Source organism: Aliihoeflea aestuarii, assembly GCF_024105665.1.
In the GTDB taxonomy this organism is placed as follows: Bacteria; Pseudomonadota; Alphaproteobacteria; order Rhizobiales; family Rhizobiaceae; genus Aliihoeflea; species Aliihoeflea aestuarii.
Map to the genome: position 1 here is coordinate 277,441 of NZ_JAAAMK010000002.1, position 111,144 is coordinate 388,584.

The window sequence follows — 111,144 nt, forward strand, 5'->3', positions numbered from 1 at the left end:
CGGCACGCTGGAAGAAACCGACGCCTCGTTTGGCAGCGACGCACTTCCCACACGCTGCTCGCCGGACGGGCCGGAATTGTCCGAACAGAACGCACATATGATCGAAGCGGAAAGAGTGTTCGAGGCGACATTTGCCAACCGATGCGCCGGACGCAACCGCGAAGGCATGGGCGCGGACGCGGAGGCGCAAAGTTACGAAATCAATTTCCGCTATATGAACGAAACCTCCGACGATCCGATGAGCACGGCCCGTCTTTTCCGGTTCGCGTGCAATTTCGGCGCCTACAACGTCACGCATATGTATCTTGCGAGCATCGGCGGCGAACAGCCGGAGCCGGTCTACTTCGCCGTTCCCGAACTCGACATCCGTTACGAGAACGACGACATGGAGGCAGGGTTGCGGGACATGACGCAAATCGGCCTCATCACCCGCGCCGAACTCATCAACTCCGAATACGATCCCGATACGCAATCCATAACCACCTGGGAGAAATGGCGCGGCATCGGCGATGCATCGTCGTCGGGGCGCTGGATTTTCCGATATGGCGCATTCACGCTGGTCGAGTATTCGGTCGACCCGACCTATGACGGCGAGATCGACGCGCAGGAAATCCTCAATTTCAACGAAGCGCCTTGACGCATTCTCAATTGCTTATCGAGCGTTGCTCATCCAGTTTATGACGCCGCGCCAGTCGGTCATCCGGATCGGCGTGCCATGCGTGCCGTCCTCGAACCGGACCAGTCTGACAGGATAATTCGGCGACGCGGCAAGGATGGAGCGGAAGAAGGCTTCCTGACGCTCGACGGGAAAGACGCGATCCCGGCTCCCATGGCCGAGATACACCGGAACCCGCGCCCGAAAAGCCGCGCTCCTGATGAATTTTTCGTCCCAGTGCGAGCCGAGAAGCAGCAGTCCGCCCAGCCTGTTCGCAAGGCCTTCGTTCTGCGAAAGCTGCCAGCAGATCGCACCGCCGGCCGACCCGCAGGCAACGAAAATCGACGCCTGCGGTGACGCTGCAGCATAGGTCGTCAGCAGGGCCTCTACCTGTCCCGCTCCTGCCGGCCCAAAATCGGTGAAATCCGGCGAGAGGTACAGCCCGCCATTTTTCGCGCTCAAATTCTTGATGCGGTTGAAATTACCGCCGAACGTGAAATCGTCAGCGCCTTGCCCGCGATTGCCGCCTTGTCCGTGCAGATAGACCACGATGAAACGTGCGTCTTCGGCACGGCCGACGGCGACATGCCGGATCGGACCGGCGGGCGTTTCGACGGCAACGTCGCGCTGCATGCGCCTGACGGAAAGATCGACATAGGTCGCATGGGCGCGGCGCTCGGGGATTTCATCGCGTCCGTTGATATCGCGCATTTCACGGTAATCGACCGCGATCCGCGCGCCGCCATCGCTGGTCTCGAGCGTGACGGGAAGGGCGAACAACCGGTCCTTGAAAGGCGCGAGAAGATCGGCTGCGGCCGGACCGATGGTGAGAGCAAGGGCCGCCGCCGCAACTGCAATTCGCATCAAGCCTGCTCCACGATCCGGCCGCCGGCCTGGCGAACCGCGTCCTGCGTGTCGAGGTCGAGGCTGGCCGCCTCGCCCAGTTCGATATCGACCACCGGCAAAACGGCGCTCTCGACAAGGTGCCGCGCGCCCGTATCGCCTTCGATCTTCTCGATTTCAGCGAACAGGGCACGCGGCAGGATGACAGGATTGCCCCGCTTGCCGGCATGCGTCGCCCGCACGATCGACGATCCGCCGGAATGTTCGAAAGCCGCGATCATGCGGTCGAGCGTCTGCGCCGTAACACCCGGCATATCGCCCAATACCACCAGAAGGCCATCGACGTGTCGAGGCACGGCGCGTGCTGCCGCCTTCAAGGAGGTCGAGAGGCCGTCCGCGAAGTCGGGATTGTCCACGATGTCGATGTCCAGTTCATCGACCGCCTGCACGATCCGGTCCCGCTGATGGCCGACGATCAGGTGCGCGCGTTCGGCCCGCGATCCTTGCGTCGCTGCGGCCACACGCCGAATCAGCGGCACGCCGTCGAATTCGGCCAGAAGCTTGTTCGGCCCCTTCATCCTGCTGGAGCGTCCGGCAGCGAGAATGGCGGCATGCACCACGACTTTTCGTGTTGCCGTACTCAACTCGCGCGGTTGCGGACGCTGCGGAATTTCCATCAGCAATCCCCCGACCCCCATGCGCGCGATGTCATCGGCGGTAACCTTCAGACCGGCGAGAATACGATCGAGAATCCAATCGAAACCGTTCGTTTTCGAACTGCGCGCGCATCCCGGCGCTCCAATGACGGTCGTGCCATCCAGTTCGCCCAGAACGAGAAGATTGCCCGGATCGACCGGCATTCCCGTCCGCTCCACCCGTCCGCCTGCACGCCGTATCGCCGCCGGAATAACGTCGTCCCAGTCGCAAACCGCCGATGCCCCGAAAATCAGGAGAAGGTCACAATCGACCCTTATCGCACTGACGGCCTCGGCAAGTTCGGCCTCTTGATGCGGAACGCGCGTTTCCCGGACGATCACGCTACCCGAGCGCGCAAGCCGCTCGGTCGTCACCTTTGTCGTCTTGTCGAGAACGCTTGGCTTCACACCGCTCAGCGTCGTCTGGATGAGGCCGACACGCGCGGAGCGAAAACTCTCGACGGCAAAAATTTCGCCGGATCGCGCGACGGCGAAAGCAGCCGATAGAACATCCCTTGCCACGCCGAACGGAATCACCTTGATGGTCGCCACCATCTGTCCCGCCTGGACACGTTCGAACGGGGGCAGTGTCGCTATCGTGATCGCGGGATCGACGCTGTTGAGCGCATCGACGACGCCCTTGTCGACCGTGAAAAGACCGGCCTCCGCAGCATGGATGTTGACCCGGCCGGTTGCCGCATCGCGAATGTCTACCCCACGCACAGACAGGTTCGCCGCCATTTCGGCGGCAGCACGGTTTTCGTCGAAATCGTCCGCATCGAGGCGCGCCGCGACGACGGACCTGATGCCGGCCGCCGCCAGGACTTTGATATCCTGTGCCGAGAGACGATGCGCTTTCCTGAACCGCACTCCCCCGGCGATAAGCGAATGCGCCAGGATCGAACCTTCCGCCGCCTCGATGTCCACGGCTCCGAACTTCACGCCGCCCGCTCCGCCTGTTCCCGGCCGCGTGAGCGCAGCGACTGGATCACTTCCGCCAGAACGGCGACGGCAATCTCCGCCGGGCTGGCAGCGCCTATGGACAGGCCGATGGGGGCACGGATGCGCGCGATCTCCCCATCCGAAAGCCCGCTTGCGCGCAATCGATCAACGCGCTTCGAATGCGTCTTGCGGCTGCCGAGCGCGCCGACATAGAACGCCCCGGCCCGCAGCGCCGCCTCGATCGGCCCGTCGTCTATCTTCGGATCGTGCGTGACGGCGACCAGTGCCGTGAAGGCGTCGAGCGGGCGCTCAGTCAGAACCTTGTCCGGCCATTCCGCCGTCACGACCGTGTCGGGAAACCGTTCCGGCGTCGCAAAAGCGGAGCGCGGATCGACGATTTCGACATCGAATCCGGCGATCCGCGCCATCGGGGCCAGTGCCTGGCTGATGTGGACGGCTCCGATGATGACGAGGCGCGCCGACGGCAGGTGCACGTTGAAGAACAGTTTTTGCCCGTCGATTTCGACCATGCCCGATTTGCCGGAATCGAAGGCGCTCGACAGTGCCGCGCCCAGCGCGCCTTCGCGTGTGTCGGCTTCCCGATAAAGCGTGGAAATGCCATTCTCGAAATCGCTCACGAGGATCGCGGCCCGGCGAGCGGCACGTTCGCGGTTGAGCGTCGTCAGAACATCGCGTTCCATCATTCAGGCGACCGGTTCGACATGGACCGCGATGCGACCGCCGCAGGACAGCCCCACCTGCCAGGCGGTCTCATCCGCAACGCCGAATTCGAGCATCTTCGCCGCCCCACCCTCGATCACATCCAGCGCTTCGGTGACCACCGCACCTTCGACGCAGCCGCCGGAGACCGAGCCTTCGAAATTACCTTCGCCGTCGATGACGAGATGGCTGCCGACAGGGCGCGGTGCCGAACCCCATGTCTCCACTACCGTCGCGAGCGCGACCTTGCGCCCCTCGCCTATCCAGCGTTGCGCTATCGCAAGCGGATCGCTGCCCCGTCCCAGATCGTCGGTCATCGTCATCGCACCATACTCCTTGGTCGAGATATGGTCATGCGGCATGCCTCTTGCCAAGGTTGCTTCGGCGTTTCGCATCGACCGACAGTGCCTTGACGAGATCGCCGAGGGCGTCGAGCGAATGAACCGCGCGAAACTCGTCGACATGGTCGAGCATGACCCGCACGCCGCGTGCGCGTGGCTCGAAACCGTCGAAGCGAAGCAGCGGGTTGAGCCAGATCAGCCGGCGGCAGGACTTGTGCAGGCGCTCCATTTCCCGATCGAGCAAAGCCGTATCCTCGCGCTCCAGCCCGTCCGTGATGAGCAGAACGGTCGCGCCCTGCCCCAGAACACGGCGCGACCACAGCCGGTTGAAGCTATGCAGCGTTTCGCCGATCCGCGTGCCGCCCGACCAATCCTTCACGATCGCGGCGGCCTGTGCGAGCGCCTCGTCCGGATCGCGCTGGCGCATCTGCCGGGTCAGATTTGTCAGCCGCGTCCCGAAGACGAAGGTGTGAACGCGATTGCGCGTCTCGCTTAGCGCATGAAGAAAATGCAGGAAGACTCGGGAATATTGGCTCATCGAGCCGGAAATATCGGCGAGAATCACGAGCGGCGGATGCACTTTGCGTACCGATTTGAAACGCGGCAGAACGAGGTCGCCGCCGGTGCGCAGCGCGTGGCGCATCATCGCGCGGGGATCGGTGCGGACGCCGCGCGGATCGGCCTTGAACCGGCGGGTGTCGATATGATCGGCCGGCAGGGACAGGCGCGAGATCGCCTTGCGCGCGTCGGTGAGTTCCGCCGCGCTCATCTGGGCGAAGTCCTTGGCGCGCAACACCTCGTTGCCGGACACCGAAAACCGCGAATCGAATTCGATCTCGGGAATTTCCTGCTTCGTCTGCCGCTCGTTGCTGCCGAACAACGCTTCCGCGACGCGGTTTTCAGCCGGCTTCGGCTTTGACCGCTCACGCATGTCCGGCGCGACGGGCGAGAACATCGCGATCATCTTCTCGACCAGTTCGCGCGAGCGCCAGAACAGGCGAAACGCTTCGTCGAAGGTCGCATGGTCCTCGCGCCGGTTCACCAGAACCGCGTGCAAAGTCCAATAAAATTCCTCGCGCGTGCCGATGCCTGCGGCGAGTACCGCCTCGATCGCATCCTTGACCGCCGCCGGGCCGACGCGCATGCCGGCGGCGCGCAGGGACCGGGCGAAATAGACGATGTTGTCGCCGATGCGCCCGTCAGGCTGGACTGCGACGGCGTCACTCATCTATTCCGCCGCGGCGGCCAACTCCGCCTTGACCTCGGAAAGGATGCGCCGGCCCTCGCCGTCCGCGATGCGGGCGATGTCGTCCTGATATTTGAGGATGACGCCGATCGTGTCGGAAATCGTCTCCGGGTCGAGCGCAAGCTTGTCGAGTTCGGTCAGCGCGCTCGCCCAGTCGATCGTCTCGGCAACGCCCGGCACCTTGAACAAATCCATCTGGCGCAGACGCTGGATGAATGCCACCACTTCGGCCGACAGGCGCTCGTTGGCCTGCGGCACCTTGTTCGCGACGATTTCGAGTTCGCGCGCGGCGCTCGGATAATCCACCCAGTGATAAAGGCAGCGCCGCTTCAGCGCGTCGTGGATTTCGCGCGTCCGGTTCGTCGTGATGACGACGAGCGGCGGCTCTTTCGCCCTGATCGTGCCGAGTTCGGGCACCGTCACCTGAAAATCCGACAATATTTCAAGCAAAAACGCCTCGAACGCTTCATCCGTCCGGTCGAGTTCGTCGATCAGGAAGACGGGGGCCGCGCCTGCCTCTCCGCTCAGGGCGTCGAGCACCGGACGGCGGATCAGATATTTTTCCGAAAAGACGTTGCGCTCCATGGCGTCGCGCCGCACTTCGCCGGAAGCTTCCTCCATTCGGATTTCGATCATCTGCGCCGCGTAGTTCCATTCATAGACGGCGGAGGAGACGTCGAGACCCTCGTAGCATTGCAGCCGGATCAGCCGTCGGCCGAGCGCGGAGGCCAGCACCTTGGCGATTTCCGTCTTGCCGACACCCGCCTCGCCTTCGAGAAAGAGCGGCCGCCCCATCTTCAAGCTGAGAAACAGCACCGTAGCCAGCGCCCGGTCGCCGACATAGCCCGCACTCGCCAGCATTTCGAGCGTGGCGTCGATGGAGGAAGGCAAGGGTTGAGCGCTGGTTGTCGACATGATGCTTCCGGCAAGACCGTCAGGCTTCGAGGATATGGTAACGCCGATCCTGATAGATCAGGGGCTGGAGCCTATCGCCGATCCTGATACCTGTCACTTCACCGAAAAGTATGCGGTGCGTGGCGACATCCTTTGTTTCCACGATGCGGCAATCCAGCGAGGTCAGCGCGCCGGTCAAAACGGGGGCTCCTGTCGAAACCGTCTCCCATGTGCCGAGCGCGAAGCGTTCCTCCTGGCTGAGCTTCGTCAAACCGGAGAAGGCATCGGCCAACGGCTTGTGCTCGGCGGCAAGCGTGTTGAGCGCGAAGACACCGTTCTCGGCAAAGACGTCATTGTCCGGCTTCACGCGGCTGAGGCATACGAGAATCGTCGGCGGATGGTCCGACACCGAACAGCCGGCGATAATCGTTACGCCGCGTCGACCCGACGGCCCGTCAGTCGTGACGACGTGCACCGCGCCGCCGAAGCGGCTCATCGCATCGCGATAAAGCTGTGAATCCACCTGTTGCTTGTCGAGCACGATCGTCCCTTCGCCATTTTGCCGCATATAAGACACCACCCCTTGCCAACAAGGCATCGTACGCCTCCCGATTAGCCGGTTGCACGCCTGCCCGCCACCCTTTACCTGTGAGCGCAGCCTTCACTCTTATCGATACGGTTCATGCGGCACGGTCCGGCAAATATCGTTCTTCTTGCATTTCTCGTCGCAGCCGTGCCCGCCGCTGCGGAAGGACGGATCGGCCTGTCCGCACCGCTCGGCGACACTGCCCCCTTACTGACGGCGCAGATGGAGGCCGGAGCGCGCGCCGCATCCGATTTGCGCAGCGCCGAACTCGTCATCGAGGACGATGCCTGCACCGCCGAAGGTGGCGAGCGCGCAGCCCGCGCCTTCGTGGAGGCTGGGGTCGGTGCGGTCGTAGGCTATCTGTGCACTGTATCCATCGAAGCGGCCCTGCCGATCCTGACCGAAGCCGATATTCCCGTGATTGCGACCGGCATTCGGACCGACAGCCTCACCGACCGGCGCGAGCGCACCGGTTGGCAGGTCTTCCGGCTTGGTCCGCGTGCGGATGGCGAACGCGAGGTTGCTGCCCGCTACGTCGTCGAAAACTGGCGTGAGACGCCTTTTGCGATCGTGGACGACGGCACGATCTATGGCCGCGACCTTGCCGAAGCGGTGCGCAACGCAGCGGAGCAATCCGCTCTGGCGCCGGTCTTCGTCGATACGTTCCGCCCGCAGCTCGACAACCAGATCGGTCTTGTCGCCCGCTTGCGCCGCTCGGGAGCAACCCACGTTTTCGTCGGCGGCGACCGCGAGGACATCGCCATCATGGCCCGCGATGCGGCGGGCCTGGACTACGAACTTGAAATCGCCGGCGGCGAAGCCCTGCGCGCGGCACCGGGTGAAACGCCGTTGACCGAAGGAATACGCATGATCGCGGCCACGCGATGGATCGACGATGTCGAGGGGCAGGCGAACGCGGCGGTGGAGAGGCGCGGCTACTTCCAGCCGACCCATGCCGCCGTCGAAATTGCCCTGGACGCAATCGCTCGTCAGGCCGACGAACCCCTTGCGCAAACGATAGCTGCCGGCCGTTTCGAAACGGTCATCGGCCCGGTTACCTTCGACGACAAGGGCGACATGCAAGGCGAACCCTACCGCGTCTATCGCTATGACGGCACCGATTTCGTCGCGACGGAGGACTGATGTTCAAAACCGGCCCGCGCAATCTCATCACGGATGTCGCCGGGCTCAAAGTCGGCAATTTCCACGATGCCGCGCTCAAATCGGGCGTGACCGTCGTTCTGTCGGACGAACCGGCTGTCGCCAGTTTCAAGGTTCTGGGCGGCGCACCCGGCACGCGCGAGACCGATCTTCTGGAGCCGCACAACTCCGTCCAGGCGGTGAACGGCCTCGTTCTGTCGGGTGGTTCCGCCTTCGGGCTCGATGCCGCTTCGGGCGTGCAGGCGGCATTGCGCGAACGCGGCATCGGCTTTGTCGTGCGAGACGCGATCGTGCCGATCGTGCCCTCTGCGATCCTGTTCGATCTGATCAATGGCGGCAACAAGGACTGGGGACGCTATCCGCCCTATCGCGAGATGGGCTACGAGGCGGTCCAAGATGCCGCGCGCGACTTCCAGATCGGCAGCGCCGGCGCGGGCTTCGGTGCGCTGACGGCGGGGCTCAAGGGCGGTCTCGGCTCCGCCTCCACCCTGCTGCCCGGCGGGGTGACGCTCGGGGCGCTGGTCGCGGTCAATCCGCTGGGCGCGACGACGATCGGCACGTCACGCCACTTCTGGGCAGCGCCCTTCGAGATCGGCGACGAGTTCGGCGGGCTGGGCATGCCCGCGCTGATGCCGGCCGATGCGCAATCCGTCCGCCTCAAATTCCGCGACGGCCCGGCAGAGGCCAACACCACGATCGCGGTCATCGCGACCGACGCCGTCCTGAGCAAGGCGGCCGCCAAGCGTCTGGCCGTCTCTGCCCATGACGGGTTTACCCGTGCGATCTGGCCTGCCCACACGCCGCATGACGGCGATCTCGTGTTCGCCATGGCGACGGGGACGGCCGGCCGCACGCTCGATCCGTCGGAAGAACTCGACTTCCATGCCGCCGCTGCGGCGACCATGGCGCGCGCAATCGCGCGGGGTGTTTATGCGACGACCGCGTTCGAAGGTGACCTCATGCCCGCCTGGTCGACGCGCTTTGAGCATTGAGCCTTTTCGGCTCGTCTGTTAGGGACCGCGCATTATTCCCGAACGTTAGGACGTCACGCATGATCCCGCGCTATTCGCGGCCTGAAATGGTCGCCATCTGGTCTCCCGAAACCAAGTTCCGCATCTGGTTCGAGATCGAGGCGCATGCGTGCGACGCGCTGGCGCAAATCGGTGTTATCCCTCAGGACGCGGCCCGCACCATCTGGGAAAAGGGTGGCGCGGCGAAATTCGACGTCGAGCGCATCGATGAGATCGAGCGCGAGACCAAGCACGATGTCATCGCCTTCCTGACCCATCTGGCCGAGTTCGTCGGGCCGGATTCGCGCTTCATCCATCAGGGCATGACTTCGTCGGACGTGCTCGACACGACCTTGAACATCCAGCTCGTACGCGCCGCTGACCTGCTCCTGGCAGATATGGACCGCGTGCTCGTCGCCTTGAAGAAGCGCGCCCTCGAGCACAAGGACGATGTCCGCATCGGTCGCAGCCACGGCATCCATGCCGAGCCGACGACGATGGGGCTCACCTTCGCGCGCTTCTATGCCGAGATGGCGCGCGGCCGCGATCGCCTTGTCGCCGCGCGGGCGGAGATTGCGACCGGCGCGATTTCCGGTGCGGTCGGCACTTTCGCCAATATCGATCCCTTCGTCGAAGAGCATGTCTGCGCAAAGCTGGGCCTGACGCCCGAGCCCATCTCGACGCAAATTATCCCGCGCGACCGCCATGCGATGTTCTTCGCCACGCTCGGCGTCATCGCCTCGTCGATCGAGAATGTCGCGACGGAAATCCGGCACATGCAGCGCACCGAGGTTCTGGAAGCGGAGGAATTCTTCGCGCCCGGCCAGAAGGGGTCGTCCGCGATGCCGCACAAGCGCAATCCCGTTTTGACGGAAAATCTCACCGGCCTTGCCCGCCTCGTGCGCATGTCGGTCGTCCCGGCCCTTGAGAATGTCGCCCTGTGGCACGAGCGCGATATCAGTCATTCGAGCGTCGAACGCGGCATCGCGCCAGACACCACGATCACGCTCGACTTCGCGCTGAATCGTCTAACCGGCGTTGTCGAGAAGCTGGTCGTCTATCCCGACAACATGCTGAAGAACATGAACAAGTTCCGTGGTCTCGTGATGAGCCAGCGGGTGCTTTTGGCTTTGACGCAGGCAGGGGTTTCCCGCGAGGACGCCTATCGCCTCGTCCAGCGCAACGCCATGAAGGTGTGGGAACAGGGGGCGGATTTTCTCGAGGAACTGCTCAAGGATTCCGAGGTGCGTGCCGCCCTGCCCGAGGATGAAATCCGCGAGAAATTCGACCTCGGCTACCACACCAAGCATGTCGACACGATTTTCAAGCGCGTTTTCGGGTGACGCTCACATCCTTGTGAATTCGCCAAACTGCCGATCTGTGGGAACCTTTGCGGTGACGGTGCATTTTTTGATGCACAGCCGCACGGCTCCCCTCACCGGCGCGGCAGATTGAGAAGACCTCCAGTAAGAAGTCCGCGTTTCCCCTGACGCGGACTTCTTCTTTTTTGGATATCAGACAGCCGACACGCGAATTTCCGTGCCCCACGGATCGTGCTTTGTCGAAGAGGCGTGATCGCTGGAAGCGAGTTCGACGAAGGACAGACCGGCCCGGTCCGCATCTCGAGACCCGGCACCTGCACTTTGCCAGGTGTTAGCGCCGATGTGATGGTGGTATCCGCCCGATGCGAGGAACACCGCCTGCGTGCCGTATTTCGCCATCGTGGCGAAACCGAACTCCGAATGCCACCAATCCTCCGCCACGCTCGGATCGCCGACCCGCAAATGTACGTGGCCGATCACGGTTCCGTCCGGTGCACTCGTCCAAGAAGGCGTATCGCCATCGAGTTCGCCCAGAAGGTTGTCGACGTCGAGGCGGTTCGTCGCCATGGCGATATCGCCGCCATCGCGCACCCAATCCTCCTTCGGACGGTCTGCATAGATTTCGATGCCGTTGCCTTCGGGGTCGCTCAGATAGAGCGCTTCGCTGACCAGATGGTCGGATGCGCCACTCACCGGAATGCGATTTTCGCTGGCGCGCCGCACCCAGCGCGCCAGATCCCGCCGTGAGGGCAGGAGGAACGCCGTATGGAACAGGCCCGCGCTGCGCGGATCATCCGGCTTGGATGAGGGAACACTCTCGATCTCGATCAATTCGCGCCCCGTAGCGCCCAGCACGATCGCACCGTCACGGCGGCTCTGTTCGTCGAGCCCCAGCAGATTTCGATAGAAGGCCGCCAATGCCTCTCCATCGCGGGCTTTCAGTCCGACTTTTGCGATGTGGGTCGGCGTTGTCACCGAAAATGGCAGTACGGTCATGACGATCTCCTTTACGGGCATGCAGCGTTCTCCATCAAAATCGTCAGCCGCATTGTTCAGCGCAATCACAATTACAAAGACAGCGCGTTCAGCATTGAGAAACGATCTGCATGTGGTTGCGAAACCGCTGTATGCTGGCTACATGCCGCGCCATGAAAGCAAAAGACGCCGATATCCTGATCATACCCGGTTACATGAATTCGGGCGCTCACCATTGGCAGACGCGATGGGAAGCAAAGCTTTCCACGGCGCGCCGTGTCGAGCAGGCCGAATGGTCGAAACCGGTCTTCGAGGACTGGACCAAACGCTTGGTCGCGGAAGTGGCACGCGCCGAAAAGCCGGTCGTTCTGGTTGCGCACTCTCTCGGCGTCGCGACCGCGGTCCAGGCCGTCCCGGAGTTTGGCGGCAAAATAGCGGGCGCATTCTTCGTCGCTCCGCCCGACATCGCCAATCCGGATGTTCGTCCGCGCCATTTGATGACGTTCGGGCCCTATCGTCGCGATCCCTTGCCCTTCCCCTCGATCACCGTGGCAAGCCGTAACGACCCGTTCTGCAGCTTCGACGTCGCCGAAGACATTGCCGCCGCATGGGGGTCGCTCTTCATCGACGCGGGGGAAGCCGGTCATATCAATGCCGAATCCGGCCATGGCCCATGGCCGGAGGGCACCCTCACCTTCGCGAAATTCGTCTCTACGCTCGAGCCTTAGACCATGATGCCGAAAAGTGGGACCCGGTTTTCGGGCGACATCATGGTCCAACTCTTTGCCGCATGTCTGCGACGCCAAGCGATTCCACTTGGCTGCATCATGCTTGAGCGGCGTCGAGCAGCGACTGCGCGCCGAGCGTCATGTAGCGCGCCTCCGTTCCCAGAGCGATAAACCGATAGCCAAGGCCGCGAAACCGTGTGGTAAGCGCCGGATCGACAACATAGATCGCGGCCAGCTTTCCGGCGGCCGCTGCACGCGACGCGATGTGGCCTATCGCGTCCATCATGTCCGGCAAAGACGGATTGACCGTCGCCCCGTCCGTCCAGGCAATCGAGAAATCGGCTGGGCCTACGAAGACGCCGTCGATGCCCGGCACAGCCAGGATGCCGTCGAGCGCATCGAGCGCCTCACGCGTCTCGATCATCGCGAAGGCGAGCGTGGCGTCGTTCTCGCCCTTGAGCCAGGCGGATGTATCCGATACGTGCCGGCGTGACATCGCGAAAGTCGGCCCCCAGGATCGCGACCCGACCGGCGGGTATTTCATGGCAGCGGCGAAGGCCTGCGCATCCGCCACCGAATTCACCATCGGCGCGATGACGGCCTCCGCTCCGAAATCGAGCGCGCGGCTCGCCATGTCGACCCGGCCAACCGGTATGCGCACGACGGCATGCTTGCCGGCAGCCACGACAGGCGCGAGGCCGCGCAGGATGCTGTCTTCGTGATGACCACCATGCTGCATATCGAGCGTGATCGCCTCGAACGCCGTCATGCAAAGCATTTCCACCGTGATGGAATCGGGAATGGCCGACCAGGCGGTGAAGATGGTTTCGTCGGCCCTGAGCCGCGCCGCGAGCGTCATGACGCCTCGATCTGTGCGACGGCCGTGGCGAGCAGTTCTTCCATGGTCCGGCGAATCTGGTGGTCGGACTGGGCGACACCGCCCGCGTCGAAGTCCTTGCGGATCTTGCGGAAGACATCATGGTCGCCCGCTTCCTCGAAATCGGAAGCGACCACCTCGCGCGCATAGGCATCGGCGTCATCGCCATTCTTGCCCAGTTTTTCGGCTGCCCATAGCCCAAGCAGCTTGTTACGGCGCGCCATGGCGCGGAACCTCAATTCCTCGTCATGGGCGAACTTGCGCTCGAAACCTTCTTCGCGATCCTTGAAGCTCATCAATAAAACCTCGTTTTCCTGTCGTCATGCGACCAGACCAGACGGCCGCGATCCGGTCAATATGGGTGCAAGCATCCGGAGGCGGAAGTGAAAATAGCGGTTCGGCCCTTGTGGGCAGGCCTTTTTCGTGATTGAGCGCGGATAGCTATTGCGCTAGAGAGCGGGCAAAGTTCAGTGACCGTCCGCATTCCAGCGGATGAAAGGCTGCCGGGCCCTTTCGCTCCGGCCACCGAGACCAGAGACCGCCATGAACCGTCGCCGCCGCATTTACGAGGGCAAGGCCAAGATTCTTTATGAAGGCCCCGAGCCCGGCACGTTGATCCAGTTCTTCAAGGACGACGCCACCGCCTTCAACAAGAAGAAGCACGAAGTCGTTGACGGCAAGGGCGTGCTTAACAACCGCATTTCCGAGCACATCTTCAACCATCTGAACCGGATGGGCATCCCGACGCATTTCATACGCCGGCTGAACATGCGCGAGCAGTTGATCAAGGAAGTCGAAATCATCCCGCTTGAGGTCGTCGTGCGCAACGTGGCGGCCGGTTCGCTGGCCAAGCGCCTCGGCATCGAGGAAGGCACCGTGCTGCCACGCTCGATCATCGAATTCTACTACAAGGCCGACGCGCTCGACGATCCGATGGTGTCCGAAGAGCACATCACGGCGTTCGGCTGGGCAGCACCGCAGGAACTTGACGACATCATGGCGCTGGCCATCCGCGTCAACGATTTTCTGTCCGGACTTTTCCTCGGCGTCGGCATCCAGCTCATCGATTTTAAGATCGAGTGCGGCCGCCTCTATGAAGGCGACATGATGCGAATCGTAGTGGCAGATGAGATTTCGCCTGATTCGTGCCGTCTGTGGGACGTTGCGACACAGGACAAGCTCGACAAGGATCGTTTCCGTCGGGACATGGGCGGCCTCGTCGAAGCCTATCAGGAAGTTGCCCGCCGGTTGGGCATCATGAACGAAAACGAACCTCCCCGCCCGTCCGGACCGGTGCTCGTCACCTCGGGCAACGGCAAGGGCAAGCCGCACTAACTCTCGGAGCTTGAAGTGATCAAAGCGCGCGTCACCGTCACGCTGAAGAACGGCGTTCTGGACCCCCAGGGCAAGGCGATCGAAGGCGCGCTCGGCGCGCTGGGCTTCGATGGCGTCGGCCATGTCCGTCAGGGCAAGGTGTTCGACATCGAGCTCGACGGCGCCGATCGCGCGAAAGCCGAATCGGAGCTGAAGGCGATGTGCGACAAGCTTCTGGCGAACACAGTAATTGAGAACTACACTGTCAGCATAACCTGAGGTTGTGCGGAGACGACGATGTCTGAAGTGACGAACGAGTTGATCTACGAACTGCTGAAGCGCACTCATCTCGACATGGGCGAGATGCGCCAAGACATGCTCGAAGTGAAACGCGAGGTAAACGTCATTCGTGGTCATCTGGCGGCAACGCAGGCGGACATCAACAATATTTACGGCATTCTTGCCCGTCACGACGATCGCTTGGAGCGCATCGAACGCCGCCTCGAACTTCGTGAACTCGCCGAACCGCACACGCCCTACGAGCCAAAATGAAATCAGCCGTCATCCTCCTCCCCGGCCTGAACCGCGACCGCGACATGATCGCGGCGCTGACCAAAATCGGGGGCAAGCCGCCGGTGACCGTGTGGCAGACCGATACGGAAATTCCCGATGTCGATCTGATCGTCATACCGGGAGGCTTTTCCTACGGCGATTATCTGCGCTGCGGCGCGATTGCAGCGCGCATGCCCGTCATGCGGGCGGTTGCGGAAAAAGCTGCGAAGGGCGTCGCGGTCATGGGGGTGTGCAACGGGTTTCAGATCGTGGTCGAGGCCGGTCTTTTGCCCGGCGCGCTGATGCGCAATGCGTCGCTCAAATTCGTCTGCCGCGAAGTGAAGCTGGAAGTCGCCAACGCCGATACACGCTTCACAAGCCGCTACGAGAAGGGTCAGGTCATCCGCTCACCCGTGGCCCATCATGACGGCAACTATTTCGCCGATGCCGAGACGCTTGCGCGCCTCGAAGGCGAAGGCCGCATCGTTTTCCGCTATGCCGAAGGCACCAATCCGAACGGCTCGCTCAACGACATCGCCGGCATCGTCAATGACAAGGGGAACGTTCTCGGCATGATGCCGCATCCCGAGAACCTCATCGAAGATGCACATGGCGGCCTGGACGGTCGTGCGATTTTCGAGGCCGCACTCGGGCGGGCGGCGTGAAAGCTGCATTCGCTGCCGTCGCACTGGCATTGGCGCTGTCCGGCTGCCGCGCCTCGGCGCCGGGCATCGAAACGGCGTCGCAGCCCGGCGACTCATCAGCGCTTTCAACCATGGAGCGCGTCGCGGTCGCGGCGCAGCGTTGCTGGTTTCGGGCAAGCGACCCGCGCTTTTCCGGCCTGATCATGTCGCCTGAGTTGACATCGCATTCCGGCAAGCCGCGCATTCTCGCCGTGCCGCAGGGTAACATCGGCGGCCTGCCCAAGCTGGTCGTCGAAGCCTCGGGCAGCCCGGCGCGCATCAATACGTTCGGCCCGCTTGTTGATGGCAGCGCCGAATCCGCCCGCATATCGTCCGACATCACAAGATGGGCTTCGGGCGAAACCACCTGTTCCCGCCCGGCCTGACGGAGACTAGTCCGCGTGACCATTTCGAATTCGATCCCGATCACCGACGCGTTGATCGCTTCCCACGGTTTGAAGCCTGATGAATATCAGCGCATTCTCGACCTGATCGGCCGTGAACCGACTTTCACCGAGCTTGGCATCTTCTCGGCCATGTGGAACGAGCATTGTTCGTACAAATCCTCGAAGAAATGGCTGAAGACTCTGCCGACCACGGGGCCGCGCGTGCTTCAGGGCCCGGGCGAAAACGCCGGCGTGGTCGATATCGGCGACGGACAGGCCGTGGTCTTCAAGATGGAGAGCCACAACCACCCCTCCTATATCGAGCCTTATCAGGGCGCTGCGACGGGCGTCGGCGGCATCCTTCGCGACGTCTTCACGATGGGCGCGCGCCCGATCGCGGCGATGAACGCGCTGCGCTTCGGCGCGCCGGACCATCCCAAGACCAAACATCTGGTGGCAGGCGTCGTCGCCGGCGTCGGCGGCTATGGCAATTCCTTCGGCGTCCCGACTGTCGGCGGTGAGGTCGAGTTCGATCCGAGCTACAACGGCAACTGCCTCGTCAACGCCTTCGCAGCGGGCCTTGCCGATACCGACAAGATCTTCCTGTCACAGGCCAAGGGCGTCGGGCTTCCGGTCGTCTATCTCGGGGCCAAGACGGGCCGTGACGGCGTCGGCGGCGCCACGATGGCGTCGGCCGAGTTCGACGACGACATCGAGGAAAAGCGGCCGACCGTTCAGGTCGGCGATCCCTTCACCGAAAAATGCCTTCTCGAAGCCTGCCTCGAACTGATGAAGACCGGCGCGGTCATCGCCATTCAGGATATGGGCGCTGCGGGCCTCACTTGCTCGGCCGTCGAAATGGGCGCCAAGGGCGATCTCGGCATCGAGCTCGACCTTGACACTGTCCCGGTGCGCGAGGAGCGCATGTCGGCCTATGAGATGATGCTGTCGGAAAGCCAGGAGCGCATGCTCATGGTGCTGAGCCCCGATAAGGAAGCCGAAGCCGAGGCGATCTTCCGCAAATGGGGTCTCGACTTCGCCATCGTCGGCAAGACGACGAATGATCTGCGCTTCCGTGTCCTCCATCAAGGCGAGGAAGTTGCGAATCTGCCGATCAAGGAACTCGGCGACGAAGCGCCTGAGTATGACCGCCCATGGGTCGAGACCGCCAAATCCGCCCTCCCCGATTTCTCCGACCGGCGGGCAATCGATCCGGCGGACGCGCTTTTGAAGCTGATAGGCTCGCCGAACCTGTCCTCGCGCCGCTGGGTGTGGGAGCAATACGACACGCTGATCCAGGGCAATTCGCTGCAGCGTCCCGGCGGCGATGCAGGGGTCGTGCGAGTCGAGGGCCACGACAAGAAGGCACTCGCCTTCTCATCGGACGTGACGCCGCGCTATGTCGAGGCCGACCCGTTTGAAGGCGGCAAGCAGGCAGTCGCCGAATGCTGGCGCAATCTGTGCGCCACCGGCGCGCTGCCGCTTGCCGCGACCGACAATCTGAATTTCGGCAATCCCGAGCGTCCCGAGATCATGGGCCAGCTCGTCGGTGCGATCAAAGGCATCGGCGAAGCGTGCCGCGCGCTCGACTTCCCAATCGTGTCGGGTAATGTCTCGCTCTACAACGAAACCAACGGCAAGGCGATCATGCCAACGCCAACCATCGGCGGCGTCGGCCTCATCGATGATTGGTCGAAGATGGCGCGCATCGCGTTTGCTAACGAGGGCGACGCGATCCTGTTGGTCTGCGCATCGCCGCAATGGGGCACCCATCTGGCGCAGTCGACATATATGCGCGACCTCCACGAGCGCCGCGACGGTCCGCCGCCGACTGTCGACCTCGATCACGAGCGCCGTGCCGGCGGTTTCGTGCGCGATGCGATCCACGACGGAAGGGTGACGGCCTGTCACGACGTTTCCGACGGCGGCATCGCCGTAGCGATTGCGGAAATGGCGATCGCATCCGGTATCGGCGCCGCAATCAGCCTGCCGACCCCGGGCGATTCCACGCCGGTGCTCTTCGGCGAGGATCAGGGCCGCTACCTCCTGACGGTTCCCCGCGCCGACAAGCAGCTTTTGCGCGAGATCGTCGACGAGGGCGCGGCCCGCGGCCTCGTCGTCGCATGGATCGGCGAGACGGGCGGACGCGAATTGCAACTGCCCGGCACGCGTGCCATATCCGTCGAAGAACTCAAGGCACGCCACGAATCGTGGTTCCCCGAATTCATGGACTGAAGGCATTTTCAATGGCTATGGACGCGCGCGACATCGAACGCATGATCAAGGACGCCATTCCCGACGCGAAGGTGACGATCCGCGACCTGGCCGGCGATGGCGATCATTATGCGGCGGAAGTTGTCGCCGAAAGCTTTCGCGGCAAGAGCCGCGTCCAGCAGCACCAGATGGTTTACGATGCGCTGAAGGGCAATATGGGCGGTGTTCTTCATGCGCTCGCACTCCAGACGAGCGTTCCCGAATAGCGTAAACTCGACATTCGGCGGCTCATCGCTTATCTAGAGACCATCCCGAATTCATTCCGCTACCGGCCTTGACCCGGCAGACGAAAGGCAGATCCATGACAGCGATCAACCAGTTCATCGACAACGAAGTGAAGTCGAACGATGTCGTTCTTTTCATGAAGGGAACGCCCGGTTTTCCGCAATGCGGCTTTTCCGGCCAGGTCGTGCAGATCCTCGATTACCTCGGCGTCGACTACAAGGGCGTCAACATTTTGACCTCGGACGAGCTTCGCCAGGGCATCAAGGAATACTCCAACTGGCCGACCATTCCCCAGCTCTATGTCAAGGGTGAGTTCGTCGGCGGTTGCGACATCATCCGCGAAATGTTCCAGGCCGGCGAATTGCAGTCCTTCCTGGGTGAAAAAGGCGTGAGCGTCAAAGCCGCCTGACCAACGGGCGCGCAAGGCGCGCCGAACCGAAATCAAAGTCCAAGCGATGCGCCGGTTTCCGACCGGCGCATTTTCGTCTCTGGAATATTGCTGGATCAAGATCGATGGACCAGACCCACTCGCGCGCGACGATTGCCGACAGGTTGCCGCTCGGACGAAATGAACTTATCGCGCTCGCCGCCGCCCTGATGGCGCTTAACGCGCTCGCGATCGACATCATGCTGCCGGGATTGCAGGAGATCGGCGCGAGCCTCGGCGAGCCGGACGAGAACCGGCGTCAGCTCGTCATTACGGCCTACATTACCGGCTTCGGTCTCGCCCAGCTTGTCTTCGGCCCGCTGTCCGACCGGTTCGGCCGTCGCAATCCGCTGCTTGTCGGTGTCGTGGTCTATGTGATCGCGGCCTTCGCCTGTGCGGTTTCGCCGACCTTCGGCGCACTGCTCGCCCTGCGCTTCGTTCAGGGCATGGGTGCAGCGGCGACGCGCGTCATCGCCATATCGGTCATTCGCGACATTTTCGGCGGCCGCGCCATGGCCGAAGTCATGTCGCTCGTCTTCATGGTCTTCATGGTCGTGCCGGTCATCGCGCCCGGCGTCGGCCAGGTCATCATGCTGTTTGCCAACTGGCACTGGATTTTCGTCTTCATCGGAATCATGTCGACGCTGGTGCTGATTTGGATCGCGATGCGCCTGCCCGAAACGCTGAGGCCGGAAAACACGCGCGCCTTCACGGTCTCGTCCATCGCCGAGGGCTTCCGCATCGTCCTGACGAACCGTGTGGCCGTCTGCTACACGGTCGCCCTTACCTTCATGTTCGGCGCGCTGTTCGGCTTCATCAATTCGGCCCAGCAGATTTATGTCGGGCTCTACGGTGTCGGTGCCTGGTTCCCGGTCTTTTTCGGGGTCGTCGCCGGCTTCATGGCCATTTCGTCCTACCTGAACGCAAGGCTGGTCGGCCGGTTCGGCATGCGCAAGCTTGCCCATGGCGCATTGCTCGGCTTTCTCGCCATGACGACGCTCGGCTTCGTGCTGGCGCTGCTCGGCCCTGTGCCGCTGTGGCTTTTCACCATCATCTACGCCCTGGCGATGGTGCAGTTCGCCTGGATCGGCGCGAATTTCAACTCGCTCGCGATGGAGCCGCTCGGCCACGTCGCGGGAACGGCATCGTCCGTTCAGGGCTTCCTGCAAACCGCAGGCGGCGGGATTATCGGTGCGCTCATCGGACAGGCATTCGACGGTACGATCCGAGCGTTCTCGGCCGGCTATTTCTTCGCGGGTCTCTTCGCGCTCGTCATGGTTCTGATCGCGGAACGAGGACGCCTGTTCCAGCCCCAGCATGCACCGCTGCACGATAAGTGAGCCTTGAGGCTCAATGCATCATTTCTTCGACCGTAAGGCGTCTGCCCTTGCGGTCGAAGAAATGTCCTTCGTTGAGAATACGGCGGTCCTCGCGCAGGCGTGCCTCGAGTTCCCTCAGTTCCGAACGGGCCACATCGTTCGGCACGGGCCCGTTGAAATAGCTGTTCACCGGGAAGAAGGCGGCGCCGCTCCACGAGACACCTGCACCCGTGAAAAGTTCACGCACCTCGATCCAGCGCGTCTCGTCACCGATGACGTTCATAAAGGTCGAGCGCAAAAGCTCGATCGCGCTGCCCTCGATGGAAACGAGCACGACGAGCACGGTGAAATCGCCGCGTCGCCGATATTCGCCTGAAAGCCATGGGTCGAACCGGTTGGGACGCTCAGAAGTCGACAAGCTGCGTCTCCGGCATATAGTGCTCGAAAAGCACCCAGAACGGCTTGCCGCGCGCCTCGACGTACCAGTCCTCGAACGCCTCGAGCTCTGTTTTGATATCGGCAACCGGCTCGTCACCAATCGACGCCGTCACAATCTCATCGTCATCGATCTCGCGCGTGGCGGCAAAGGCTGCGGCGGCGACCTTCGCATACTGGACGAGCACTTCGTCCCGCGCATCGCTGTTCTCGCGCCAGCCGAGCCGGTTGGACAGCGCCGCGATCGCGCCGGCGACCGCGATTTCCTCGGTTTGTGCCTGCGCCACCGTGGCGAACAGGGACTTCATAAGGTTCATCCGCCTGTTGGCGAATGCGCGTGCTTCGGCCAACGCCGCCACGCGCGTCGCCATCGTCCGGCGGAATTCGGATTCTTCATGCTCGCGGGCACCTGCCTGTGAGGCCAGTTCTGCGATGAAGGGATGTATGTCGGTCATGTACCATTCCGGGAAACTGGCGGAGGAGAGTGGGAGTCGAACCCACCTGGGACCGTCTCACGGCCCCACCCGGATTTGAAGTCCGGACGCCCCACCGGGGACGCTTCTCTTCCTTTGTCTTGCTCGCCGGACACACCGCCGCCGAAAAGGTCGAGCCGATGCGGGTTCAGCCGGCGAAGGTCGCCCTTGCGTATGGTCACGCCATGTCGATCAAGGAACTCCAGTATCTCAATAGATACCTTTCGCCCGTTTTCCAACCGGTCGCGCAAATCGGCCGCGATAAACTCACCCTTCGGCTTGGCCGCGGCCACCTCCTTCAGAATATTCACGATTTCCGTCATGACATCACGCGCAAAGAAACTGTCCTGCGCCACCTCGTGAACCCGGCCCATGCGGCTCGCCCGCTTCAACAAGGCTCGCATCTTCAGTTCCGATACGCCGAACATGGACGCGAAGTCACGCGTGCGCGGCGGACGAAACCGGTCGGCTCCCGTCAGATGCGGCTCGATACCGGCCCAAAGTTCTTCATCCTCATCCGACAGTCGAACGACATGGCTCGCGCGTCGCACCCATGCGCCATCGAGCGAGATTTCGCCCTGCCGCTGCAAGCCCTGCAATGCGAGACGAAAGACCGGGGCGGGCAATCGAACCTCGCCGAGAAGCCGCAACCGTTCGAGGCCGATGCCCGGCTGATCGGGATTTTCCGCGTGATAGGCATCGAGATCGGCGAGCACGCGCTGACGAAACCGCAGCCAGCGCGCGGGCGCCATGACCACAGCTCCCGTTTCGGGCGGAATCCGGATCGTCTCTGCCGCAAGATGCGCAGATTGTTCCGCACCGAGCGCACGATCGCGCGCGAACGCGTCGATGTCGAGAAAGAAGGGCGGAATGTCGAGAAGTCTGCCAAGCGCAAGCCGCGCATCGGGCGTTGCCATCGCCTCGATTTGTCTGAGCCGTTCGGGCGAGCGACGCCGCCTGGCCGGTGCGCGCAGATCGATGAAGACGCCGCCACCGATGGTGCGTTGTGCAGAAGTGTCCCGGATCACGAAGCGGTCGCCGACCGCCGCCGCGATCGGCCGCTCGAGCACGAGTTGAACGGAAGCATGAGCGCCCGGCAAGATCGGTTCGTCCTGAAGAAGCACGATCCTCGCGGGCACCTCGCACGAGGCGTGATGCAGATGAACCGGAAACCACTGTCCGATCGGCCGCTTCTCGCCGGCAAGTACGTCGAGTCGGGCGTCGATCCGCGCTGTCGGCGCATGAAGGAATGGGTCGACGATCATTTCGCCCCGCGCGATCTTATGAGCGCCGATCCCTTCGCCGGCCAGATTGAGCGCACAGCGATCCCCTGCCCGGCCTCGCTCCGCTTTCTCGTTCTGCGCGTGGATGGCACGAACGCGTGCCGGCAGGCCCGAAGGACTGACCATGACCATGTCACCGATGCCGATTTCGCCGGAAAGCACGGTGCCGGTGACGACCGTGCCCGCCCCTTGAATGGTGAATGAGCGATCGACGGCGAGGCGAAAGCGACCGGCTGCGCTGCGCCGGCCGACATCGAGCGCAGCCGTCGCCAGTCGTGCCTCGAGCTGCGCGATGCCGACGCCGGTCGTGCTCGACACCGTCAGCACCTCCGCGCCTTCGAGCACCGTCCCGGCAAGCGCCGCCTCGATTTCGATCTCGACGGCGAGCAGCCTGTCTTCCGAGACAAGATCGGCCTTCGTGATCACGACGATGCCGTGCCGGACTTTCAGGAGATCGAGAATGCCGAGATGCTCGCGTGTTTGCGGCATGACCCCGTCGTCGGCCGCGACGACCAGCAAGGCGAAATCGATCCCGCTTGCACCTGCCAGCATCGTGTGGATGAAACGTTCATGGCCCGGCACGTCGATGAAGCCGATCCGGGCGCCATTCACCAGCGTGCGGTAGGCGAAGCCGAGATCGATCGAGATGCCCCGCGATTTTTCTTCCACGAGACGGTCGGTCTCGACACCCGTCAGCGCCCGGACCAGCGAGGTCTTGCCGTGATCGATATGGCCGGCCGTGCCAATGATCATGGCATATTTTCCAGCGCCAGAGGCTCGCTCGCGCGGCGCGCTGCCGCCGCACGCTGTTCGGGCGAAAGAATCTCGTTCGCCGCAGGAATGAAGTTCGCCGCCAGCTTTGAGCCGCCGTCGCGCGCGCGCAGCAGCAAGGCCAGCGCGGCGACCGGATCGGCGACCACGCCCGCTCCCGTCAGATGCGCCGCACCTAACCGGGCCTGTCCGTCGGCGTCGCCCATCATCGCAGCCTTCCGCCACCACCCGGCAGCGCGGTGCGGGTCGCGCTCGACACCGAGCGCGTCGTGATAGAGATTGCCGAGCCGGGTCATCGACGCCGCGATACCCTGAGCCGCCGCCTGCTCGGCCAGAAGGCGCGCGCCCTCGTAGTCGCCGCGTTCCGCAAGCATCCACGACAGCATGTCCTGCGCGGTCGCGTCGCCCTGATCGGCAGCAAGGCGATAAAGCCGCATCGCTTCATCGTCGTCCTGCGCGACGCCCTCGCCCCGGAAATAGAGCGTTGCGAGATTTCGCTGTCCGACCGGATCGCCGGACGCTGCCGACAGACCCAGCCATTTGGCGGCGAGTTCGGGATTCTCGTCGACGCCGTACCCGGCGGAAAAGCAAGCGGCAATGTTGTTCTGCGCGCGCGCATTGCCTTCACGCGCCATCGGCTCCCAGATGGCAAGAGCGGTGCCGTAGTCGCCGGCCTTGGCAGCGGCAAGTGCCGAGGCCATCGCATCCCTGCCGGCAGGCGGGCGGAAACGATCAAGCCAGCCCAATGTGGGCTCCCTGAAGATTTCGGACGAAGGATTCGCCATCCTCGAGACAGCGCAGATCGAGAACGATCGCGCCCTCCGCAATACGGCCGATAACTGGCTTCGCCAACCCACGCAACGCGGCCGCAAGCCGCTCCAATGCCTGCCCCGAGCCGCTCGCAGCCCGGATCGCAAACCCGGCGGACGGCAACGTGTCGAGTGGCAGCGCACCTGAGCCGATCTGGCTTTCGCAATCGACGATTGCCACATGCCACGCTTCACCCAAAGCCGCTTCAACATGCGGCAGAAGGGCTATGGCCATGTCCGAGATCTCATCACGTTGACGGGCCAGAAGTCGCAATGTCGGCAAGCGCTCGGCTAGACGATCCGGATCGCGATAGAGCTTCAACGTTGCTTCCAGCGCGGCCAGCCGCATCTTGTCCACGCGCAGCGCCCGCTTCATCGGATTGCGGTTGATACGTTCGATCAGGTCTTTGCGCCCGACGATGAAGCCCGCCTGCGGCCCACCCAGGAGCTTATCGCCGGAAAACGTCACGAGATCGGCGCCCTCGGCGACCGCCTCGCGCACGGTCGGCTCACGTCGCAGGCCCCATCGAGCAAGATCGACCAGCGTGCCGGAGCCAAGGTCGTTGACGAGCGGCACGTCGCTGTTCCGAGCCAGAACGGACAACACCTGTCCTCCGACCTCTTTCGTAAATCCTTCGATCCGGTAATTGGACGTGTGAACCTTGAGGATCAGCGCGACGGCTTCGTCATCGAGGGCGGCCTTATAGTCTTTTTCATGCGTCCGATTGGTCGTGCCGACCTCGATCAGCCGCGCTCCCGCCTGCCGCATGATATCCGGCATGCGGAAAGCGCCGCCGATTTCGATCAATTCGCCGCGCGAGACGACGGCTCCGCCACCGTCGCCTGCAAGCGTGTTGAGAACGAGCAGAACGGCTGCCGCATTGTTGTTGACGATGGTGGCGTCTTCGGCACCCGTCAATTCGCAGATCAGCGCACGCAGATGATCGTCACGCTCGCCGCGCTTGCCGGTGTCGAGGTCGAATTCCAGCGCCACCGCATCGCGCATCGCATCCATTGCCGCATCGATCGCTGTATCGGCCAGAACGGCGCGGCCAAGATTCGTGTGCAGAACCGTTCCGGTCAGATTAAAGACAGGCCGCAAGGCGTGGCCCGATTGCGCTTCGAGTGCGGCGAGCGCCAGTGCACCCAGCCCTTCCGCGTCGCGCAACATACCGGCTGATCGCGCCGTCTCGCGCTCCACATTGATCAGCGCCCGAATGCGGCCGGTCGTTTGGGCATGCCCGAAGCGCGCAGTGGCGGTCTGGCCGGAACAAGACCGAAGAACGGCGTCGACGGAAGGTATTGCACGAAAGCCGGCATTCATCCTCTGCGCCTCTAGTAACCGAGCAGGAATGGATTGAATGCGCCCCGCCTGAACCTTGTCTCACGCATCAGAAGGTCGACACCGAGACTGCCGACATCATCCGCGAACGGCTCCATCGAAGCATCCTTTTGCTGGTTGAACATTTTGACGTAGCAGCCGCATTCGTCGCATGTTTCAGCTTTGATGGTTCCGGGACCGTCCTCAATTTCCTGATAGCGGATGCCTTTCGTCGACGAGCAGATCGCGCATTTGATCCGGACGTGGTGCCAGAGTGTCCCGCAAAGCGCACAGCCGCAATAGCGCGCGCCGCCCGCATGCGGCCATCCCACGATGATCGACGCCACCGGCGGCCCACCGCAGGCAGGGCACGCTCCGCTTCCCACGGACGCAAGTTGCCGCTCCGGCAGGACGGACGCAGCCCGAACGAAACGGATTTGCAGCGCGGCCGCCAGATAGGCATGAGCCGCCATGGTTTCGACCGGCACGGCGTCCGCCATTAAATTCGCCACCATAACCCGCAACTGGCCGTCGTCCGCATTGCGGACATCGTTCAATGCCGTTTGCGCGGCGGCCGGCTTATCGACTGCGTCCAGAGCGCCGAAAAGACGCTCGCTCAACGATTTGAAGTCGGCATCGGGTCGAAACGCGCCGCGATCGAGCGGCGGCATGCCGTGGTCGAGCGCGCGCTTGAGAGCGCTCTCGTCGGTTGCTTGCGGAGCAGGCAGTTCGCTGGCAACCGCATGCTGGGCAACGCAAATGTCTCCGAGAAACCGCAGATACGGCCCGATCCCTTCACCCTCACCCAGTTGCCGAAACCGCTGGGCGCGACGCTCAAAGAGACGCAAGGGGTCGGGCACGCGCGCGACGGGCGGGGTTCGAACCTCGCCGATTGCGGTCATGTCTCCCGAAACGGGAATCTTACGGGGCATGCAAACCTCCACGAGCCGCACGGGCCACGCGGCAATCTAACCATGTTTGGGAACCGCCGAAAACCACCCGCTTCATCACGGCGCATCCGGCAAGAAAACGGCGGCCGGCGAACCTCGCCCGCCGGCCGCCCGATTTCAGGACATCAATTCTTGCGATCCGTCTGGTCGTCGCGCTTGCCGTAGGTAGCGAGCGCGCGCAGCCACTTGCGATGGTGACGCCACGCCCAACCGCCCGAGACGTTGCCGCGCGTCATCGCCCGCAGCGTGCCCTCAACCCAGAAGGCCGCATAGACGTGGATGATCCACACGCAGATAATCACAACCGCAGCGATCGAGTGGATAAGCATCGCGACGCGCAACTGCTCGACGGTCAGATACTGCGAGAAATATTCCTCCCAGATACCCAGACCCGACGCGATCAAGACCATGATCAGCACCGACATCGACCAGAAGACGGCCTTCTGTCCGGCATTGTATTTGCCGACCTCGGGCAATTTTTCCTCCTGGTTCGACAAAACGTCGCCGATCTGCGATGCCCACTGGACATCCTCGCGTTTCGGCAGGTTCAGGCGCCAGAAGCGGATGAAAAGCCCGAAGAAAGAGAAAAACAGAACGACGCCGAACCAAGGATGGAGCATGCGCGTCATCTGCCCGCCGCCGAACAGCGCCGTCAGCCAGAAAAGCGACGGATGAAACAGTGCCAGCCCCGAAAGGGCAAGCAGGATCAGGCTGACAGCCGTGATCCAATGATTGATCCGCGCCCATTTGGTGTAACGGTCGACCACAACCTCGCGGCCGACATGAAGCCGGTCGCCGCGATCGATATCCGCCTTGCTCACCTCCGGAATCGGCCGGTTGTGACCGTGCAAGGTGCTGTCACTCATGACAGGGGCTCCTTATCCGGGTCGAGCGGCGCGGCGCCCGGCGCGGTTCCGGTCAGGCGACGCGCTTCCTCGTCATCCTCGACGGTGACGCGGTTGCGCCCGGCGATCGCGATGTGGAAGACGCTGGCCGCCGCCGCCATGCCCATGACGGCGAGACCGGCATATTTCGTCACACCCTTCCACGCTTCCACCAAAGGCGAGATGCGCGGATTGTCCGGCAGGCCTGCATAGATCGACGGTTTGTCGGCATGGTGCAGCACATACATGACATGCGTGCCGCCGACGCCGGGCGGATCGTACAGCCCTGCATTGTCGTAGCCGCGCGACTTCAGGTCCTCGATCCGCTCGGCCGCGTGCGCCTTCATTTCTTCCTTGGTGCCGAAGACGATAGCCTTGGTCGGGCATGCCTTGGCGCAGGCCGGTCCCTGGCCGACGGCGATACGGTCGGAGCACAGCGTGCACTTGTAGGAGCGGTTGTCGACCTTGGAAATGCGCGGAATGTCGAACGGACAGCCTTTCACGCAGTAGCCACAGCCGATGCAGTTTTCCTTCACGAAGTCGACGACGCCGTTGGAATATTGCACGATCGCGCCAGGTGCCGGACACGCCTTGAGGCAGCCCGGGTCGGCACAATGCATGCAGCCGTCCTTGCGGATCAGCCATTCCAGGTTGTCCGTCTCGGGGTTCACCCACTCGGTGAAGCGCATGAGTGTGAAGGTGTTAGGCGTCAGATCATGCGGGTTGTCGTAAACGCCCACATTGATACCGACCTCCTCGCGCAGATCATTCCATTCGAGACAGGCTGACTGGCAGGCCTTGCAGCCGATGCATTTCGACACGTCGATAAGCTTGGCGACCGGCTCGAGCTGACGAGCCGGCTGCGGCACCGAGGATGCGGACCGCCTTATGTAATCCTGCGGTCCCATCTGCATGGTGGTATCCGGCGCGACGGGCGGATTGACGTTGATGGTCATGTCTTGTCCTCCCTTATGCCGTTGCCGGGCCGCTGGACGGCTCGATATTGACCAGAAACGCCTTGAACTCTGGCGTTTCGATATTCGCATCGCCCACGAACGGGGTCAGAGAATTCGGTCCGTTGCCATTCTTGGCCGCGCCGGTAAAGCCCCAGTGCAGCGGGATGCCGACAATGTGGACGGGTTTGCCGTCGCAGATCAGCGGCTGGATGCGCTTGGTGACGACGGCCTTGGCGTGAACCGACCCGCGCTTCGACCAGACGCGACACCATCCGCCTTTTTCGATGCCTCTTTCGGCCGCGAGTTCTTCCGAAATCTCGACGAAGAATTCCGGCTGGAGAACGGCGTTCACCCAGACATGCTTCGTCCAGTAGTGGAAGTGCTCGGTCAGGCGGTATGAGGTCGCCGCATAGGGGAACTCCGCCGCGTCACCGAACGACTCGCGATCGCTCTCGAAGATTCGCGCCACCGGATTGCCGCGGATCGCCGGAGCGATGACGTTGGCGATTGGCGCTTCGAAAGGCTCGTAATGAACCGGGAACGGCCCGTCGCGCATCATACCCCGCGTGAAGAGTCGCGACTGGCCCTCCGGGTTCATGATGAACGGGCCGACATCGCGCGGATTGGAGGTTGGCGGGATATCCGGCACATCGTAGCCGGCCCACTTCTCCCCGTCCCACTCGATCAGCTTGCGCTCCGGGTCCCACGCCTTGCCGTCGAGATCGGCGGAGGCACGGTTGTAGAGGATGCGCCGGTTCGCCGGCCAGGCGAACGCCCAGTTCAGATAGGCACCTGTGGCGTCCGGGTCGGAATTGTCCCGGCGCGCCATGTTGTTGCCGGCCTGCGTGTAGCAGCCGGAATAGATCCAGCAGCCGGCGGCCGTCGATCCGTCGTCGCGCAGGGCCGCGAAGCCCGGCACCTGTTGTCCAGCCTCGACGGTGACCTTCGTCGGATCGTTGGGATCGCGCAGCGTTTCCACGGCATAGCCGTTGAGCTCGCGAGCAATCTCGTCCGCCGTCGGCTCGCCCGGATCGGCATAGGGCCAATGCAAATTGACCATGGCATCGGGGAATACGCCGCCTTCTTCCTGATAGAGCTGCTTCAGCTTCAGGAATATCTGCGCCATGATCCAGGTGTCGTGCTTGGCCTGTCCGGGCATGTTCTGCGCCGGCCAGTGCCATTGCAGCCAACGCCCGGAATTGACCAGCGCGCCCTCGTCCTCGGCGAAACAGCTCGTGGGAAGCTGGTAGACCTCAGTCTGGATCGAAGCCGAATCCACGTCGTTGAACTCGCCGTGATTCTCCCAGAAACGCGAGGTTTCCGTTTCCAACGGGTCCATGACCACCAGATAGTTCAGCTTCGAGAGCGCCCGCGTGATCTTGGCCCGATCCGGGAACGAGAGCAGCGGGTTGAAGCCCTGGCAGAAATACCCAAACATCTGCCCCTGATCCATCATCTCGAACGCGCGCAGCACGTCGTAGGCCGGCAGATCGAGCTTGGGCAGATAGTCATAGGCGAAGTCGTTTTCCGGCGTCGCGGCCGAGCCCCACATCGCCTTCATGAAGGAAACGAAGAACTTCGGATAATTCTGCCAGTAGCTGACCTGGTTCGGGCGCAGCGGCTTGAAGCCGCGTGAGCTGATATAGGTCGGGTAGTCGACTTCCCGTTCGGTCGGGATGTTCAGGTAGCCCGGGATCAGGTTTGACATCAGCCCGATATCGGTCAGCCCCTGAATGTTGGAATGCCCGCGAAGCGCGTTCATTCCGCCTCCGCGCACGCCGATATTGCCCAGGATAAGCTGAAGCATCGCCATGGAGCGGATGTTCTGCGAACCCTTGGAATGTTGCGTCCAGCCGAGCGCATACATCGACGTCATCGTCTTCGTCGGCGTCGAGCATTCCGAGATCATCTCGGCGATATGCAGGAACTTGTCCTTCGGCGTGCCGCAGATGCGCTCCACCATCTCGGGCGTATAGATCGCGATGTGGTCCTTGAGCATGTTCCAGACGCAGCGTGGATTCTGCAGCGTCTCGTCCATCACGGCATAGCCGTCCTCACCGATCTCGTAGTCCCATGTCGAGCGGTCATATTCGCGCTTTTCCGCGTCGTAACCCGTGAAAAGGCCGTCGGAATAGGCAAACCCCTCCTTGAGAACATAGGCCGCGTTGGTGAATCCGCGCACATAGTCCCACTGCACCTTGTCGTTATCGATGCAGTATTTGATGAGGCCGAGCAGGAAGGCGATGTCCGTGCCCTGCCGGATCGGCGCGTAATAATCCGCAACCGAGGCCGAGCGCGTATAGCGCGGGTCGATAACGATAAGTTTCGCGCCACGGTTGGCTTTCGCCTCCGTGACCCATTTGAAGCCGCACGGATGCGCTTCGGCGGCATTGCCGCCCATGATCACAACCAGATCCGTGTTACGGATATCCGTCCACGAATTCGTCATTGCACCACGACCGAAAGTTGGGCCCAGACTGGACACCGTGGGGCCGTGTCAGACTCTCGCTTGGTTGTCGAAAGCCACCATGCCGGTCGAACGAACGGTCTTATAGGTCAAAAACGCGGTTTCGTTGGTCGTGGCGGAAGCGGCGAGGAAGCCCGTCGTCGTCCAGCGGTTCACCGAAACGCCATCCATATTGCGCTCGATGAAATTGGCGTCGCGATCCGTCTTCATGTGCCGCGCGATGCCTTCGATCGCCTCGTCCCATGAGATTTCCTCGAACTGATCCGAACCGGGGCGACGGACCTTGGGGTTCAAAAGACGCGTATCCGCCTTGATGAAGTCGAGCAGCGCCGCGCCCTTCGGGCACAGCGTGCCGCGATTGGTCGGATGATCGACGTCTCCTTCGAGATGCATGGCCTGCGCCGTGCCCTGCTCCAGGTCACCCTTTGAATAGATGATGACGCCGCACGCCACAGAGCAATATGGACAGGTGTTTCGCGTTTCCGTCGTGCCGGCGAGCTTGTATGCCCGCAAGCCTTCGACGAACGCAGCCTCCGCTTCCGAGAAGCCGAAAGCGCCCAGCGTCGTCGCCGCGACGCCTGCGCCCGCCCCTTTCAGGAAGTTGCGCCGTGAGATTTCCATGTTCATTCGGAGAACCTCCCTCCATATGTTCATTTGCCGCCGATGCGGGATTCATGTGTATTTGGATGCTACAGTCCACCTCAGTCTATGTCAAAGTGTTAAAACATGACAAAGACACTCAACAATAGTACTGCTAAAGTAATGTTTCGCTTGTTTGCTTCCGCAGATACAAATGCGGCATCACAATCAAGTTGCAGAGGGCTCGATACGCTATGTCCAATCAAATATATCGACTGACGAGCCTTGCCCATGGCGGTGGCTGCGGCTGCAAGATCGCGCCCTCCGTCCTTCAGGATATTCTGAGCGGCATGCCTGCCGCCACACCCTATGCGAACCTGCTCGTAGGAGCCGAAACGTCGGACGACGCGGCGGTCTGGGACCTGGACGGACAAACGTCGATTATCGCGACCACGGATTTCTTCATGCCGATGGTGGACGATCCGTACATTTTCGGACGCATTGCGGCCACGAACGCGATCTCGGACATCTACGCGATGGGCGGCACGCCGATCTTCGCGCTTGCGATTGTCGGAATGCCGATCGACAAGATGGACCCGGCGGATATCCGCGCCATCCTCGCGGGCGGGGTCTCGCTTTGCACGGAAGCTGGAATTCCCGTCGCGGGCGGCCATTCGATCGATTGCCCGGAGCCCGTCTATGGCCTCGCCGTCATCGGCACCTGCCCGACCGCGCAGATCAAGCGTAATTCGGTCGCCCGGCCCGGTGACCGCCTCATCCTCACAAAGAGCCTCGGCGTCGGCATCTATTCGGCGGCGATCAAGAAAGACGAGCTCGATGCGGACGCCTATGAGGAAATGATCGCCTCGACGACGCTGCTCAATCGAATCGGGTCGACGCTTGGGGCGAACCCCGCGGTTCACGCCATGACCGACGTTACCGGCTTCGGCATTCTCGGCCATGCGCTGGAAATGGCGCGCGGCGCGGGCGTGACGGTCCGGCTCGATCTTGGCGCCCTGCCCTTTCTGCGCGAAGCTGAGCGGCTTTTGCAGGCCGGCTTCGTTACCGGCGCATCGCACAGGAACTGGAAGAGTTATGGACACGACGTCCGGCTTCCAGGTGGGACCGAGGACTGGCGTCGCCATCTCCTGACCGATCCCCAAACATCGGGCGGATTGCTGATCGCGGTCGATCCATCAAGCGCGGATGGCATCCTGGAAACGATCCGCGACGCCGGCTATCCGGGCGCAGCGATCATTGGAACTGTCGAAGCCGGTGCGCCGTTGGTAGAGGTGACATAAAAGTCATCTCGATTGTGAAACGCAACGAAATCGGCGCCCGCGTGTTTTAGCGTCCACTGACAGGTGGAGGATCGATATGAAATCTTTGCTTATCGGATTGCCGCTGGCTGGAGCCATGATGACGGCATCGCTCGCACTGGCGCAGACGACGCCTCCGGCCGCAGGTCAACCGCCTGCCGAACAGACCGCGCCCGCAACCGGAAATGATGACGGTCCGGCGGCCCAGGATGACGCAGTCCAACCCGAGCGCGGCGATTGCATCGAGCCGGCAGCCGGCGCGGAAGCGTCGGGCTCTACCGACGATATGCAGGCCCGCCTTGGTGCGGACGCCAATTCGGTTAGCGCGCCTGACGCCGAAGAGGCCGCAACCGGAACCGACGCCACGGAAGGCGAGCAGGACTCGGCAAGCCAGTCGTCGGCCGAAACGCAGCCGGTCGCCGGTGAAGACGCAGGTACGGCACCGGGCGGTTCCGGTTCGAGCGGCTGGACGGGCGGACTGGGCGGCTCCGACATCGGCACGAGCCAGGCGGAGGAGCTGGATTCATCGCCTCAGCAAGACCCTCCGGCGGTCGCATCCGGGCTTGATCCGATCAGTGGCGAAACCGCCATCGAAGGCCCTCAGGCACCTCCGCCTGCCGACGATGGCGCGGCGGCTACGCCCACGGCACCGGACGAGGATGAGCAATTGGCCGCAAACTGCTGACGCACCTGATCAATCGCATGTCGTCTCGACAATCGCAGCGCGACCTGTCGCGCAGTGTCCTTGCTTTCATTTTCCGCATAGGCCAGGCAGTCGATTGGATGGCCTGACGTCAGGCTGACTGACGACGAAACGGTTCCATAAAACGCGCCACGATTGCGTTTCGCAGAGTTGCTGAAATGACGACCGACGTCCGGTCAGGAAATCCAGTCCCGGCTGACGGCAGGGCTGGTCATGCTCGCCTGCGCCGCCAGCACGACCTCCGTACGGCTTCTCGCATTCATCTTCTGCATCAGAATGGTCATATAATGCTTGACGGTCTGTTCGCTGATCGCAAGACGCATGCCGATCTCGCTGTTCGTCTTCCCATGCAGAAGGAGCTTGAGAATCTGCTCCTCGCGCAGGCTGAGACGTATATTGGCCGGCTTGCGGCTGGCGATCGAAGCCAGTCGCATCGCATTGATGACCGACATCGCCAGGCTGTGCGTAATGAAGATTTCACCTCTTGCGACGCAGCGAATGGCGTCGATGAGTTGCGCGCCCGTGCTCGTCGACAGGATATAGCCCGCCGCGCCGGCTTCCAGAACCTTGACGGCGCTCGCGACCTGGGTCGAGCCGGTCATGAGTACCAATTTTGATTGACCCGCCGTCTGAATACTTTGACGTATGACGGAATTGTCCTCGCCGGCCAGTCGCCCGCAGATAATCACGACGCAATCATGACTTGCAACCGACGACAGAAAAGACTGGAGATCAGCCAGCGAATTACCTGAACCGACGACTGCCAGATCGGAGCAATCGCCCAACTCAGCTTCCAAACCTCTCAACCGGATAGGTTGATCGTCGAAGAACGCAACACGCGTTGTCATCTGAAGATGCCCCGATCTTTGTCAGATATCCACAATACCCCCACCCGGCGAAGTCGTAAACGGATTATTTACTGCATCAGTTAATCTCAAACTGGTCGGATCGAGATTTTAGGGCATAGTCCGAAGCAGCTAGTTCTCGCAGCCCCTATAAAAACAGTGATATGATTGATACGCCCTGCGATCTTGACGTAGCCTTTTCGAGAATATTTTGTGTTCGACGAATTGTCGGTGTTCGCCGGAACCATACTGCGAAGCTCTGGGCGTGGGCGCGCCTGCTTCAATCTTGATAGAATACCGGCCTCTTGATGGTGCACAAACGAAGATATCGAAAATTTCTATAAACAAAATGATGTACTAAGTGCTGTAATAGGTTATGCTTATTTGCAAGCTTTCGAAATTGTGATCAATCGACCTTGCAAGGGACCGTCATGGCAGGGGATTTCGGGGTGCTTCGTTCCAAAAGCGGTCATCGGAGCCGCACCGAAACGTTGGTCAAAGCCGGCGATCGGCCACATGAAACGAGGTCTCAACTCCAGCAACGGGTGCTGACTGAGATATCGGTCACGTCCGCCTGTCACCCGGATGGTACGATCTACCCCTGCCCGGCCGGGATCGAGGATGACGTTCTCGATGTGCTTTTTAAGGAAAGCCTGCTCGTCGGCACGCCGATCGACGAACTCGTCGTCCGGTCCTTCGATCTGTTGATGAATGAAGACGAGACCGCTTCGAAAGCGCAATTGATACGCATGCGTCAACGACTCCTGATCGCGATGGCCGCGGTCGACGACCGGCTTCGCACAGGCCCGGAGCGACCAAATGGCGGAATGCACTCCTGAGTCTCGTCGAGCCTGGCTGTGCAAATTGCCTTGAAAACGGTGCCGGTCTTTCGTTGCTTAACGAGCAATGCGCGGATTCATTGATTCTGCCATAATTTTTTCATCGCTGGGAACAGTGTCTTAACGGCACCGCATGGCGCGCTCGAGCGGTGATGTGCAGATCGCGTCATGGAGAGAAATCGGCGGTGTTTGGCGGAGGGAGTGGGATTCGAACCCACGGAGACATTGCTGCCTCGCCGGTTTTCAAGACCGGTGCCTTAAACCGCTCGGCCATCCCTCCGAGATTGATTTCGTTAGCTAATCTGGCTTTGTCCTGCCCTGCTACCAGGCCGTTGCTACCATTTTGCTACCGAATGCGGTTCACGCTGTCGGCTTTACCGCTGCTCGGATCATCACGTCAACCTGTTCCGCAGCATCTGCTTGCATTCCGGGCATGACGTGACTGTAGAGGTCCAGCGTAATCCCGATGGTCGAGTGCCCCAAACGCTCGCTAGCGACCTTCGGATGCACGCCGGCCGATAGCATCTGCGAAGCGTGTGTATGCCGCAGATCATGGAAACGGATACGCGGCAGTTCGGTCTTGGTGATTAGGCGCACCCACTCATGCGTCAGCGAACGCGGCTGGATCGGGCTACCGTCGTATTGTGCCACGACGAAGCTGTCGTCATCCGGGCGCAAGCCGAGGCGTAGTTGCTCTTCCGCCTGCCTCGCACGATGCGCCTTCAACTCAGCAAGAACCGTTGTGGATACGGCCACAACGCGCGCCCTGCCCGATTTCGGCTCCTTATACCGGACGCCCTCTTTCGTTTGCTCTGCGCTCTCTACAACGGCGATGCTGCGGCGATTGTCGCCAAGCTCCACATTGCGCCAGCGTAGTGCCAATATCTCCCCTCGCCTCAGCCCGCACATGACAGCCAGCAGTGTCGGCACAAACATGCGCGTCGGTCGCAAGGCCTCAAGGAGCGCGTGCGTCTGCGCTGCGTCATAGGCCAGCATCTTTTTGCGCTCGACTTTGGGCGGCGTCGTGGCCTGTGCCGGGTTCTTCGAAATCCTATCCCACGTCACGGCCTGGCTGAGCGCCTTAATTAGCACCCTGCGCATGTGGTGGACGGTGCGAGGCGATAGACCGCCCTTCCCGTCCCTGCGGCCTTCGGTCAGTGCCTTGGTGAATGCCGCGTCGATCCGATCTGTCTTGAGCTTCGATAGGGTGATGGAACCAATCAGCGGGGCCATGCCCTTCTGCATCAACTCACTGTATCGCTCGTGCGTCTTTGCCGAAACCGATGGCTTGATGAAGGTCAGCCACTCGTCCAAGAACTCGGCAACCGTCTGCTTGCTAGCCTCGACATAATTGCCGGACTTCATCTGCGTGACGAGGCGAGCGCATTCCTCTTCAGCTTTGCGCTTCGAAGTCGTCTTGAATGTGTGCCACTTTCGCCGACGCTTGCCCGTCTCATCGTAGATATCGATGATAATGGCCCATGTGCCTGGGCTGCGCTCGCGAACGTGGCCTTTCATTATCCAAGCTCCCTATATCGGCTTTGGTAATCGCCAATTAATTCGGCGAACTCATCTTCGGACAAGCTCGGTTCCGTCAGTTCAGACGACTTGTGAACTATCATCATCGCCGCCTTGTAAATGTCCCAAGCTACATCGCGAACGCTATCGTAGTGGGTCATCATCGAGACCATGTAATCGGCCAGCATATGCCGCGCTTTTTCCTTGTCCTCGACCGTCGTTAGACGCTCGAAAAAAGCGTTCAGTTCGCTGTCGATGCTATTCACATCTAGAATTTTCTCATTCGCTTCCTGAGCAAAGGCATGCGCTTGGCTGTGCACTCTCAGCCCAATCTCTGCCAATTGCCTGACGGCATCCGAACGGGTCGCAATCCTATTGGCAAACCGCCAATCGTCGATGGCTGTCACCTCATCATCCGACATCATGATCGGTACGCGGTTCTCACGAGGCTTTTTGGCCATCTGGCTAACCTTTCCACAGTTCTGCACACCCACCGATACAAAATCGGCACAAAAAGCACAAGCGGCATTGACCGCGACTCACAAATCAGTTTTGATTAAAAAACGGCACAAGTCGTGCCGCAAACGCTTTTAGGAACACGGAGAGAACATGACCCTTGATGAAGCGCTATCGCGCCCAACTATACCGGTGCCCGTAGCAGGAAGATTATTTTTCGGACTGGCACGTGGTGCTGCATACGACGCAGCAAGATCTGGTGACATTCCGACGATCCGCATAGGCCGTCGCCTCGTCGTTCCGGTGGTTCCACTGGCTGAAAAGCTGGGGCTGCGCGCCACTATCGGAAAGGCAGCGGCATGATGGCTGCTGCTCAAAAGAAAGGCCCGGCAGAGGTTGCACCCTCAATGCCGAGCCGGATGTCCAATCCAGAACCTCCACAGGATCAGAAAATGAACAAGCACAGCAATAACACGGCTGCGGCAGGCGCGGCAATACCACCGTCCGCCAAGGATTATTCGGAAGCCTTTTACGGCTTGGAAGAAGACATCATGCGGATCGCTCGGCATGTCAAACTGGCGAACTATCTGCTTGGCAGCCTTAGCGACCGTCTCGAAAATGAGGATATCAAGCCGGGGCATTTGCAACTGTTGGAGCACGCGTCCTACGCTCTCGATGATGTACACCGCGAGTGCCGCGATCTCGACGCCGCCTATCTCGCCACTTTCAACGACCTCGTAAGTCGCGAGAACGCTGCGCTGGGGATGCGGTCATGAGCAAGCCCAGCACAAGCACGGCTGCGGCCGATGAGGCAAGCGACCGGATGTCATCGATAGCCGCACTTGACTTCGAGGCTTGGCCTGACAGCGGTAAGCTGGAAACGCTTAAATCGTTGCTGGGGGAATGGGACTCGATGCGGTCCATCCTCTACCTCGCTAACTCTTGCATGTACCTTTCAAAGGCCAAGCTGGTTGACGCTTTCGTTAACGAACCAGAAGCGCTGATGAATTTGGTCGATTGCTTGGATGGTCGCACCGAGCAATTGAGAGAGATTGCCAACATGGCTGACGCGGCTCGCTCGCGCCTCCTTATCGCTGCTGCTGCTGCGAGCTTCGTTGATGCCGAGGTGCAGGCATGACCGAGCTTTCCGATGAAGAACTCGAACGCCGCATGCGAGCGAAGTGGGATGTCGGCACGAAGCCGAAGCCCGCGCTCATGTCCGAGAGAGACAGGCAAACCGCCGCCGCGCTCGTCGGTCGCGACAATGTCGATCGCTTTCAGAACATCAGGGAGGGACGCCGGTTTCGACCGGCTCCCGTCCAAGTCCATTACGAGTATTTCGAGGTGCCGGGCAACATCTATGCGCTGGCGCAATACCGCATCGTCCGCGTCGAAAACGGCCGGCAGCAGGATCATCGCTGGGACGCGTTCGAAACGACGATGGAGGACGAGGTAAAGCGGCTCCGCGCGAAAGGCTTCACCGTTCGCCGTGTCTACCTTGGCGACGAGGCACCGCGTCGTGACAGACAGCCGGAAAGCCGCAAGAAGCGCATCCTCGACGGCCTCGCCAACTTCAAGCTGCGGAGGCGCTGATGGCTCGCAGCAAATTCAAACGCAAGGGCAAGGCGAAGTTCATCATGATCGACGCCTACATCATTCGGTCGGCAGCGTGGCAGGCGCTCACGGCGAATGACCGTGCGACGTACCTCGAACTTAAATGGCGATACGACGGATTGAACAACGGTCGTATTGGGCTGGGGGAGCGGGAGCTTGCCGCCTCGCTTCACTTCGGTCGCGATACCGGACGCCGATCCCTGAAGAACCTCGTCGAGAAGGGCTTCGCGGTTAAATCGAAGGCGAGCGGGTTCAATGTCAAAAGCCGCATGGCAACCGAATGGAGGCTGACCGAATACGCCTGCGATGTGACTGGCGAACTGCCGACGAAGGACTTCATGCGGTGGCCCGAAGAAAATCCACAGGCGCATCTCAGGTCCGCACAGGCGCATCTCAGGTCCAGTCAACGCGCCGGAAATGACCGAAAAGGTGCTGACAGGCGCATCTCAAGGCCTGTGAAGGCCAATTCTGATGATCCACAGGCGCATCTCAGGTCCACATATAATACTACCATGGGAGGGACGACCGATGCAGCGTGACGATACTCCGCTCCTGTCGTGGCAGCTACCTTTCGCAGTGATCCCGTTCCCCGCTCTTAAACGGTCAGGGCATGCTCGGAAGATCGCTCAACAGCTATCCAAGGCCAGAACCAATAGGGAAGCCGATTGGATTTTGCATCGTGCCCTATCATCGGCGCACGACCAGATGGTGAAAGCCGGCATATTGTCGTCAGACGCCGATGATGAACTCGGTGACTTCCGATTTCTCATCCATTCCCACTGCATCAGGATCAATGCCCGGTGGGTGCCCGCGCTCGAAGATGATCGAACTAGCGGGGGTGTCGCATGACGATAGAAAGCGAAGGCCGTCAGGCTGACTGGCGTCGAAAACATCCGAAGCGGTATCTGGCGCATGTCGAGGTCGGCAAGGCCCTGAACCGTGGCGATCTGGTCAAAGGCGCTTGCGAGGTCTGCGGTCGCACCGACGCCGAAACGCGGATCGACGGGCATCACGACGATTATTCAAAGCCGCTCGATGTCCGGTGGCTGTGCCGGCGTCACCACATTCTCCTGCACTCGCGCGGCGATGACATGTTCGCAGAAAGGCGGTCGGCATGATGATGAACATTATCCACGTCTTCCGCATGTTTTATCATAGCCGGATGTCTCGGAGGCATCTCGACAGTGCCAATCGGCATATGGCTGCGTTTGACCGACTGATCGCTGCCTATGATGCGAGGCAGCGATGATGACGCTCGTCTACATCGTCATCGCGCTCGTCATCGGCTTCCTGCTCGGAGAGAACCGGGCTGTGAAGTCTGGCAACGCCATACTCGACGAACATCAGCGGCTTGTTCTCGAAGCGTTCAAAGAAGTGGCCACAGACGTGGACATTCGCGACGAGCCGATCCGCCCGCATTTCCATTGAGGTGAGCATGACAAAACAACTGACAGCCAGCGCCTTCGACGCCATGACATCCGCCTTAGGCGGACGTTCGCCTCGAATTATTTGGACGGCATCTGCGATAGCGTCTCGAATTGGCACATCTCCAGACTTCGTTCGAGACAAACTTGCGTATCTTCCTGATACACCTGTGAGGCAAGTAGGTGGTAGGTATTGCGCAATAGAGACAGACCTTATCGATTTCTTTCGAGCAGCAAAGAATTCTGTGGCAGGCAAGTAAAAGTCGTGATACGGGCGATTATTCCCACCGGAGATAATCGAATGCGCATTTTGCTTGCAGCGGCCGCCCTTATGGCGGTCACGACCTCGTCCTATGCCGCATGCTATGGCACCGGCAACTACCAGCGTTGCTCTGACAATTCAGGCAACAGCTATTCTGTTCAGCGCTACGGCAACACCACCAATTTGCGGGGCTACAACAGCAACACCGGCTCGTCGTGGTCACAGAACAGCCAGCATCTTGGCAACAGCACATTCACCAGAGGCTATGACGCCGATGGCAATTCTTGGAATTCCACGACCCAGCGGATTGGCGACAGCTCGTTCACAAGGGGAATGGACTCGGATGGCAATTCCTTCAGCCGTACGTGCAACAGCTTCGGCTGCTTCTGAACGAAACCCACTTTAACCCATTCTTCCAAATAGGGTTTTCTCGCGCGCGCGGGCAAATTGGGCCACATGAAGATGTGGCCCTTTTCCCGTTCTGAGCCTATCGAGACGAAAGCCCCGTCAGGCACGTCCATTCCCGAAGATTGGATGTTCGAGCTATTCGGCGGTGGCGTCGTTGCTGAGTATGCCGTCACCGGCCGGCAGGCGTTCGAAGTCCCTGCCGTCGCCAGCGCCGTCGCGCTTCTTTCCGGCTCCGTCGCCTCCCTCGACATTCTCGTCGAGCGCCGCGATGGCGACAATTGGGTTCAGGACAAGGATCACCATGTCGCTGAGCTTCTGGCTGATCAGCCGAACGACTGGTCTTCGACCTATCAGCTTATCCGCGATCTGGTTGCCACTGCCCTGACGAGCAATGAGGGCGCGGTCGCTCTAGTGAACAAGATCGACGGCAAGCCGATCGAGGTCATTCACTACGCTCCCGGCTCCTACACCATCGATTATTCAACGGACGGACGCCTTGAACCGTCATACCGGATCGGCAACCGTCCGGTCGGCAATTCCGACATCATCCATCTTCGCAGCCCCTTTGAGCGGTGCCCGCTGTCCCTCGCCGCCGGTGCAATCGGCGTAGCGCACAAGCTGGAACGCCACGCCGGCAACCTCTTTGCTCGCGGCGCTCGTCCTTCCGGCATCATCTCCACGCCGAAGGCCATGGGCGACGAGGGCGTCAAGAAGATGCTCAAGGGCTGGCGCGCTGCCCATGAAGGACCGGAGAACAGCGGTCGCACCGCCATCCTGTTCGACAGTGCGACATGGATGCAGACGGTTCTCACCAGCGTCGATGCGCAGTTTCTCGAAACGTGGAAACACGCCATCCTCGAAATCTGCCGTGCGTTCCGCATCCCGCCGCAGCTTCTCTACGACCATGAGCGTGTGACCTGGGCCAATGGCGAACAGGCCGCGAAGGAATGGCTGGCTGGCCTTGAGTTCTGGATGCGTCCGCTTGAAGCAGCTATGCGCCGCGCCTTGTTCTCGGAGGACGAGCGCTATGACTGGCGCATTCGCTTCGACCGCGACGATTTCACCAACGTGGATCTGACGGCCCGCGCGACTGCCGTGTCGTCGCTGATCTCGTCCGAGGTCATCAACCGGAACGAAGCCCGCGACTGGCTGGGCATGGGGCCGCGCACTGGCGGCGACGAGTTCGGCAACCCACACATCAATCCGACGAAACCAGTTCCCGCCGATGGCGGAAGGCAACTTCCTCAAAATGAGGATGTTGAAAGGAAGCCGACCAATGACGCTTGAGGACATCCTTCACAACGTCCGCGATCAGGATCGTGGCAAGGTCTTCGAACTGGTCGATCCCGTCGAGGGCAAGCCAACCGGCATCAAGCTTTGGATCGTCGGTCCCGATAGTGAAACTGCGCACCGCGCCCGCCTGGCGCTCGCTGACGAGCTTGCCGAGGTCGCGGACCCGGAAGGCCGGATCACTGCCGAGCAGCGCGAGCGCGCCCGCCTGAACTGCCTCGCTGCCCACGTCCAGCGCTGGGAAGTTGTCGAGGAAGGCGAGCCGGTTCCTTTCACCACGAAGAACGTCCTTCGCCTGCTTCGCGTCCATTGGGTGCAGGAGCAGGTTGACGGCTTCGCTGCCGACCGCCGCGCACATCGGGGAGACGCCTGATGGAGCAGATAGAGGTCAAGGCCACCGTCACCATCCCGGGCGAAGGCACCATCGCCGGTTATGCATCCCTGTTCGGCGTCCCTGCCGATCTGGTGAACGACATCGTATCGCCCGGAGCGTTCAAATCGTCCCTGAGCGCCAAGCTGCCGAAAATGCTGTCCGAGCACGGTGGCGAGCCTATCGGGCAATGGACGGAAGTTGTCGAGGACGAACTTGGCCTGCGTGTCAAAGGCCGGTTCGATCTCAACAGCAAAGGCGGTCGCGATGCCTATCAGGCCGTGAAATCCGGTCGCAGCAAAGGCCTGTCTATCGGTTTTGTCGCCACGAGGGCACCGCGCGGCCCTGATGGCGTCCGCACCCTCGAAGAGATCGATCTTCGGGAAATCAGCGTCGTGCGCGAACCGGCATCCAGCCGGGCAATCATCCTCAACACGAAGTCGGCACCAGCCGGAAAGGAAACTGACATGGCAGAGATTGCCGAACTCGAAACCAAAATGAAAACTCTCAGCGAGTCGGTCGCTGATGGGCTCCACCACCTGACGGAGCACAAATCTGAAACGTCGAAGCTAACCGATCGCCTCGACAAGCTCGAAGCAAAGGCCAACCGCCCCGCCGCCGATCCAAAGGCGGATAATGGCGAGATCGAAAAGAAGGCGCTTGCATCTTGGGTCCGTGGTGGCGTCCAGTCTCTCGACGAGGACGAAATCAAGTCGCTCCGCGATATCGAGATGAAGACCTTGCGTCTCGGATCCAACCCGGCCGGCGGCTATGTCGTGGCACCGGAATTTTCGACCCGCATCTTGCAGTCGATCTCCGAACTGTCCCCGATGCGTACCATCGCGAACATCATGTCGATCTCGACGACGGAAGTCATCATCCCGAAGCTGGCCACGCATATCCAGCCTGGCTGGGTGACGGAAATCGGCCCCCGACCGACTTCGGAACCGACCTTCGATCAGCAGAAGATTAGCGTTCACGAACAGGCCGTCATTGTCCCTATCTCCCAGCAGCTTCTCGAAGACAGCTTCGTCGATCTCGAAAGCTTCCTGCGCAATCACATCGCCCGCGAGTTCGCCAAGATGGAAGCGGCAAGCTTCGTCGTCGGTGACGGCAACGGCAAGCCGGAGGGATTTCTGAACGATCCCGATATCTACGAGGCGGTTGAGACCGCAGCGGACGGCACCGGCATCGTGGATAGCCTCATCGCTCTCTACTACGCATTGCCGACCGAATATGCGCGCAACGCGGTATGGACGATGAACCGGAAGACCATGGCGATGATCCGTGGCCAGATGGACAACACCCAGCGCATGATCTGGGGCGACAGCCTCGCTACAGGCCAGCCGAACACGCTTCTGGGCCGGCCGATCTACGAAATGGTCGATATGCCCGATCTCGCAGCCGGCAACGTCGCAGCCGCCTTCGGTGACTTCAATGTCGGCTATCAGATCGTGGACCGCATCGGCATCCAGACCATGCGCGACGATTACACCGGCGCTGACAACGGCATCGTGAAGATCCGTGCCCGTCGCCGCGTCGGTGGTGCTCCGGTCATGGAAGAGGCCATCGCGGTCCTCAAGGGGACTGGCGAGTAATGCCCGCCCGCGCTCCGTCCATCTGCTCACACTGCGGCAAGGCGCATGCTTCAGGTGCTCTTTGCAGCAAGGCCATGCAGGCGAGGACGGAGCGCAAGGCAAAGCATGACGCCAAGAGGCCGAATGCTCGCTGCCGTGGCTATGACAGGGAATGGGAAAAGGCACGAGCCGACTATCTCGCTGCCTATCCCTCCTGCCGCCGCTGCGGCTCCAAGGCCAATCTCGTCGATCACATCGAACCGATCCGTAAGGCACCTCATCGCCGTCTGGACCGGACCAATTTCATGTCGCTCTGCACGCCATGTCATTCCGGCTGGAAGCAGGCAAAGGACAAAAGGAACTGAGCCATGCCCTTCTTCGCCACCAATGGCACAAAGGTCTACATCGGCGGCGTGCTGCCCATGAAGGACGATGATTTCGTTGCCGCTGACTTCCCTTCCGAATGGACAGAGGTCAAGGGCGTTGTGTCCCTCGGCACGGTAGGTGACACAGCCGAAGGCATCACGACCGCCCACTTCGGATCGAACCGTAGTCAGACGCTCAAGGGCACCCGCAACGGTGGCACCGCTGAGCTACAGGTTGACGTGGATTATACCGACCCCGGTCAGCTTGCCCTTATCGCCGCAGAGAAGACCATTCACGACTATGCATTCCGTGTCGTCTTCAACGATGCACCAGTTGGTGGCACGCCATCGGAACGCATGTTCGTCGGCAAGGTCATGTCATCGGCCGAAGAGATTGGCGAGGTGAACAACGTCGTCCGCATGAACGCCTCGGTCGCCATCAACTCGAACATCGTCCGCGTCGCACCGACGACAGGCGGTTGATGCCCCAAGGGGGACCGACCAACGGAAGGCCGGGGTGGTCATGAACTTTCGGCCTCTAGCGGGGACCGGCGCGGGGGCAAACGCACAAGCCTTGACTAAAATGGAGTTTGGCCAATGCCGCTCATTCTCGATGACCTGAAAGCTCAGTGCAATGTGACGGACGACGCCGATGATGCGGTTATCGCCCGCTGCCTGCTTGCGGATCATATGCACATCGAGGCCATGCTCGGCAGGCATCTTCATGATGAAGACGAGTTCCCTGGTGGGCTTCCGGCCGACGTCGAGCAAGCCATCCTTATGGTCGGTGCGCACTTCTACGAGAACCGCGAGGCCACGCTGGTGGGTGTGACGGCGCTGCCGCTGCCCATGGGCGTCGAGCAGATCATCGCCAACCACAGGAGCTATACCTTTGGCTGACGATGGCGGTCTTCGCAGGCTTCAAAAGCGGCTACAAGATATTCCTGATGAGGTGGTCCGCGCCGTTCAACCGGCGCTTATTCGGCAGGCAGAGACGATTGCCGGGACGATGAAATCTGCTGCGCCACGTGACACAGGCGATCTGATCGACAGCATTGCCATCACGCCACCGGATAGTTCGACGCCCCCCTATTCGCAGCCGGGCGGTCGCACCGTCGTTCCAGAGACTTCCGTTGCCATCACTGTCGGCAATGCCGATGTCAGATACGCGCATCTCGTCGAGTACGGGACGCAGAAGGCGAACGCTCAACCGTTCTTCTGGCCATCGGTAAGGCTTCATCAGAAGCGCGCCAATGCTTCCATCAAGAACGCTATCCGCCGCGCGGTGAAAAAGGAGTGGGGCAAATGAGCGCCGCCCTTGCCGTTCAGAAAGCTATTCGTGCGCGGTTGTCTTCCACCGTTGGTGTGACATCCCTCGTGCCGGTCGCAAACATCCTCGACAGGAACGCGCTTCCCGCGCCCGATCCCTCCATCATCATCGGTGAAGATCAGGCCGTTGAACATGGCGACATAGCCCGTCGTGGCGAACTGATCTTCTCGACGTTGCATATCTGGAAGCGCGAGCTTGGCCTGACAGGCGCCAAGGCCATCGCCAGCGCGATCCGAACCGCCATCCATGCCGAGCGCCTGCATGATGCAGGTGGCTACCATATTGCCGATTGTCGCGTGTCCTCCATGCGTTTCCTTCGCGACCCTGATGGCGAAACCGCTCACGGCATCGTCACCATCGAAACGCTCGTGATGGAGGTCGCATGAGAGCCGGCGAACTCGACAGAACCATCGTCATCGAAAGCTATGTGCGCGGTGAGCCGGATGAATGGGGCATCCCGCATGAGGGCTGGGAACCGTTCGCCACGGTGCGCGTGAAAATCATGCAATCCAGCACCGAGGAATTCCTGCGATCCTATGGCGAGACGGCAGAAGCCGCGATCATCTTTCGCATCCGCTGGATCGACGATCTGACGACCATGCGCCGCGTCACCTATGAGGGCGTCCAGTTCAATATCCGCGAGATCAAGGAAATCGGCCGTCGCAAGGGGCTGGATATTCGCTGCGTCGGGAGGGCGTCATGAAGGGCACCAAGCCGAAGCTGGTCATCTCGAACGAGGCCGTGACGAAGACGCCCGCGCCGCCGTCCTGGCTGTCTGTGGACGCTAAGAAGGAATGGCGTCGGATCATGCCGACTGTCGTCAGGCGGCGCATCCTGACGACCGCCGATCTCGGCAGCGTTGAGAACTATTGCATCTGCATCGGCACCGCACGCGAGGCCGAACGGCATCTGCAAAAGCATGGCCATGTCTACGAGGCGTTCAAGGATACCGAGGACGGCCCCGTCTGCATCGGCATGAAGCGCAACCCGTCATCGCTGGTGCTGAAAGACGCCATTGCCGCCAGCCGCCAGCTTGCCGCCGAACTTGGCCTGACGCCGGTTTCGCGGTCCCGCCCATCCATTCGAGAGGACGATGACGACGATGGTCTTAATCCGCTCGACATCTCCTGAAGGCATTGCCATGACGGCAACACCTCAAAGGTATGTGTATGACACACGCACCTTGAAGGTATGGCCATCATGACCACACCTTCGACATTCCCCGCGTGGGTCTACGATGACTCGGACATTCCCGATCCGTTCGGCTATGGCGAGCGCGCGGTGAAGTTCCTGCGTGCGCTCCGGCATCCGAAGTCCATCCTTCCCGGCAAGGGCTTCCAGCTTGATCCGTGGCAGGAGCGCATCGTCCGCCGCATCTACGGGCCGCGCCACGACGACGGCACCCGCATCGTAAAGACGGTGGTGTTGCTACTGCCTCGCGGCAACCGGAAGACCTCTCTGTCGTCTGCCCTATCCATGCTGCACGTCATCGGGCCGGAGCGCGAACCTGCTGGCGAGTGCATATTCGCGGCGGCAGACAGGAAGCAGGCAGGCATCGCCTTCAAGGAAGCGGTCGGCATCGTGCGGGAGGACAAGCGCCTTGTCGCTGCCACCCGCGTCTACGACGCCCACAACAGCGCGAAGAAGATCACCTATCCGAAAGAGGCGTCCTATCTGGAAGTCATCTCCGGCGATGCTGGCCCGCAGCATGGTCGCACGCCGTCATTCGTCCTCGCTGACGAAATCCACATCTGGCCAAACCGCTGGCTATGGGAAGCGCTGACGACCGGCCTCGACAAGACCGATAATCCGCTTCTGATCATTGCGACAACAGCGGGGCGCGGTGACGACAATCTTGCGCACGAGGTTATCGACGATGCCCGCAAGGTTGCGCGTGGCGAGGTAGATGATCCTTCCATCTTGCCTATCCTGTTCGAAGCGCCGCGCGATGCCGACTGGAAGGACGAAGAGGTCTGGCACCTCGTCAATCCCGGCCTCAAGCACGGCTATCCATCGCTCGATGGCTTCCGCCGCCATGCCAAACGCGCCGAACGCAGCGTCGGTGAGCGCCAGTCCCTCAAGCAACTAAAGCTGAATATCTGGCTGGATGCGGCGACTGATCCATTCGTTGACATGGATATCTATGATGTGGGCCGCAGGGACTTCGATCCGGAAGACCTCAAAAGCGAACCGTGCTGGATCGGCGTTGACTTGTCCTCAACCGTGGACCTGTCCGTCATCGTGGCGTGCTGGCGCACCGCAGACGGCTATTTCGTCAAGCCGTGGTTCTTCTGCCCCGAAGATACGATTTCGACGCGTGAGGACGCATCCGGTGGCTCCTACCTCGAATGGGCGGAGAATGGTCTGATCACAGCCACCGAGGGTACCGTGATCGATTACCAGGCCATTGAAAACAAGATCATCGAGCTTTGCGAGGACTTCGATGTCCGCGAGGTCGCCTTTGATCCGTTCATGGCGCGCCAGGTGCAGCCGAAGCTTCTGGAAATGGGCCTGCCCGCCGTGGACATGCGGCAGGTGCCGTCGCTCATGATGCCTGCCTTCCACGAACTTGAGCGCGCAATTCTCGGCAGCGAGTTCATGCACGGCGCATGGAAATGGGCCTGCCCGCCGTGGACATGCGGCAGGTGCCGTCGCTCATGATGCCTGCCTTCCACGAACTTGAGCGCGCAATTCTCGGCAGCGAGTTCATGCACGGCGCAAATCCGGTCCTGCGTCACTGCTTCGCGAACGTCGTCGTGAAGCGCAACGATCAGGGCCACGTCGCCAAGTTCACCAAGTCCCGGCAATGGCTGTCGATCGATGGCGCGGTAGCTGCCGCGATGGCTGTCTCGCGCTGCCAGTCGGGAGATAGCGGCAAATCCAGCTACGACAGTTTCAACGGCGATATAGAGGAATGGGCTTATGTCTGAGAGCGCGGAACGCCTCGTTGTGCTGCTGGAAGCGCGCGTTCGCGACTTCGAGCGCAACATGCAGCGCGCCAGTGGACAGGCGGGAACATCCTTCAACCGTATGCGCCGCGACAGCAGGTCTGCCACGCAGCAGATGGAACGCGACATGCTGCGCTCCACAACGAGGATCAATCAGGCGCTTGCCTCCACCTCTACGCAGATAGGCGTTTTGGCCCGGTCCTTCGCAGCAGGCTTTGCGGGCGGTGTCTTTGCTGGTGGCCTTGCCGGTGCACAGCGCGCCGTTCGCAGCATCGTTTCGGAATTGTCCGAGATGGGCAAGGAGATCGATCGCGTCGGCCTTTCGGCCAAGGTGTTTCAGGAACTCAAATTCGGCTTCGGAGAGGCGGGTGTCGAAGCATCCGAGTTCACGACCGGCATGGAGCAGTTCAATCGCCGGATCGGTGAGGCTGCAACGCGCGGTGGCAGGCTTGCCGAGATATTCAAAGCCAACGGCATCGCCTTGCGCGACCAGGCCGGAAATATCCGTTCGAATGAGGCGCTGCTTCGCGACTACGCCAACCTCGTCAAGAATGCCGGTTCCGAGCAGGAGCGGATGACGCTCGCCACAGAAGCGTTCGGGCGCGGTGGTGCAGCCTTCGTTCTGGCGCTTCGTAACGGTGCTGACGGCTTCGACGACATGGCAGAGGCAGCGGCAAACGCGGGCGGTGTGATCGACGAGGAACTGATCCGCAAGGCCGAAGAACTGGACGACCGATGGGCGGCGTCGTGGCGCAACTTCGAGGTAAACGCCAAGTCCGCGATCATGAATGTGATCTCCACGCTCGACAACATGAGCGATCACCTTGAGACCATCTATCGATGGATGAACGACATCGGCAACTCATCGTTCTTCCGGTGGCTGCTCACAAAAATGGACGACGCCGGCCTGATCACCATCGATCTGAACTATGGCAATATCGGTGCGATGGATGCTGCCGACGACCTGGCAGCGATGCAAAAGCGGGTCTCCGATCTATCGCAGCACGTCGAACACCTACTGCATATCGGTGAAGATGCTGCCGCTGCCGAGCAGCAGCTTGCCGAAGCCCGCGCCCGTCTCAATGCTGCGGTGCGTGCCATCACTTCGGGCGGATCGGGTGATACCGTCCTGCCTTCCATCACCGTTTCGGGCGATGATCCTCCAAAGACGAAGATCCCCGGATCGGGTGGCCGCTCTGGTGGTGGTGCCCGCAACAGCGCCGCATCTGCTGCGCTTCGTGAGGCTGAAGCGGTCCAGAACCTTATCGATAGCCTGACACATGAACTCAGCCTGATCGGCATGTCCGACGCGGAAAAGGCCGAGGCGAACGCGCTCAGGCAGGCTGGTGCGGCGGCAACGGACGAACAGCGCCAGCAGATCGAAATGCTGGTGCAGGCCATCCACGACGAGACCGAAGCGCTCAAGGCATCTGAAGCGGCCCAGCGCAATCGTACGCAGGCCATGAGCAACATGTTCCAGATGGGCGAAGAAGCGCTTCTCGCCATGCTGGACAACAGCCAGAAGGCAGAGGACGCGATCAAACGCCTCGTCATCCAGTTAGCGCTTGCGGCGGCTCAGGCCGCGCTTCTCGGCACAGGCCCGCTTGCGGGATTGTTCGGCGGCGCTGCCGGCGGTGGCAGCATCTTGGGCGGGATAGGGAAAATCTTTGGCTTTTCGGAGGGCACCGCAAACACAGGGGGCGCACGTGGGGAGCCTCGTGGCATCGTCCACGGTCAGGAGGCCGTCATACCCCTACCGAACAACAGAAAGGTGCCCGTCCATATAGAGGGCGGTGCAAGTGCAGGTGGTGGCGAAACCCGCGTGAAGGTGGATGTTGGTGTCAGCGTCGACAAGAACGGCAATCTCCAAGCCTTCGTCCGCGACGTGTCGGAGGAGACTGCCGGCACATTGGTCCGTCAGGGCATCGGTGAGTACCGGCGCGGCATGGTGCAGGACGACATGGACGCCTTCCTGCGCGATCCGAGGGGGCGGTAATGAAGCTTCTTGCAAACGCGCTGCGGCGTCATCTTCAGGGCGCGGTAGTCCGAATATTCCCGAAGCCGGTCGCGATCTGTGGGAGATATTCGCTGACCTCTGCGGAACCCGCACCTATCACGCCGCAGGCCCCAACCCGATCAGCTACGCGGAAATCCAGAGCTACGCACAAGTTAACCGCTGGCCTTTGAAGCCGCATCATGTCGCGACGATCCGGGCGCTCGATGCGGTCTGGATCGAACATGTCATGATCCGTTCGCAGGCGAAAGACGCTAGGTCGCAGTCGCCATCTTCAATGCAGGGCATCAACCCGGCTGCGTTCGATGCGGTGTTCGGATGAGCAAGCGACGGAAGCACAAGACGGATTTCGGCAAGGGCTGGCGCGCTGGTTACAGCGAGTATCGATACGGAACGTCGAAGCCTATCACGCTGGCGAATGTCATGAGGCCCGCGCCCATCTTCCGAGGGGAGAAGAAGAAGCACGTCATCCAGCAAACTATGGATGCGATGCGCGATTGGCGGATGTCGCCGTTCGAAGAGGAAGGGACGATGATTGCTGGCTTGCGCAGCGGCCTTTGTCTCGATGGCTACGGCTGGAGCCGTTCAGATCAGCAGGCGCGGGAAATCGTTTCGGAAGCGCTTCGATTGCTGGGAGCCAAACGGCCGACCTGGGAACAGGGGCAGCCAGACTATGTGGAGCCACATGAAAACTGCAAGGTATGTGGCGGGCCACTGGATGAAGAGGCGCTTTCATACCGTGATCGATTTTGCTCGGCAGAATGCGCACGTATTGCGATGGAGAAGCGGACCTTCTGGCAAACGTCGCGAGACAGCGCCCTATATCGTCGCGCGGTACAGCTAGTCCGTATTTCTCGAAAGCCGGTTCGCGAATGTCAGCAATGTGGCAAGAGCTTCCGGCAGCGTGGCGAGAACGGGCAAGCCAAGTTCTGTTCGTCGGACTGCTACGCGGATCACAAGCGAGAGAGAGCACCGTCTTTCAAAAGCAATTGCGCTTTCTGCTGGACGCCATTCACGTCGAAACAGCCGGCAATGTTCTGTTCCCCAACGTGCAAGACCCAGGCCCACCGCGTTCAAAGCGGACGGATCAAGCGCCTCTCACCGCCCGTCTTCGACTACGTGTTTGCAATGGCGGCTTAGGAGTTCATTGTTGCCAAGATCCCTATGGCAGTGACGATGACGGTCACGGAAACGGCAATGGCAGAGACTTTTGTCCAATATGCTGCCTTTTCCGCCGCGACTGCCGCGCGCTCTGAGGCTTGCGCCGCAGTAATATCTGCTAGCGCAGCTCTGCGCTGCAACTCCGCAGTATACCAGACTGCCACGGGCTTGCCGGCTTGAACGCCGCCGAAACGTTCAAGAAGCTCATCCAACGACATCCCTGCCATTGTCCGAATTCTAAATTCATCACTCATTCTGCACCAAGCCGCAAATGTCGCCTACCGCGTCAATATGACATCAACGCTTTGACCGTTTGAAACAGTGACTACCTGGGTTAGGTCGCCGCCCTGCTGCCAGTCACCAGCCATCCAAGTCACTCTCGTGATAAGGTAGTATTGGCCATCTGGAATGCCGGAGAAAGTGAAGCGTCCTTCGCCGTTCGCCTGTGTCATCTTGGAATAGTCGCGAAGTCGTTGATCGCCGTTTTCGAACTGAACGTTGCCGTACGTGTTGCCCGCTGCCGCAAAAATCTCGCGCGTGTAAGACGTGTACGGCAGGAGCAGAACCGGACTGCCGGCGGCATACACAACGATGCCATCATTCCGACGCATGAAGGCTTGGCCAGCAACCGTCGCCCTGCCTGCTTGAACGGCATACGCATGCTCAGCAGGATTGAACGGCGTAGTGATATTGACGGATTGCACACAGCCCGAAAGGGCAACCGCAAGAGCGGCTACAATTGCAAACTTCATGATATTCCCCCGGTGTCCCTTTCTCACGATGGCGCAACCGGAAGGCGAGTTCAAGATGCCGACGATCTCAAATCACAGATCGCGGGACGGCTTTGCGTTGATTGAAGCATTCTCATAGCGAACAACGTCTTCCGTACGAATACGGACGAGCTTCCCACCCAAGCGGAAGAAATCTAGATCGCCTCGCTCAAGCATGTTCCGAATGTGCCTTTCGGAGCAGTGCCATCGCTCAGCCAGTGTCTTCGGCGTGAAAACGTTTGGCAGGTCTTCGTCGCTCATATGCGCCTCGTCGGAAGCTAGGGGCCGATAAGTCTGGTTATCGGCCGTCAGGATTTCAGAACGGAGACGGAACAGGCTGCTACCAATTTGCTACCGAACTCGGTAGCACAGGCCGAAATAGAACAGGATGGGAACGGACTCGCCCTCTCTCAAACCGCGCAATTCCGGGGCTTTGAAGCACGGTTAAGGACGAGGCGGCACTAATCTAAGCGAATTTCAAGACCGGTGCCTTAAACCGCTCGGCCATCCCTCCGTTATCGATCGGCTTCGTCGATCCGTTGCCCGATACGCGAACTTTTGTACAATTGCAGCAAGCCGGTTTCACTTTCGGCTTTACCGCTCCCTTGATCGTCGCGTCAACCTGTCGGCAGCGGATTCTTGCCAGCGCAGCACGAGCAGACAGCACGTTGACATGACCACCGCGAATCTTGCCTGCCTACCCCTGAAGTTCCTTGTCCCACAGGCGTACAACCGCTTGCTGCGGCAAGCGAGGACCCTATGTTGGGTCCGAAAGAGACAGGGAATTTCATGGCGGCAAACGGCAAGACGGACATCGACCACGAACGCTTGAAGAAGGTCGTGGAAGGCATCGCGGTAGAGATACGCAAAGCAACGGAATGGGGCAAGGCGGCGGATTACATTCCCGAACTCGCCAAAATCGACACGAAGCAGTTCGGCATCGCGGTTCTAACCCGTGATGGGCAAACGATCGCGGGCGGCGATGCCGATACGCAATTTTCGATCCAGAGCATTTCCAAGGTGTTCGCGCTTGCGATCGCGCTCAAGGCCAAAGGGGAAAAAGTCTGGAAGCGCGTCGGCAAGGAGCCGTCGGGCGATCCCTATAATTCGATCATCGATCTGGAGCGCCACAAGGGCTTTCCGCGCAATCCTTTCATCAATCCGGGGGCGCTCGTCGTCGTCGATATGCTGCTCGAGGATCGAGAGCGGGATGACCTGCCGGATACTGTGCGCGACTTCATCGGCGACATGATCGGCGATCATGCCATCGGCATCGATGAGGATGTCGTGAAATCCGAACACATTTCGGGCTTCACCAATAAGGCGCTCGCCAATCTGGCCAAATCCTTCGGCAATCTGAACCATGAGGTCGACGACGTGATGCACGTCTATGTGCGCCAATGCGCGGTCGCGCTCTCATGCAGGCAGTTGGCTGCGGCCGGGCGTTTCCTGATGCTCGACCGCGAGGACATCGATGATAAGGTCTCGAAGGCAGACGCCGAGCGCGCCCGGCGCATCAATGCGGTGATGCTGACTTGCGGGCAATATGACGGATCGGGAGATTTCGCCTATCGCGTCGGATTGCCGGCCAAGAGCGGCGTGGGCGGCGGCATTCTGGCCGTCGTGCCGAACACGGCGACCGTGGCGGTCTGGTCCCCCGGCCTCGACGACAACGGCAACTCTCTGCTCGGCACGCTGGCGCTCGAACGCCTGTCGCAACGCATGGACTGGTCCATCTTCGGCGCGGTGCGGCGCGTCTGATGTCGGCCATTTTCGATCACATCGCCGCGCTGCATGGCAAGAGAAACTGGGGAAGCGTGCTTGATGCCGGCACCGGCATCAATTCCCTGCGCTGGCTGCGCGGCCGGAAGGCGGACAGCTTGACGGCCGTTACGGGCGCGGAACTGATGGTGCGGCGCATCGAAGAGGCGCTCGGCCCATCGCCCGCGAATGAGCGGATCGTGACCGGCAACTGGGCCGACCCGGATTTTCTGCGAAACGAGACATTCGACGTCGTCCTCGCCGACTATCTGATCGGGGCGATGGACGGCTTCGCGCCCTATTTCCAGGACGAGATGATCGAGCGGCTGCGTCTGGCATGCGCGGGGCGGCTCTATCTGGTCGGCTTGGAACCCTACGTGCTCGACAAGCCCGCAAGCGCGGAAGGCGAGATCGTCTTTCGCATCGGGCGTCTTCGCGATACGTTCCTGCTTCTGTCCGGTCAAAAGACCTACCGCGAATTTCCGCTGACCTGGGTCACGCGGCATCTGGAACGCGCTGGTTTCAAGACGATCGATATCCGCAAGTTTCCGATCCGCTACCGCGCGCGCTTCGTCAACGCGCAACTCGACATGTGCATCAACCGCCTGCATCTGGTGCCGGACGATTTGCGGACCGCCCTTGCCGACCATGTCGAGGAGTTGCGCAGGCAGGCTTTGCGTCTGGAAGCCAAGAATGAGGGTCTTCGTCTCGGGTTCGACTACGTCGTCGCGGCGGAACCGGCCTGAACGTGCGAAACCTGCATATCTGACCGATCCGATCTTCTCGCGCCGACGTACATTTCTCCAAAACCGCGCCAAGACCGCAAACCGAAGTTCCCATGGCCTCTTCCAACGATCGCAACCCCGACCTGCCCGCAATCGTGCTCTTTCGCCACGATCTGCGGCTCGCCGACAATCGCGCGCTTCGCGAGGCTGCCGATACAGGCAAGCCGCTCGTGCTTGTCTTCGTTTTCGACGAGATGAGCGAGGGCATTCGCAAGCTCGGCGGTGCCCGGCGCTGGTGGCTGCATCATTCGCTCGATGCACTGACGAAATCGATCGGAAACGCCGGTGGGAAGCTTATTCTGCGCGCCGGTCCGATGGTCGATGTCGTGCTCGATCTGGTTGAGGAAACAGGCGCGGACATGGTGTTCTGGAACCGGCGCTACGACCCGCCTGCGATAGCCGCCGACAAGGACATGAAAAAGCGCCTTGATGAGCAGGACATAGCGACGGCAAGCTTCGAGGGCCATCTCCTGCATGAACCCTGGCAGATCAGGACCGGATCGGGTGGTTTCTACAAGGTCTATTCGCCCTTCTGGCGTGCGCTTGTTGCAGCAAGCGAGCCGCGCGCGCCCGTATCCCGCCCGCAAAAGCTGCGCGCATTCGCGAAGCGCATACAGTCTGACGAACTCGCCGATTGGAAGCTATTGCCGACGCGGCCCGACTGGGCAGGCGGACTGCGCGAAACCTGGACACCGGGCGAGGACGCCGCCCATGCTGCGCTGAACGCGTTTCTCTCAAGCCCGATCGACGGCTACGGCGAAAATCGCGACCGGCCCGACCTGCCCTCCACATCGCGCCTGTCGCCGCATCTGGCGCATGGCGAGATCACACCGTTCCAGATCTGGCACGCGCTCGAAACCCGCAAGGTAGGGGCGCCGGCAAGCGACGTCGAAAAATTTCGCAAGGAGGTCGCGTGGCGGGAATTCTCCTACCATCTCCTCTTCCACAATCCCGACCTTGGCCGCACGAACTTCAATCGCGACTTCGACGACTTTCCGTGGAAGGGCGGAACGAAGACGCGTCATGCATGGCAACAGGGCCAGACGGGCTATCCGTTGATCGATGCCGGCATGCGCGAGCTCTGGCAGACCGGCTGGGTGCATAACCGGGTGCGCATGGTCGCGGCCTCCTTCCTCGTCAAGCATCTGCTTCAGGACTGGCGGCTCGGCGAGGAATGGTTCTGGGACACGCTGGTCGACGCCGATCCGGCCAGCAACACCGCCAACTGGCAGTGGGTCGCCGGCTCCGGTGCCGATGCCGCACCCTATTTCCGGGTGTTCAATCCAATTTTGCAGGGCGTGAAGTTCGATCCAGACGCGACTTATGTCCATAAATTCGTACCCGAACTTGACCGGCTAGCCGCGAAGGAGACTCATGAGCCCTGGAAGGGGTCCCCGGAAGCACTTTCGAAAGCCGGCGTGAAACTCGGCGAGACATATCCCGTACCTGTCGTCGAGCATTCGAGCGCGCGCGACCAGGCGCTGCAAGCCTATAAGGACATGAAGGGGCATTCATGAACATCGTTCCGATCAGCCGCACCGCGGACGGCCGCAAGAAGATTGCCGTCATCGGCTCCGGGATATCGGGCGCGTCCGCCGCCTGGGCACTGCGAGAGACGTCCGACGTAACGCTGTTCGAGGCCGGCGAACGTGCCGGCGGACATACCGCGACGGTCGACATCGACTATGACGGAACGCCGATCTCGGTCGACACGGGCTTCATCGTCTATAACGAGCACAATTACCACGATCTGACCGCGCTCTTTTCCCATCTCGGCGTCGCGACCCACGAAAGCGATATGGGCTTTTCGCTGTCGCTGGACGGCGGTCGGCTGGAATGGAGTGGCCAGAGCTATTCCTCGATCTTCGCCCAGCGGCGAAACCTCTTCTCGCCGCGCTTCCTGAAGATGCTCGGCGAAATCCTTCGCTTCAACAAGCAATGCGTCAGCGATCGCGACACCGGCCGGCTGGCCGGCATGACGATCGGCGACTATCTCGTTGCGCGCCGCTTCTCGCCGGGTTTCCGGGACAATTATTTGATCCCGATGGCGGCTGCGATCTGGTCCACGCCGCGCATCAGGATGCTGGATTATCCGGCGTCGTCCTTCGTCAATTTCTTCCAGAACCACCGCCTGATTCATCACGAGCGGCCGAAATGGCGGACCGTGACGGGTGGCGCGAAAACCTATCTGGAAAAGCTGATCGCGCCGCTCGGCGACCGGATGCGGCTTGGCAGTCCGGTCGAAACCATCGTCCGCGATGCGCTCGGGGTCATCATATGGGCGAAGGATGCAGCGCCCGAACGCTTCGACGCCGTCGTGATCGCTGCCCATTCCGATCAGGCGCTCGCGATGCTCGACGATGCCTCGCCCGTCGAACGCACCGTGCTCGGCGACATTTCATATCGGCCGAACCGCGTCGTGCTTCACCGCGACGTACGCCTGATGCCGAAGCGCCGGATTGCATGGTCAGCCTGGAACTATTTGCGCGCTAGCGGCGACGAGGAGGAACGGGACGTGTCCGTCACCTACTGGATGAACCGGCTGCAAGGCATCGATGCGGGCAAGCCCCTCTTCGTCTCGCTCAATCCAGCGACGGACCCCGCGCCCCAAACCGTCTTTGGCGAATGGTCCTACGCACACCCGCAATTCGACGCCCGCGCGCTCACCGCGCAGGCGCGTCTCGATGAGATCCAGGGCGTGCGTCATACATGGTTCGCCGGCGCCTGGACCGGCAACGGCTTCCACGAGGACGGCCTGCGGTCCGGTCTCGACGCGGCTACGGCTCTCGGCGCGACGATTCCATGGACTCGCTTCAGGGTTGCCGCGGACGAACTGCCGATGGCGGCCGAATAGGCAAGAACGATGATCCGCAAGGAGCGCATCACGACCATAGCCGAAAACGGAAGCGCACCGGATGCAGCGGTTTCGCTCTATGTCGGCGAGGTGATGCATGCGCGTCTGAAACCCTTCACGCACCGTTTCGTCTACCGGGTCTTTTCGCTGCTGGTCGACCTCGACCGGCTGGAGGAGGCGGATCGTCGCTCGGTGCTTTTCGGGATCGACCGGGCCGCCCTTGTTTCCTTCCATCAGAAAGACCACACAGATCGCAAAGGCGAAAGCCTGCGCGCCAGGGCGGACCGGCTTTTTCTCGACGCCGGCCTGCCCGAGCGGCCAAGCCGCGTCCTTTTGCTCGCCTATCCGCGCATCCTCGGCTACGTCTTCAACCCGATTTCCGTCTATTTCGCGTATGACGATACGGATGCGTTGAACGCCGTCATTTATGCGGTGCGCAACACATTCGGCGAGCAACACACCTATGTCGCGCGCGTGGAGCCCGGCGAACTGACATCGGCCGGCCTGCGCCAGACGCGAACCAAGATATTCCATGTCTCGCCCTTCATCGACATGGGCGCGCGCTATCGGTTTCGGCTTTTGCCGCCGGGCGAGATCGTACGGCTTCGCATTCACGAGACAGAGGGCGACCAGCCGCTCCTGTCGGCGACCTTTGCAGGAGAGCGCAATGACCTGACGACCCGCTCGCTGGCGCGCATCCTCTTGCGCATTCCGCTGATGACATGGAAAGTGATCGCCGGGATACATTACGAAGCGCTGAAGCTCTGGTGGAAGGGCGCGCGCTTCCATAAAAGCCCGCCGCCCGGCAAGCCGGTCAGTTTCAGGGACGAGGCTACAGTTCTGACGGCTGCAAATGAGGGCGAACGGACTTGGGGGGTGAGGACATGACCACGACAACGCCCGTGCGCCGAACTGCCGTCATTCTAGACGCGGCGAACTTTGCGGCTGCCACGCGCGCCTTGCCCGCCAGGGCACGTCTGGCGCTCAAGGTGGGCATGGCGTTGCCGCATGGTTCGCTGACGGTCGAGGTTCCGGACGGTTCGGTCTTCAAGGTAGGTGGCAACGGCCCCGGACCTGATGCGCATCTTCGCCTGAAGAACTGGAATCTCGTTTCCCGCGCATTTTCAGGTGCCACGATCGGCGTCGCCGAATCCTATATGGATGGAGATTGGGACAGTCCCGACGTCACGGCCTTTCTCGAACTTTTCGTCATCAACGAGGAAGCCGGCGAGGTCGTCGCCGGCGGCGCCAACTGGATGCTGACGCTTTTCCAACGCCTTCGCCACTGGTTCCACCAGAATTCGCGCACCGGCTCCAAACGGAACATCGCGGCTCATTACGACCTCGGCAATGCGTTCTATCGCGAATGGCTCGACCCTTCGATGACCTATTCGGCAGCGCTCTACGAAACCGGCGCGAACGACCTTGCCGGTGCGCAGGCTGAAAAGTACCGGGCGCTGGCCCGTGACACCGGCATCGGCCCGAACGACCATGTTCTGGAGATCGGCTGCGGCTGGGGCGGTTTCGCCGAGTTCGCCGCGCGTGAGATAGGCTGCAAGGTGACGGGCCTGACGATCAGCCAGGAACAGCACGACTTTGCCCGCGCGCGCATGCAAAAGGCCGGACTTGCCGATAAGGTCGACATCCGCTTTCAGGATTATCGCGACGAGACGGGCACCTATGACCGCATAGCATCGATCGAGATGTTCGAAGCCGTGGGCGAAAAATACTGGCCGGTCTTCTTCTCCAAGATGCGCGACTGCCTGAAGCCCCACGGTGCGGCGGGAATGCAGATCATCACCATCAAGGACGATATCTTCCCAAGTTATCGGGCGCGACCGGATTTCATCCAGCGCTACGTCTTTCCCGGCGGCATGCTCCCCTCGCCGTCGATCCTGCGCACGCTCGGCAAGGATCACGGGCTGAGGCTCGCCGCCGAGCGCATTTTCCCGCAGGATTACGCGCGCACGCTTGCCGAATGGCGCGACCGCTTCCATGCCTCCTGGCATCGCATCGTACCGCTCGGATTCGACGACCGGTTCAAGCGCCTGTGGGAGTTCTATCTCCACTATTGCGAAGCCGGGTTCCGCGCCGAATACATCGATGTCCGACAGGTCATCTACCGCAAGTGATCATCCGGCCAGATTGGGCATCAGGTAAAGCCCCATCACCAGCAATGCCGAAAACAGCGCGGTCTTGAAACGCGCCTCCGACATTCGCCCCCTCACCTTTTGCCCGATCACCATGCCCGCGATCGCCGGCACCAGCGCGGCCATCGAAAGCAGTCCGAGATCGGCGTCGAGCAATCCGTTGCTGCCCAGCGCCAGCGCCAGCGCGAGCGTCGACAGCGTGAACAAAATGCCCATCGCCTGAACGAGTTCGTTGCGCGAAAGCCCGATAGCCTGGAGATACATGACGCCAGGCACCACGAAGGAACCCGTCATGCCGGTCAGAACGCCATTGGCCGCGCCGAAGGCCGGTCCGAGCCATGAGCGGTGCGCGGCCGGAATGGCGAGCTTCAGGCCGCCGAGATTGACCGCTGCGTAGGTCACCAGCAGGACCCCGAGAAGTCCGCTCAGAAAATTGGTATCGAGCCGCGTCAGCGCCATCGCACCGAGCCAGACCGTCACCGTTGCAAGCATGAAGAACGGGCCATGCCGGCGCAGGATGTCCCAAGCGCTGCTGCCTGCAAGCGCCTGCCACAGATTGGTGGCGAAGGAGGGCACCAAAAGCAGCGCCATGGCCTGCGGGAGCCCGAGCACCGCAGTCAAAAGCGCGAGACTGACGGTCGGCAGGCCAAGCCCGACGACGCCTTTGACGAAGCCGGCCAGAAGGAATGTGGCGGCCACCGCCAGTGACACCTCCATGTCCGGCATTCCCAATTCCTCCGATCCCGTCTCCAACGACGATGAACGCGCGGATGACCAAAGGCAAGGCAACACGCCAGTCGCCCGGTTTCTTCGCAACGTCTGGATTAAGCTTCATTCCAAAACGCCTGCATGATTTTCAACAGTCTGTTCACGGATTTGTGCAGAAAAATCTTGAAAAACTAAACGAACGATAGACGGAATTATTTGGATTCAAGACATCGCAAGATTGATATTATCGATCAGAAATCAGTTAACTATAAATTATGATATTTCTAGATTTGCGATTAACTTATATTTAACCGCCGAACAATCCAAAATTCAAAATTGCAACTATTTTGGGAAAGCTGCCGTTGCGTAATGTGCAACCTTGAGGAGAAAGCTATGAAAGTTTCGCACTTGAAACATCTCGGCGCTGCTTCAGCCATTGTGCTTGGTACGAGCTTGACGGTGCCTTCACCGGCCCACGCTAATCTGTGTGATCTGCCTGCCCGTTCATTGTCGGCAGCCCAGATACAGGCCATCGCGGAAAACGGATGCCTTCCTGAAAACGCTCCCGGCGCTCCGGGCCGGGCGTCTGCCAACCCCGGAACTCCCGGTGTTCCTGGCGTGCCCGGAGTTCCCGGCACGCCCGGCACCCCCGGAACTCCTGGAACGCCAGGTACACCCGGTGCCGGAACTCCCGGCGGCATCAATGTCGGCGTCGGCGGCGGTGCCGTGGGCAATACCGGCGGCGTTAACGTGGGTGCCGGTCCAGGTGCCGGTTCCAACAATTCCGGTGGCATCAATGCCGGCGTCGGTTCCGGTGCCGGATCGGGCAACACCAGCGGCATCAGCGCCGGTGTCGGCTCCGGCGCGGCATCGGGCAATACCGGCGGTGTCAGCGCCGGTGTCGGCTCTGACGCGGCAGCCGGCAATACCGGCGGCATCAGCGCCGGCGTTGGATCGGGCGCCGCGTCCGGTAACTCGGGCGGCGTTAGTGTCGGCCTGGGCAGCGGCGCTGCCAGCGGCAACACGGGCGGCATCAGCGCCGACATCGGCGGTGGCGGAACCGGTGCCGGGAGCAACAACAGTGGCGGTATCGGCGTTGGCCTTGGCGGCGCGGACGGACTTGGCGTCAGCCTGGGATCCGATGGACTTGGCGTCAGCATTGGCGGCCAGGGCATAGGCCTCGGCGGGGGTGGCGGTGGTAGCTCCGGCGGCGATGCTGGCCCCGGCGGTGCCGGCGATCCGTGATCTGCGGATCTCCTTGCAACTCAAAAGCCCGCCGTCGCAAGACGGCGGGCTTCCTTTATCTGATCACGGATAAGGATCCGACTACGATTAAAGCGTGATCCGGTAGCGAGCGAACCCATTGTCACCCTCGCCTGCCTCTTCGATCGACACGCCTTCGACTTCTGCGATGAAATCGCGCGCCTTCGGTCCTGTATCGAAAAGGACCGTCGTTCCCTCCATCGGTGCGAATGCCCAATTGCCGTCGGCGGCCGGGTTGATCGTGCCTTCCTCCACAATGTAGCGCACGATGACATCGCGGTTGGTGTCCGGCGCTTCGTAGACCACCTTGTCGGGGCCGATTTCGGGAAAGTTTCCACCGCCGCTGGCGCGGTAATTGTTGGTCGCGACGACGAAACGCGCTTCCGGATCGATCGGCTGACCGTCGAATTCGAGATCGACGATGCGGCTCGAATCGGCATTCACCGCAGCGCCGTCACTGTCGTATTTCGCCGGTTGCGACAGATCGATGCGATAGGTCACTCCATCGATCACATCGAAATTATAGGAGGGGAAATCCGGGTTGATGAGCACCGCGTCGCTGGCGCCGGGCTCGACCTGATTGAACATGCCGGCGGACATTTCCAGCCATTCCTTTACCTGCGCGCCGGTGACGACCACGGCCTGTACGGTGTTGGGATAGAGATAAAGGTCGGCAACGTTGCGGATGGCGACATCGCCGGCCGGAACGTCCGTGTAGTAGTCCGGCCCCCCGCGCCCGCCGGCCTTGAACGGCGCCGCCGCCGAAAGCACCGGCAGATCGGCATATTCAGAGTTCGCGAGCATGTCGGTGATGTACCAAACCTGAGCCTGGCTTACGATCTGCACAGATGGATCGTCGGCCACGAGCGCGAAATAGGAATGAAGCGGCGCTTCGCTCTGACCGACCGGCGTATTGACGTATTCGATCGTCGCGTCGTGATCCTCGCGAACGGCGTCCTCGACCTCCGCCTTGCTTTCCACCAGCGGATTGACCTGACGCTCGACGCGCTCATAGATCGGCCGTGCCTCGCTCGTGTGCGAAACCACGCTCCAGCTATCGCCGTCGCGCTCCAGCAAAAGGTCGATCAGCCCGAGATGCGATCCCCAGAACCCAGCCATGACGGCGGGCTTGCCGTTGATGGTGCCGGCCTCATTGTCGACGCCGTCGACATCGTCGAAATCCGAGCCGGGGAATACGAGGTGACTGTGCCCCGTAACGATCGCGTCGACGCCCTCGATGCCCGCGACGAGATAGGCCGCATTTTCGAGGTTATCACGGTACTCGGTCGGGCCGACGCCTGAATGGGACAGGACGATGACGATATCAGCCCCCTCCTCGCGCACCTTCGGCACCCAGGCTTCAGCCGCCCTGACAATGTCGCGTGCCTCGACCTTGCCTTCAAGATGGCGCACGTCCCAGTTCATGATCTGCGGCGGCACGAAGCCGATCAGGCCGATGCGGATCGGATGCTCCTCGCCGGCGCCGTCCGTGATGGTCCGGTCGAGGATGACGAAGGGCTCCATCAGGAGATCGTCGTCGAGCGGATTTTCCGCAAGCGTCCCGTTGGCGACGTTGGCGCACACGAACGGGAAGTTCGCGCCCGCCAGCACCTTGTCCATGAATTCGAGGCCGTAATTGAATTCGTGGTTGCCCAGCGTCGAACAGTCGAATTCGAGCGTGTTCATCGCCTTGATGATCGGATGGACGTCACCCTCGTTCATCCCCCGCTCATAGGCGTAGTAGTCGCCCATCGGGTTTCCCTGCAGGAAATCGCCATTGTCGACCAGGATCGCGTTCGTCGCCTCCGCGCGGATTTCGTCGACGATCGTGGCCGTGCGCGCCACGCCCATCGTGTCGTTCTCGCGGTCGGCGTAATAGTCATAAGGAAAGACGTGGACGTGGAGATCGGTCGTTTCCATGATGCGCAGATGCGCCTGGTTCGCCTGTGCGCGCGCCGAATAGGGGTGCAGCATGATGGCAGCGCCCGTGGCGGCGGTGCCGGCGAGAAATGCGCGGCGGGAAACGGCGAGGGATTTCGCGGTCATCGAGTTCTCCATCTGAAGGGATTCTTCGGTCGTCTTGATGCGACGGGCACAGTTTCGACTCCGATCGACCGGCAGTCCAGCAACTTTTCATGACGCGTGAACGACGAAGGACGCGACGCTGCGTCAGGCGAGATCCGGATCGATGCCCATATGCGTGCGATCGATCACTTCCCGAAGCGCGAAGGACGAATTGATCTTCGTCACATGCGGCATAGCCGTCAGCCAATCGCGATGGATGCGCTCGTAATCGGCGAGATCCTTGGCTGCGATCCGCAACACATAGTCGTACTCGCCCGACATCAGATGACAGGACAGGATATTCGGGCAGCGCTTCACGGCCGCCTCGAAATCGGTCAGCGTCTTCTCGAACTGGCCCGACAACGAGATATGGACGATCGCCGTCATCTTGTGCCCGAGCGCGGAATTCGAAAGTCGCGCATGATAGCCGCGTATGACGCCCTCCCTCTCCAGAATGTCGAGCCGCCGCGAGCACGCAGATTGGGATAGCCCGATCCGCTCGGCAAGCGCCGCATTCGGGAGTCGCCCTTCCGCCTGAAGAGCCTCAAGAATGGCGACATCCGTCCTGTCCAGCTTCATTTTCCGTGAATTCCATCATAAATTGTCTATTTTGCGCAATTTTACACTGAAACACCTTAATGTCATGCCTGGTTTCGCAAACCCCTTCGACATGCCTTCGGATATGATCGGGAAAACGGAACATTTGGGAGAATGTAGATGCGCGTCGGCTGTCCGAAGGAAATCAAGAATCACGAGTACCGCGTCGGGCTCACCCCCGGTTCGGTCCGCGAATATGTCGCGCACGGCCACGACGTTCTCGTCGAAACCGGCGCGGGCGCGGGGATCGGTGCGGACGACAACGCCTATCGCGCGGCAGGCGCGACGATCGCAAAGACCGCGGGCGAAGTATTCGCCAAGTCGGACATGGTCGTGAAGGTCAAGGAGCCGCAACCGTCCGAATGGATGCAGCTTCGCGAGGACCAGATCCTCTACACCTACCTTCACCTTGCGCCCGATCCGGAGCAGACGAAGGGGCTGATCGAATCCGGCGTCACCGCCATTGCCTATGAAACCGTCACCGATGATCGCGGCGGCTTGCCGCTTCTCGCCCCCATGTCGGAAGTCGCCGGTCGTCTGTCGATTCAGGCCGGTGCGACCGCTCTGCAAAAGGCAAATGGCGGACGTGGCGTGCTGCTCGGCGGCGTGCCCGGCGTGCTTCCGGGCAAGGTCACGGTCATTGGAGGCGGCGTCGTCGGCCTTCATGCGGCGAAAATGGCCGTCGGCCTCGGCGCGGACGTCACCATTCTCGACCGCTCGATCCCGCGCCTTCGCCAGCTCGACGACATCTTCAACGGCCGCGTCCACACCCGCTATTCCACCGTCGAGGCGCTGGAAGAGGAATGCTTCTCAGGCGATATCGTCGTCGGAGCCGTCCTCATTCCGGGCGCCGCCGCGCCCAAACTGGTCACGCGTGAGATGCTCTCGGGCATGAAGAAGGGCGCGGTTCTGGTCGATGTCGCGATCGATCAGGGCGGCTGTTTCGAAACGTCCCACGCCACCACACATGCGGAGCCGACCTACGAGGTCGACGGCATCATCCATTATTGCGTGGCCAACATGCCCGGCGCAGTTCCCGTCACCTCCGCCCACGCGCTTAACAACGCGACGCTGCACTATGGCTTGCAGCTTGCCGATCGCGGTCTGAACGCCATTCTCGACGACAGGCACCTGCGCAACGGCCTCAACATCCATAAGGGCCGCATCACCAACGCACCCGTCGCCGAAGCGCTCGGCTACGAGATGGTCGAGGTGCAAAAGGCCCTCGCCGCCTGAAGCCATTCGGAAAACAAAGAGCCGCCGGTTGCTGAATTGGCGGCTCTTTCTTGGTTCAACGCACGAATTCGTCGATGCGCCGGATAGTGACGCGGCGGTTTCGCCAGTCCTCGTAAGGCGTATTGATCAACAGGTAATCCTCACCGTAACCTACCGTCTCCAGCATCCGGCCGGACACGCCGAATTCGTTGACAAGGACACGCCGAAGGGAATCGGCCCGGCGTTCCGACAATATCTGGTTGGATTCGCGCGAGCCGACAGCGTCCGTATGGCCCTCTATCAAAAAGCGCGCGCCGCGACGACGACGGCCGAGTTGCTCGAACGCACTGGCGATCTCACGCACTTTGCGAAATTCCGAACGCGGAATCGTTGCCGATCCGAACTCGAAGTTGATTGCCTGAATGTCGATGGACGGCGCTTGCCGCCGAAGCTCCGGCCGGCGGCGGAATTCCTGGATCGTGACACGATCCTCAGGACGAACCCGACGCCGCGGCGCCGCATCGAGTTGGCGCATGATCTGCCCGGACGACGGTCCGCTGCGGTCCTGTGCGGCGGCAAATGAGGGCACGGCTATCGCTGCGGCAAAGCTGGCCAGGAAAAAACGGCGGTTCATATGGTCGTCTCCTTCTCGAAATCATCGGGAAGGAGATTGTCAAACCGTCCCTGAAGCATGGCTGAATGCGGTGTTGGCAAATGTTCAGCTTTCTTAACGCCTTCTATCCGCCCGCTCGATCCGCACCTGATAGCAATTGTTTCTGGCCGAGCGGACGTGGATATAGGCAACGTCCCGACGCTTGAGCATCAATTGCGCATAATGCGCAATTTCGCTGGACGGCGTGACCTGACCGGTCCCGTAGACGATCCTGTTGTCTCCTCCATAACCGCGAAGAATGTAGTCGGGCGACGTTTTCAGGATGGGTGGTGTGTCGTCGCCTTCGATGGCTCGTTCACATGGACGGCAATGCAAAAAGATCGGACCGGTCTCGGCATAAGGCTGCAGGTCGAGAAATGGGCGGTAGGCGAGGACTATATAGTCTTCGCCGTCGGCCACGTCCTGCAGGCAGGTGCCGACATGGAACACCGTCGCCTGACGATGTTTTCACTTCCGGCAATCGCCCATAGACGTCAGTTCCCCCGCTTTGCAGGAACCTGACTTCATCGGTGCGCAATGCAACGTATCGAATGCTGGGCATCAAGGTCTCCTCGAGCGTTGAACGACGCCATTGTCAGGACAACGACTTCGTGCAGCCACCCGAAAACAAGAGTCCTCGCCCACTGTCACGGGACCGTTACGCCACTCGGCTAACAAGTGCGGAAACAGCCGATAAGGAGAAGACCGAATGCACGCCCGGACCACGTTAACGACCCTTGCTCTTGCCACGATATTCATGCTCGCCGGCGCGCAGGCGCAGGAATACGTCGCACCCTTCGCCTACCCGCAGCCGGAGGAGGATGGCGAGTTCAACACGTTGATCGAGATTCCGGCCGGCGAAATCACGAAATACGAGGTGGACGCCGATACGGGACACCTCATAGTCGACCGATACATGTCGATGCCGGTCGCCTATCCCACGAATTACGGCTCGATCCCCAGTTCGCTCGGCGGCGATGGCGATCCGCTCGACGCGCTGGTCATCACCCGCGTGCCGGTCGTGCCGGGCGCGATGATCCGCGTGCGCGCCATCGGCATCATGAAGATGATCGACGGCGGCGAGCAAGACGACAAGATCGTCGCCGTGCCGGTGTCGGATGTCGACCCGACCTATGACGCGATCCGCGAGATGGAAGATCTGCCGGAAATGGAACGCAACAGGCTCGAAGCGTTCTTCCGGGTTTACAAAGACCTGCCGGAAGGCTCGAAAGTGATCGAACTCGGCGGATACGACAGTGCCGAAGCAGCCGGTGCAGCGATCAGCGAGGCGATCTCGAACTACCGCGCGCAAGCAACGGAATAGCTACACCCAGGGCTCGACGATTTCCTCGTCATAGCCATAGGGCGCGAACCCCATGCGCTGGTAGAGTTGCAGAGCACGCGGACTGTCGAGCGTATTGGTGTGGATGACGAGTTTTTCAGGCTCGCTGTCCCACCCCGCGTGGATAGCCTCCGACAGGAAGAACTTCGCCAGCCCCCGCCCCTGAAACTCGGGCATCAGGCCGAAATAGAGGATCTCGGCCTCGCCCGGCAGACGGGCAAGGTCGAGTTCGTAAAAGCCGGCGGGGCATCCATCGACATAGAGCACGTCGATCCGCGTCGTCGGCGCATGGATCGCCTCGGCCAGTTCGCCGTCGCTCGTCTGTCGGCGCAACAGCCAGTGATGCGGCTTGCCCACTTCGCGGTAAAGATAGCGATAGAAGGAAAGCGGCATCTGCCGCGCACGCATCAGGGCAACGCGCTGTCCGTGCGGCATCGCCATCCGCGCGGATGGCCGCTCGCGCATCTCCAGATGCGTGATGCGCGCGTGAAGGGTCACGAGCCGGTCTCGACCGGTGTGTCGTCGCGCCTGCCCCATTCGGTCCAGGAGCCGTCATAGAGTTTGTTGTCGCGGTGCCCGACCGATTCGAGCGCCAGCGTGATGACGGCCGCCGTCACACCCGACCCGCAACTCGTCACGACAGGCTTTTCCAGATCGACACACTGTTTTTCAAAAACCTCCTGCAACTCATTGACCGAAAGCAGTTTACCGTCTTTCGAAAGACGGGTTGCTGGTACATTCGCCGCGCCCGGCATATGCCCCGAACGCATGCCCGCACGCGGCTCGGGATCGACACCGGTGAAGCGCCCCGCCGGCCGCGCATCTGCAATCTGGCTCGATCCGGACGCGACGATCTCGCGCATGTCGCCGAGCCGGGCAACGCGCGCATCATCGAGCCTGGCCCTGAAGAAGGACGGCGCGATCTTCGTCGGTTCGTTCGTCACCGGCCGGCCGGCAGCCTTCCAGCGGTCGAAGCCGCCATCGAGGACATAGACCTCCCGCGCCCCCATGATGCGGAACATCCACCACACACGCGGCGCGGAAAACATGCCCGGCCCGTCATAGACGACGATGGTGTCGTTGGTCGAAATGCCCATCGAGCTTGCAAACTTCCCGAAGACTTCCTCCGACGGCAGCGTATGCGGCAGGTCGGCACCCGGCTCCACGACCAGATCCTGATCGAAAAACACTGCGCCGGGAACATGTGCGGCATCGTGCTCCGCTTTCGCATCGCGATTTTGCGCCGGCAGGTACCATGACGCATCGACGATCGACACACCCGGTTTTCCGATCCGGCTTTCGAGCCAGTCGAAATCGACGACGAACGGGCTGGTTTCCATGATTTCGCCTTTCAGGCTGGCATCGGGCCGAACCGAAGCCTGAACCGTCGGTTCTCGCGGCCCTTCTTCTCGATCTTGCCGATATGAATGTCGCCGATTTCACCTGTGAAGGCGACATGTGTGCCGCCGCATGGCTGGCTGTCGATGGATCCGTCCCGTCCGATCAGGACCAACCGGATGCGCCCGGTTCCCGTCGGCGGCCGAACATTCTTCGACTTCACCAGCGAAGGGTTGGCGGCAAGCTCGTCATCGCCGATCCAGCGATAGGAGACGGGATGGTCGGCAGCGACCAGTTCCATCAACTTCGCAGACACGTCTTCTTTCGTAACCCCGGAATCCGGCAAATCGAAATCGACGCGGCTGTCATCCTCCGAAACCGACGCACCGGTGATCGGATAGGGGCAGATGACGGTGAGCAGATGACAGGCCGTGTGCATGCGCATCAGCTTCAAGCGGCGCTCCCAGTCGATCTCGAGCTTTACCGTATCGCCTATGCCCGGCACGGGCTGGCCCGGCGCGGGAAGATGAACGATCTCGTCCTTGGTCTCGCCGGCAATGGTGCCGGCGATCTCGATCACCTCGCCATTGACGCGCGTGATGCGCCCCGTGTCGCCCGGCTGGCCGCCGGATGTGGCATAAAAGATCGTCCGGTCGAGACGAATGCCGCCGCGCTCGTTGACCTCCAGCACCTTCGCCTGCGCCTCGCGCAGATAGGCGTCTTCGCGAAAAAGCGCCTGCGTCATTGCCATCAGGCAACGTCCTCGAAAGGCACCGAAATCTTGACCTCCTGTTCCATCCAGCCCGGCACCGGAAGGCTCTTGGACCGCAGGAATTCGGGATTGAACATCTTGGACTGATAGCGCGTGCCATAGTCGCAAAGGATCGTCACGATCGTATGTCCCGGCCCCATCTCCTTCGCCATGCGGATCGCGCCGGCGATGTTGATGCCGGACGAGCCGCCAAGGCACATCCCCTCCTCCTGCACCAGGTCGAAGACGATCGGCAGCGCCTCCTCGTCCGGCACCTGATAGGAAAAGTCAGGGGTGAAGCCGTCCAGATTGGCGGTGATGCGCCCCTGCCCGATGCCCTCGGTGATCGACGAGCCTTCGGATTTGAGTTCGCCTTGCGTGTAATAGCTGTAGAGCGCGGCACCTAGCGGATCGGCGAGCGCGACCTTGACGCCGTTGGATTTCATGCGCAGCCCTGCCGCCACCCCGGCCAGCGTGCCGCCGGTTCCCACAGCCGAGACGAAACCGTCGACCTTGCCGCCGGTCTGCTCCCAGATTTCCACCGCCGTCGTCTCGATATGACCGTCGCGGTTCGCGACATTGTCGAACTGGTTGGCCCAGATCGCACCGTTCGGCTCGGTCTTCGCAAGCTGCTCGGCAAGGCGACCCGAAACCTTCACGTAGTTGTTCGGGTTCCTGTAAGGCACCGCGGGCACTTCGATGAGTTCGGCACCCAAAACACGCAGCGCGTCCTTCTTTTCCTGGCTCTGCGTGTCGGGAATGACGATCACCGTGCGATAACCGAGCGCCTTGGCGACGACCGTCAGTCCGATGCCGGTATTGCCGGCGGTCCCCTCGACGATGACGCCGCCCGGCTTCAACAACCCCTTCTTCTCCGCGTCGCGAATGATGAAGAGCCCCGCCCGGTCCTTGACCGACTGACCGGGATTCATGAATTCCGCCTTGCCGAGGATCGTGCAGCCGGTCTCCTCGGATGCGCGCTTGAGCTTGATCAGCGGCGTGTTGCCGATGACGTCGATGACGGTGCGATCCATGAACTAAATCCTCGAATATCCAAGCTTCGAAACTAGGAAGCGGCGCGAAGACTGGCAAGAACCGAATTTCGCGTTTATTCCGGCGCGGCGGTTCAAAAGCATGATCCGAAAGCGCTTTGGCGACGTATCGCACGCAAAGTGCGCACAAACCGCATTGAAACGGTTAAGGGTCGCTCTTATTGAAGGGCACGAGGCAGCGGGCGAAAGAATGACGGCAGAGACAATCGACACGATCGACGTGCTGATGGCGCGTTATGTGGCGGGATCGCTCCCCTATCCGGCACATGTGCTGGTCCGCGCTCATCTCGAGATCGCACGCGCGAATCATTCCTTCGTCGCCGGTCTGGAAGATATGGCGGGTGATGCGCTGGAGGACGGCGTCGCCCTGCCCCTTACCCGTCGGCTCGACCGTCTGGCAAAGATTTTCGAGACCGCTCCGTCTGATGATCATGCGGCCCCAGCCGAAACGCCCGGCGTGTTTCCAACCGCACTGCGCGATTTCGTCGGATTCGACGAGACCGACATCCCGTGGCGGACCAAGATGCCGGGATTTCGCGAATACGAGTTCGAGTCAGATGGCTGTCACGCTTCGATCTACTGGATCAAGCCGGGACGCAAGATTCCCGCCCACACGCATGAGGGGCAGGAGTTGACGCTCGTTCTCGACGGCGCGTTCGCCGATGGCGACGGCCGTTATGGACGCGGAGACATCGCCATTGCGGACGATACCGTGGACCATCGCCCGATCGCGGAATCGGAGCGTCCCTGCATCTGCTTCGCCGTCACCGACGCGCCGTTGCGCCTGACCGGATCGCTCGGGCAGCGGCTCGGCGATATTCTGGGTCTCTGATTATGAGCCTCTACCGTGCCAAGCCGCAGGATGGCGTCGCCTGGATCACAGGCGCCTCGACCGGAATAGGCCGGCAACTCGCCATCGACCTGGCCCGCGAGGGCTATGTCGTCGCCATAACCGCGCGAGACGACGACAAGCTGGACGAAGTCGCCGAAATGGCCTCGGAAGGTCGGGGGCGTATCGTCCCGGTCGCGTGCGATGTCACCGACGAACAGGCGATGGACGAGGCCGTCGCGCGTATCGAGCGTGAACTGGGGCCGATCGTGCTCGCGATTTTCAATGCCGGCACCTATTCGCCAACCCTTGGGGAACGGCTCGAAACACATAATTTCCATGCGACCTTCACAGTCAATCTGTTCGGCGTTGTGAACGGCCTCGTGCCCGTTGCCGACCGCATGCGCGATCGAGGTTTCGGCCAGATTGCGATCACCGGATCGGTCACCTCCTATTTCGGCCTTCCGTCAGCCGCAGCCTATGGGGCCACAAAGGCAGCGCTGAACAGCATGGCGCGTAGCTTGAAATACGATTTCGACAAGCTCAACATCCGTATCCAGATGTTCAACCCCGGTTTCGTCGACACGCCTTTGACGAAGAAGAACAAGTTCGCCATGCCGGCGCTGATGACGGTCGAGAACGCGGCGCAAAGATATGCGCAAGGATTGAAGACCGGCGGTTTCGAGGTTTCCTTTCCGCGCCGCCTCTCATGGGTGCTGAAGGCTTGCGCGTATCTGCCTGAATCACTTTACTATCTCATCGTTCGCAAAGTCACCGGCTGGGACAAAAGACGGGTCGCTTCCGGCAAGGACAAGCGACGCATGCCGCACTAGTCGGTTTCGATCTTCGTGCGCAAATCGCCTTGCGCGATCTCGTCCAGCGGAAAATTCCACATCAGGCCGATTGCCACCAGCTTGAGCGCGATCGGTACCCAGGCATAGATCACCGCCAGCGCGGTAAGAGCCGTCGCATCGTTCTGCCCACCCGGCTCGAAGCCGAAGACGGCCAGCAACGGAAAGGCGACCCCGACGGCAAGCGCAAGCGATAGCTTGGTGGCAAGGCTCCAGGCCGCGAAATAGAGCGCCGAGCGCTGTTCGCCGGACGAGGCCGTGTCGACGTCGATCACATCCGCCTGGATCGCGGCGGGGAGCGCAAGGTCGAAGCCCAGCGTCAGGCCGGTCGCCAGTGCAAGCGCGCCGAAGGCAAGCCAGTTGCCCGGCCCGATCAACGGCGCGAAGGCGAACACCGCGCAGGTGAAGAGCATGGCGACGCACCAGGCGCGGTGCTTGCCGAACCGCCGGGCGGCAGCCATCGCCAGTGGCATGCCGGCAATGCCTGCGAGGAAATAGGCGAAAAGCAGCGGCCCGCGCATATCCGGCATATCGAGGCGGTCGGACACGAAATAGAGAAACAGCGTCGCAGGGATGCCGTTCGCCAGCCCGTTGATCAGAAAGGCTGCAATCAGGCGCAAAAACGGCCTGTTGCGCGCCATGTGACGAAGCCCGTCGCCGAATGTCAGGCGCGCGCGCGAATGTTCGCGCGGTTCGGGGACGCGCCACACCGTCAGCCCACCGAACGCGAGCAGTAGAGCGGCAACCACGAGCCCGAGAACGCCAAGGCCGTGCAGGCCTTCGGCGCTGTCCATGCCGATCGCGAAAGGCAGCGCGATTGCGATAAGCGTTCCGACGAGCGTGAACCCTTCGCGAAACCCGGCAACGCGCGAGCGCTCCTTGTAGTCGCCGGCCATCTCCGCCCCCCATGAGGTCAGCGGGATGATCGCCATCGTATAGCCGAGCGACAGCGCCGCGCCCCATGTCACGAGATAGGCGGGGCCGGCGTCGACGGGGGGCCAGAACAGCATGATGACGGCCAGCGCCGTGAGCGGCAGCGAAAGAAGCAGCATGGCGCGGCGGCGGCCGAGCGACGGGTGCCAGCGGTCGGCGCTCCAGCCGACGAGCGGATCGGTTACGGCATCGAAGAGGCGCACGGCAAGAAGCGCCGTCCCTACGACCGCAAGCGGCAGTCCCAGCACCTCGGCGTAAAAAGTCGGCACGATGATATAGAGTGGTAGCGTCAGCGCCGCCAACGGGATGGCAGGCAGCGCATAGTAGATAAGCCGCGATGTTGGAATACGCATCCGCCCTGCCCGCAATGAACGTCTCGCATCATACTACGGCGAAACGGTCGCTTCGGTTTTAGGCCGCCCCCTCCGGTTTCGCGTCACGCACCAGGAGATAGATCGCCAGTGAAATCGCGAGCATCACGGCGTAGAAGACGAACAATGCCTGATAGCCCGCGACCGGGTCGTCCGGAACCGCATTGCGCGACACCACCGCACCGGTCGCGAACTGCATCGCGCCGACGCCGCCGATCGAGAAGAAATTGAGAAGCGTGACGCCGCGCCCTGTCAGATGCGGTGGCAGAAACGCGCGGCCATGCGCCATCAAAAGCCCATAGGCCGCACCCGTCACGCCGATCAGAACGAAGATGATGGTCGTCTGCGCAATGCTCGTGACCGGGTTGAAGGCCAGATAGGCGATGACGGCGACGCTCAGCGAATTGCCGACCACGGCCACCCATTTGCGTGTCCGGAAGATCGTGTCGAGCGGGCCGTAGATGAAGCCGCCCGCGACCATGGCGAGCGCCATGAACAGCGTGACCTGCCCGATCATCAGCGCATCCGCGCCATAGACATCGGCGAGATAGGGGCCAGACCACAGCCCGCGTATGCCGGCTGCGGCGGCATAGTTGATCGCCGTCAAGGGGAAGAGCGCCCACAATGCCGTCAGCTTGAAAAGTTCGAGATAGCCGGCGAACCCGGCCGTTCCGGCATCCGCATGGCGTTCGGGATCGCGCACGAATGTCATGACGGCAAAGGCGGTCGCCAGCGTCACGATGCCGAGACCGGCCATGACCTGCCGCCAGCCGAACGCTTCGGCCGCAGCCGCCAGCGGCGATGCGCCGACGACATTGCCCAGCGAGCCGAATGCGACCAGCCATGATGTGAGGATCGCCAACCGCGCGGCGCTGTAGCGATGCGCGAAGATGAAGACGGATGCCATCAGCACCGGTGAACAGCCGATGCCGATCAGCGCCATCGCCGTAATCACCATCCACGGCTGCGTGGCAATGGCGAATAAAAACGCCCCGCCCCCACCGCCAAACGCCAGCAGGATCGCCGCCGTACGCTTCGGCCCATAGCGGTCGAGCCCGACGCCGACGACGAACTGCATGGCCGCGAAGGACGCGAACCACGCGCCCGATGCGATGGATAGATCGGTATTGGTCGCGCCGATTTCGACACCGAGAACGGGCGTCAGCACCGCCAGAAACGAGCGGTAGAATTGCGACAGCACATAGGCCATCGCAAGTGCGGCCAGACCAGCCATGAAAGCGTCCCCCGATTCTCCATCCCGGCCGAAGCCACGGGGAACGCCATAGAGCATTTTGCAGCCGGACGGAAACGGCCGGTGTCGCAAAAATGGGACTAAAAGATGTACCAGAGTAGCGGAAAGCATTCGTCAGAATGCGCGCTACTCTGGTTTATCGAGCTACCGAGCGCAATCAGGCAGCCCGGCGCGACTGCCCGCCAGTCTTTGGGCCACGGCGCTTGCCGCGGAACGGACGCTTCTGCCCGTTCGCCTGCTTGCCGCCACCGCCGGGCTTTCCACCCTGGCGCGGCCTGCCGTTCGAGTTGGCCGGACGGCGGTTTTCCCGCTCTTCCGGCAGCGGCTCGGACTTCTTCTGCACCGGATCCGGTTGGCCGAGATGATCGGCGGCGATCGGCAGCTTCATGCGGATGATCTTCTCGACCTGCCGCAGCTTCGAGGCTTCGGACGGATCGCAAAGCGTGATCGCGACGCCGTCCGCTCCGTTGCGGCCCGTGCGACCGATGCGGTGAACGTAGCTTTCAGCCTCGTCCGGCAGGTCGAAATTGACCACATGGCTGATGTTCGGGACGTCGATGCCGCGCGCGGCGATATCGGTCGCGACGAGAATGCGGACCTCACCGTCACGGAAGCCGTTCAGCGCGCGCTGGCGGGCGTTCTGGCTCTTATTGCCGTGGATCACGGCGGCCTCGAACCCGTCGCGCACGAGATCGCGCGTCACGCGGTCCGCGCCATGCTTGGTGCGTGCGAAAATGATCACGCGCTCCATCGCTGCGTCCTGAAGCATGGTCGAAAGCACGGCCCGCTTCTGCTTGAGGCGCGCCATCACGATGCTCTGGTGAATTTCGGATGCCGTCGTGCCCTGCGGCGCAACTTCGACGCGGATCGGATCCTTCAGGAGCGAACCGGCAAGCTTTGCAATCTCGGCAGGCATGGTGGCCGAGAACAGCGCGGTCTGGCGCTTGGGGTGCGTCGCCTTGGCGATACGCTTCACATCCGGCAGGAAGCCCATGTCGAGCATGCGGTCGGCTTCGTCGAGGACGAGCCAGCGCGTCTCGGTAAGCACGATTTCACGCTCGCGCACGAGATCGGTGAGCCGGCCCGGGGTCGCGACGAGAATGTCGACGCCTTGCGCCATGCGCTTGACCTGGCTGCCGCGCGAAACACCGCCGAGCACCAGGGCGGTCGCGATGTGCAGCCCCTTGGAAATGGTGCGGATCGTCTCTTCGATCTGCACGGCGAGTTCGCGGGTCGGCGCAAGGATCAGCGCGCGGCAGGTGCGCGGCGTCCGCTTGTCGCCGAGCGCCATGATCTGCTTGAGGATCGGCAGCGCGAAGGCTGCGGTCTTGCCCGAGCCGGTCTGGGCGATACCCAGAACGTCCTTGCCCTCGATCTGCGCGGGAATCGCGGCGACCTGGATGGGCTTCGGTTCGACGAAGCCGGCCTTCGCCGCGCTGTCGAGGAGTTTGCCGTCAATGCCGAGTGGACCGAATCCGGTCGTAGCAGTGTTGGTTTTCTGATTCTCAGTCGTCAAAACAATATCTTTCTGGCGCTGCGGCCAATACCGGGCGCAAAACGGGTTCTGCAGGGCGCAACCTGCGAACGTGAATTCTTATGGATTCGACAAGGCGGAGGGCTTCTCGCCCACGCGGCTGCGCTGTCGTCGCCGCGACCATTCGCAGCTTGCCGCTCGCATTCGAACGACAAAGACGCAACCAGTCCGTTTCAGGAAAGCCGGTCGAGCCGGCTCAAGCGCCTTGTGAGGCTCATATGGGCCGGTTCGCGTGGAATTGCAACCGAAACTTGCCGCACTGCAAAATCAGATCACCAGCCCCGCGATCGTCTCATTGTCGGTGATGTCCTGATAGGTCCAGCCCGCCGCATCGAACTTGTCACGCAAGAGAGCGAAATTGGCCGCGTCCTTGGTTTCGATACCGATCAGGACCGAGCCGAAATTACGCGCCGACTTCTTCAGATATTCGAAGCGGGCAATGTCGTCCTCCGGCCCAAGCAGATCCAGAAAATCGCGCAAAGCGCCGGGGCGCTGCGGAAAGCGGAAGACGAAATACTTCTTCAGCCCTTCGAAACGCAGCGCGCGCTCCTTCACGTCCGGCAGGCGCTCGAAATCGAAATTGCCGCCCGAGACCACAAGCACGATCGTCTTTTCCGCGATCTCGGCGGCGGACAAATCCTTCAGTGCGTCGATCGCCAGAGCGCCGGCCGGCTCCAGCACGACGCCCTCGATATTGAGCATTTCGATGATCGTGGCGCAGACGCGATTTTCGGGAATGCGCGTCACGTCGCCCGGAGAAAAATGCGCCAGCGCTGCAAAGTTCGCTTCCCCGATTTCAGCCACCGACGCGCCATCGACGAAATTGTCGACCTGAGGCAGCCGCACGCGATGCCTTTCGGTAAGGCTCGAATGCAGGCTCGACGCACCGACCGGCTCGGCGAACATGAAGCGGGGGCCATCCGCCCCGAAATAGCACGTCACGCCGGCCGCCAGCCCGCCCCCGCCAACCGGAAGAATGATGAGATCGGGTGTCACGCCTTGCGGCAGTTGCTCCTCGATCTCGAAGGCCACCGTCGCCTGCCCCTCGATGATGTCTTCGTGGTCGAAAGGCGGCACCATCATGCCCCCGGAAGATGCGGCGAAATCCTGCGCGGCTCGGTAGCAGGCGTCGAAATAGTCTCCGATAAGGCGAATTTCGACGAACTCGCCGCCGAACAACCGCGTCTTGTCGATCTTTTGCTGCGGCGTCGTTACCGGCATGAAGATGACGCCGCGCTTTTCAAGGTGCCGGCACACATAGGCGAAACCCTGTGCGTGATTGCCGGCGGACGCGCAGACGAACACGTCGGGCTGTTCTTCCGGGCTATCCAGAATCTTGCGGAAAAAGTTGAACGCGCCGCGAATCTTGTAGGAGCGAACCGGCGAAAGGTCCTCACGCTTCAGGAAGATTCGCGCCCCGGTCTTCCTGGAAAGATAGGCGTTCTCCTGAAGCGGCGTCTCGGGGAAAAGGCGGCGCATGGCGCTGGCGGCATGGCGCACATCGGCGCAAAAGTCGGTCGTCACGGCCATCGGCCTCCGGTTCATCGCGTGACGGCGCTATTGCATATTCGCGCCCGCGAAGCCACTCTCGCCTCGCCGCGCACCGTGCGCGCCGATATCGGGGAAGACGTGCACTATTTCGCCATTCGTACCGCGATCCATGTCGCCGCGGTCTTCGCCATATATCTCTCGCTCGCCATGTTCGTCCCTGCGGCGGTCGATCTCTATTACGGCCATGACGACTGGCAGGCTTTCGCCTTTTCCGCATTCCTGACAGGCGGCCTGGGATTGACGGTCGCCGCCGCCACGCAAGGGCGCCCGCCGGTCCTGAGCGCGCGCTTCGGCTTCCTCGTCGTCAATCTTCTGTGGATGACGACCTGCATCGTCGGTGCGATTCCGTTTTTGGCGTCTTCGATCGAGATCAGCCTGGCGGATGCGATTTTCGAATCCGCATCGGGCATAACGACGACGGGAGGTACGGTACTTAACGGCCTCGACACGATGCCACCTGGCGTTCTCATTTGGCGATCGCTGCTGCAATGGATCGGCGGCCTCGGCGTCATCGCGCTTGGGCTGTTCGTTTTGCCGCTGCTGAATGTAGGCGGCATCTCCTATTTCAAGATCGAGTCTTCGGACATCATGGAGCGCCCCTTCGCGCGACTTTCGACCTATACCGTCACGCTGATCAGCATCTATGCAGGCATGACGGTGCTATGCACGATAAGCTACACAGCCGCCGGCATGGGAACATTCAATGCCGTCAACCACGCTTTGACGACCATTTCCACCGCCGGATTTTCGACGCACGATGCATCGATGGCGCATTATGCGGACAATCGGGCGATCCTGTGGGTCGGTACGGTCTTCATGTTCATCGGCGCCCTGCCCTTCGTTGTCCTCATCCTGTTCATGACAAAAGGGAATCTCGCTGCGTTACGCGATCCGCAAATCAAGGTCTTTGCGGGCTATACGGCGTTCTTCATATTCACTGTAACGATATATACGACCCTGACGAGCGGAGTGGCTCCCTTCGATGCACTGACGCATACCGCATTCAATTTCATGTCCATCATAACGACGACCGGATATGCGAGTTCGGACTACACAGCCTGGGGACCGCTCGCCTTCGCCTGTGCATTCGTCGCCATGTTCTTCGGCGGCTGTTCGGGCTCGACCACTGGCGGCATCAAGGCATACCGGTTCCTGGTCCTTTACCAGCTCGTCAGAAATGGCCTTCGCCGGCTTCTCTACCCCGATATCATGCAGAGCGTTCGATATGGCGAGCGCACGGCGACAGACGCCATGCAGCGTGCAATCGTGCTGTTCATCTCACTGTTCTTCATGTTGTGGCTGATTTTCACGATGATCCTTGCGGCCATCGGCCTCGATTTCATGACCGCGATGTCCGGCGCACTGACCGCGCTCACGAATGTCGGACCTGGCCTCGGCGACATCATCGGACCGGTCGGAAATTTCTCCAGTCTTCCCGACGCCGCGAAATGGGTTCTGGCGATCGCCATGCTGATGGGACGCCTTGAAATCCTGGCCGTGATGGTGATCTTCACGCCCACCTTCTGGAACCGCTGAGACATTGCCCTGTCGCACCCGCCCCGCTAACGTTGCCGGATTGGAGAGAGGGTCGGTTTTGGTCGCAGCGTATTTTCAATCGGGCCGGTTGGCGGTGTTCGTTCTGTCACTGTTCCTGCTGGCGGCCTGTGGCGGCGGCCCCTCGCACAACATGCTCAACGTCCTTCCGGCAACCGAAGGCGGCATCGCCGCCGAGCATCGCATTTTCGTGGCCACCACCCGCGAGAAGGCGAACGACCCGTCCGACATCTACGGCGGGCAACGCGCAAGGCAGCTAAGCTTCGTCGATCTTGACGTAACGGTGCCGGCGTCTCACCAGATCGGCCGGATCGAGAGCCCGTCCGGCAACGCGCCGCGCGATCCTTCGAAGCATTTTGCCGCGCGCGACATCGGCCTGATCGGCGATGAAACCACGTTCGAGCGGGAGTTGCGCGCCGACATCGCGAAGAACAACGGCCGGGCGCTGGTCTTCATCCACGGCTACCGCACCCCGTTCGACAAGTCGGTCTATCGCGCCGCGCAGATCAAGAACGACGCCGCGTATGGGGGAACGACAATCCTTTTCTCGTGGGCGTCGACGGGGCGCACCGTCGACTATCTTTACGATAGCAACTCGGCTTCGGTGGCGCGCGATGGGCTGGAACACACCTTGCGCCTCGTGAAGAATGCCGGTGCGACCCGTATCGACATCATCGCGCACTCCATGGGCAACTGGATCTTGATGGAAGCGCTTCGACAATTTGCCATCTCCGGGCGGACCGACCTGCGCGATGCCCTCGGCGACGTGTTGCTCGCCTCGCCCGACATCGACGTCGATGTGTTCCGCAGCCAGATGCAGCGGATCGGTCGACCTGATCGCCCCTTCGTCATCATGCTGTCCGACGACGACCGCGCCTTGCAGCTTTCGTCCATTCTGGCCGGCAACAGGCCGCGTGTCGGCGATTATCGCGATAGTGAGGAACTTGCCCAACTTGGCATCACCGTCGTCGATCTCTCCGCCATTCGGGTCGAGGACAGGCTCAACCACACCAAGTTCGCCGAAAACCCCGTGCTGATCCAGATGCTGGGCGAGCAGCTCGCCCGCGACGATCTTTCCGACCAGACGGCGATGCCGCTCGAGCAGCAGATCGCGCGGCTCACCGGCGGCGTTGCTCAGACGGTCGGCTCGGCTGCCGCTATCGTGATCACCACCCCGCTGGAGGTGATCAACGTCGCGGTCGGACAATGATCAGACGAACAGATCGACCTTCTCGAACGTGCGCACGTCGATCAGGCCCTGATCGGAAATGCGAAGTTCAGGGATGACCACCAGCGCCAGCAGCGAATGCTGCATATAGGCGTTGTTCAGGTCGCAGCCGACATCGCGCATGGCCTGCGTCAGCTTCGCGGCCTTCTGCGCGACGATTTCGGCCCGCTCGTCCGACATCAGCCCCGCGATCGGCAATTCCACCAGCGCGAGCTCGCGCCCCTCGGACACCAGCACCACGCCGCCGCCGACCTCCGCGAGGCAGTTGGCAGCCTGCGCCATGTCGGCCTTGTTCGTTCCGACGACGATCATGTGGTGACTGTCATGCGCCACGGTCGACGCCATCGCGCAGGGCTTCTTGTAGCCGAAACCGGAAACCAGCGCGTTGACGACACCGCCGGTGCCGCGATGCCGCTCGACCAGTGCGATCTGGCAGACATTATTGTCGCGGTCCGTCGCGACCAGCCCGTTCTCGACCGGCATGTCGATTTCCAGCGCGCGCGTCGGCGCCTGGTTTTCGATGACTCCGATCACCCGCGCCCGCACCGCATTGGCGCCCTTCGGCGCGGCAATGTCGAAGTCGGTTGCCCCCAGAGGCTTGCCGAGCTTCACCGAGGCTTTCACCTTCGCAGGATAGGGATAGGCGTCGATTTTGGCCACCAGCCTGCCGGCCTCTGCCAACAATTGCCCGCGTGCGAACACCTGATCGATCCTGAGCGTCGCGAGGTCCGAGACGATCAGGAAATCGGCAAGCCGGCCCGGCGCGATCGAGCCGATCTCGCGGTCGAGGCCGAAATGCTGCGCGGTGTTCAGCGTCGCCATCTGGATCGCCGTGACCGGCTTCAGCCCCTGCGCGATCGCATGGCGCACGACACGGTCCATATGGCCCTCGGTGACGAGCGTGCCCGAATGGCAATCGTCGGTGCAAAGAATGAAATTGCGCGGATCGAGCCCTGATTCGGTTACCGCCTTGATCTGTTCGGCGACGTCGTACCATGCAGACCCCAGCCGCAACATGGCGCGCATGCCCTGCCGCACACGCGCGATCGCGTCTTCCGCGCGCGTGCCTTCATGATCGTCCTGCGGCCCGCCAGCGACATAGCCATGGAATGCGCGGCCGAGATCGGGCGACGCGTAATGCCCGCCGACCGTCTTTCCCGCCTTCATCGTCTCGGCGATTTCGGCAACCATCTTCGCGTCATTGGCCGACACACCCGGAAAATTCATGACTTCGCCGAGCCCGATGATGTTCGGCCATGTCATCGCCTCGGCAACGTCCTTTTCGTCGAGCGTCGCGCCCGGCGTTTCGAGGCCGGGGGCCGACGGCACGCAGGACGGCATCTGCACATGAACGTTGATCGGCGCGGCCATCGCCTCGTCATGCATCAACCGAACGCCTTCGAGCCCCAACACATTGGCGATCTCGTGCGGATCGATGAACATCGAAGTCGTGCCGTGCGGGATGACGGCGCGGCAGAATTCCGTCACCGTCACCATCCCGCTTTCGACATGCATATGCCCGTCGCAAAGGCCCGGCACCAGATAGCGCCCGCCTGCATCGACGACCTCCGTGCCCTCCCCGATCGTATGGCTCGCATCTGGCCCGCAATAAGCGAAACGCCCGCCGACGACCGCTATGTCGGTGCCGGCGATGATCTCGCCCGAATGCACATTCACCCAGCGCCCGTTGCGGATGACGAGATCGGCCTGCCTGCGCCCGGTCGCGACATCGACCAGAACCGGCGCCATCTCATGCCAGGCTTTCGGGCGATCCGTCATGCGTGTCGTCATCGGGGAAATCCTTTTGCTGGCGCAGATGCTGATTTGCATCGCAAGCGCCGCGCCTGTGCGCAAGAGGGGTTCGTAACGCCCGGTTGCCTCAATGTGACTTGACACAATGTCGCACGTCGCATTGTGATGAAATCGCTTCAGCAAGCCCGACTGCCGGTCTCCGACGCCGAGCCCCCTCTGAAGCATCTTTGCCGGGAGGACCGTCGAGCATGTCGCAGTCAGTGTGCGCCAGTGGATTTTCCGCTGCGCCTTCGCTCGCACCCGCAAGCTTTGGCGTGGGTGTCATCGCCAAGATCGATCCGGTCAAGATTTTCTGTCCCTGATTGGGTGTCCCGGCCGTCCATAACGGATGGCCTTTTTCGGATCGCGGAGCGATGCGGTGACTTTGAATTATTCACTCAAAAACGTGCTTGCAGGTCTGATCTTCATCGGCATCGGCACAGCCTTCGCCTATGCCTCCCTCGGTTACGAGATGGGCCGCGCGGTGCGCATGGGCCCCGGCTATTTTCCGCTGGTCCTCGCGGGCATCCTGATCTTCTTCGGTGCGATCATCTTCGTGCAGGCGTTGTTTTCTGGTCCGGACGAAGTTGCAATCTCGGCTACACCGTGGCGCGGGCTCCTGTTTCTCATCGGAGCGCTGGTTTTCTTCGGCCTGACCGTGCGTGGCCTTGGCCTCGTACCAAGCCTGTTTCTGACCGTTTTCATGGCGGCGATGGCGAGCCAACGCACGGGACCGGTGGGCGCGCTCGTCATGGCGGTCGCGATTACGCTTCTGTGCCTTGGCCTGTTCGTTTGGGCGCTCGGCCTCACCCTCCCGCTTTTCGGCCCCTGGACGGCCTTCTGAGGACCCGACGATGGATCTCATCGCCAATCTCGCGCTCGGTTTCGAGACCGCGCTCACGCCGACCAACGTGCTCTACTGTTTCATCGGCGTCTTCCTCGGCACGCTCGTGGGCGTTCTGCCGGGCATCGGTCCGACGGGCGCGATCGCGATCCTGTTGCCGATTACCTTCTCATTCGAACCGGTCACGGCAATCATCATGCTGGCCGGCATCTACTACGGTGCGCAATATGGCGGCTCGACCACCGCGATCCTGATCAATCTGCCAGGCGAATCCTCGTCGGCCGTTACCGCCATCGACGGCTACCAGATGGCGAAGCAAGGGCGCGCGGGGCCGGCACTCGCGACCGCCGCGCTCGGCTCTTTCTTCGCCGGCACGGTCGCGACCATGCTCGTCGCCGTCGCAGCCCCGCCGCTCGCCGCAATGGCGCTGAGCTTCGGCTCGGCCGAGTATTTCGCGCTGATCGTGCTCGGTCTCGTCGCCTCGGTCGCGCTTGCGCACGGATCGATCATCAAGGCGCTGGGCATGATCCTCGTCGGCCTTCTGCTCGGCATGGTCGGCCAGGATATCTACACGGGAACGCCGCGCTTTACCTTCGGCTTTTTCGAGCTTTACAGCGGCATCAGCTTCGTATCGGTGGCCGTCGGCGTCTTCGGTCTCGCCGAAATCCTGCGCAATCTGGAGAACGAACAGACGCGCTCGGTTCTGGTCAAGAAAGTCGAGCGGCTCTGGCTGTCGAAGGACGACTTCAGGCGCATCGTCATGCCGGTCCTGCGTGGGACAGGCCTCGGTTCCGTGCTCGGCGTTCTGCCGGGCGGCGGGCATGTCCTGTCCTCCTTCGCCTCCTATTCCATCGAAAAGAAGATCTCGAACCATCAGCAAGAATTTGGAAAAGGTGCGATTGAAGGCGTTGCCGGCCCTGAATCGGCCAACAATGCCGCCGCGCAGACATCCTTCATTCCGCTGCTCACGCTCGGCATACCCGCCCATCCGGTCATGGCGCTGATCATCGGCGCGTTCATCATTCAGGGCATCCAGCCCGGCCCCGGCGTCATCACCAGCGAACCGGCACTGTTCTGGGGCGTGATCGCCTCGATGTGGATCGGAAACGTGCTTCTGGTCGTCCTCAACCTGCCGTTGATCGGGCTTTGGGTGAAGTTGCTTCTCATCCCCTACCGGATTCTGTTCCCGGCGATCATCGCCTTTGCCTGCATCGGCACGTTCTCGATCAACCAGAACGCGTTCGACATCTACGCGATCGCGGTTCTGGGCATCGTGGGCTACGTGCTGGTCAAATTCGATTGCGAACCGGCGCCATTGTTGCTGGGTTTCGTGCTGGGTCCCCTTCTGGAAGAGCATCTGCGGCGCGCGATGATGTTGTCGCGCGGCGACCCGTTGATCTTCTTCGAGCGACCGATCAGCGCCGCGCTTCTCGCATTCGCCGCACTCGCCATCATCCTGTCGGTGATGCCGTCGATCCGCAAGAAGCGCGACGAAGTGTTCGTTGAAGAGGATTGAACGGCTAACGCCGGTCTATACGAGGCGGCAACGGCCGGTCACCCAAGGGCAACCGTCCGGCAGCTTCTGAATCTATTCGCTGCGACCGTCATGCGTGCGGGTTTCCATGGCCCGCCGCGCGCCCTCCTGTAGCGCAGCGGCATTGCTCGCGCCCTCGTCGCCGCGTGTTTCCAGCCTCATCGGCGACCCCGCGCAGCCGGCGATAGCGAGAAGGGCGACGATCACGATCAGCTTGTTCATTCGGAATTCCTTGACGTTCTTGCGCGAGGGCCGCTTTCCTGTGGTGCGGGCGGCGGGATTTGAACCCGCATGGCCGAAGCCGAGGCATTTTAAGTGCCTTGAGTATACCAATTCCTCCACGCCCGCAGCGTCCCTCTCGGTAGAATATCCGCTGCGTCTAGGCAACTCCGCTCGCGGGCGAAATTGGTCGCCCGCCATGCGGTCGATACATTCGCCAACTCCGTATATTGCTACCTCGAAAGTCGGGAAACGACAGCTAACCACGTCCGGTTGAGAATTAGCACTTGCGTATAGACGCGGCCACAATACGATCTTGAAATGAAAGCCGTGCTCGCCTCACTCCTGCTGTACCTGACAACGTCCTCCTTGGCCTTTGCGGATAGCCCGACTGGCCTGCTTTTCCTCTCGCTCGAAGGCGCGCAAAACTCCCGATATGGCGGCATCGGCTGGATGGAAGCGCCGCGCGGCCTCGACAATTCCGGCCCCATCTTACTGGTCGAACTTGGCGCCGCGCAAGGCTGGCGGTCGCATGGCGCCGCCATGGCGGGGTGGCGGCACGCGTCGGGACGAACCACGACAACCCTCCTGGGCGGGGTCGAATTCAGCGCAAAACTGCGCCCCAAGGCATCGGCGGATATCTGGTGGGACGATGCCGGGTGGATGGCGACGACGCGGGCCGAGGCAACGACCGACGACGCCTCATGGCGCGGAGCAGTCGGATGGCGAAGCGTGGAGACGCTGCCCTGGGCCGGTCCCGAAGTCTCTTACAAAGACGACGAGTTCCGCTTTGGCGCGCATGCAACGGGTATCAAGCTCCCGGTCGGCTTCGAAGCCCGCACCTCGACAGGCTGGTCGGCAGGAAATGTCTACGGCGAACTGTCCGTGTGGCGGCGCTTCTGAGTTCAGCCGGCGGTCGCCGGATGCGTGTCGAACGCTTTGTCCGCAATCCGGCGAATGAAGGCAACGACCTGTTCGGTCACCGCGTATTGCGGCATGTGGCCGATGCCTTCGGCGATCTCCAGATCGAGACCGCGGATCTTGTCGCGCATCGACAGCCCATGGCGGCGATGGTTGAGAACACGGTCCTTGTCACCGAACAGGATGCCGACCGGCATGTCGATCTCGTCGTAGCGGTTTTCGTAATCCGCCAGATCGTGGCGCAGCGCGACGAGATCGGTTGAGGTTGCGTAGATGTGGCTTGGCCGCAACCCCGCAAGCGCGCCGCCCGCGACGGCGAAATCGGCCGGCGGTTTTTGCGGACTGAAGACGAAATCGAGCGTGCGCGGCGCATTTTTCGCCGACATCGGAACCGCCACGGTTTGAGCGATCAGGCGGCGCATCACCGGGTTCGGGATGTAGAGCGGGGCGAATTCAGGCGGCACCTCGCTATAGGCTTGAGTTAAAGGCGCGAGCAGCGCGAGGCCGCGCACCTTGTCGGGATGGCGCAGCGCGGTCGCGAGCGCGACCGTACCTCCGAGCGAGTGCCCGACGATCAGCGGGCGGTCCAGTTTCATCTCGTCGATGAAGCGTGCGATGAAATCGGCCTGCTGTGAGAGCCGCCCGTCGCCCCTTGCCCGCGTCGAATAGCCTGAGCCCGGCCGATCGATCGCGATCAGCCGATAATCGTCGCCGAATTCTTCCATAAGCGGCCGGCGCATGTGGTGAAGATGGCCGCCGAGGCCGTGGATCATCAAGATTGCAGGTCCCTCGCCGCTCTCGACATAGTGAATGTCGTGACCGTCGACCCGGATGCGCTTTCCCGCCGCCGGCACGAGCTTTTCGGCCTCACGCGAAATCCGCCGCGTGACGTGCATGAAAAAGCCCGTCGCCAGAAGCGCCGCCGTGACGACGACGACCGCAAGCCAGAACAGGACAGAAGCAAAACCCATGACGATCTCCATTCGACCCGAGAGATAGTCCTGCCCGGCCCCGAACGCAAAGGGCGCGACCGAAGCCGCGCCCTTTTTAGGTAAAAGTTCGGTCGGTTCAACCGTGCAGCTTGGCCGCGATTTCCGCGACGCGCTTGCCCTGGAACTTAGCGCCGTCCAGTTCCTGCTCGGAAGGCTGGCGCGATCCGTCGGTGTCGCTGGTCGTTGTCATTCCGTAGGGTGCACCGCCGCGAACCACATCGTTGCCTGACTGACCCTGATAGGCATAAGACAGCGGAACGATGACCATGCCGTGATGCTGCATCCAGATCTGGCTGGAAATCAGAGCGATTTCCGCGCCGCCGTGCTGCGTGGCCGTCGAGGCCATCACAGAGCCGACCTTGTTGAGAAGCGCGCCCTTGGCCCAAAGAGGCCCGGTCTGGTCGATGAAATTCTTGAGCTGCGCGGCCATCATGCCGTAGCGCGTCGAGGCGCCGAAAATGATCGCGTCGTAATTTTCGAGTTCGAGCGGATCGGCGATCGGTGCGTCCTGATCGAGCTTGTAGTGGGCGGCCTTGGCCACATCCTCGGGAACGATCTCGGCCACACGCTTGATGGTGACGTCTGCGCCGGCTTCGCGGGCGCCTTCGGCGGCCTTCTTCGCCATCTGCTCCATATGTCCCCAGCTCGAATAGTAAAGAACGAGTACCTTGGCCATCTGAGGGAAATCTCCTTTAAGACGTGAAAACCGTCGATGACTTACACCTAAGGCGCGTGGCGGTTCTGACAATCCGGCAGGCGGAGCACGCACTGTTCACAGCTTGACGCCGATTGCGTGGAAATGCGCGCAGGCGTAATCCTTCGCCAAACAGGATGGACACCGAATGAGCGAAATCGTCAGCGCCGCCATGATCGTCATCGGCGATGAAATTCTTTCCGGCCGCACCAAGGACCGCAATATCGGCCATCTGGCGGATGTTCTGACCGCGATCGGCATCGACCTCAAAGAAGTGCGCATCGTCGCCGATGAGGAAGACGCGATCGTCGAGGCCGTCAACGCGTTGCGCGCGCGCAACGACTACGTCTTCACGACCGGCGGCATCGGGCCGACGCATGACGACATCACGGCCGATTCCATTTCCGCAGCTTTCGGCGTCGCGTGCTGGTATGACGACCGCGCCTATGCCATGCTCGAGGCGAATTACGCAGAACGCGGGCTGGACTTCACCGAAGCGCGCATGCGCATGGCCCGCATGCCAGAAGGCGCGACACATATCGACAACCCGATCTCGCTCGCGCCGGGCTTCAGGATCGGCAACGTCCATGTGATGGCCGGCGTGCCGGCGATCTTCCAGGCGATGCTCGACAATGTGGTGCCGACATTGAAAGGCGGCGCGAAACTTCTCTCGGCGGCAGTTCACTGCCCGTACGGCGAAGGCACGATCGGCGGGCCGCTCGGCGAGATCCAGAAGCGGCATCCCGATACGATCATCGGCTCCTACCCGAAATATCAGGACGGATCGTTCTGGACCGAACTCGTCATCCGCGCGCGCGATAGGGCCAAGCTCGATGCCGCGACCGCCGAAGTTCAGGCAATGGTCGACGCGATCGCGGTAAGGACTTGATCCCGGTCGAGCAAAGCCACATCATAGAAGGCAGGTTCTAGGCTCCCCGCCATGGAGGCGATCATGACCTACAAGACCCTTCTTGCCGTTCTTCAGGATGACACCGACGCAAGGCGCGTGCTCGACTGCGTGATCCCGCTGGCCGAACGTCTTTCCGCCCATGTCATCGGCGTTCATTCGGAAGGTCTTCCGATGCCCTATGCGACGCCGATGGGCTTTCCCGACGCCGATTTCATGATCACCAGCGCGGAAGCGAGCAAGGAACGCGCCGATGCCTTGATGGAGGTGTTCAACGCCCGCATGCAGCGCTCCGGCCTGTCGGCCGAATGGCGCGCACTGCAAAGCTTCGCTGGCGACAGCGCCGCCTCGGCTTTGGAAAGCGCCCGCGCGGTCGATCTGATCGTGGTGCAGCAGAACGATCCGAACGCCGCGTCAGCCAGCGCGAATGTCGACGCGCTGCTTCTTGAAACTGGCCGTCCGGTCCTGTTCGTGCCCTATGCGCTGCCCGTCAACACGGCTTTCGAGAAAATCCTCGTCGGCTGGAACGGCACGCGCGAGGCGACGCGCGCCGTCTTCGACGCCCTGCCCTTCATTCGTGAGGCGCGGCAGGTCGAGGTTTTCACCGTCGATCCGGATCGCTACGGCGGCCATGACGCCATGACGGCCGGTGGCCAGATCGCCGCCGCGCTGTCGCGGCACGGGACGACGGTCACGGTCAACAGCCAGCCAAAATCGGATTTGAGCCATGGCGAGGCCGTCTCGAACCGCGCGAGCGAATTCGGCGCAGACCTTCTCGTCACCGGGGCTTACAGCCAGTCGAAGCTGAAGGAATTCTTCTTCGGCGGCGTGACGCGCTCGATCCTGAACGCCATGCCGACCGCGACCTTCATGTCCAGATGATCAGGTCGTGAACCGTACATCAGTTGCGCGAGAGTGGTGAAAAAGTGCTGCTGTTCTAAACTTCGGAAGCCCAATCGTCCCGTTGCTTTGACCAAGAATCTCCAACGGCGACGCGTGTTGCTGACCACCCCGGAGGAAGGTCGGCTACTTCATCAAGGTCAGGGTGACGTCCGACGACCTCTGACATGGCCACCACAAGCGCCTTCGCCATGTCGATCGGGGCACCATCCATGAAGCCCCAGGAATGGTCGTCCTCGTAGTGCGTGGCGATGAGAACCGGGTGACCGTCGATCACCGATTGGCAAGTGATACAGGCAACATTCGGTGCTTGATCGAACTTCCAACTCATAGCCCATTTTATCCCTTTTAACTCCGATTCAGGCTCCGTATGAGCCGATACGACCTGACAGACCTAACAATCACGAGGTTTGCCGCGTGTCGATAATCGGCCGCGTGGCGTACTCCTAGAACGCTTTCGACAGCCGCATCAGGCTGATGAAATGCTTGAACGGCGAGCCCGCGTTCCAGGCGAGGTAGCGCGGTTCCTCGCAGCCGTGGAACCTGCGCTTGAAAGCCGCGTGTCCCTGAAGGTTGAAGACCTTGCGGTTGACCGCGCCCGATCGGTAGAGCCCTCGCAGCATGGCGCGGAAGGGCGTGCTTTCGTCATACCCGCTCGGCTCGACGTTGCACAGCGGCGACAGACCGAGCATCACCCGCTCGCGTCCCTCGGCCTTGAAGACGTCGACGGCGCGTTTGGTCAGGCCGATTTCGGCGTGCGACGTCGTTTCGGGCAGCTTGCGCTTGAAAGAGGTAAGATAACCGACGATCTCGCCATCACGGCAGATCGGGTCGAAATAGAGAAGACAACTGATATGCCCGTCCGGTTCGATAAGCACGAACCGGCGCATCATCGGGCCACCCGCCTCCGACAATGGCCGGTTGAGGAACGCCATCTCGCGCTTCTTCACGATGCGCGATTGCCGCCATCTGGCGGACAGTTCGGCGATCATGCAGTCCGCCCCCTCGACGTCTTCGGCCTCGGCAATCCGATAGCCTTTCTTTTCGAGCCACCGTTCGGAATAGCGAACCGTTTCCTTACGCTTGCCGGAAAAGTCGTAGCTGGCAAGGTCGAGTGCTGTGTCGATGCCCATCATCGCGATACGAAAGCCGCGCACAGCCAGATGCTCGGCCGTTTCGCGGTCGATCTCCGCGAAGCACGGCGTTCTTGCCTCTCCGATGAAGGCGTCGAGAAGATCTGTCCGGTCCGCTTTCGCGCACACGGGATCGCCGAGCGCGATCAGCGAGCCCATCTTCTTTCCGTGCGCGATATAGCCGCGCGCGTCACCGAAATGCGAAAGCCCTGCCTGCACGGCGCTCGAATAGGCAAGCGAGAAGTCGCCGTGCTGCATGAAAAGCGCCAGCCGATCCGCCTGTTGAAGTTTCGCATCGGGCAACTCGGCAAGGCCACGGTCGAAAAGGCGGTCGATCAGTTTACGGCTCATGCGCCTTTCTCCGGCTTGCGGAAGATCAAGGTGCGGTAGAGCGCCGGTCCGATCCCGAGAAGACGGTGGTCGTGGACCGCGACTTCTTCAAGCCCAATACGCTGCGCTTCGACGCGGTAGTCATAGATCGGGTGCTGCGACGCAAGCCCCAGCAGCCAGAAGAACGAGAGCCCGAATTTGAGATAGAGCCAGGCGAGCGGACCGAGAAGGCCGCGAGGCGGCGCCATGTCGGCGATCATCAACAGACCGCCGGGACGCAGATAGCTTGTCGCCCTGACGAGCACGACCGGCATGTCCTTCGGGCCGAACACGTTGAAGAAGTAATTTCCGGCAACGACGTCGAAGAGCGGATCGGGCGTGAGCGCGAGTGCATCGCCTGCGATCAGTTCGGCCCGTGCACCCTTGCGCATCAAACGCCGCCGCAGACGCTCGATCATCCGCGACGACAGGTCGATCGCCGTGACGCGCGCGCCCGCACGCGCGGCGGCGATCGCATCCTCGCCGGAACCGGCTCCCAGATAGAGCACGCGGGCGCCCCTTTTCAGATATCGCAGTTGCGCCATCTTCGCCCGGCGGATCAGTCCGAACGAATAGATGTGGGCAATTGTCTCGTAAACGCCGGCAACGGCGTCATAATTGCGACTCTTGACGGTCGTCTTGTCAGTCGAGGATGGCAAGCGGCTGCCTTTCGGGTGGCGTTGGTCGGGCGCTTTTAGAGTAATTCCAGCAAAAGCGCGACGCGGTTTGCGCTGAAAACGCTGGCTGTGAAGTGGCTTTGCGACGACATCATGCCTTCGCAGGAATTCCGTTCGTGAAAATCCTCGCCCACAGCCGAAAACTTGGTAAAGCGCTTGCCAAGACGCGCACTATCCGTCTAATTCCGCGCGCATTCCCGTTTTCCAGATAATTCCTGCCGGAGTGCCCCCGATGTCCCTTCCAGACAAAGCCTTTCCCGTTTCCTGGGATCAGTTCCATCGCGATTCCCGCGCGCTCGCATGGCGTCTGGCCGGTATCAACGGCAGGTGGCGCGCTATCGTCTGCATCACGCGCGGCGGGTTGGTTCCCGCAGCCGTCATTTCGCGCGAGTTGGGCGTTCGCCTGATCGAGACGGTCTGCGTCGCTTCCTATCACGACTACACGGAACAGGGTGAACTGAAGGTCCTGAAGGAAATCTCGCCTGCGCTTCTGGAAAACGAAGGCAAGGACGTGCTGATCGTCGACGACCTGACCGATACCGGAAAGACCGCCGCCATCGTCCGCGCCATGATGCCGAAGGCGCATTTCGCGACGATCTACGCCAAGCCGAAAGGACGCCCGCTCGTCGACACTTTCGTAACGGAAGTATCGCAGGATACGTGGATCTACTTCCCTTGGGATATGGGGTTCACCTACCAGAAGCCGATATCCGAGGATCATCAGGGCTGACGCAACGGTGGGCTTCGCTTCAAGCGACAGATCCCAGACCGAACGAAACCGAAGCGAAACCCGTCGAAACTTGCGCAGGGCTTGCACGAATCGAAAAATCACCCCATTTTGGCGTGATCCGCAAGGTAAAAGGACTTTGAAACTCGCGACTTGGGGACAATACTCCTTAAGTTGGCAAATGAATCGAGCGCGAAACCAAAACATGTTCCTCACCCACCAGACTCGCATACGCGTCGCCGAAAGGTTGCGTCGGCTGATCGGCGGCCTGCCGTGCAGGACACAGATCGCGGCTCTTCCATGGCGCGTCGCGAAAGACGGTTCCTGCGAGGTGCTTCTCGTCACCAGCCGCGGCACCGGCCGCTGGGTGCTGCCGAAAGGCTGGCCGGAAGGCTCGGAAACGTTCTGGGACGCGGCTGCCCGCGAGGCGGTCGAAGAGGCGGGCGTGACCGGCGAGGTCGCGCAAGGCGTACTCGGTCGCTTTTATTACGACAAAATGCTGGCTCGCGGTCGCCAATGGCGCTGTGAAGTTCTCGTCTATCCGCTTCAGGTCGTGGACGTCGCCGACAGATGGCCTGAAAAGAAGAAACGCCGGCGTCGCTGGTTCGCTCCCGACGACGCCGCCCGGCTGGTCAACGAGCCCGATCTGGCGGAAATGATCGGGCGCTTTGCGCCGAATCCTCAAAAAACCGCCGCCTGAAGGTCGCCTTTCCAGGCCAGATGGTTTAGCCGGCTGACCGGAACCATGGCTGCGACCTTATAGGACACAGATGACAGATACGACGATCCGCAAGGACACGCTCGATAAGGACCTCGACAAACTCGTTCATGTCGAGGAAGCGACGGCAGTCGTTGCGCGTCCTCTCGTCGCGCCCGGCATCGCGCTTCTGTTCATCGCCATGAGCGCGGTTTTCGCGTCGGTCTATGTGTTCGACGAGCCGCGTGCGGTCCTGATCGTGGCCGCCGCCGCCATCGGCGGCTACATGGCGCTCAACATCGGCGCGAACGACGTCGCCAACAATGTCGGTCCAGCCGTCGGCGCCAAGGCGTTGACGATGGGCGGCGCGCTCGTCATCGCCGCCATCTTCGAAAGCGCCGGCGCGTTGATTGCAGGCGGCGACGTGGTCGGCACGATTTCGAGCGGCATCGTCGATCCGGCAAATTTCGAGAACCCGGAAATCTTTATCCGTTTGATGCTGGCCGCTCTTATCTCGTCCGCCCTCTGGATCAACCTGGCGACTTGGATCGGCGCGCCGGTATCGACGACCCATGCCGTTGTCGGCGGCGTGCTCGGCGCGGGCGTGACGGCGGCAGGCTTTGCAACCGTCAACTGGGCCGTCATGGGGGCGATCGCGGCAAGCTGGGTCATCTCGCCTTTTCTGGGCGGCCTGATCGCCGCCGTTTTTCTTGCCCTTATCAAGACCGCCATCATCTATCAGGACGACAAGATCGCCGCGGCGCGGCGCTGGCTTCCCCTCCTGATTGCCATCATGGCCGGTACGTTTGCAGCCTATCTTGCCAGCAAGGGCCTGCGGCGCGTCGTCAGTCTTTCGACGACGTCGATCACCGCTCTAGGCATCGGCAGCTTTTTGGCGGTCTGGCTCGCGGCACATTTCTACATCGCACGGCGGGCGATCGGCCTTGAAAACCGGAACCAGTCCCTGCGCGCTCTTTTCAGCGTACCGCTTATCTTCGCGGCGGCACTGCTCTCTTTCGCGCATGGAGCGAACGACGTCGCCAACGCGATCGGGCCGGTCGCAGCCATCGTCCAGGTCGCCCACTCATCCGAGGTAACGACCGCGGTGGCCATTCCCTTCTGGGTCATGGTGATCGGAGCACTCGGCATCTCGTTCGGACTGGTGCTTTTCGGCGCGAAACTGATCCACATGGTTGGTGAGCAGATTACCAAGCTCAACCCGATGCGCGCCTTTTGCGTGGCTCTTTCGGCTGCGCTGACGGTCATCGTCGCATCGGCGCTCGGCATGCCGGTCAGTTCGACGCATATCGCCGTCGGCGCTGTGTTCGGCGTCGGCTTCTTTCGTGAATGGTACACGACGAACTCGTCGCGCCGTCGCCGCTACATGGAACGCAAGAACGCTGCCCACCGCGCCGCGCGTGAACAGTCATCCGAAGATCAGGTCGCCTCCGCCGCAAAATTGGACGACGATCTCGATGCCGCGCCCGCATCGAGCGAGGAAATCCGCCGCCGCCGTTTGGTGCGCCGGGCGCATGTGACGACGATTGCTGCCGCCTGGGTGACCACCGTTCCTGCCGCCGCCCTCCTCTCGGCGTTGATCTTCCTTGCACTCAGCCTGTTCGCGTGAGCGCAAATGGCACAGCCAAGGGCATCTGATCTTTCTCCCCGTTATCCACATCGGCCTCCACAATATCTAGCGGTCGGCTAAGGATCGCAAACGATCCCTTGACGCTCGCGCACGAGTCGCGTTGTTATCGACCTTGCGCGACATCGTGCGCGCCGGAGCGGGTTTTACGGGTCGGGGTTTTCTGGTTTTGGTGGAAAGTTTTGGTCGGCTGAGGCATTATCGAGTGCCTTTCCGAGCGCGGCATTACGTGCGTTTTTTCTGAACCGCATTGTCGAAATTTTTCATCGTAAACACTATATTTAGTGTTGCGACTGTATGATGACCCAAGATAGGGTTTAAGTCTGGTCCTTTAGAGTCGGAACCGGGAGTTGCCCGGCGGTTCGATGAAGAGCATGAGGCTCCGCCGAGGATCGGCCAAGCGTAGGATTTGCAAAGCGTTTTCGAGGAAACGGGCTGTTGCGCGCATCGCGCCGGCCGGATGCGGACACCGGGGATTTTCGCGGCCGACGAGCGGACCGCCCAGCCCCACAACATATAGACGATGGGACAGCCAAGATGCGTATCGAACGTCGCTTCACCAAGCCCGGTCAGTCGGCCTATGCCGAGATCGAATTCCGCAAGGCGCTGAGCGAGATCAAGAACCCGGACGGTTCGATCGTCTTCCGCCTCGCCGATATCGACGTGCCGGCGCAGTTCAGCCAGGTCGCGGCCGACATCCTCGCGCAGAAATATTTCCGCAAGGCAGGCGTGCCCGCGCGCCTGAAGAAGTTCGAAGAGAATGATGTTCCTTCCTTCCTCTGGCGCTCAGTAGCCGATGAGGCTGCGCTTGCCGAATTGCCGGAAGACCAGCGCTACGGCTCCGAGACCGACGCCCGTCAGGTCTTCGACCGTCTCGCCGGCACCTGGACCTATTGGGGCTGGAAGGGCGGTTACTTCGCATCGGAGGAAGACGCGTCCGCCTTCAAGGACGAACTCGCCTATATGCTCGCCACCCAGCGCGTCGCGCCGAATTCACCGCAATGGTTCAACACCGGGCTGCACTGGGCCTACGGCATCGACGGTCCCGGCCAGGGCCATTATTACGTTGACCCGTTCACCGGCAAGCTGACCAAGTCGAAGTCCTCCTACGAACATCCGCAGCCGCATGCCTGCTTCATCCAGGGCGTCGAGGACGATCTCGTCAATGAAGGCGGCATCATGGACCTTTGGGTCCGCGAGGCACGCCTGTTCAAATATGGCTCGGGCACCGGCTCCAACTTCTCCTATCTGCGCGGAGAAGGCGAAAAGCTGTCGGGTGGCGGACGCTCGTCGGGCCTGATGTCGTTCCTGAAGATCGGCGACCGCGCCGCCGGCGCGATCAAGTCGGGCGGTACGACTCGCCGCGCTGCCAAGATGGTCGTCGTCGATGTCGATCACCCCGATATCGAGGATTATATCGACTGGAAGGTGAAGGAGGAGCAGAAGGTCGCCTCGCTCGTCGCCGGCTCCAAGATCGTCCAGCAGCATCTCGCCGCCATCATGAAGGCGTGCCTCAATTGCGAGGCGGACGGCGACGATTGCTTCGACCCGTCGAAGAACCCTGCCCTCAAGCGCGAGATCAAGGCCGCGAAGAAGAACTTCGTGCCGGAGAACTACGTCAAGCGCGTCATGCAGTTCGCGCGTCAGGGCTACACCTCGATCGAGTTCAAGACCTACGACACGGACTGGGATTCGGAAGCCTATCTCACCGTCTCCGGCCAGAACTCGAACAATTCCGTCTCCTTGAAGGACGACTTCCTGCGCGCCGTCGAGACCGATGCCGACTGGCACCTGACCGCCCGCAAGGACGGCAAGGTCATGAAGACACTGAAGGCGCGCGATCTGTGGGAAAAGATCGGCCACGCCGCATGGGCGTCGGCAGATCCGGGCCTGCACTTCAACACCACGATGAACGACTGGCACACCTCGCCGGCCGCAGGTCCCATCCGCGCGTCGAACCCGTGCTCGGAATACATGTTCCTCGACGACACGGCCTGCAACCTCGCCTCGATCAACCTTCTGACCTACCGCAACGCGGATGGCTCGATCGACATTTCGCGCTACGAGCACACTGTTCGCCTGTGGACGCTGGTGCTCGAAATCTCGGTCATGATGGCGCAGTTTCCGTCGAAGGAAATCGCACGCCTTTCCTATGAGTACCGCACGCTCGGCCTCGGCTACGCCAATATCGGCGGCTTGCTGATGACCTCGGGCATCCCCTACGATTCGAAGGAAGGCCGCGCCATCGGCGGCGCGCTGACCGCGATCATGACGGGCGTGTCCTATGCGACGTCGGCAGAGATGGCCGGCGAACTGGGCGCGTTCCCGGACTATGAGCGCAACGCCGACAACATGCTGCGCGTCATCCGCAACCACCGCCGCGCCGCCCATGGCCTGTCGGACGGCTATGAGGGCCTGTCGGTCAATCCCGTCCCGCTCGTCGCCGGCGACAGCCCGCATGCGGACCTGATCGAGCACGCCAGGCTCGCCTGGGACAACGCGCTGGAACTCGGCCAGAAGCACGGCTACCGCAATGCGCAGGTCTCGGTCATCGCGCCCACCGGCACGATCGGCCTCGTCATGGATTGCGACACGACCGGCATCGAGCCCGACTTCGCGCTGGTCAAGTTCAAGAAGCTGGCCGGCGGCGGCTATTTCAAGATCATCAACCGCGCCGTTCCGGAGGCGCTTCGCACACTCGGCTATTCGGAAAGCCAGATCGCCGAGATCGAGGCCTACGCAGTCGGCCACGGCAATCTGAACCAGGCGCCCGGCGTCAATCCCGGTTCGCTCAAGGCCAAGGGCTTCACCGACGAGAAGATCGCCGCGCTCAATGCTGCGACGGCCTCGGCCTTCGACATCAAGTTCATCTTCAACCAGTGGACGCTCGGCGCCGACTGGCTGAAGGAAACGTTCGGCTTCACCGACGAGCAGCTTTCCGATTTCTCCTTCGAGCTTTTGCCCGCGCTCGGCTTCTCGAAGAAGGACATCGAGGCGGCCAACATCCACGTTTGCGGCGCGATGACCCTTGAGGGAGCACCTTTCCTCAAGGACGAGCACCTGCCCGTCTTCGACTGCGCCAATCCGTGCGGCAAGATCGGCAAGCGTTACCTGTCGGTCGAAAGCCACATCCGCATGATGGCGGCGGCCCAGCCCTTCATTTCCGGCGCGATCTCCAAGACGATCAACATGCCGAACGATGCGACGGTGGAGGACTGCAAGGAAGCCTACATGCTGTCGTGGAAGCTGGCCCTGAAGGCCAACGCGCTCTACCGCGACGGCTCCAAGCTCTCCCAGCCGCTCAATGCCTCGCTCATCGCCGACGACGAAGACGCCGACGACATGATCGAGGAACTGATCGCCGCACCTGCCGCCCAGCAGGCCGCCATCGTCACAGAAAAGATCATCGAGAAGATCATCGAGCGCGAAGTCCGCTCGCTGCGCGACAAGCTGCCGAACCGCCGTAAGGGCTACACGCAAAAAGCCGTCGTCGGCGGTCACAAGGTCTATCTGCGCACCGGCGAGTTCGATGATGGCCGCCTCGGCGAAATCTTCATCGACATGCACAAGGAAGGCGCTGCCTTCCGCGCCATGATGAACAATTTCGCCATCGCGATCTCGATCGGCCTGCAATATGGCGTCCCGCTGGAAGAATATGTGGAGGCGTTCACCTTCACCAAATTCGAGCCGGCCGGCATGGTCCAAGGCAACGACGCGATCAAGAACGCGACGTCGATCCTCGACTACGTCTTCCGCGAACTGGCCGTTTCGTACCTTGCCCGCAACGACCTCGCCCATGTCGACCAGTCGGACTTCTCCAACACCGCGCTCGGCAAGGGCATTTCCGAAGGCAAGGCAACGCCCATTTCGCGCGGCCTGACCCGCGGCGCATCACCCTTGAAGGTCGTCTCCAGCTCGGCCGAGCCGAAGGGTCTCGGGGGTTCGAATCCCTCCCCCGTTGCCAGCCCTGCCCGCGCCTCGTCCGGCTCCAACCTGCGCGCCATCGCCGGTGCCACGGTGACGACACTCAAGCAGGTCTCGTCCGAACGTCAGGACGAAGCCGTGTCCTTCAAGCGGGACTATCAGGAGCGTGCGGACGAACTGGCCGAGGAAGCCGCGAACGACGAAGCCTCCGCGCTCTTCACCGACGCGGCGGCAAATGAAGCCGCCGAGGCCAAAGCCATCGCCGCCCAGCGCCGCGCCAAGTCCATCATGCAGGGCTACACGGGCAACATGTGCACCGAGTGCCAGAACTTCACGATGGTGAGAAACGGAACGTGCGAAAAGTGCGATACATGCGGCGCGACAAGCGGTTGTAGCTGAGGCTTATCTCGCTGATGACTGACTGACGCCGCCGCCACGACCTAAGTTAGCTTGTTTGCACATAAAGTTCGCCGACCCCTCCAGTGGCGGGGTCGGCGAACTTCCGATGGCCGTTATGAGTGATCTGGCAGCGGATGCTGTCAGGCGCGGTGGCCGATCCGTCGTAGGGTTCCGTATCGTATGGATTGCCCGTAGCGGCGACGTCTTCCAGGGACCGGGCGAAATCGCGATTATCTCATTTCGCGAGTGCTCAATTGTGCGATTGGCTATTGCCCTCATGCCCTCTGGTGTTTTCCGGTGCGCGAGCCGACATGCTCCATGGTCGATCTCAACAGTGCTATGAAAGCCTTGCCTGCCTCATCGAGGGATCCGTCATTCGCGATAATCCGATACTGAATGCCCGGCGCTGTGGCGGGCACGGACTGCGCCAGTCGCGCCGAGATTTCTTCGTGACTTTCACGTCCCCGCGCGGCAAGCCGTTCGGCAAGAATTTCAGGCGATACGGAAACGAGAACCGGCAGGACGCGGGGGAAGCGCAAAATGGCTTCCGCGACGCTCGAGCGTGACAGATTGGCAACCACCGTCTGGCCTTTTGCAAGACGATCCTCCACCTCGCGCGGGATGCCGTAGCAAAGGCCGTGCGACCGCCAGGACAACACGAAATTCCCCGCTGCCTCGGCGGCCCGAAAGCCGGCTTCGTCCAGCGTGTCGTGCAGTTCGGAGTTCGGATCGCAAGGGCGGGTGATGACCCGGCGGGCGAAATGTATCGAAGGCGTATCCGCCAGGCCCGCGCGAGCATAGGACATGATGGAGTCCTTGCCCGCCCCGCTCGGCCCGACGACCGGAACCAAAATGCCCTGCCGGCCACTCATGCGACGCGCACACCTTCCCGCCAGACCGACCGGACGACCGGCGCCCCGACCTCGCGGCGCACACGGATAAGGTCAGCGCGCCTGCCCGCCTCGATCAGGCCGCGATCCGTCAGTCCGACGGTGCGCGCTGGCTTTTCCGTAACGAAGGACAGCGCTTGCGGAAGGTCGATCGTTTCCACCTGGTCGGCCAGTTGGAAGGCGGCAAAGATGAGGCTCGACGGCACGTAGTCCGACGAAAGGACGTCGAGAATGCCTGCTTCTGCAAGGTCCCGCGCAGCGATGTTGCCCGAATGCGAGCCACCCCGAACGATGTTCGGCGCGCCCATCAGAACGCTCAGGCCCGCGTCGTGAGAGGCGCGCGCGGCTTCCACCGATGTCGGAAATTCTGCCAGACGCACGCCGTCGCGCACCGCCTCGTCGACATGGTCGAGCGTCGCGTCGTCATGGCTGGCGAGCGTGACGCCGACACCCCGGCAATGTTCGCCGATCGCACGGCGGTGGGGCGCGGAATAGAGCGCCGACTGTTCCTGACGGCGGGCGACGAAGACGGCGAACTGGTCGTCCGTCAGGCCACGCTTGGTCTTGTAGTAGAGCGTATACTGCCCCATCGTCTGGAACTGACGCTGGCCGGGCGCGTGATCCATCAGCGAGGCAAGACGCACGCGACTGTCGCCGCGAAAACGTTCGAAGGCGTCGAGCACATCCGGCGCGGAAACCTCGCAGCGCAGATGAATGTAATGATCGGAGCGAAGACGTCCTTCGACTTGCGCCGTCTCGATGGCGTCGGCCAGATCGCGCATCTCCTGCGGATCGAAACCGCCATCTTCGTCCGACCCCATGCGCAGGCAATCGAACACCGTTGTAATGCCCGATGTCGCGACTTGCGCGTCATGCGCCTGAACGGCGGCGATCGCGTTCCAGCGTACGCCCGGACGCGGCGAATAATGGCCTTCAAGATGATCGGTGTGAAGCTCGACAAGTCCGGGCATCAAATAGTCGCCGCCCATGTCCTCACCTGCCCGCGATGCGCCCGCGTCGATCGCGGCGATACGGCCGTCGCGCACGAGAACGCTGCCTTCGACGATCTCGTCGGCGAGAACGATGCGGGCATTGGTGAAGACGGTTTCGGCGGACATCAGGCGGTCTTTCTCATCGATTGGGAGGCGAGGTCATGAAATGCGCGGACGCGAAACGGCGCGCCGGGTTCGGGTTCGACGAAGAGGGCGAGCGAGGAGATGGCGATCGGCTCTTCGATCGAAGCACGAAAATGCTCTTCGAGCCGCGCGCGCATCTGCGGTGCATCGGCTTCCGGTATGCGGTCCGTCAGCGTCATGTGAAAACGGAACTCGTCGAGGACGTAAGGATAGCCATATGCCTCCAGCATGTCGCGTTCGGCAGAGGTGAGACGGTCGGGATTGCGCCGGCTCATGTCATCGGCAGTAAGAGGGGCCCGGAACGGCTCGAACTCAATCACGACATCCCGGGCGAATGCGTCGAGCGCCTCATTGCGCGCCTTGGGCACGAGCGCGAAGAACCCGTCGATCTGCTCGATGACGAGACGCGGGCCGGTGAAGGCTGTTTGCGTGACGGTCCAGTTCTCGAACGCATCGAGAAGCTCCGCTTCGCTCACCCCATCGGCCATCCGAAAAGGAGCCTTCAGCGTGGCATGGAAGCCATATCGCCGGGCAGATACCGTGACGGCTTCGCGCTCCGCCGGAATGGCGGATGCAGCGCCCGTGAAAGCGCTGTAACCGAGCCAGCTTTCGGCAGCGCGGGTCAGCGCGCTGCCTTGAGGTGGGGTGAAATAGATCGCGTAGCGCATGGCGCAGCTCCGTCTGGAAGACCGCCCCCTTAGGCGATTCAGATGACAGGAATAAGAAACCCCTGTGCATCAAATCACAATCGGTCTTCTCAGTGTGCCTTCTCACCGATGAAGCGCTCACGGATCTTCCGCGACAGCCAGTCGATGACAAAGATGCAGACCAGAACGTTGAGGACGACGAAGGCGACCTGGTCGAACAGATTGGCGCGAAAGCGCTCGATGATGATCATACCGATGCCGCCCGCACCCACGATCCCGAGGACGGTGGCGCTGCGCGTTGAGGATTCAAAGAAGTAGAGCGACTGCGAGATGAAGACGGGCAGCACCTGCGGCAGATAGCCGTAGCGCACGACCTTGAGCGGTGAGGCACCAGTCGCCCGCACGCCTTCCACCTGTTTGCGGTCGACGTTCTCGATCGCTTCCGAATAGAGTTTCGACAGCGTGCCCATGTCCGACACGAAGATGGCCAGCACGCCGGCCAGCGGACCAAGGCCCACCGCACGCACGAAGACGAGCCCCCAGACGAGTTGATCGATGCCGCGCAGGACATCGAGGAACCGGCGTACGGTCTGGCGAACGATTCCGATCCGCATCGTGTTGCGCGCGGCAAGGAAGCCGATGACGAGCGCGGCCATCGAGGCGAGCATCGTTCCAAGGAACGCCATCGCGATGGTTTGCGCGATGCCGGTATAGATGTTGGTGAACTGCCAGGTCGAAAAATCGCGCCAGACGAAAAGCGTCGCGACGAGACGCCAGACGCGATCGGAAGCGTAGAAGAGCTTCCAGATTTCGAAATACCAAAGCGAGCCGGCAAGATAGGCAAGAACGCCGATCGCGATCGCCCAACCGATGGCCCGCCGGGCGGGCGAGCCGAAGGCGTGCGGATGGCTGCGGCGAACTTCCTCGATACCGGCGGCATCGACCGCCTGAAGGGTCGCGGCGCTCATGCAAAATGCTCCTTGCCGATGAAGTATGTGCGGATGCGCTCGGACAGAAGATCGATGGCGGTGACGAGCACGATGATCATCAGGAGCACGGCGACCACGCGGTCGTCCGAGTAAAGGCTGATGACGCGGTTCAGCTCCATGCCGATGCCGCCCGCCCCGACGAAGCCGACGATGGACGACGCGCGCACATTGATCTCGAAGCGCAGCAGCGTATAGGACGCGAAATTCGGCAGCACCTGGGGCATAACGCCGTAGCGCATTTCCTCAAACCAGTTGCCGCCGACCCCGCGCACGCCTTCGACAGGCCGCATGGACGCGTTCTCGTTGACCTCGGAGAAAAGCTTGCCGAGCGCCCCGGCGGTATGGATGGCGATTGCCAGCACGCCGGCAAGCGGGCCGATGCCGACCGCGAAGACGAAGATGAGCGCGATCAGAATTTCGGGAACGCCGCGGCACACTTCCAGGAAGCGCCGCGAAACCCAGAAGATGAGGCGTGTCGGCGCGAGATTGCGCGCAGCGGGAAAGGACAGGATGAAGGCGGTCGCCGCGCCGAGGATCGTGGCGGTGAGCGCCATGAATATCGTTTCAACGATGAGGCGCAGATACAGCCAGAAATCCGTGTACCAGTAGACGATGGAGCCGGGCACGGCGCGTCCGTCATCGCCGCGCGGCAGAAGCAGATTGCCGAATTCGAGATTCGGCATGATCGTGCCGAAATAATCGAAGATGCGCGGCAGGCCCGACGACAGGCGCTCCGGATAGAAGCGGGCGACATGAACGGATGCCGCCAGGACCGCAATAAACATGGCGATGAAAAGAACGTTCATCGCCAAGCGCTGGCGCTTCAGGTCTGCGCGGTGGCGCTCGAACGCCGAGACGGCGTCCTCGCCCTCGCGGCGATAAGGCAGATCGAGATTTGCCATCGGTCAGCCTACGAGTGCTTCGGCTTTGGCGATCTGCGCCTTGGCGATTTCTGCTGCGGAAAGAGCGGGCTTGGCCGGCTGGCCGTTAAGAGAAGTCGAGGTCATGCCTTCGTGGAACGCTTCCTCGGCTTCCGCGCCGTAGATCTCGCGCGCCATGCGCATGGTCAGTTGCTCGGGATTCCCGTCGAAAACGACCTTGCCCTCGGCAAGGCCGATAATGCGGTCGCAATAGGTGCGCGCCGTGTCGAGCGTATGCAAATTGCAGATGACGGTGATTCCGTCCTCGCGATTGATGGTCCGCAGTGCGTCCATCACGATCTTGGCGTTGAGCGGGTCTAGCGATGCGATCGGCTCGTCGGCGAGCAGGAGTTTCGGCTCCTGCACCAGCGCACGGGCGATGGCGACGCGCTGCATCTGGCCGCCCGAAAGCGTGTCGGCCTGCTGAAGCGCGGTGTGCGCCATGCCGAGGCGGTCGAGCGCCTTGATCGCATAGGCACGCTCGGCTGCGGTGAAATGCTGGAGAAGGCTCGCCACGAGGCCGTGATGGTAGAGCCGTCCGGTCAGAACGTTGGTGATGACATCGAGGCGGCCGACGAGGTTGAACTGCTGAAACACCATCGCGCAGGTGGCGCGCCATGCGTGAAGCTCGCGGCCCTTGAGCGTGGTGATGTCGCGCCGTCCGAACAGGATGCGTCCCTCGCCGGGCTCGGCAAGCCGGTTGATCATGCGCAGCAGCGTCGATTTGCCCGCGCCCGAGCGGCCGATGATGCCGACGATCTGCCCGTCCGGGATCTCGAGCGAGACGTTGTCGACCGCCTTGCGGTCCTTGAAAGCTTTGGTGAGGCCGTCGATCTTCAGCATGATCATGTCCTGTCGCGGGTTGGCCGGGGACGATGCGAAACAGGCCCGCATCGTTTGATGCGGGCCTGTTTGTCGGTCGGATTTTTAACGGGAACCCTGAAGCTCGCGCTCGCGCATGGCGACGACGCCTTCAAAGAAGGAATGGTCGACGCGCTCGAAGCCCGGACCTTCGCCCTGCGAAACGTCCTTGTAGCACTCGTAATCGGTCTCGGCGAGGTTCGCCATCCAGTCGGTCCAGATGTCCTTGGCTTCCTGCGGCACCTCCTTGCGCACCACCCAAGGCCCGTTCGGGATGAGGTTCGAGGTCCAGATGATGGAGAGGTCATTCATGTCGAGAAGGCCGTTATTGACCATCGTGTGCAGATTGCCGCGCGAGAAGCCTTGCGACTGTTCGCCTTGCCCGGAGGTCCAGGTGACGCCCGCATCGTACTGGTCGTTCAGAACCGCGACGACCGCCTGCTCGTGTCCGCCACCGAAGCCGGTGCGCGAGAAATAGGTCTCGATGTCGATCTCGGCAGCTTCGAGCTCGGCCTTTGGCACCAGATAGCCCGAAGTCGAGTTCGGATCGGCGAATGCGAGCGATTTGCCCTGCATATCCTCAAGGTCTTCGATGCCGGAGTCCGACTTGGCGTACATCATCGCGTAATAGCCGTTGGAGCCATCGCTTTCGAGGCTGACGAAGACCGGCTCGACGGCTTCCGGGTCCTGCAGATAGATGCCCGCATAGCCCGATGCGCCGAGAGAAGCGGTGTCGAGCTGGCCGGCCAGAAGGCCCTGCATCACGCCAGCATAGTCGGAGGCGGGGAAAAGTTCGACCGGGACGCCGAGCGCCTCGGAAAGCTGCTCGACGAGGCATTCATTGCGGCGCAGGCGATCGGCTTCGTTTTCGCCGCCCAGAAGGCCGACGCGGAAGACGGGCAGTTCGGATTTCCAGTCGTCCTGCGCGGCGGCCGGGGCGACGAGTGCGGAAGCGGCGATGGCCGCGGCACAGGTGGTACGGATGAGATGCGCGATCATTGCGAAGCTCCCAAGCTTTCGTTTCGTATGGAATATTACAGCCGACGTCCTGTGGTCGGCTTGACGTGGGGAGCTTTAGGCACGGCTTGCGACAGTGCGATTACCGTTCGCTGACGGATTCATGACAACTCACAGGCGGTGAAGTCATGTGTGCACGAAGAGCGTGCAGATGCCCGCTTAGTCATCGACTTTGCTCATATTTCTCCAGGAATGCCTCGACGGACTGCGACCGGAAGTCGGCGAGCGCGGCGCGCAGGCGCGCATGATCCCAGTCCCACCATGCCAGTCCCTGCAATCGATCGGCGATGCTCGTCTCGAACCGCTCGCGGATGGGCCGCGCCGGCACGCCGGCCACGATCAGGTAAGGCGCAACATCCTTTGTGACGACCGCTCCCGAACCGATCACCGCACCGTTGCCGACCGTGACGCCCGGCAGGATCGTCGCGCCGTGCCCAAGCCAGGTGTCGTGACCGATGGTGGTCTTGTGATCCCGACGCCAATCGAAGAAGGCCGCGTCATCGTCCGCATCGTCCCAGTAATTCGACGAGCGGTAGGTGAAGTGATGCAGCGTCGCCCGTTCGACGGGGTGGTTCGGTGCATTGATGCGGCAGGCGGCCGCGATGTTGGCGAATTTGCCGATCTCGGCGCACCAGACGCTCCCGTCTTCCACGATATAGGAATAGTCGCCGAGAACGGATTCGATGAAACGCGTGCGTTCGCGCACTTCCGTGTAGCGTCCGAGACGGGAGTCGCGAACCGTCGCCGTGGGATGGACAAACGGCGTTTCGGAAAGTTTGCCCATCACGCGGCCCTCGCCGGCGCAAAGGCGGAAACGTCGACCATGCGGTCGGCGACCCGCTCGCGCACGTCGGCGTCGTGGAAGATGCCTAGAAGGGCCACGCCCGCCGTTTTCTTTTCCTCGATCATATCGATCACCACCTGCCGGTTGACGGCGTCGAGCGATGCCGTTGGCTCGTCGAGAAGCAGCACCGCATGGTCGGTGATGAAGCCGCGCGCAATATTGACGCGCTGCTGCTCGCCGCCGGAAAACGTCGCGGGCGGCAGGTGCCAGAGCCGCTCGGGCAGGTTGAGCCGAGCCAGAAGAACGCTTGCGCGCTCGCGCGCTGCATCTCTCGGCATTCCACGTTCGACCAGCGGTTCGGCGACGATATCGAGCGCTCCGACGCGCGGCACAACCCGCAGGAACTGGCTGACATAGCCGATTGTCTCGCGCCGGATGGATAGGACCGTGCGCGGATCGGCCCTGGCAACGTCGATCAGCGCGTCGCGATGCTTGACGATGATCTCACCGGTATCGACCGCATAATTGCCGTAGACCATCTTGAGGATCGAACTTTTGCCGACGCCGGAGGGTCCGCCGAGCACCGCGCATTCGCCGGTCTTCAGCGAAAAGGACACGTTTTCTACGACCGGCAGCCGAACACCGCCCCGAACATGCATGGTGAAGGTCTTGGCGACGTCGTGAACGACGAGCGGAGTTGGCATGGCTGTTTTCCCTTGCGCGTGATGTTGCGAGGTCACACGGCTAAACTTGAAGGATCGAGGAGACGAGAAGCTGGGTGTAAGGAGCCTGTGGGTCGTCGAGCACGCGATCCGTCAGGCCGTGCTCGACCACCCGCCCGTCCTTCATCACCATCATGCGATGCGAGATGAGCCGCGCGACGGCAAGATCGTGCGTGACGACGATGGCCGACAGACCGAGTTCACCGACGAGACCGCGCAGAAGATCGAGCAGGCGCGCCTGCACCGACACGTCGAGGCCGCCGGTCGGCTCATCCATGAAGATGAGGCGCGGTCGCGTGACGAGATTGCGCGCGATCTGGAGGCGCTGACGCATGCCGCCCGAAAAGGCACGCGGCTCGTCGTCCACCCGGTCCCCGGCGATCTCGACGCGACCGAGCCAGTCGATGGCCGAGGCCCGGATTTCGCCATAGTGGCGTTCGCCGACAGCCATCAGCCGTTCGCCGACATTGGCGCCCGCCGAAACCGTCATGCGCAGCCCATCGGCCGGGTTCTGGTGAACGAAACCCCAGTCGGTCCGCATCAAAAGACGCCGCTCGGCCTCGCCCATGCGATAGATGTCACGGAAGGTTTCGTCGCGCATCCGATAATATACGGTGCCGGACGACGGGTTGAGGCGGGTCGCCATGCAGTTGAGAAGCGTCGTCTTGCCCGAACCGCTTTCGCCGACGATCGCCAGAACCTCGCCCGGCCAAAGCTCGAACGAGACATTCTCGCAGCCGATGCGCGAACCGTAAAACTTCGACACGCCCGCAACCTTCAGGAGTGGCGCGTCCTCGATCGTGTCAGTGCTCATCACGGCATTCCTCGCAGTGGTCGGTGTCGGAACAGACGAACATGCGTCCGCCGCGATCGTCGAGGATCACCTCGTCCAGATAGACACCGGTCGATCCGCAAAGCGCGCAGGGCTCGGTAAAGGTCTGGATCTCGAAAGGATGATCCTCGAAATCGAGGCTGACGACATCGGTAAAGGGCGGAACCGCATAGATGCGCTTCTCGCGCCCCGCACCGAAAAGCTGAAGCGCCGGCGACATGTGCATCTTCGGATTGTCGAATTTCGGCGTCGGTGACGGGTCCATCACGTAGCGTCCCTCGACCTTCACCGGATAGGCGTAGGATGTCGCGATGCGCCCGTGCCGCGCGATGTCCTCGTAAAGCTTGACGTGCATCAGGCCGTATTCTTCGAGCGCGTGCATCTTGCGTGTCTCGGTCTCGCGCGGTTCGAGGAAGCGCAGCGGCTCTGGGATCGGCACCTGATAGACGAGCACCTGACCTTGCCCCAGCGGCTTTTCTGGAATGCGATGACGCGTCTGGATGATCGACGCATCGCCCGTTTTGGTGGTGACGGCGACATTGGCGACCTTCTGGAAGAAGGCACGGATCGAGACTGCATTGGTCGTATCGTCCGCGCCTTGGTCGATCACCTTGAGCACGTCGTTCGGCCCGATGATCGCCGCCGTGACCTGCACGCCGCCCGTGCCCCATCCATAGGGCATCGGCATCTCTCGGCTTGCAAAGGGCACCTGATAACCGGGAATGGCGATCGCCTTCAGGATCGCGCGACGGATCATGCGCTTGGTCTGCTCGTCGAGATACGCGAAATTATAGCTGGCGATGTTCATTCGGCCGCCTCCCGTCCCTTGGCATAGCGAGCGAGCCGGTCCCCGAGCGTGCCGGTATGAAGCTCGAACAGATGGTTGTCGCGATCGTAGAAATAGATCGAGCGACCCTCCCCCTCGACGCGCGGACGCGGCGGCTTTACCTCGAATTCCGCGGCGCGGAGTTTTTCGAGATGGAGTTCGAAGTCGTCATCGGCGATCTTGAACGCTACGTGATTGTAGCTGCGCTCGGTCAAAGGATCGCCCTCCATGATGGCGATCCAGATTCCATTCAGGAGGAAGAATCTTTCGCTCGAAACGGAAAACTGAACCTCTCCGCTCGAATAGACCTCTTCAGCCCCAAGAACATCTACAAGCAGACGGTTCATTTCATCGAGATCGCGCACGATGAACGTCATATGAGACAGCCCCTCGATCATTCGGCCGCCTCCTTGCCCTCTTCCTCGCCCGCCTCGGCCTGCTCTGCGCGCATGCGGCGCACGAGGTCGAGTTCGGCCTGGAAATCCACGTAATGCGGCAGCTTCAGATGCTCGACGAAGCCGGTCGCCTGCACATTGTCGGAATGCGAGATGACGAATTCCTCGTCCTGTGCGGGCGCAAGGCGGTCCTCTCCGAACTCCTCGGCGCGCAGGGAGCGATCGCACAGCGCCATCGCCATGGCCTTACGCTCCGACTGGCCGAAGACGAGGCCGTAGCCGCGCGTGAACTGCGGCGGCACCTTGGACGACCCCTTGAACTGGTTGACCATCTGGCATTCGGTCAGACGGATGGAGCCGAGCGGCACGGCGAAGTCGAGTTCGGGCACTTCGAGTTCAAGCTCGACCTCGCCGATCCGCACCTCGCCGACGAATGGATGGGAGCGGCCGTAGCCGCGCTGCGTCGAATAGGCCAGCGCCAGAAGAAACCCTTCATCGCCCCGCGCCAGCGCCTGAAGCCGCGTGTCGCGCGCCATCGGGAATTCCAGCGGCTCGCGGGTGATGTCGCCGGGTCTGTGGTCGTCCGGCAGAACGCCGTCGGCCTCGATCAGCCCCTCCCCGGCGAGGATTTCGGAAACGCGCATGATTTTCTCGCCGGGCTCCTCGCGCCGCTCCGGCTCGTCGACCGGCGCATCCTCGGCAAGCTGCGGGTCGAGCAGGCGATGCGTATAGTCGAAGGTCGGCCCCAGAAGCTGGCCGCCGGGCAAATCCTTATAGGTGGCCGAAACACGGCGCTCGACCAGCATCGCCTCGGTATCGATGGGCTTTGTATAGCCGAAGCGCGGCAAGGTCGTTCGGTAGGCGCGCAAAAGGAAGATCGCCTCGATCATGTCGCCCCTCGCCTGCTTGACGGCCAGAGCCGCAAGGTCGCGGTCATAGAGCGAGCCTTCGGACATGACGCGATCGACACCGAGCGCCAGTTGCTCGACGATCTGGTCGAGCCCGATGGCAGGCACCGATCGATCGCCTCTGCGACGATCGGCAAGAAGGCGGTGGGCATTCGATATAGCGGCTTCACCGCCCTTGACGGCAACATACATGGCTCAAGCCTCCGTCGTTGAAATGCGGGTGGTGCGCGGCAGACAGGCAACCGCGCCCGGCGCGGCAAGGATCACGTCGACGCCTCGCGGGAAACGCGCATTGTTCTGTCGCCATTGCTCCACGAAGTGACGCGGCATCGGACCGGGCGCAAGGCGCGTGGCGGTCTCGATCCCCGGACCTTCGAGAGTTAGTACTGCGCCGGCCTCGAGCGTCTCGACCTGAAGGATCAACGTCGTCGAGCGGTCGGGATAGTCCTGAGAGCCTTGAGCGAAATTGTCGAGCGAGATCATCGTTGCCGGCTCGGCGATCAGCGCGAAATGCGCATCGGCAGGCGTATGCGCATACGGCGCGCCGGTCTGGAAGGACAGCCATGCCGAGACGGTCTCGACACCCTTCAGCGCCGGGTCGAGCCAGACGGGCGTGTCGTGATCGCACAGGGTGAGCGCGACGGCGGCCGCCGATGCGGCGAGCGGTGCGGGCGGGTTCGTGCCGGCGGCGAGCTTCTGGACCGTGCCGGGCCGGGACATCGCATCCATGACGGCGCGAAAGACCGCCTGTCCGTCAAGTACCGGCGCGGTGAAGCCGCCTTCGATATGCGTGCTTTCCATCAGTCTTCTCCACGAACCATAGTGAAGAATTCGACCTTGGTGGCAGCCGTCTCCGCCTGTCGCTTGGCAGTCGCCTTCCCTTGAGCTTCACG

Annotated in this window: 121 protein-coding genes, 3 tRNA genes and 2 pseudogenes (2 of these 126 cut by a window edge); 62 read left to right on the forward strand and 64 right to left on the reverse strand. The window is 61.7% G+C overall.

Annotated features, from left to right (window positions below):
* Positions 1–637, forward strand: partial view of a DUF1176 domain-containing protein gene (locus GTW25_RS05660; protein ID WP_252910991.1) — the 3' portion only. It extends 410 nt beyond the left edge of the window; 637 of the gene's 1,047 nt are visible here — the last part of the coding sequence; the start codon falls outside the window, past its left edge; the stop codon is at positions 635–637.
* Positions 638–652: 15 nt separating this feature from the next.
* Here GTW25_RS05660 and GTW25_RS05665 read toward each other — a convergent pair whose 3' ends face one another.
* From GTW25_RS05665 to GTW25_RS05695, 7 genes are read right to left on the reverse strand one after another with little or no spacing between them, the layout of a single operon-like run.
* The gene (locus tag GTW25_RS05665) at positions 653–1,519 is read right to left on the reverse strand and encodes an alpha/beta hydrolase family protein (protein WP_252910992.1); all 867 of its coding nucleotides are present in this window, start codon (positions 1,517–1,519) and stop codon (positions 653–655) included.
* Positions 1,519–3,135 (reverse strand): NTP transferase domain-containing protein, encoded by a 1,617-nt coding sequence (locus GTW25_RS05670; RefSeq protein ID WP_252910993.1) that lies wholly within the window; start codon positions 3,133–3,135, stop codon positions 1,519–1,521. The genes GTW25_RS05665 and GTW25_RS05670 overlap by 1 nt, the downstream gene beginning before the upstream one ends.
* Positions 3,132–3,836, reverse strand: a complete 705-nt coding sequence (locus GTW25_RS05675; protein WP_252911415.1) for an XdhC family protein — start codon at positions 3,834–3,836, stop codon at positions 3,132–3,134. The genes GTW25_RS05670 and GTW25_RS05675 overlap by 4 nt, the downstream gene beginning before the upstream one ends.
* A 3-nt stretch (positions 3,837–3,839) precedes the next feature.
* Entirely contained in the window at positions 3,840–4,178 is a 339-nt protein-coding gene (locus GTW25_RS05680) for an XdhC family protein (RefSeq protein ID WP_372493056.1), read from the reverse strand.
* Between the two features lie 28 nt (positions 4,179–4,206).
* A complete protein-coding gene (locus GTW25_RS05685) occupies positions 4,207–5,424 on the reverse strand; it encodes a vWA domain-containing protein (RefSeq protein ID WP_252910994.1) in 1,218 nt (405 codons plus the stop codon).
* A complete protein-coding gene (locus GTW25_RS05690; protein WP_252910995.1) occupies positions 5,425–6,357 on the reverse strand; it encodes an AAA family ATPase in 933 nt (310 codons plus the stop codon).
* 19 nt (positions 6,358–6,376) lie between these two features.
* Entirely contained in the window at positions 6,377–6,877 is a 501-nt protein-coding gene (locus GTW25_RS05695) for a flavin reductase (RefSeq protein WP_372493057.1), read from the reverse strand.
* Between the two features lie 141 nt (positions 6,878–7,018).
* On the opposite strand from GTW25_RS05695, the gene GTW25_RS05700 reads away from it, so the two are divergent.
* The 3 genes from GTW25_RS05700 to purB are packed head-to-tail and all read left to right on the forward strand — an operon-like array spanning position 7,019 to position 10,436.
* Positions 7,019–8,065, forward strand: a complete 1,047-nt coding sequence (locus GTW25_RS05700) for a branched-chain amino acid ABC transporter substrate-binding protein (protein ID WP_252910997.1) — start codon at positions 7,019–7,021, stop codon at positions 8,063–8,065.
* Positions 8,065–9,075 (forward strand): P1 family peptidase, encoded by a 1,011-nt coding sequence (locus GTW25_RS05705; RefSeq protein WP_252910998.1) that lies wholly within the window; start codon positions 8,065–8,067, stop codon positions 9,073–9,075. Before GTW25_RS05700 ends, GTW25_RS05705 begins: the two co-directional genes overlap by 1 nt.
* Before the next feature lie 59 nt (positions 9,076–9,134).
* Positions 9,135–10,436 carry an adenylosuccinate lyase gene (gene purB / locus GTW25_RS05710; RefSeq protein ID WP_252910999.1) on the forward strand — a complete coding sequence of 434 codons (1,302 nt, stop codon included), beginning with the start codon at positions 9,135–9,137 and terminating at the stop codon, positions 10,434–10,436.
* 171 nt (positions 10,437–10,607) lie between these two features.
* On the opposite strand, the gene GTW25_RS05715 is transcribed toward purB, so the two are convergent.
* Complete coding sequence (locus GTW25_RS05715; RefSeq protein ID WP_252911000.1) at positions 10,608–11,411, reverse strand: VOC family protein; 804 nt, start codon at positions 11,409–11,411, stop codon at positions 10,608–10,610.
* 152 nt (positions 11,412–11,563) lie between these two features.
* On the opposite strand from GTW25_RS05715, the gene GTW25_RS05720 reads away from it, so the two are divergent.
* The gene (locus GTW25_RS05720; protein WP_252911001.1) at positions 11,564–12,118 is read left to right on the forward strand and encodes an RBBP9/YdeN family alpha/beta hydrolase; all 555 of its coding nucleotides are present in this window, start codon (positions 11,564–11,566) and stop codon (positions 12,116–12,118) included.
* Positions 12,119–12,215: 97 nt separating this feature from the next.
* Here the strand turns inward: GTW25_RS05720 and GTW25_RS05725 are convergent, their stop codons facing one another.
* The gene (locus GTW25_RS05725; protein WP_252911002.1) at positions 12,216–12,977 is read right to left on the reverse strand and encodes an HpcH/HpaI aldolase family protein; all 762 of its coding nucleotides are present in this window, start codon (positions 12,975–12,977) and stop codon (positions 12,216–12,218) included.
* A complete protein-coding gene (locus GTW25_RS05730; protein WP_252911003.1) occupies positions 12,974–13,294 on the reverse strand; it encodes a DUF1476 domain-containing protein in 321 nt (106 codons plus the stop codon). The genes GTW25_RS05725 and GTW25_RS05730 overlap by 4 nt, the downstream gene beginning before the upstream one ends.
* Before the next feature lie 244 nt (positions 13,295–13,538).
* Between GTW25_RS05730 and purC the strand changes: the two genes are divergently transcribed.
* The 9 genes from purC (at position 13,539) to GTW25_RS05775 (ending at position 20,196) form a co-directional block, all read left to right on the forward strand.
* Positions 13,539–14,330 (forward strand): phosphoribosylaminoimidazolesuccinocarboxamide synthase, encoded by a 792-nt coding sequence (gene purC / locus GTW25_RS05735; protein WP_252911004.1) that lies wholly within the window; start codon positions 13,539–13,541, stop codon positions 14,328–14,330.
* A gap of 15 nt (positions 14,331–14,345) precedes the next feature.
* Positions 14,346–14,588, forward strand: a complete 243-nt coding sequence (purS, locus tag GTW25_RS05740) for a phosphoribosylformylglycinamidine synthase subunit PurS (protein ID WP_252911005.1) — start codon at positions 14,346–14,348, stop codon at positions 14,586–14,588.
* Positions 14,589–14,606: 18 nt separating this feature from the next.
* Positions 14,607–14,861, forward strand: coding sequence for a hypothetical protein (locus GTW25_RS05745; RefSeq protein WP_252911006.1), 255 nt, complete (start codon positions 14,607–14,609; stop codon positions 14,859–14,861).
* Positions 14,858–15,526 carry a phosphoribosylformylglycinamidine synthase subunit PurQ gene (gene purQ, locus GTW25_RS05750; protein ID WP_252911007.1) on the forward strand — a complete coding sequence of 223 codons (669 nt, stop codon included), beginning with the start codon at positions 14,858–14,860 and terminating at the stop codon, positions 15,524–15,526. Before GTW25_RS05745 ends, purQ begins: the two co-directional genes overlap by 4 nt.
* Positions 15,523–15,930 carry a hypothetical protein gene (locus GTW25_RS05755; RefSeq protein ID WP_252911008.1) on the forward strand — a complete coding sequence of 136 codons (408 nt, stop codon included), beginning with the start codon at positions 15,523–15,525 and terminating at the stop codon, positions 15,928–15,930. Before purQ ends, GTW25_RS05755 begins: the two co-directional genes overlap by 4 nt.
* Positions 15,931–15,945: 15 nt before the next feature.
* Positions 15,946–18,165: a phosphoribosylformylglycinamidine synthase subunit PurL gene (gene purL, locus GTW25_RS05760; RefSeq protein ID WP_252911009.1), complete on the forward strand. Its 2,220-nt coding sequence runs from the start codon at positions 15,946–15,948 to the stop codon at positions 18,163–18,165.
* Positions 18,166–18,176: 11 nt separating this feature from the next.
* Positions 18,177–18,410, forward strand: coding sequence for a BolA/IbaG family iron-sulfur metabolism protein (locus tag GTW25_RS05765; RefSeq protein WP_252911010.1), 234 nt, complete (start codon positions 18,177–18,179; stop codon positions 18,408–18,410).
* Between the two features lie 95 nt (positions 18,411–18,505).
* Entirely contained in the window at positions 18,506–18,838 is a 333-nt protein-coding gene (gene grxD, locus GTW25_RS05770; protein WP_252911011.1) for a Grx4 family monothiol glutaredoxin, read from the forward strand.
* 104 nt (positions 18,839–18,942) lie between these two features.
* A complete protein-coding gene (locus GTW25_RS05775) occupies positions 18,943–20,196 on the forward strand; it encodes a multidrug effflux MFS transporter (RefSeq protein WP_252911012.1) in 1,254 nt (417 codons plus the stop codon).
* A gap of 10 nt (positions 20,197–20,206) precedes the next feature.
* On the opposite strand, the gene GTW25_RS05780 is transcribed toward GTW25_RS05775, so the two are convergent.
* The 10 genes and pseudogenes from GTW25_RS05780 to fdnG all read right to left on the reverse strand — a co-directional run bounded on the left by GTW25_RS05780 (position 20,207) and on the right by fdnG (position 31,151).
* Complete coding sequence (locus tag GTW25_RS05780) at positions 20,207–20,593, reverse strand: hypothetical protein (protein WP_252911013.1); 387 nt, start codon at positions 20,591–20,593, stop codon at positions 20,207–20,209.
* Positions 20,580–21,065 (reverse strand): hypothetical protein, encoded by a 486-nt coding sequence (locus GTW25_RS05785; protein ID WP_252911014.1) that lies wholly within the window; start codon positions 21,063–21,065, stop codon positions 20,580–20,582. The genes GTW25_RS05780 and GTW25_RS05785 overlap by 14 nt, the downstream gene beginning before the upstream one ends.
* Positions 21,066–21,082: 17 nt before the next feature.
* A tRNA-Sec gene (locus GTW25_RS05790) sits at positions 21,083–21,178 on the reverse strand.
* Between the two features lie 114 nt (positions 21,179–21,292).
* Positions 21,293–23,119: pseudogene (gene selB, locus GTW25_RS05795) on the reverse strand (selenocysteine-specific translation elongation factor); the annotation flags it as partial.
* Positions 23,116–23,922 (reverse strand): tetratricopeptide repeat protein, encoded by an 807-nt coding sequence (locus GTW25_RS05800; RefSeq protein ID WP_372493060.1) that lies wholly within the window; start codon positions 23,920–23,922, stop codon positions 23,116–23,118. The gene GTW25_RS05800 and the pseudogene selB, both read right to left, overlap by 4 nt.
* Complete coding sequence (gene selA, locus GTW25_RS05805; RefSeq protein ID WP_252911015.1) at positions 23,870–25,270, reverse strand: L-seryl-tRNA(Sec) selenium transferase; 1,401 nt, start codon at positions 25,268–25,270, stop codon at positions 23,870–23,872. Before selA ends, GTW25_RS05800 begins: the two co-directional genes overlap by 53 nt.
* A gap of 11 nt (positions 25,271–25,281) precedes the next feature.
* Positions 25,282–26,199: a formate dehydrogenase accessory protein FdhE gene (fdhE, locus tag GTW25_RS05810; protein ID WP_252911016.1), complete on the reverse strand. Its 918-nt coding sequence runs from the start codon at positions 26,197–26,199 to the stop codon at positions 25,282–25,284.
* Between the two features lie 143 nt (positions 26,200–26,342).
* Positions 26,343–27,083, reverse strand: a complete 741-nt coding sequence (locus GTW25_RS05815; RefSeq protein WP_290127912.1) for a formate dehydrogenase subunit gamma — start codon at positions 27,081–27,083, stop codon at positions 26,343–26,345.
* Entirely contained in the window at positions 27,080–28,057 is a 978-nt protein-coding gene (gene fdxH / locus GTW25_RS05820; RefSeq protein WP_290127913.1) for a formate dehydrogenase subunit beta, read from the reverse strand. The genes GTW25_RS05815 and fdxH overlap by 4 nt, the downstream gene beginning before the upstream one ends.
* 13 nt (positions 28,058–28,070) lie before the next feature.
* Complete coding sequence (fdnG, locus tag GTW25_RS05825; RefSeq protein WP_252911017.1) at positions 28,071–31,151, reverse strand: formate dehydrogenase-N subunit alpha; 3,081 nt, start codon at positions 31,149–31,151, stop codon at positions 28,071–28,073.
* Between the two features lie 206 nt (positions 31,152–31,357).
* Here fdnG and selD point away from each other — a divergent pair, with 206 nt between their 5' ends.
* Both selD and GTW25_RS05835 read left to right on the forward strand, forming a co-directional pair.
* Complete coding sequence (gene selD, locus GTW25_RS05830) at positions 31,358–32,404, forward strand: selenide, water dikinase SelD (protein ID WP_252911018.1); 1,047 nt, start codon at positions 31,358–31,360, stop codon at positions 32,402–32,404.
* A gap of 76 nt (positions 32,405–32,480) precedes the next feature.
* Entirely contained in the window at positions 32,481–33,107 is a 627-nt protein-coding gene (locus GTW25_RS05835; protein ID WP_252911019.1) for a hypothetical protein, read from the forward strand.
* 194 nt (positions 33,108–33,301) lie between these two features.
* Here GTW25_RS05835 and GTW25_RS05840 read toward each other — a convergent pair whose 3' ends face one another.
* From GTW25_RS05840 to GTW25_RS05860, 5 genes are all read right to left on the reverse strand, one after another.
* Positions 33,302–33,727, reverse strand: coding sequence for a LuxR C-terminal-related transcriptional regulator (locus GTW25_RS05840; RefSeq protein ID WP_252911020.1), 426 nt, complete (start codon positions 33,725–33,727; stop codon positions 33,302–33,304).
* 623 nt (positions 33,728–34,350) lie between these two features.
* Complete coding sequence (locus tag GTW25_RS05845) at positions 34,351–34,803, reverse strand: hypothetical protein (protein WP_252911021.1); 453 nt, start codon at positions 34,801–34,803, stop codon at positions 34,351–34,353.
* Positions 34,804–34,999: 196 nt separating this feature from the next.
* Positions 35,000–35,089, reverse strand: a tRNA-Ser gene (locus GTW25_RS05850).
* 80 nt (positions 35,090–35,169) lie between these two features.
* Positions 35,170–36,327, reverse strand: coding sequence for a site-specific integrase (locus tag GTW25_RS05855; protein ID WP_252911022.1), 1,158 nt, complete (start codon positions 36,325–36,327; stop codon positions 35,170–35,172).
* Positions 36,327–36,788: a hypothetical protein gene (locus GTW25_RS05860; RefSeq protein ID WP_252911023.1), complete on the reverse strand. Its 462-nt coding sequence runs from the start codon at positions 36,786–36,788 to the stop codon at positions 36,327–36,329. Before GTW25_RS05860 ends, GTW25_RS05855 begins: the two co-directional genes overlap by 1 nt.
* 148 nt (positions 36,789–36,936) lie before the next feature.
* Between GTW25_RS05860 and GTW25_RS05865 the strand changes: the two genes are divergently transcribed.
* The 24 genes from GTW25_RS05865 to GTW25_RS05970 all read left to right on the forward strand — a co-directional run bounded on the left by GTW25_RS05865 (position 36,937) and on the right by GTW25_RS05970 (position 51,525).
* Positions 36,937–37,146, forward strand: a complete 210-nt coding sequence (locus tag GTW25_RS05865) for a DNA-binding protein (RefSeq protein ID WP_252911024.1) — start codon at positions 36,937–36,939, stop codon at positions 37,144–37,146.
* Positions 37,143–37,559 carry a hypothetical protein gene (locus GTW25_RS05870; protein WP_252911025.1) on the forward strand — a complete coding sequence of 139 codons (417 nt, stop codon included), beginning with the start codon at positions 37,143–37,145 and terminating at the stop codon, positions 37,557–37,559. The genes GTW25_RS05865 and GTW25_RS05870 overlap by 4 nt, the downstream gene beginning before the upstream one ends.
* Positions 37,556–37,921 carry a hypothetical protein gene (locus GTW25_RS05875; RefSeq protein WP_252911026.1) on the forward strand — a complete coding sequence of 122 codons (366 nt, stop codon included), beginning with the start codon at positions 37,556–37,558 and terminating at the stop codon, positions 37,919–37,921. Before GTW25_RS05870 ends, GTW25_RS05875 begins: the two co-directional genes overlap by 4 nt.
* Positions 37,918–38,376, forward strand: coding sequence for a hypothetical protein (locus GTW25_RS05880; RefSeq protein ID WP_252911027.1), 459 nt, complete (start codon positions 37,918–37,920; stop codon positions 38,374–38,376). The genes GTW25_RS05875 and GTW25_RS05880 overlap by 4 nt, the downstream gene beginning before the upstream one ends.
* Positions 38,376–38,936 carry a helix-turn-helix domain-containing protein gene (locus tag GTW25_RS05885; RefSeq protein WP_252911028.1) on the forward strand — a complete coding sequence of 187 codons (561 nt, stop codon included), beginning with the start codon at positions 38,376–38,378 and terminating at the stop codon, positions 38,934–38,936. Before GTW25_RS05880 ends, GTW25_RS05885 begins: the two co-directional genes overlap by 1 nt.
* Positions 38,926–39,246, forward strand: coding sequence for a DUF6074 family protein (locus GTW25_RS20655; protein ID WP_372493061.1), 321 nt, complete (start codon positions 38,926–38,928; stop codon positions 39,244–39,246). The genes GTW25_RS05885 and GTW25_RS20655 overlap by 11 nt, the downstream gene beginning before the upstream one ends.
* Entirely contained in the window at positions 39,243–39,515 is a 273-nt protein-coding gene (locus GTW25_RS05890) for a hypothetical protein (RefSeq protein WP_252911029.1), read from the forward strand. The genes GTW25_RS20655 and GTW25_RS05890 overlap by 4 nt, the downstream gene beginning before the upstream one ends.
* Positions 39,516–39,642: 127 nt before the next feature.
* Positions 39,643–39,825, forward strand: coding sequence for a hypothetical protein (locus GTW25_RS05895; RefSeq protein ID WP_252911030.1), 183 nt, complete (start codon positions 39,643–39,645; stop codon positions 39,823–39,825).
* A gap of 297 nt (positions 39,826–40,122) precedes the next feature.
* Positions 40,123–40,473, forward strand: coding sequence for a hypothetical protein (locus GTW25_RS05900; RefSeq protein WP_252911031.1), 351 nt, complete (start codon positions 40,123–40,125; stop codon positions 40,471–40,473).
* 144 nt (positions 40,474–40,617) lie between these two features.
* Positions 40,618–41,778, forward strand: coding sequence for a phage portal protein (locus tag GTW25_RS05905; protein ID WP_252911032.1), 1,161 nt, complete (start codon positions 40,618–40,620; stop codon positions 41,776–41,778).
* A complete protein-coding gene (locus GTW25_RS05910; protein WP_252911033.1) occupies positions 41,768–42,154 on the forward strand; it encodes a hypothetical protein in 387 nt (128 codons plus the stop codon). Before GTW25_RS05905 ends, GTW25_RS05910 begins: the two co-directional genes overlap by 11 nt.
* Positions 42,154–43,749 (forward strand): phage major capsid protein, encoded by a 1,596-nt coding sequence (locus tag GTW25_RS05915; RefSeq protein ID WP_252911034.1) that lies wholly within the window; start codon positions 42,154–42,156, stop codon positions 43,747–43,749. Before GTW25_RS05910 ends, GTW25_RS05915 begins: the two co-directional genes overlap by 1 nt.
* Positions 43,750–43,823: 74 nt before the next feature.
* Complete coding sequence (locus GTW25_RS05920) at positions 43,824–44,093, forward strand: HNH endonuclease (protein WP_252911035.1); 270 nt, start codon at positions 43,824–43,826, stop codon at positions 44,091–44,093.
* A 3-nt stretch (positions 44,094–44,096) separates the two neighbouring features.
* Entirely contained in the window at positions 44,097–44,576 is a 480-nt protein-coding gene (locus GTW25_RS05925; RefSeq protein WP_252911036.1) for a hypothetical protein, read from the forward strand.
* Between the two features lie 114 nt (positions 44,577–44,690).
* Entirely contained in the window at positions 44,691–44,993 is a 303-nt protein-coding gene (locus tag GTW25_RS05930; RefSeq protein WP_252911037.1) for a head-tail connector protein, read from the forward strand.
* Positions 44,986–45,402, forward strand: coding sequence for an HK97-gp10 family putative phage morphogenesis protein (locus GTW25_RS05935; RefSeq protein WP_252911038.1), 417 nt, complete (start codon positions 44,986–44,988; stop codon positions 45,400–45,402). Before GTW25_RS05930 ends, GTW25_RS05935 begins: the two co-directional genes overlap by 8 nt.
* Positions 45,399–45,809 carry a DUF3168 domain-containing protein gene (locus GTW25_RS05940; RefSeq protein ID WP_252911039.1) on the forward strand — a complete coding sequence of 137 codons (411 nt, stop codon included), beginning with the start codon at positions 45,399–45,401 and terminating at the stop codon, positions 45,807–45,809. The genes GTW25_RS05935 and GTW25_RS05940 overlap by 4 nt, the downstream gene beginning before the upstream one ends.
* Positions 45,806–46,126 (forward strand): phage head closure protein, encoded by a 321-nt coding sequence (locus GTW25_RS05945; RefSeq protein ID WP_252911040.1) that lies wholly within the window; start codon positions 45,806–45,808, stop codon positions 46,124–46,126. The genes GTW25_RS05940 and GTW25_RS05945 overlap by 4 nt, the downstream gene beginning before the upstream one ends.
* On the forward strand, positions 46,123–46,554 hold the full coding sequence (locus tag GTW25_RS05950; RefSeq protein WP_252911041.1) for a phage terminase small subunit P27 family: 432 nt from the start codon (positions 46,123–46,125) through the stop codon (positions 46,552–46,554). The genes GTW25_RS05945 and GTW25_RS05950 overlap by 4 nt, the downstream gene beginning before the upstream one ends.
* Positions 46,555–46,623: 69 nt before the next feature.
* The gene (locus tag GTW25_RS05955) at positions 46,624–48,084 is read left to right on the forward strand and encodes a terminase large subunit (protein WP_252911042.1); all 1,461 of its coding nucleotides are present in this window, start codon (positions 46,624–46,626) and stop codon (positions 48,082–48,084) included.
* Positions 48,081–48,353: a hypothetical protein gene (locus GTW25_RS05960; RefSeq protein ID WP_252911043.1), complete on the forward strand. Its 273-nt coding sequence runs from the start codon at positions 48,081–48,083 to the stop codon at positions 48,351–48,353. Before GTW25_RS05955 ends, GTW25_RS05960 begins: the two co-directional genes overlap by 4 nt.
* On the forward strand, positions 48,346–50,367 hold the full coding sequence (locus GTW25_RS05965) for a hypothetical protein (RefSeq protein ID WP_252911044.1): 2,022 nt from the start codon (positions 48,346–48,348) through the stop codon (positions 50,365–50,367). The genes GTW25_RS05960 and GTW25_RS05965 overlap by 8 nt, the downstream gene beginning before the upstream one ends.
* Positions 50,300–50,707, forward strand: coding sequence for a phage tail assembly chaperone (locus GTW25_RS20745; RefSeq protein WP_443592393.1), 408 nt, complete (start codon positions 50,300–50,302; stop codon positions 50,705–50,707). The genes GTW25_RS05965 and GTW25_RS20745 overlap by 68 nt, the downstream gene beginning before the upstream one ends.
* A complete protein-coding gene (locus GTW25_RS05970) occupies positions 50,704–51,525 on the forward strand; it encodes a hypothetical protein (RefSeq protein WP_252911045.1) in 822 nt (273 codons plus the stop codon). Before GTW25_RS20745 ends, GTW25_RS05970 begins: the two co-directional genes overlap by 4 nt.
* Here GTW25_RS05970 and GTW25_RS05975 read toward each other — a convergent pair.
* The 3 genes from GTW25_RS05975 to GTW25_RS05985 all read right to left on the reverse strand — a co-directional run bounded on the left by GTW25_RS05975 (position 51,522) and on the right by GTW25_RS05985 (position 52,577).
* Positions 51,522–51,800: a hypothetical protein gene (locus tag GTW25_RS05975; RefSeq protein ID WP_252911046.1), complete on the reverse strand. Its 279-nt coding sequence runs from the start codon at positions 51,798–51,800 to the stop codon at positions 51,522–51,524. The genes GTW25_RS05970 and GTW25_RS05975 overlap by 4 nt on opposite strands.
* Before the next feature lie 24 nt (positions 51,801–51,824).
* Positions 51,825–52,298 (reverse strand): hypothetical protein, encoded by a 474-nt coding sequence (locus tag GTW25_RS05980; RefSeq protein ID WP_252911047.1) that lies wholly within the window; start codon positions 52,296–52,298, stop codon positions 51,825–51,827.
* Positions 52,299–52,370: 72 nt separating this feature from the next.
* Entirely contained in the window at positions 52,371–52,577 is a 207-nt protein-coding gene (locus tag GTW25_RS05985) for a helix-turn-helix domain-containing protein (protein ID WP_252911048.1), read from the reverse strand.
* Positions 52,578–53,075: 498 nt separating this feature from the next.
* On the opposite strand from GTW25_RS05985, the gene GTW25_RS05990 reads away from it, so the two are divergent.
* The 6 genes from GTW25_RS05990 to GTW25_RS06015 all read left to right on the forward strand — a co-directional run bounded on the left by GTW25_RS05990 (position 53,076) and on the right by GTW25_RS06015 (position 59,848).
* On the forward strand, positions 53,076–54,077 hold the full coding sequence (locus GTW25_RS05990) for a glutaminase (RefSeq protein WP_372493062.1): 1,002 nt from the start codon (positions 53,076–53,078) through the stop codon (positions 54,075–54,077).
* On the forward strand, positions 54,077–54,823 hold the full coding sequence (locus GTW25_RS05995) for a class I SAM-dependent methyltransferase (protein WP_252911049.1): 747 nt from the start codon (positions 54,077–54,079) through the stop codon (positions 54,821–54,823). The genes GTW25_RS05990 and GTW25_RS05995 overlap by 1 nt, the downstream gene beginning before the upstream one ends.
* Before the next feature lie 92 nt (positions 54,824–54,915).
* Positions 54,916–56,379: a cryptochrome/photolyase family protein gene (locus tag GTW25_RS06000; RefSeq protein WP_252911050.1), complete on the forward strand. Its 1,464-nt coding sequence runs from the start codon at positions 54,916–54,918 to the stop codon at positions 56,377–56,379.
* Positions 56,376–57,716, forward strand: a complete 1,341-nt coding sequence (locus GTW25_RS06005) for an NAD(P)/FAD-dependent oxidoreductase (protein WP_252911051.1) — start codon at positions 56,376–56,378, stop codon at positions 57,714–57,716. The genes GTW25_RS06000 and GTW25_RS06005 overlap by 4 nt, the downstream gene beginning before the upstream one ends.
* Positions 57,717–57,725: 9 nt before the next feature.
* Positions 57,726–58,604 (forward strand): DUF1365 domain-containing protein, encoded by an 879-nt coding sequence (locus tag GTW25_RS06010; protein ID WP_252911052.1) that lies wholly within the window; start codon positions 57,726–57,728, stop codon positions 58,602–58,604.
* Positions 58,601–59,848 carry an SAM-dependent methyltransferase gene (locus GTW25_RS06015; protein WP_252911053.1) on the forward strand — a complete coding sequence of 416 codons (1,248 nt, stop codon included), beginning with the start codon at positions 58,601–58,603 and terminating at the stop codon, positions 59,846–59,848. The genes GTW25_RS06010 and GTW25_RS06015 overlap by 4 nt, the downstream gene beginning before the upstream one ends.
* Here the strand turns inward: GTW25_RS06015 and GTW25_RS06020 are convergent, their stop codons facing one another.
* Positions 59,849–60,592, reverse strand: a complete 744-nt coding sequence (locus GTW25_RS06020; protein ID WP_252911054.1) for a sulfite exporter TauE/SafE family protein — start codon at positions 60,590–60,592, stop codon at positions 59,849–59,851.
* A gap of 600 nt (positions 60,593–61,192) precedes the next feature.
* Here GTW25_RS06020 and GTW25_RS06025 point away from each other — a divergent pair.
* Positions 61,193–61,819 carry a hypothetical protein gene (locus GTW25_RS06025; RefSeq protein WP_252911055.1) on the forward strand — a complete coding sequence of 209 codons (627 nt, stop codon included), beginning with the start codon at positions 61,193–61,195 and terminating at the stop codon, positions 61,817–61,819.
* Between the two features lie 87 nt (positions 61,820–61,906).
* On the opposite strand, the gene GTW25_RS06030 is transcribed toward GTW25_RS06025, so the two are convergent.
* Positions 61,907–63,883, reverse strand: coding sequence for a bifunctional 2',3'-cyclic-nucleotide 2'-phosphodiesterase/3'-nucleotidase (locus tag GTW25_RS06030; protein ID WP_252911056.1), 1,977 nt, complete (start codon positions 63,881–63,883; stop codon positions 61,907–61,909).
* 123 nt (positions 63,884–64,006) lie between these two features.
* The gene (locus GTW25_RS06035; RefSeq protein WP_252911057.1) at positions 64,007–64,480 is read right to left on the reverse strand and encodes an Lrp/AsnC family transcriptional regulator; all 474 of its coding nucleotides are present in this window, start codon (positions 64,478–64,480) and stop codon (positions 64,007–64,009) included.
* Positions 64,481–64,618: 138 nt separating this feature from the next.
* On the opposite strand from GTW25_RS06035, the gene ald reads away from it, so the two are divergent.
* Entirely contained in the window at positions 64,619–65,734 is a 1,116-nt protein-coding gene (gene ald / locus GTW25_RS06040; protein WP_252911058.1) for an alanine dehydrogenase, read from the forward strand.
* A gap of 55 nt (positions 65,735–65,789) precedes the next feature.
* Here the strand turns inward: ald and GTW25_RS06045 are convergent, their stop codons facing one another.
* Positions 65,790–66,347: an OmpA family protein gene (locus GTW25_RS06045; protein ID WP_252911059.1), complete on the reverse strand. Its 558-nt coding sequence runs from the start codon at positions 66,345–66,347 to the stop codon at positions 65,790–65,792.
* Between the two features lie 93 nt (positions 66,348–66,440).
* Positions 66,441–66,927, reverse strand: a pseudogene (locus GTW25_RS06050) (DUF1203 domain-containing protein).
* A gap of 147 nt (positions 66,928–67,074) precedes the next feature.
* On the opposite strand from GTW25_RS06050, the gene GTW25_RS06055 reads away from it, so the two are divergent.
* Positions 67,075–67,689 (forward strand): inorganic diphosphatase, encoded by a 615-nt coding sequence (locus GTW25_RS06055; protein ID WP_252911060.1) that lies wholly within the window; start codon positions 67,075–67,077, stop codon positions 67,687–67,689.
* Here the strand turns inward: GTW25_RS06055 and GTW25_RS06060 are convergent, their stop codons facing one another.
* Genes GTW25_RS06060 through GTW25_RS06075 form a run of 4 tightly spaced genes read right to left on the reverse strand, consistent with a single transcriptional unit; the run spans position 67,690 to position 70,830 of the window.
* Positions 67,690–68,244, reverse strand: coding sequence for a GNAT family N-acetyltransferase (locus GTW25_RS06060; RefSeq protein ID WP_252911061.1), 555 nt, complete (start codon positions 68,242–68,244; stop codon positions 67,690–67,692).
* Positions 68,202–69,050 (reverse strand): 3-mercaptopyruvate sulfurtransferase, encoded by an 849-nt coding sequence (sseA, locus tag GTW25_RS06065; protein WP_252911425.1) that lies wholly within the window; start codon positions 69,048–69,050, stop codon positions 68,202–68,204. The genes GTW25_RS06060 and sseA overlap by 43 nt, the downstream gene beginning before the upstream one ends.
* Positions 69,051–69,058: 8 nt before the next feature.
* Positions 69,059–69,796: an alanyl-tRNA editing protein gene (locus GTW25_RS06070; protein WP_372493064.1), complete on the reverse strand. Its 738-nt coding sequence runs from the start codon at positions 69,794–69,796 to the stop codon at positions 69,059–69,061.
* Positions 69,796–70,830, reverse strand: a complete 1,035-nt coding sequence (locus tag GTW25_RS06075) for a cysteine synthase A (RefSeq protein WP_252911062.1) — start codon at positions 70,828–70,830, stop codon at positions 69,796–69,798. Before GTW25_RS06075 ends, GTW25_RS06070 begins: the two co-directional genes overlap by 1 nt.
* A gap of 208 nt (positions 70,831–71,038) precedes the next feature.
* Between GTW25_RS06075 and GTW25_RS06080 the strand changes: the two genes are divergently transcribed.
* Positions 71,039–71,680 carry a ChrR family anti-sigma-E factor gene (locus tag GTW25_RS06080; RefSeq protein WP_252911063.1) on the forward strand — a complete coding sequence of 214 codons (642 nt, stop codon included), beginning with the start codon at positions 71,039–71,041 and terminating at the stop codon, positions 71,678–71,680.
* A 2-nt stretch (positions 71,681–71,682) separates the two neighbouring features.
* Positions 71,683–72,510 (forward strand): SDR family NAD(P)-dependent oxidoreductase, encoded by an 828-nt coding sequence (locus GTW25_RS06085; RefSeq protein WP_252911064.1) that lies wholly within the window; start codon positions 71,683–71,685, stop codon positions 72,508–72,510.
* Here the strand turns inward: GTW25_RS06085 and GTW25_RS06090 are convergent.
* From GTW25_RS06090 to ilvA, 4 genes are all read right to left on the reverse strand, one after another.
* Positions 72,507–73,814, reverse strand: coding sequence for an MFS transporter (locus GTW25_RS06090; protein ID WP_252911065.1), 1,308 nt, complete (start codon positions 73,812–73,814; stop codon positions 72,507–72,509). The two genes, GTW25_RS06085 and GTW25_RS06090, sit on opposite strands and share 4 nt — an antisense overlap.
* Positions 73,815–73,872: 58 nt before the next feature.
* Entirely contained in the window at positions 73,873–75,066 is a 1,194-nt protein-coding gene (locus tag GTW25_RS06095; protein WP_252911066.1) for an MFS transporter, read from the reverse strand.
* A 175-nt stretch (positions 75,067–75,241) separates the two neighbouring features.
* Positions 75,242–76,600: a DEAD/DEAH box helicase gene (locus GTW25_RS06100; RefSeq protein WP_252911067.1), complete on the reverse strand. Its 1,359-nt coding sequence runs from the start codon at positions 76,598–76,600 to the stop codon at positions 75,242–75,244.
* A gap of 285 nt (positions 76,601–76,885) precedes the next feature.
* Positions 76,886–78,148 carry a threonine ammonia-lyase IlvA gene (ilvA, locus tag GTW25_RS06105; RefSeq protein ID WP_252911068.1) on the reverse strand — a complete coding sequence of 421 codons (1,263 nt, stop codon included), beginning with the start codon at positions 78,146–78,148 and terminating at the stop codon, positions 76,886–76,888.
* A 99-nt stretch (positions 78,149–78,247) separates the two neighbouring features.
* Between ilvA and GTW25_RS06110 the strand changes: the two genes are divergently transcribed.
* Together GTW25_RS06110 and GTW25_RS06115 are read left to right on the forward strand one after the other, a co-directional pair.
* Positions 78,248–79,705, forward strand: a complete 1,458-nt coding sequence (locus tag GTW25_RS06110; RefSeq protein ID WP_252911428.1) for a TrkH family potassium uptake protein — start codon at positions 78,248–78,250, stop codon at positions 79,703–79,705.
* A 94-nt stretch (positions 79,706–79,799) separates the two neighbouring features.
* Positions 79,800–80,933, forward strand: a complete 1,134-nt coding sequence (locus GTW25_RS06115) for an alpha/beta hydrolase (protein WP_252911069.1) — start codon at positions 79,800–79,802, stop codon at positions 80,931–80,933.
* On the opposite strand, the gene ade is transcribed toward GTW25_RS06115, so the two are convergent.
* On the reverse strand, positions 80,934–82,742 hold the full coding sequence (gene ade / locus GTW25_RS06120) for an adenine deaminase (RefSeq protein ID WP_252911070.1): 1,809 nt from the start codon (positions 82,740–82,742) through the stop codon (positions 80,934–80,936). It lies immediately after the preceding gene.
* Positions 82,743–83,121: 379 nt separating this feature from the next.
* On the opposite strand from ade, the gene GTW25_RS06125 reads away from it, so the two are divergent.
* Together GTW25_RS06125 and GTW25_RS06130 are read left to right on the forward strand one after the other, a co-directional pair.
* A complete protein-coding gene (locus tag GTW25_RS06125) occupies positions 83,122–83,586 on the forward strand; it encodes a tripartite tricarboxylate transporter TctB family protein (RefSeq protein ID WP_252911071.1) in 465 nt (154 codons plus the stop codon).
* Between the two features lie 10 nt (positions 83,587–83,596).
* The gene (locus GTW25_RS06130) at positions 83,597–85,102 is read left to right on the forward strand and encodes a tripartite tricarboxylate transporter permease (protein ID WP_252911072.1); all 1,506 of its coding nucleotides are present in this window, start codon (positions 83,597–83,599) and stop codon (positions 85,100–85,102) included.
* A 72-nt stretch (positions 85,103–85,174) separates the two neighbouring features.
* On the opposite strand, the gene GTW25_RS06135 is transcribed toward GTW25_RS06130, so the two are convergent.
* The gene (locus GTW25_RS06135; RefSeq protein WP_252911073.1) at positions 85,175–85,342 is read right to left on the reverse strand and encodes a hypothetical protein; all 168 of its coding nucleotides are present in this window, start codon (positions 85,340–85,342) and stop codon (positions 85,175–85,177) included.
* Positions 85,343–85,383: 41 nt separating this feature from the next.
* Positions 85,384–85,468: transfer RNA gene (locus GTW25_RS06140), tRNA-Leu, on the reverse strand.
* A gap of 192 nt (positions 85,469–85,660) precedes the next feature.
* Between GTW25_RS06140 and bcsS the strand changes: the two genes are divergently transcribed.
* Positions 85,661–86,242, forward strand: coding sequence for a cellulose biosynthesis protein BcsS (gene bcsS, locus GTW25_RS06145; protein ID WP_252911074.1), 582 nt, complete (start codon positions 85,661–85,663; stop codon positions 86,240–86,242).
* A gap of 2 nt (positions 86,243–86,244) precedes the next feature.
* On the opposite strand, the gene GTW25_RS06150 is transcribed toward bcsS, so the two are convergent.
* Both GTW25_RS06150 and wrbA read right to left on the reverse strand, forming a co-directional pair.
* Positions 86,245–87,231: an alpha/beta fold hydrolase gene (locus GTW25_RS06150; protein WP_252911075.1), complete on the reverse strand. Its 987-nt coding sequence runs from the start codon at positions 87,229–87,231 to the stop codon at positions 86,245–86,247.
* A 97-nt stretch (positions 87,232–87,328) separates the two neighbouring features.
* The gene (gene wrbA / locus GTW25_RS06155; RefSeq protein WP_252911076.1) at positions 87,329–87,928 is read right to left on the reverse strand and encodes an NAD(P)H:quinone oxidoreductase; all 600 of its coding nucleotides are present in this window, start codon (positions 87,926–87,928) and stop codon (positions 87,329–87,331) included.
* A gap of 166 nt (positions 87,929–88,094) precedes the next feature.
* On the opposite strand from wrbA, the gene GTW25_RS06160 reads away from it, so the two are divergent.
* Both GTW25_RS06160 and GTW25_RS06165 read left to right on the forward strand, forming a co-directional pair.
* Positions 88,095–88,835 (forward strand): competence/damage-inducible protein A, encoded by a 741-nt coding sequence (locus GTW25_RS06160; RefSeq protein WP_252911077.1) that lies wholly within the window; start codon positions 88,095–88,097, stop codon positions 88,833–88,835.
* A gap of 63 nt (positions 88,836–88,898) precedes the next feature.
* Positions 88,899–89,735, forward strand: coding sequence for a putative universal stress family protein (locus tag GTW25_RS06165; RefSeq protein WP_252911078.1), 837 nt, complete (start codon positions 88,899–88,901; stop codon positions 89,733–89,735).
* 55 nt (positions 89,736–89,790) lie between these two features.
* On the opposite strand, the gene GTW25_RS06170 is transcribed toward GTW25_RS06165, so the two are convergent.
* The 3 genes from GTW25_RS06170 to GTW25_RS06180 form a co-directional block, all read right to left on the reverse strand.
* Positions 89,791–90,084 carry a hypothetical protein gene (locus GTW25_RS06170; RefSeq protein ID WP_252911079.1) on the reverse strand — a complete coding sequence of 98 codons (294 nt, stop codon included), beginning with the start codon at positions 90,082–90,084 and terminating at the stop codon, positions 89,791–89,793.
* Positions 90,085–90,199: 115 nt separating this feature from the next.
* Entirely contained in the window at positions 90,200–91,237 is a 1,038-nt protein-coding gene (locus GTW25_RS06175) for a phosphatidylglycerol lysyltransferase domain-containing protein (protein WP_252911080.1), read from the reverse strand.
* Complete coding sequence (locus tag GTW25_RS06180) at positions 91,234–91,914, reverse strand: class I SAM-dependent methyltransferase (protein WP_252911081.1); 681 nt, start codon at positions 91,912–91,914, stop codon at positions 91,234–91,236. Before GTW25_RS06180 ends, GTW25_RS06175 begins: the two co-directional genes overlap by 4 nt.
* A gap of 250 nt (positions 91,915–92,164) precedes the next feature.
* On the opposite strand from GTW25_RS06180, the gene gpt reads away from it, so the two are divergent.
* The 4 genes from gpt (at position 92,165) to GTW25_RS06200 (ending at position 99,324) form a co-directional block, all read left to right on the forward strand.
* Entirely contained in the window at positions 92,165–92,662 is a 498-nt protein-coding gene (gene gpt, locus GTW25_RS06185) for a xanthine phosphoribosyltransferase (protein WP_252911082.1), read from the forward strand.
* 202 nt (positions 92,663–92,864) lie between these two features.
* Entirely contained in the window at positions 92,865–93,359 is a 495-nt protein-coding gene (locus GTW25_RS06190) for an NUDIX hydrolase (RefSeq protein ID WP_252911083.1), read from the forward strand.
* 70 nt (positions 93,360–93,429) lie between these two features.
* Entirely contained in the window at positions 93,430–94,983 is a 1,554-nt protein-coding gene (locus tag GTW25_RS06195; protein WP_252911084.1) for an inorganic phosphate transporter, read from the forward strand.
* Positions 94,984–95,538: 555 nt separating this feature from the next.
* Positions 95,539–99,324, forward strand: coding sequence for a vitamin B12-dependent ribonucleotide reductase (locus tag GTW25_RS06200; protein ID WP_252911085.1), 3,786 nt, complete (start codon positions 95,539–95,541; stop codon positions 99,322–99,324).
* 275 nt (positions 99,325–99,599) lie between these two features.
* Here GTW25_RS06200 and phnN read toward each other — a convergent pair whose 3' ends face one another.
* The 15 genes from phnN to phnG all read right to left on the reverse strand — a co-directional run.
* Positions 99,600–100,196 carry a phosphonate metabolism protein/1,5-bisphosphokinase (PRPP-forming) PhnN gene (phnN, locus tag GTW25_RS06205; protein WP_252911086.1) on the reverse strand — a complete coding sequence of 199 codons (597 nt, stop codon included), beginning with the start codon at positions 100,194–100,196 and terminating at the stop codon, positions 99,600–99,602.
* Positions 100,193–101,332 (reverse strand): alpha-D-ribose 1-methylphosphonate 5-triphosphate diphosphatase, encoded by a 1,140-nt coding sequence (locus tag GTW25_RS06210; protein WP_252911087.1) that lies wholly within the window; start codon positions 101,330–101,332, stop codon positions 100,193–100,195. The genes phnN and GTW25_RS06210 overlap by 4 nt, the downstream gene beginning before the upstream one ends.
* The gene (locus GTW25_RS06215; protein WP_252911088.1) at positions 101,332–102,018 is read right to left on the reverse strand and encodes a DUF1045 domain-containing protein; all 687 of its coding nucleotides are present in this window, start codon (positions 102,016–102,018) and stop codon (positions 101,332–101,334) included. The genes GTW25_RS06210 and GTW25_RS06215 overlap by 1 nt, the downstream gene beginning before the upstream one ends.
* Positions 102,019–102,107: 89 nt before the next feature.
* Complete coding sequence (gene phnE / locus GTW25_RS06220; protein ID WP_252911089.1) at positions 102,108–102,965, reverse strand: phosphonate ABC transporter, permease protein PhnE; 858 nt, start codon at positions 102,963–102,965, stop codon at positions 102,108–102,110.
* Positions 102,962–103,888, reverse strand: a complete 927-nt coding sequence (gene phnE / locus GTW25_RS06225; protein ID WP_252911090.1) for a phosphonate ABC transporter, permease protein PhnE — start codon at positions 103,886–103,888, stop codon at positions 102,962–102,964. The genes phnE (GTW25_RS06220) and phnE (GTW25_RS06225) overlap by 4 nt, the downstream gene beginning before the upstream one ends.
* 3 nt (positions 103,889–103,891) lie before the next feature.
* Positions 103,892–104,749, reverse strand: coding sequence for a phosphonate ABC transporter ATP-binding protein (phnC, locus tag GTW25_RS06230; RefSeq protein ID WP_252911091.1), 858 nt, complete (start codon positions 104,747–104,749; stop codon positions 103,892–103,894).
* Positions 104,750–104,833: 84 nt separating this feature from the next.
* Complete coding sequence (gene phnD / locus GTW25_RS06235) at positions 104,834–105,766, reverse strand: phosphonate ABC transporter substrate-binding protein (RefSeq protein WP_252911092.1); 933 nt, start codon at positions 105,764–105,766, stop codon at positions 104,834–104,836.
* A 181-nt stretch (positions 105,767–105,947) separates the two neighbouring features.
* Positions 105,948–106,568, reverse strand: a complete 621-nt coding sequence (locus tag GTW25_RS06240; RefSeq protein ID WP_290127916.1) for a DapH/DapD/GlmU-related protein — start codon at positions 106,566–106,568, stop codon at positions 105,948–105,950.
* Positions 106,568–107,272 (reverse strand): phosphonate C-P lyase system protein PhnL, encoded by a 705-nt coding sequence (gene phnL, locus GTW25_RS06245; protein ID WP_252911094.1) that lies wholly within the window; start codon positions 107,270–107,272, stop codon positions 106,568–106,570. Before phnL ends, GTW25_RS06240 begins: the two co-directional genes overlap by 1 nt.
* A 40-nt stretch (positions 107,273–107,312) precedes the next feature.
* Positions 107,313–108,089 carry a phosphonate C-P lyase system protein PhnK gene (phnK, locus tag GTW25_RS06250; RefSeq protein ID WP_252911429.1) on the reverse strand — a complete coding sequence of 259 codons (777 nt, stop codon included), beginning with the start codon at positions 108,087–108,089 and terminating at the stop codon, positions 107,313–107,315.
* 4 nt (positions 108,090–108,093) lie between these two features.
* Complete coding sequence (locus GTW25_RS06255; protein WP_252911095.1) at positions 108,094–108,930, reverse strand: alpha-D-ribose 1-methylphosphonate 5-phosphate C-P-lyase PhnJ; 837 nt, start codon at positions 108,928–108,930, stop codon at positions 108,094–108,096.
* On the reverse strand, positions 108,927–109,346 hold the full coding sequence (gene fosX / locus GTW25_RS06260) for a FosX/FosE/FosI family fosfomycin resistance hydrolase (RefSeq protein WP_252911096.1): 420 nt from the start codon (positions 109,344–109,346) through the stop codon (positions 108,927–108,929). Before fosX ends, GTW25_RS06255 begins: the two co-directional genes overlap by 4 nt.
* A complete protein-coding gene (locus GTW25_RS06265; RefSeq protein ID WP_252911097.1) occupies positions 109,343–110,443 on the reverse strand; it encodes a carbon-phosphorus lyase complex subunit in 1,101 nt (366 codons plus the stop codon). Before GTW25_RS06265 ends, fosX begins: the two co-directional genes overlap by 4 nt.
* A 3-nt stretch (positions 110,444–110,446) precedes the next feature.
* Positions 110,447–111,052: a phosphonate C-P lyase system protein PhnH gene (gene phnH, locus GTW25_RS06270; RefSeq protein WP_252911098.1), complete on the reverse strand. Its 606-nt coding sequence runs from the start codon at positions 111,050–111,052 to the stop codon at positions 110,447–110,449.
* Positions 111,052–111,144, reverse strand: the 3' portion of a protein-coding gene (phnG, locus tag GTW25_RS06275; protein ID WP_372493067.1) for a phosphonate C-P lyase system protein PhnG. It continues 381 nt past the right edge of the window; 93 of the gene's 474 nt are visible here — the last part of the coding sequence; its start codon lies off the right edge, out of view; it ends in the stop codon at positions 111,052–111,054. The genes phnH and phnG overlap by 1 nt, the downstream gene beginning before the upstream one ends.

Excerpts from the sequence above, each read along its gene's own strand:
- GTW25_RS05665 (WP_252910992.1), bottom strand. The coding sequence starts at position 1,519 with ATGCGAATTGCAGTTGCGGCGGCGGCCCTTGCTCTCACCATCGGTCCG.
- GTW25_RS05675 (WP_252911415.1), bottom strand. The coding sequence starts at position 3,836 with ATGGAACGCGATGTTCTGACGACGCTCAACCGCGAACGTGCCGCTCGC.
- GTW25_RS05680 (WP_372493056.1), bottom strand. The coding sequence starts at position 4,178 with ATGACGATGACCGACGATCTGGGACGGGGCAGCGATCCGCTTGCGATA.
- GTW25_RS05685 (WP_252910994.1), bottom strand. The coding sequence starts at position 5,424 with ATGAGTGACGCCGTCGCAGTCCAGCCTGACGGGCGCATCGGCGACAAC.
- GTW25_RS05690 (WP_252910995.1), bottom strand. The coding sequence starts at position 6,357 with ATGTCGACAACCAGCGCTCAACCCTTGCCTTCCTCCATCGACGCCACG.
- GTW25_RS05700 (WP_252910997.1), top strand. The coding sequence starts at position 7,019 with ATGCGGCACGGTCCGGCAAATATCGTTCTTCTTGCATTTCTCGTCGCA.
- GTW25_RS05705 (WP_252910998.1), top strand. The coding sequence starts at position 8,065 with ATGTTCAAAACCGGCCCGCGCAATCTCATCACGGATGTCGCCGGGCTC.
- purB (WP_252910999.1), top strand. The coding sequence starts at position 9,135 with ATGATCCCGCGCTATTCGCGGCCTGAAATGGTCGCCATCTGGTCTCCC.
- GTW25_RS05715 (WP_252911000.1), bottom strand. The coding sequence starts at position 11,411 with ATGACCGTACTGCCATTTTCGGTGACAACGCCGACCCACATCGCAAAA.
- GTW25_RS05720 (WP_252911001.1), top strand. The coding sequence starts at position 11,564 with ATGAAAGCAAAAGACGCCGATATCCTGATCATACCCGGTTACATGAAT.
- GTW25_RS05725 (WP_252911002.1), bottom strand. The coding sequence starts at position 12,977 with ATGACGCTCGCGGCGCGGCTCAGGGCCGACGAAACCATCTTCACCGCC.
- purC (WP_252911004.1), top strand. The coding sequence starts at position 13,539 with ATGAACCGTCGCCGCCGCATTTACGAGGGCAAGGCCAAGATTCTTTAT.
- GTW25_RS05745 (WP_252911006.1), top strand. The coding sequence starts at position 14,607 with ATGTCTGAAGTGACGAACGAGTTGATCTACGAACTGCTGAAGCGCACT.
- purQ (WP_252911007.1), top strand. The coding sequence starts at position 14,858 with ATGAAATCAGCCGTCATCCTCCTCCCCGGCCTGAACCGCGACCGCGAC.
- GTW25_RS05765 (WP_252911010.1), top strand. The coding sequence starts at position 18,177 with ATGGCTATGGACGCGCGCGACATCGAACGCATGATCAAGGACGCCATT.
- grxD (WP_252911011.1), top strand. The coding sequence starts at position 18,506 with ATGACAGCGATCAACCAGTTCATCGACAACGAAGTGAAGTCGAACGAT.
- GTW25_RS05775 (WP_252911012.1), top strand. The coding sequence starts at position 18,943 with ATGGACCAGACCCACTCGCGCGCGACGATTGCCGACAGGTTGCCGCTC.
- GTW25_RS05785 (WP_252911014.1), bottom strand. The coding sequence starts at position 21,065 with ATGACCGACATACATCCCTTCATCGCAGAACTGGCCTCACAGGCAGGT.
- GTW25_RS05800 (WP_372493060.1), bottom strand. The coding sequence starts at position 23,922 with ATGGCGAATCCTTCGTCCGAAATCTTCAGGGAGCCCACATTGGGCTGG.
- selA (WP_252911015.1), bottom strand. The coding sequence starts at position 25,270 with ATGAATGCCGGCTTTCGTGCAATACCTTCCGTCGACGCCGTTCTTCGG.
- fdhE (WP_252911016.1), bottom strand. The coding sequence starts at position 26,199 with ATGCCCCGTAAGATTCCCGTTTCGGGAGACATGACCGCAATCGGCGAG.
- GTW25_RS05815 (WP_290127912.1), bottom strand. The coding sequence starts at position 27,083 with ATGAGTGACAGCACCTTGCACGGTCACAACCGGCCGATTCCGGAGGTG.
- fdxH (WP_290127913.1), bottom strand. The coding sequence starts at position 28,057 with ATGACCATCAACGTCAATCCGCCCGTCGCGCCGGATACCACCATGCAG.
- selD (WP_252911018.1), top strand. The coding sequence starts at position 31,358 with ATGTCCAATCAAATATATCGACTGACGAGCCTTGCCCATGGCGGTGGC.
- GTW25_RS05835 (WP_252911019.1), top strand. The coding sequence starts at position 32,481 with ATGAAATCTTTGCTTATCGGATTGCCGCTGGCTGGAGCCATGATGACG.
- GTW25_RS05840 (WP_252911020.1), bottom strand. The coding sequence starts at position 33,727 with ATGACCGGCTCGACCCAGGTCGCGAGCGCCGTCAAGGTTCTGGAAGCC.
- GTW25_RS05855 (WP_252911022.1), bottom strand. The coding sequence starts at position 36,327 with ATGAAAGGCCACGTTCGCGAGCGCAGCCCAGGCACATGGGCCATTATC.
- GTW25_RS05860 (WP_252911023.1), bottom strand. The coding sequence starts at position 36,788 with ATGGCCAAAAAGCCTCGTGAGAACCGCGTACCGATCATGATGTCGGAT.
- GTW25_RS05865 (WP_252911024.1), top strand. The coding sequence starts at position 36,937 with ATGACCCTTGATGAAGCGCTATCGCGCCCAACTATACCGGTGCCCGTA.
- GTW25_RS05870 (WP_252911025.1), top strand. The coding sequence starts at position 37,143 with ATGATGGCTGCTGCTCAAAAGAAAGGCCCGGCAGAGGTTGCACCCTCA.
- GTW25_RS05875 (WP_252911026.1), top strand. The coding sequence starts at position 37,556 with ATGAGCAAGCCCAGCACAAGCACGGCTGCGGCCGATGAGGCAAGCGAC.
- GTW25_RS05880 (WP_252911027.1), top strand. The coding sequence starts at position 37,918 with ATGACCGAGCTTTCCGATGAAGAACTCGAACGCCGCATGCGAGCGAAG.
- GTW25_RS05885 (WP_252911028.1), top strand. The coding sequence starts at position 38,376 with ATGGCTCGCAGCAAATTCAAACGCAAGGGCAAGGCGAAGTTCATCATG.
- GTW25_RS20655 (WP_372493061.1), top strand. The coding sequence starts at position 38,926 with ATGCAGCGTGACGATACTCCGCTCCTGTCGTGGCAGCTACCTTTCGCA.
- GTW25_RS05890 (WP_252911029.1), top strand. The coding sequence starts at position 39,243 with ATGACGATAGAAAGCGAAGGCCGTCAGGCTGACTGGCGTCGAAAACAT.
- GTW25_RS05895 (WP_252911030.1), top strand. The coding sequence starts at position 39,643 with ATGATGACGCTCGTCTACATCGTCATCGCGCTCGTCATCGGCTTCCTG.
- GTW25_RS05900 (WP_252911031.1), top strand. The coding sequence starts at position 40,123 with ATGCGCATTTTGCTTGCAGCGGCCGCCCTTATGGCGGTCACGACCTCG.
- GTW25_RS05905 (WP_252911032.1), top strand. The coding sequence starts at position 40,618 with ATGTTCGAGCTATTCGGCGGTGGCGTCGTTGCTGAGTATGCCGTCACC.
- GTW25_RS05910 (WP_252911033.1), top strand. The coding sequence starts at position 41,768 with ATGACGCTTGAGGACATCCTTCACAACGTCCGCGATCAGGATCGTGGC.
- GTW25_RS05915 (WP_252911034.1), top strand. The coding sequence starts at position 42,154 with ATGGAGCAGATAGAGGTCAAGGCCACCGTCACCATCCCGGGCGAAGGC.
- GTW25_RS05920 (WP_252911035.1), top strand. The coding sequence starts at position 43,824 with ATGCAGGCGAGGACGGAGCGCAAGGCAAAGCATGACGCCAAGAGGCCG.
- GTW25_RS05925 (WP_252911036.1), top strand. The coding sequence starts at position 44,097 with ATGCCCTTCTTCGCCACCAATGGCACAAAGGTCTACATCGGCGGCGTG.
- GTW25_RS05930 (WP_252911037.1), top strand. The coding sequence starts at position 44,691 with ATGCCGCTCATTCTCGATGACCTGAAAGCTCAGTGCAATGTGACGGAC.
- GTW25_RS05940 (WP_252911039.1), top strand. The coding sequence starts at position 45,399 with ATGAGCGCCGCCCTTGCCGTTCAGAAAGCTATTCGTGCGCGGTTGTCT.
- GTW25_RS05945 (WP_252911040.1), top strand. The coding sequence starts at position 45,806 with ATGAGAGCCGGCGAACTCGACAGAACCATCGTCATCGAAAGCTATGTG.
- GTW25_RS05950 (WP_252911041.1), top strand. The coding sequence starts at position 46,123 with ATGAAGGGCACCAAGCCGAAGCTGGTCATCTCGAACGAGGCCGTGACG.
- GTW25_RS05955 (WP_252911042.1), top strand. The coding sequence starts at position 46,624 with ATGACCACACCTTCGACATTCCCCGCGTGGGTCTACGATGACTCGGAC.
- GTW25_RS05960 (WP_252911043.1), top strand. The coding sequence starts at position 48,081 with ATGATGCCTGCCTTCCACGAACTTGAGCGCGCAATTCTCGGCAGCGAG.
- GTW25_RS05965 (WP_252911044.1), top strand. The coding sequence starts at position 48,346 with ATGTCTGAGAGCGCGGAACGCCTCGTTGTGCTGCTGGAAGCGCGCGTT.
- GTW25_RS05970 (WP_252911045.1), top strand. The coding sequence starts at position 50,704 with ATGAGCAAGCGACGGAAGCACAAGACGGATTTCGGCAAGGGCTGGCGC.
- GTW25_RS05975 (WP_252911046.1), bottom strand. The coding sequence starts at position 51,800 with ATGAGTGATGAATTTAGAATTCGGACAATGGCAGGGATGTCGTTGGAT.
- GTW25_RS05980 (WP_252911047.1), bottom strand. The coding sequence starts at position 52,298 with ATGAAGTTTGCAATTGTAGCCGCTCTTGCGGTTGCCCTTTCGGGCTGT.
- GTW25_RS05985 (WP_252911048.1), bottom strand. The coding sequence starts at position 52,577 with ATGAGCGACGAAGACCTGCCAAACGTTTTCACGCCGAAGACACTGGCT.
- GTW25_RS05990 (WP_372493062.1), top strand. The coding sequence starts at position 53,076 with ATGTTGGGTCCGAAAGAGACAGGGAATTTCATGGCGGCAAACGGCAAG.
- GTW25_RS05995 (WP_252911049.1), top strand. The coding sequence starts at position 54,077 with ATGTCGGCCATTTTCGATCACATCGCCGCGCTGCATGGCAAGAGAAAC.
- GTW25_RS06000 (WP_252911050.1), top strand. The coding sequence starts at position 54,916 with ATGGCCTCTTCCAACGATCGCAACCCCGACCTGCCCGCAATCGTGCTC.
- GTW25_RS06005 (WP_252911051.1), top strand. The coding sequence starts at position 56,376 with ATGAACATCGTTCCGATCAGCCGCACCGCGGACGGCCGCAAGAAGATT.
- GTW25_RS06010 (WP_252911052.1), top strand. The coding sequence starts at position 57,726 with ATGATCCGCAAGGAGCGCATCACGACCATAGCCGAAAACGGAAGCGCA.
- GTW25_RS06015 (WP_252911053.1), top strand. The coding sequence starts at position 58,601 with ATGACCACGACAACGCCCGTGCGCCGAACTGCCGTCATTCTAGACGCG.
- GTW25_RS06020 (WP_252911054.1), bottom strand. The coding sequence starts at position 60,592 with ATGCCGGACATGGAGGTGTCACTGGCGGTGGCCGCCACATTCCTTCTG.
- GTW25_RS06030 (WP_252911056.1), bottom strand. The coding sequence starts at position 63,883 with ATGACCGCGAAATCCCTCGCCGTTTCCCGCCGCGCATTTCTCGCCGGC.
- GTW25_RS06035 (WP_252911057.1), bottom strand. The coding sequence starts at position 64,480 with ATGAAGCTGGACAGGACGGATGTCGCCATTCTTGAGGCTCTTCAGGCG.
- ald (WP_252911058.1), top strand. The coding sequence starts at position 64,619 with ATGCGCGTCGGCTGTCCGAAGGAAATCAAGAATCACGAGTACCGCGTC.
- GTW25_RS06045 (WP_252911059.1), bottom strand. The coding sequence starts at position 66,347 with ATGAACCGCCGTTTTTTCCTGGCCAGCTTTGCCGCAGCGATAGCCGTG.
- GTW25_RS06055 (WP_252911060.1), top strand. The coding sequence starts at position 67,075 with ATGCACGCCCGGACCACGTTAACGACCCTTGCTCTTGCCACGATATTC.
- GTW25_RS06060 (WP_252911061.1), bottom strand. The coding sequence starts at position 68,244 with ATGGGGCAGGCGCGACGACACACCGGTCGAGACCGGCTCGTGACCCTT.
- GTW25_RS06070 (WP_372493064.1), bottom strand. The coding sequence starts at position 69,796 with ATGGCAATGACGCAGGCGCTTTTTCGCGAAGACGCCTATCTGCGCGAG.
- GTW25_RS06075 (WP_252911062.1), bottom strand. The coding sequence starts at position 70,830 with ATGGATCGCACCGTCATCGACGTCATCGGCAACACGCCGCTGATCAAG.
- GTW25_RS06080 (WP_252911063.1), top strand. The coding sequence starts at position 71,039 with ATGACGGCAGAGACAATCGACACGATCGACGTGCTGATGGCGCGTTAT.
- GTW25_RS06085 (WP_252911064.1), top strand. The coding sequence starts at position 71,683 with ATGAGCCTCTACCGTGCCAAGCCGCAGGATGGCGTCGCCTGGATCACA.
- GTW25_RS06090 (WP_252911065.1), bottom strand. The coding sequence starts at position 73,814 with ATGCGTATTCCAACATCGCGGCTTATCTACTATGCGCTGCCTGCCATC.
- GTW25_RS06095 (WP_252911066.1), bottom strand. The coding sequence starts at position 75,066 with ATGGCTGGTCTGGCCGCACTTGCGATGGCCTATGTGCTGTCGCAATTC.
- ilvA (WP_252911068.1), bottom strand. The coding sequence starts at position 78,148 with ATGGCCGTGACGACCGACTTTTGCGCCGATGTGCGCCATGCCGCCAGC.
- ade (WP_252911070.1), bottom strand. The coding sequence starts at position 82,742 with ATGACGACACGCATGACGGATCGCCCGAAAGCCTGGCATGAGATGGCG.
- GTW25_RS06130 (WP_252911072.1), top strand. The coding sequence starts at position 83,597 with ATGGATCTCATCGCCAATCTCGCGCTCGGTTTCGAGACCGCGCTCACG.
- GTW25_RS06135 (WP_252911073.1), bottom strand. The coding sequence starts at position 85,342 with ATGAACAAGCTGATCGTGATCGTCGCCCTTCTCGCTATCGCCGGCTGC.
- bcsS (WP_252911074.1), top strand. The coding sequence starts at position 85,661 with ATGAAAGCCGTGCTCGCCTCACTCCTGCTGTACCTGACAACGTCCTCC.
- GTW25_RS06150 (WP_252911075.1), bottom strand. The coding sequence starts at position 87,231 with ATGGGTTTTGCTTCTGTCCTGTTCTGGCTTGCGGTCGTCGTCGTCACG.
- wrbA (WP_252911076.1), bottom strand. The coding sequence starts at position 87,928 with ATGGCCAAGGTACTCGTTCTTTACTATTCGAGCTGGGGACATATGGAG.
- GTW25_RS06160 (WP_252911077.1), top strand. The coding sequence starts at position 88,095 with ATGAGCGAAATCGTCAGCGCCGCCATGATCGTCATCGGCGATGAAATT.
- GTW25_RS06165 (WP_252911078.1), top strand. The coding sequence starts at position 88,899 with ATGACCTACAAGACCCTTCTTGCCGTTCTTCAGGATGACACCGACGCA.
- GTW25_RS06170 (WP_252911079.1), bottom strand. The coding sequence starts at position 90,084 with ATGAGTTGGAAGTTCGATCAAGCACCGAATGTTGCCTGTATCACTTGC.
- GTW25_RS06175 (WP_252911080.1), bottom strand. The coding sequence starts at position 91,237 with ATGAGCCGTAAACTGATCGACCGCCTTTTCGACCGTGGCCTTGCCGAG.
- gpt (WP_252911082.1), top strand. The coding sequence starts at position 92,165 with ATGTCCCTTCCAGACAAAGCCTTTCCCGTTTCCTGGGATCAGTTCCAT.
- GTW25_RS06190 (WP_252911083.1), top strand. The coding sequence starts at position 92,865 with ATGTTCCTCACCCACCAGACTCGCATACGCGTCGCCGAAAGGTTGCGT.
- GTW25_RS06195 (WP_252911084.1), top strand. The coding sequence starts at position 93,430 with ATGACAGATACGACGATCCGCAAGGACACGCTCGATAAGGACCTCGAC.
- GTW25_RS06200 (WP_252911085.1), top strand. The coding sequence starts at position 95,539 with ATGCGTATCGAACGTCGCTTCACCAAGCCCGGTCAGTCGGCCTATGCC.
- phnN (WP_252911086.1), bottom strand. The coding sequence starts at position 100,196 with ATGAGTGGCCGGCAGGGCATTTTGGTTCCGGTCGTCGGGCCGAGCGGG.
- GTW25_RS06210 (WP_252911087.1), bottom strand. The coding sequence starts at position 101,332 with ATGTCCGCCGAAACCGTCTTCACCAATGCCCGCATCGTTCTCGCCGAC.
- GTW25_RS06215 (WP_252911088.1), bottom strand. The coding sequence starts at position 102,018 with ATGCGCTACGCGATCTATTTCACCCCACCTCAAGGCAGCGCGCTGACC.
- phnE (WP_252911089.1), bottom strand. The coding sequence starts at position 102,965 with ATGAGCGCCGCGACCCTTCAGGCGGTCGATGCCGCCGGTATCGAGGAA.
- phnE (WP_252911090.1), bottom strand. The coding sequence starts at position 103,888 with ATGGCAAATCTCGATCTGCCTTATCGCCGCGAGGGCGAGGACGCCGTC.
- phnC (WP_252911091.1), bottom strand. The coding sequence starts at position 104,749 with ATGCTGAAGATCGACGGCCTCACCAAAGCTTTCAAGGACCGCAAGGCG.
- phnD (WP_252911092.1), bottom strand. The coding sequence starts at position 105,766 with ATGATCGCGCATCTCATCCGTACCACCTGTGCCGCGGCCATCGCCGCT.
- GTW25_RS06240 (WP_290127916.1), bottom strand. The coding sequence starts at position 106,568 with ATGGGCAAACTTTCCGAAACGCCGTTTGTCCATCCCACGGCGACGGTT.
- phnL (WP_252911094.1), bottom strand. The coding sequence starts at position 107,272 with ATGCCAACTCCGCTCGTCGTTCACGACGTCGCCAAGACCTTCACCATG.
- GTW25_RS06255 (WP_252911095.1), bottom strand. The coding sequence starts at position 108,930 with ATGAACATCGCCAGCTATAATTTCGCGTATCTCGACGAGCAGACCAAG.
- fosX (WP_252911096.1), bottom strand. The coding sequence starts at position 109,346 with ATGATCGAGGGGCTGTCTCATATGACGTTCATCGTGCGCGATCTCGAT.
- GTW25_RS06265 (WP_252911097.1), bottom strand. The coding sequence starts at position 110,443 with ATGTATGTTGCCGTCAAGGGCGGTGAAGCCGCTATATCGAATGCCCAC.
- phnH (WP_252911098.1), bottom strand. The coding sequence starts at position 111,052 with ATGGAAAGCACGCATATCGAAGGCGGCTTCACCGCGCCGGTACTTGAC.